At 67.2% G+C, this 95,142-nt stretch carries 75 protein-coding genes and 1 tRNA gene; 32 read left to right on the top strand and 44 right to left on the bottom strand.

The annotated features are described in order from the left end of the window. The 14 genes from H3H37_RS11875 to H3H37_RS11810 all read left to right on the top strand — a co-directional run. Nucleotides 1-724: tetratricopeptide repeat protein (locus H3H37_RS11875; protein WP_182162637.1), on the top strand; the 724-nt coding region annotated here is incomplete at its 5' end. A gap of 73 nt (nt 725-797) precedes the next feature. Continuing rightward, nucleotides 798-2,531 carry a GspE/PulE family protein gene (locus H3H37_RS11870; protein ID WP_182162635.1) on the top strand — a complete coding sequence of 578 codons (1,734 nt, stop codon included), beginning with the start codon at nt 798-800 and terminating at the stop codon, nt 2,529-2,531. Beyond that, the gene (locus H3H37_RS11865) at nt 2,531-3,733 is read left to right on the top strand and encodes a type II secretion system F family protein (RefSeq protein ID WP_182162633.1); all 1,203 of its coding nucleotides are present in this window, start codon (nt 2,531-2,533) and stop codon (nt 3,731-3,733) included. The genes H3H37_RS11870 and H3H37_RS11865 overlap by 1 nt, the downstream gene beginning before the upstream one ends. Nucleotides 3,734-3,740: 7 nt before the next feature. Then, a complete protein-coding gene (locus tag H3H37_RS11860; protein WP_311197467.1) occupies nt 3,741-5,306 on the top strand; it encodes a hypothetical protein in 1,566 nt (521 codons plus the stop codon). Continuing rightward, nucleotides 5,306-5,995: a hypothetical protein gene (locus H3H37_RS11855; RefSeq protein ID WP_182162631.1), complete on the top strand. Its 690-nt coding sequence runs from the start codon at nt 5,306-5,308 to the stop codon at nt 5,993-5,995. Before H3H37_RS11860 ends, H3H37_RS11855 begins: the two co-directional genes overlap by 1 nt. Further along, nucleotides 5,992-6,483 carry a hypothetical protein gene (locus tag H3H37_RS11850; protein ID WP_182162629.1) on the top strand — a complete coding sequence of 164 codons (492 nt, stop codon included), beginning with the start codon at nt 5,992-5,994 and terminating at the stop codon, nt 6,481-6,483. Before H3H37_RS11855 ends, H3H37_RS11850 begins: the two co-directional genes overlap by 4 nt. Further along, entirely contained in the window at nt 6,452-7,183 is a 732-nt protein-coding gene (locus H3H37_RS11845; protein WP_182162627.1) for a hypothetical protein, read from the top strand. Before H3H37_RS11850 ends, H3H37_RS11845 begins: the two co-directional genes overlap by 32 nt. A 4-nt stretch (nt 7,184-7,187) precedes the next feature. Further along, the gene (locus H3H37_RS11840) at nt 7,188-7,889 is read left to right on the top strand and encodes a type II secretion system protein (RefSeq protein WP_182162625.1); all 702 of its coding nucleotides are present in this window, start codon (nt 7,188-7,190) and stop codon (nt 7,887-7,889) included. Nucleotides 7,890-7,891: 2 nt separating this feature from the next. Continuing rightward, complete coding sequence (locus tag H3H37_RS11835; protein ID WP_182162623.1) at nt 7,892-8,647, top strand: ABC transporter permease; 756 nt, start codon at nt 7,892-7,894, stop codon at nt 8,645-8,647. Further along, a complete protein-coding gene (locus tag H3H37_RS11830) occupies nt 8,647-9,351 on the top strand; it encodes a hypothetical protein (RefSeq protein ID WP_182162621.1) in 705 nt (234 codons plus the stop codon). Before H3H37_RS11835 ends, H3H37_RS11830 begins: the two co-directional genes overlap by 1 nt. Before the next feature lie 95 nt (nt 9,352-9,446). Continuing rightward, nucleotides 9,447-10,019 (top strand): prepilin-type N-terminal cleavage/methylation domain-containing protein, encoded by a 573-nt coding sequence (locus tag H3H37_RS11825; RefSeq protein WP_182162619.1) that lies wholly within the window; start codon nt 9,447-9,449, stop codon nt 10,017-10,019. A 134-nt stretch (nt 10,020-10,153) separates the two neighbouring features. Further along, nucleotides 10,154-11,224 carry a phosphotransferase gene (locus tag H3H37_RS11820; RefSeq protein WP_182162617.1) on the top strand — a complete coding sequence of 357 codons (1,071 nt, stop codon included), beginning with the start codon at nt 10,154-10,156 and terminating at the stop codon, nt 11,222-11,224. 188 nt (nt 11,225-11,412) lie between these two features. Beyond that, nucleotides 11,413-16,077, top strand: a complete 4,665-nt coding sequence (locus tag H3H37_RS11815) for a PAS domain-containing protein (RefSeq protein WP_182162615.1) — start codon at nt 11,413-11,415, stop codon at nt 16,075-16,077. Then, nucleotides 16,074-17,021: a diguanylate cyclase domain-containing protein gene (locus H3H37_RS11810; RefSeq protein WP_182162613.1), complete on the top strand. Its 948-nt coding sequence runs from the start codon at nt 16,074-16,076 to the stop codon at nt 17,019-17,021. Before H3H37_RS11815 ends, H3H37_RS11810 begins: the two co-directional genes overlap by 4 nt. 12 nt (nt 17,022-17,033) lie before the next feature. On the opposite strand, the gene H3H37_RS11805 is transcribed toward H3H37_RS11810, so the two are convergent. The 7 genes from H3H37_RS11805 to H3H37_RS11775 form a co-directional block, all read right to left on the bottom strand. Then, complete coding sequence (locus H3H37_RS11805; RefSeq protein ID WP_182162611.1) at nt 17,034-17,498, bottom strand: MaoC family dehydratase; 465 nt, start codon at nt 17,496-17,498, stop codon at nt 17,034-17,036. An 11-nt stretch (nt 17,499-17,509) separates the two neighbouring features. After that, nucleotides 17,510-18,652 carry an acyl-CoA dehydrogenase family protein gene (locus tag H3H37_RS11800; RefSeq protein WP_182162609.1) on the bottom strand — a complete coding sequence of 381 codons (1,143 nt, stop codon included), beginning with the start codon at nt 18,650-18,652 and terminating at the stop codon, nt 17,510-17,512. A gap of 10 nt (nt 18,653-18,662) precedes the next feature. After that, a complete protein-coding gene (locus H3H37_RS11795; RefSeq protein ID WP_182162607.1) occupies nt 18,663-19,853 on the bottom strand; it encodes an acyl-CoA dehydrogenase family protein in 1,191 nt (396 codons plus the stop codon). Nucleotides 19,854-20,017: 164 nt separating this feature from the next. Further along, nucleotides 20,018-22,141 (bottom strand): gluconolaconase, encoded by a 2,124-nt coding sequence (locus tag H3H37_RS11790; RefSeq protein WP_311197466.1) that lies wholly within the window; start codon nt 22,139-22,141, stop codon nt 20,018-20,020. A 327-nt stretch (nt 22,142-22,468) separates the two neighbouring features. Then, on the bottom strand, nt 22,469-24,721 hold the full coding sequence (locus H3H37_RS11785; protein WP_182162605.1) for a carboxy terminal-processing peptidase: 2,253 nt from the start codon (nt 24,719-24,721) through the stop codon (nt 22,469-22,471). Between the two features lie 229 nt (nt 24,722-24,950). After that, entirely contained in the window at nt 24,951-25,499 is a 549-nt protein-coding gene (locus tag H3H37_RS11780; RefSeq protein WP_182162603.1) for a hypothetical protein, read from the bottom strand. A 25-nt stretch (nt 25,500-25,524) separates the two neighbouring features. Next, nucleotides 25,525-26,076 carry a thymidine kinase gene (locus H3H37_RS11775; RefSeq protein ID WP_182162601.1) on the bottom strand — a complete coding sequence of 184 codons (552 nt, stop codon included), beginning with the start codon at nt 26,074-26,076 and terminating at the stop codon, nt 25,525-25,527. Nucleotides 26,077-26,190: 114 nt separating this feature from the next. Here H3H37_RS11775 and H3H37_RS11770 point away from each other — a divergent pair, with 114 nt between their 5' ends. Continuing rightward, nucleotides 26,191-27,558 carry a pyridoxal-phosphate dependent enzyme gene (locus H3H37_RS11770; protein WP_182162599.1) on the top strand — a complete coding sequence of 456 codons (1,368 nt, stop codon included), beginning with the start codon at nt 26,191-26,193 and terminating at the stop codon, nt 27,556-27,558. Next, nucleotides 27,555-28,742: a trans-sulfuration enzyme family protein gene (locus H3H37_RS11765; protein WP_182162597.1), complete on the top strand. Its 1,188-nt coding sequence runs from the start codon at nt 27,555-27,557 to the stop codon at nt 28,740-28,742. The genes H3H37_RS11770 and H3H37_RS11765 overlap by 4 nt, the downstream gene beginning before the upstream one ends. A 12-nt stretch (nt 28,743-28,754) precedes the next feature. On the opposite strand, the gene H3H37_RS11760 is transcribed toward H3H37_RS11765, so the two are convergent. The 5 genes from H3H37_RS11760 to H3H37_RS11740 form a co-directional block, all read right to left on the bottom strand. Then, a complete protein-coding gene (locus H3H37_RS11760) occupies nt 28,755-29,222 on the bottom strand; it encodes a YbaK/EbsC family protein (protein ID WP_182162595.1) in 468 nt (155 codons plus the stop codon). 26 nt (nt 29,223-29,248) lie between these two features. Beyond that, entirely contained in the window at nt 29,249-31,453 is a 2,205-nt protein-coding gene (locus H3H37_RS11755) for a penicillin acylase family protein (protein ID WP_182162593.1), read from the bottom strand. A 43-nt stretch (nt 31,454-31,496) separates the two neighbouring features. Beyond that, entirely contained in the window at nt 31,497-32,324 is an 828-nt protein-coding gene (locus H3H37_RS11750; RefSeq protein ID WP_182162591.1) for a hypothetical protein, read from the bottom strand. 135 nt (nt 32,325-32,459) lie between these two features. Beyond that, nucleotides 32,460-33,824 carry a prephenate-dependent tRNA uridine(34) hydroxylase TrhP gene (trhP, locus tag H3H37_RS11745; protein ID WP_182162589.1) on the bottom strand — a complete coding sequence of 455 codons (1,365 nt, stop codon included), beginning with the start codon at nt 33,822-33,824 and terminating at the stop codon, nt 32,460-32,462. Between the two features lie 100 nt (nt 33,825-33,924). Further along, on the bottom strand, nt 33,925-34,740 hold the full coding sequence (locus tag H3H37_RS11740; protein WP_182162587.1) for a substrate-binding periplasmic protein: 816 nt from the start codon (nt 34,738-34,740) through the stop codon (nt 33,925-33,927). Between the two features lie 222 nt (nt 34,741-34,962). On the opposite strand from H3H37_RS11740, the gene H3H37_RS11735 reads away from it, so the two are divergent. Beyond that, complete coding sequence (locus tag H3H37_RS11735) at nt 34,963-36,036, top strand: serine endopeptidase (protein ID WP_182162585.1); 1,074 nt, start codon at nt 34,963-34,965, stop codon at nt 36,034-36,036. A 134-nt stretch (nt 36,037-36,170) separates the two neighbouring features. Next, nucleotides 36,171-36,362, top strand: a complete 192-nt coding sequence (locus H3H37_RS11730; protein ID WP_182162583.1) for a hypothetical protein — start codon at nt 36,171-36,173, stop codon at nt 36,360-36,362. A 12-nt stretch (nt 36,363-36,374) separates the two neighbouring features. On the opposite strand, the gene H3H37_RS11725 is transcribed toward H3H37_RS11730, so the two are convergent. Further along, nucleotides 36,375-36,887 carry a DUF2306 domain-containing protein gene (locus H3H37_RS11725; protein ID WP_182162581.1) on the bottom strand — a complete coding sequence of 171 codons (513 nt, stop codon included), beginning with the start codon at nt 36,885-36,887 and terminating at the stop codon, nt 36,375-36,377. A gap of 284 nt (nt 36,888-37,171) precedes the next feature. Here H3H37_RS11725 and H3H37_RS26040 point away from each other — a divergent pair, with 284 nt between their 5' ends. Genes H3H37_RS26040 through H3H37_RS11715 form a run of 3 tightly spaced genes read left to right on the top strand, consistent with a single transcriptional unit; the run spans nt 37,172 to nt 40,344 of the window. Then, the gene (locus tag H3H37_RS26040; protein ID WP_255459139.1) at nt 37,172-37,909 is read left to right on the top strand and encodes a DUF1800 family protein; all 738 of its coding nucleotides are present in this window, start codon (nt 37,172-37,174) and stop codon (nt 37,907-37,909) included. Beyond that, nucleotides 37,909-38,934: a DUF1800 family protein gene (locus tag H3H37_RS11720; protein ID WP_255459138.1), complete on the top strand. Its 1,026-nt coding sequence runs from the start codon at nt 37,909-37,911 to the stop codon at nt 38,932-38,934. Before H3H37_RS26040 ends, H3H37_RS11720 begins: the two co-directional genes overlap by 1 nt. Nucleotides 38,935-38,943: 9 nt before the next feature. After that, nucleotides 38,944-40,344, top strand: coding sequence for a DUF1501 domain-containing protein (locus H3H37_RS11715; protein ID WP_182162579.1), 1,401 nt, complete (start codon nt 38,944-38,946; stop codon nt 40,342-40,344). Nucleotides 40,345-40,437: 93 nt separating this feature from the next. On the opposite strand, the gene H3H37_RS25820 is transcribed toward H3H37_RS11715, so the two are convergent. The 3 genes from H3H37_RS25820 to H3H37_RS11700 all read right to left on the bottom strand — a co-directional run bounded on the left by H3H37_RS25820 (nt 40,438) and on the right by H3H37_RS11700 (nt 42,089). Then, nucleotides 40,438-41,094 (bottom strand): PEPxxWA-CTERM sorting domain-containing protein, encoded by a 657-nt coding sequence (locus H3H37_RS25820; RefSeq protein ID WP_229218783.1) that lies wholly within the window; start codon nt 41,092-41,094, stop codon nt 40,438-40,440. 263 nt (nt 41,095-41,357) lie between these two features. Then, nucleotides 41,358-41,444, bottom strand: a tRNA-Leu gene (locus tag H3H37_RS11705). A gap of 114 nt (nt 41,445-41,558) precedes the next feature. Beyond that, nucleotides 41,559-42,089 (bottom strand): DUF4337 domain-containing protein, encoded by a 531-nt coding sequence (locus tag H3H37_RS11700; protein WP_182162577.1) that lies wholly within the window; start codon nt 42,087-42,089, stop codon nt 41,559-41,561. A 171-nt stretch (nt 42,090-42,260) separates the two neighbouring features. On the opposite strand from H3H37_RS11700, the gene H3H37_RS11695 reads away from it, so the two are divergent. Beyond that, nucleotides 42,261-42,452 carry a hypothetical protein gene (locus H3H37_RS11695; protein ID WP_182162575.1) on the top strand — a complete coding sequence of 64 codons (192 nt, stop codon included), beginning with the start codon at nt 42,261-42,263 and terminating at the stop codon, nt 42,450-42,452. Between the two features lie 38 nt (nt 42,453-42,490). Here the strand turns inward: H3H37_RS11695 and H3H37_RS11690 are convergent, their stop codons facing one another. From H3H37_RS11690 to H3H37_RS11680, 3 genes are all read right to left on the bottom strand, one after another. Next, nucleotides 42,491-43,975, bottom strand: coding sequence for an APC family permease (locus H3H37_RS11690; RefSeq protein WP_182162573.1), 1,485 nt, complete (start codon nt 43,973-43,975; stop codon nt 42,491-42,493). Nucleotides 43,976-44,043: 68 nt separating this feature from the next. Further along, the gene (locus H3H37_RS11685) at nt 44,044-45,450 is read right to left on the bottom strand and encodes an FAD-binding oxidoreductase (RefSeq protein WP_182162571.1); all 1,407 of its coding nucleotides are present in this window, start codon (nt 45,448-45,450) and stop codon (nt 44,044-44,046) included. Beyond that, nucleotides 45,447-46,502, bottom strand: a complete 1,056-nt coding sequence (locus tag H3H37_RS11680; RefSeq protein WP_375539995.1) for a DUF1338 domain-containing protein — start codon at nt 46,500-46,502, stop codon at nt 45,447-45,449. Before H3H37_RS11680 ends, H3H37_RS11685 begins: the two co-directional genes overlap by 4 nt. A gap of 176 nt (nt 46,503-46,678) precedes the next feature. On the opposite strand from H3H37_RS11680, the gene H3H37_RS11675 reads away from it, so the two are divergent. Together H3H37_RS11675 and H3H37_RS11670 are read left to right on the top strand one after the other, a co-directional pair. Beyond that, on the top strand, nt 46,679-47,590 hold the full coding sequence (locus H3H37_RS11675) for a LysR family transcriptional regulator (RefSeq protein ID WP_182162569.1): 912 nt from the start codon (nt 46,679-46,681) through the stop codon (nt 47,588-47,590). A 296-nt stretch (nt 47,591-47,886) separates the two neighbouring features. Beyond that, a complete protein-coding gene (locus tag H3H37_RS11670) occupies nt 47,887-50,286 on the top strand; it encodes a TonB-dependent receptor plug domain-containing protein (protein WP_182162567.1) in 2,400 nt (799 codons plus the stop codon). Nucleotides 50,287-50,353: 67 nt separating this feature from the next. Here H3H37_RS11670 and H3H37_RS11665 read toward each other — a convergent pair whose 3' ends face one another. Next, nucleotides 50,354-53,209, bottom strand: coding sequence for a TonB-dependent receptor (locus tag H3H37_RS11665; protein WP_182162565.1), 2,856 nt, complete (start codon nt 53,207-53,209; stop codon nt 50,354-50,356). Between the two features lie 360 nt (nt 53,210-53,569). Here H3H37_RS11665 and H3H37_RS11660 point away from each other — a divergent pair, with 360 nt between their 5' ends. The 5 genes from H3H37_RS11660 to H3H37_RS11640 all read left to right on the top strand — a co-directional run bounded on the left by H3H37_RS11660 (nt 53,570) and on the right by H3H37_RS11640 (nt 59,379). Further along, nucleotides 53,570-55,069: a helix-turn-helix domain-containing protein gene (locus H3H37_RS11660; RefSeq protein WP_182162563.1), complete on the top strand. Its 1,500-nt coding sequence runs from the start codon at nt 53,570-53,572 to the stop codon at nt 55,067-55,069. A gap of 51 nt (nt 55,070-55,120) precedes the next feature. Next, nucleotides 55,121-55,549: a hypothetical protein gene (locus tag H3H37_RS11655; protein ID WP_182162561.1), complete on the top strand. Its 429-nt coding sequence runs from the start codon at nt 55,121-55,123 to the stop codon at nt 55,547-55,549. A 111-nt stretch (nt 55,550-55,660) separates the two neighbouring features. Beyond that, nucleotides 55,661-57,061: a TolC family protein gene (locus H3H37_RS11650; protein ID WP_182162559.1), complete on the top strand. Its 1,401-nt coding sequence runs from the start codon at nt 55,661-55,663 to the stop codon at nt 57,059-57,061. A gap of 29 nt (nt 57,062-57,090) precedes the next feature. Further along, entirely contained in the window at nt 57,091-58,482 is a 1,392-nt protein-coding gene (locus tag H3H37_RS11645; RefSeq protein ID WP_182162557.1) for a multicopper oxidase family protein, read from the top strand. A 123-nt stretch (nt 58,483-58,605) separates the two neighbouring features. Beyond that, nucleotides 58,606-59,379, top strand: coding sequence for a flagellar brake protein (locus H3H37_RS11640; RefSeq protein WP_229218782.1), 774 nt, complete (start codon nt 58,606-58,608; stop codon nt 59,377-59,379). A gap of 88 nt (nt 59,380-59,467) precedes the next feature. Here H3H37_RS11640 and bcaP read toward each other — a convergent pair whose 3' ends face one another. The 14 genes from bcaP to H3H37_RS11570 form a co-directional block, all read right to left on the bottom strand. After that, nucleotides 59,468-60,868: a branched-chain amino acid transporter BcaP gene (bcaP, locus tag H3H37_RS11635; protein WP_311197465.1), complete on the bottom strand. Its 1,401-nt coding sequence runs from the start codon at nt 60,866-60,868 to the stop codon at nt 59,468-59,470. 268 nt (nt 60,869-61,136) lie between these two features. Then, on the bottom strand, nt 61,137-61,718 hold the full coding sequence (locus H3H37_RS11630) for an FxDxF family PEP-CTERM protein (RefSeq protein ID WP_182162555.1): 582 nt from the start codon (nt 61,716-61,718) through the stop codon (nt 61,137-61,139). A gap of 75 nt (nt 61,719-61,793) precedes the next feature. Further along, entirely contained in the window at nt 61,794-62,351 is a 558-nt protein-coding gene (locus tag H3H37_RS11625) for an FxDxF family PEP-CTERM protein (RefSeq protein ID WP_182162553.1), read from the bottom strand. A gap of 144 nt (nt 62,352-62,495) precedes the next feature. Further along, complete coding sequence (locus tag H3H37_RS11620) at nt 62,496-63,695, bottom strand: aminotransferase class I/II-fold pyridoxal phosphate-dependent enzyme (protein WP_182162551.1); 1,200 nt, start codon at nt 63,693-63,695, stop codon at nt 62,496-62,498. Between the two features lie 66 nt (nt 63,696-63,761). Further along, nucleotides 63,762-66,851, bottom strand: coding sequence for an efflux RND transporter permease subunit (locus H3H37_RS11615; RefSeq protein ID WP_182162549.1), 3,090 nt, complete (start codon nt 66,849-66,851; stop codon nt 63,762-63,764). Continuing rightward, on the bottom strand, nt 66,841-68,013 hold the full coding sequence (locus H3H37_RS11610) for an efflux RND transporter periplasmic adaptor subunit (RefSeq protein ID WP_182162547.1): 1,173 nt from the start codon (nt 68,011-68,013) through the stop codon (nt 66,841-66,843). The genes H3H37_RS11615 and H3H37_RS11610 overlap by 11 nt, the downstream gene beginning before the upstream one ends. A 1-nt stretch (nt 68,014) precedes the next feature. Beyond that, nucleotides 68,015-69,448 (bottom strand): TolC family protein, encoded by a 1,434-nt coding sequence (locus H3H37_RS11605; RefSeq protein WP_182162545.1) that lies wholly within the window; start codon nt 69,446-69,448, stop codon nt 68,015-68,017. 67 nt (nt 69,449-69,515) lie between these two features. Next, nucleotides 69,516-69,890, bottom strand: a complete 375-nt coding sequence (locus H3H37_RS11600) for a hypothetical protein (protein ID WP_182162543.1) — start codon at nt 69,888-69,890, stop codon at nt 69,516-69,518. A 152-nt stretch (nt 69,891-70,042) separates the two neighbouring features. Continuing rightward, nucleotides 70,043-71,413, bottom strand: a complete 1,371-nt coding sequence (locus H3H37_RS11595) for a sensor histidine kinase (RefSeq protein WP_182162541.1) — start codon at nt 71,411-71,413, stop codon at nt 70,043-70,045. Further along, the gene (locus H3H37_RS11590) at nt 71,406-72,104 is read right to left on the bottom strand and encodes a response regulator transcription factor (protein WP_182162539.1); all 699 of its coding nucleotides are present in this window, start codon (nt 72,102-72,104) and stop codon (nt 71,406-71,408) included. Before H3H37_RS11590 ends, H3H37_RS11595 begins: the two co-directional genes overlap by 8 nt. Nucleotides 72,105-72,204: 100 nt before the next feature. Then, nucleotides 72,205-73,005, bottom strand: coding sequence for a ferritin-like domain-containing protein (locus H3H37_RS11585; RefSeq protein WP_182162538.1), 801 nt, complete (start codon nt 73,003-73,005; stop codon nt 72,205-72,207). 95 nt (nt 73,006-73,100) lie between these two features. After that, entirely contained in the window at nt 73,101-73,655 is a 555-nt protein-coding gene (locus H3H37_RS11580; RefSeq protein ID WP_182162536.1) for a DUF4865 family protein, read from the bottom strand. Beyond that, on the bottom strand, nt 73,652-74,071 hold the full coding sequence (locus H3H37_RS11575) for a tautomerase family protein (RefSeq protein WP_182162534.1): 420 nt from the start codon (nt 74,069-74,071) through the stop codon (nt 73,652-73,654). Before H3H37_RS11575 ends, H3H37_RS11580 begins: the two co-directional genes overlap by 4 nt. 11 nt (nt 74,072-74,082) lie before the next feature. Further along, nucleotides 74,083-74,394 carry a carboxymuconolactone decarboxylase family protein gene (locus H3H37_RS11570; RefSeq protein ID WP_182162532.1) on the bottom strand — a complete coding sequence of 104 codons (312 nt, stop codon included), beginning with the start codon at nt 74,392-74,394 and terminating at the stop codon, nt 74,083-74,085. A gap of 105 nt (nt 74,395-74,499) precedes the next feature. Here H3H37_RS11570 and H3H37_RS11565 point away from each other — a divergent pair, with 105 nt between their 5' ends. Then, a complete protein-coding gene (locus tag H3H37_RS11565) occupies nt 74,500-75,381 on the top strand; it encodes a LysR substrate-binding domain-containing protein (RefSeq protein WP_182162530.1) in 882 nt (293 codons plus the stop codon). 29 nt (nt 75,382-75,410) lie between these two features. Here H3H37_RS11565 and H3H37_RS11560 read toward each other — a convergent pair whose 3' ends face one another. The 9 genes from H3H37_RS11560 to H3H37_RS11520 all read right to left on the bottom strand — a co-directional run bounded on the left by H3H37_RS11560 (nt 75,411) and on the right by H3H37_RS11520 (nt 87,549). Continuing rightward, nucleotides 75,411-77,423, bottom strand: coding sequence for an ATP-binding protein (locus H3H37_RS11560; RefSeq protein ID WP_182162665.1), 2,013 nt, complete (start codon nt 77,421-77,423; stop codon nt 75,411-75,413). Continuing rightward, nucleotides 77,413-78,255, bottom strand: a complete 843-nt coding sequence (locus H3H37_RS11555) for an enoyl-CoA hydratase/isomerase family protein (protein ID WP_182162528.1) — start codon at nt 78,253-78,255, stop codon at nt 77,413-77,415. Before H3H37_RS11555 ends, H3H37_RS11560 begins: the two co-directional genes overlap by 11 nt. A 12-nt stretch (nt 78,256-78,267) precedes the next feature. Next, nucleotides 78,268-79,893 (bottom strand): acyl-CoA carboxylase subunit beta, encoded by a 1,626-nt coding sequence (locus H3H37_RS11550; RefSeq protein WP_182162526.1) that lies wholly within the window; start codon nt 79,891-79,893, stop codon nt 78,268-78,270. A gap of 1 nt (nt 79,894) precedes the next feature. After that, nucleotides 79,895-81,064, bottom strand: a complete 1,170-nt coding sequence (locus H3H37_RS11545) for an acyl-CoA dehydrogenase family protein (RefSeq protein WP_182162524.1) — start codon at nt 81,062-81,064, stop codon at nt 79,895-79,897. A gap of 39 nt (nt 81,065-81,103) precedes the next feature. Further along, nucleotides 81,104-81,958: an SDR family oxidoreductase gene (locus tag H3H37_RS11540; RefSeq protein ID WP_182162522.1), complete on the bottom strand. Its 855-nt coding sequence runs from the start codon at nt 81,956-81,958 to the stop codon at nt 81,104-81,106. A 43-nt stretch (nt 81,959-82,001) separates the two neighbouring features. Then, nucleotides 82,002-82,862: a beta-keto acid cleavage family enzyme gene (locus H3H37_RS11535; protein ID WP_182162520.1), complete on the bottom strand. Its 861-nt coding sequence runs from the start codon at nt 82,860-82,862 to the stop codon at nt 82,002-82,004. Between the two features lie 189 nt (nt 82,863-83,051). Continuing rightward, on the bottom strand, nt 83,052-85,175 hold the full coding sequence (locus tag H3H37_RS11530; protein ID WP_182162518.1) for a 3-hydroxyacyl-CoA dehydrogenase NAD-binding domain-containing protein: 2,124 nt from the start codon (nt 85,173-85,175) through the stop codon (nt 83,052-83,054). Nucleotides 85,176-85,185: 10 nt separating this feature from the next. Then, nucleotides 85,186-86,391: an acetyl-CoA C-acetyltransferase gene (locus H3H37_RS11525; protein ID WP_182162516.1), complete on the bottom strand. Its 1,206-nt coding sequence runs from the start codon at nt 86,389-86,391 to the stop codon at nt 85,186-85,188. A 21-nt stretch (nt 86,392-86,412) separates the two neighbouring features. Beyond that, a complete protein-coding gene (locus tag H3H37_RS11520; protein ID WP_182162514.1) occupies nt 86,413-87,549 on the bottom strand; it encodes an acyl-CoA dehydrogenase family protein in 1,137 nt (378 codons plus the stop codon). A 135-nt stretch (nt 87,550-87,684) separates the two neighbouring features. On the opposite strand from H3H37_RS11520, the gene H3H37_RS11515 reads away from it, so the two are divergent. Both H3H37_RS11515 and H3H37_RS11510 read left to right on the top strand, forming a co-directional pair. Beyond that, a complete protein-coding gene (locus tag H3H37_RS11515) occupies nt 87,685-90,390 on the top strand; it encodes a winged helix-turn-helix domain-containing protein (RefSeq protein WP_182162512.1) in 2,706 nt (901 codons plus the stop codon). 348 nt (nt 90,391-90,738) lie between these two features. After that, entirely contained in the window at nt 90,739-92,454 is a 1,716-nt protein-coding gene (locus H3H37_RS11510) for a methyl-accepting chemotaxis protein (RefSeq protein WP_182162511.1), read from the top strand. Nucleotides 92,455-92,493: 39 nt separating this feature from the next. Here the strand turns inward: H3H37_RS11510 and H3H37_RS11505 are convergent, their stop codons facing one another. After that, entirely contained in the window at nt 92,494-94,680 is a 2,187-nt protein-coding gene (locus H3H37_RS11505) for a putative bifunctional diguanylate cyclase/phosphodiesterase (protein WP_182162509.1), read from the bottom strand. Between the last annotated feature and the right edge of the window lie 462 nt (nt 94,681-95,142).

The following is a 95,142-nucleotide window of genomic DNA, read 5'->3' as shown; positions in this document are numbered from 1 at the left end:
CGGTCCCGCTGCCGGCCCCGGCGCCGCACCCGGCCAGCCGGCGCCCGGCCTGTCCGGCCCGGACACGCTGGCGCCCCTGGCCGCGCCCGACAGCAGCGACATCCGCGTGGCGCGCAGCCACGTGCCACCGCAAGCCGACCCGGCGCTGGAAGCGGGCTACCTGGCCTTCAATAGCGGCGACCTGGCGCGTGCCCAGCAGCAGTACGCGCTGGCCCTGCGCACCGATCCCAACAACCGCGACGCGTTGCTGGGCACGGCCGCCGTCGCCCTGCGCCAGCGCCAGGAACAGCAAGCGGCCGCGATCTACAGCCGCCTGCTGGACCTCGACCCCAACGATGGCGACGCGCTAGCCGGCCTGATGGGCTTGCGCCAGGGCGACGCGGCCCAGGCCGAACTGCGCCTGAAAACCGTGCTCACCCGCACGCCCGACGCGGCCCCGGTCCAGTTCGCACTGGGCAACCTGTATGCGCGCCAGGGCCGCTGGTCCGAGGCCCAGCAAGCCTACTTCCGGGCCTGGTCGGCCGCGCCCGGCAATGCCGATTACGCCTACAACCTGGCCATCGGCCTGGACCGCCTCAACCAGGGCAAGCTGGCGCTGACCTATTACCAGAAAGCGCTGGCGCTGGCCCAGGACGCGCCGGCCAGCTTCGACCGCGCGGCGCTGCGCCAGCGCCTGCACCAGTTAAGCCAGCTGAACCAGCAGGTCCACCCGGTCCAGCCCTGAGCCTGTGACAGGTAAAAGATACAGCAAGCAATAAGGCAAGCGGCGCCCGGCGCGCCGCCATCCACGGAACACCATGGCAGAACAACCTAAAATCCCGCTCGGCAAGCTGCTGATCCAGAAAGGCGTGATCAGCGAGGACCAGCTGCGCATCGCCCTGATCGAGCAAAAGCGCAGCCAGGAACCGCTGGGCAAGCTGCTCATCACGCTGGGCTTCGTCACCGAGGCCACGGTGCGCGAGGCGCTGTCGAAGAACCTGAACCAGCAGAGCGCCGACCTGAACAGCCTGGTGGTGGACGCCATCGCCCTCAAGCTGATCCCCAAGGACGTGGCCAAGCGCTACCGCGTGTTCCCCATCGTCTACGAGCGCCACAGCGACAACCTGATCCTGGCCATGTCCGACACCAGCAACATCGTGGCGCTGGACCAGATCAGCGCTATGCTGGTCAAGGGCATCACCATCACGCCGCTGCTGGCGGGCGAGTCGGACATCCAGCGCGCCATCGACCAGTACTACGGCTTCGAGCTGTCGATCGACGGCATCCTGCACGAGATCGAAACGGGCGAAGTCAATTACGCCAGCATTTCCGGAAGCACCTCGGACGAGTACAGCCAGCCCATGGTGCGCCTGATCGACGCGCTGCTGGCCGACGCCGTGCAGAACGGCGCCTCCGACATCCACTTCGAGCCCGAGCAATCGTTCCTGCGCATCCGCTACCGCATCGACGGCATCCTGCGCCAGATCCGCAGCCTGCACAAATCGTACTGGCCGGCCATGGCCGTGCGCCTGAAGGTGATCTCGAACATGAACATCGCCGAGACGCGCGCGCCGCAGGACGGCCGCATCTCGATCAAATTCTCGGGCCGCCAGATCGATTTCCGCGCCTCGGCCCAGCCCACCACCCACGGCGAGAACGTGGTGCTGCGCGTGCTGGACCGGCAAAAAGGCATCGTGCCGCTCGACGGCCTGGGCCTGGGCGAGAACGAACTCAATCTGCTCAAGCTGATGATCGCCCGCCCCGACGGCGTGATCCTCGTGACCGGTCCGACCGGCTCGGGCAAGACCACCACCCTGTATTCCATCCTCAATCACATCAATACGGAAAGCGTCAACATCATGACGCTGGAGGACCCGGTGGAATACCCGATGAACATGATCCGGCAGACCTCGGTCAACGAATCGGCCAAGATGGGCTTCGCGGACGGCATCCGCTCGATGATGCGGCAAGACCCCGACATCATCCTGGTGGGCGAGATCCGCGACAAGGAGACGGCCGAGATGGCGTTCGCCGCCGCCATGACCGGCCACCAGGTCTATTCCACGCTGCACACCAATTCGGCCATCGGCTCCGTCACCCGCCTGCTCGACATCGGCATCCTGCCCGACATCATGGCCGGCAACATCATCGGCATCGTGGCTCAGCGCCTGGTGCGCAAGCTGTGCACGCACTGCCGCGAGCCGTTCGAGGCCGATCCGCTGGAGCGCCGCCTGCTGGGCCTGCCCACGCCGCCGGCCCACGACGGCGAGCAGGAACCGCTGGCGCCGCAGACCATCTACCGCGCCGTCGGCTGCGAGCGCTGCGCGCACCAGGGTTACAAGGGCCGCATCGCCATCATGGAATTGCTGAAGATGACGGGCGAACTCGATGAGCTGATCGCCCGCCGCGCCTCCTCGCGCGAACTGAAGACGGCGGCCACGGCCGGCGGCTTCCACTCGCTGGTGGACGACGGCGTGCGCCGCGTGCTCGAAGGCGTGACCACGCTGGAGGAAGTGGCGCGCGTGGTGGACCTGACCGACAGGCTGAGCTGATGCCCCAATACATCTACCGCGCCATGGACGCCGGCGGCCAGCTGTTGCCGGGCAATATGGACGCCGCCAACGAGCCGGACCTGGAACTGCGCCTGAGCCGCATGGGCCTGGACCTGGTCGACTGCAAGGTCACGCGCCAGAAGGTGGTGGCCATCAAGCGCGTGATCACGCGCAAGGACCTGATCAACTTCTGCTTCCACATGGAGCAGCTGACGGCGGCCGGCGTGCCCATCCTCGAAGGCCTGGACGACCTGCGAGAGAGCATGGACCACCCGCGCTTCCGCGAAGTGATCACCGACCTGATCGAGAGCATCGAAGGCGGCCTGCAGTTGTCGACGGCGCTGGCCGCCTATCCGGACGTGTTCGACGTCACCTTCACCAGCCTGATCTCGGCGGGCGAACACAGCGGCAAGCTGGCCGAAGTGTTCAAGAACCTGTCCGAGAGCCTGAAATGGCAGGACGAGCTGGCGGCCCAGACCAAGAAAATGATCATGTACCCGGCCGTGGTGGGCGTGGTGGTGACGGGCGTGACCTTCTTCCTGATGATCTACCTGGTGCCGCAGTTGACCGCGTTCATCAAAAACATGGGCAACACCCTGCCCCTGCACACGCGCGCGCTGATCTTCGTCTCCAACATCTTCATCCACTACTGGTATGTGCTGCTGGCGCTGCCCGTGGTGGCCTGGTTCGGCGCCAAGGCCTGGCTGGCGCGCAGCGAGACGGCGCGCTACCGCTTCGACGCGCTGCAACTGCGGATCTGGATGGTGGGCCCGGTGCTGCACAAGGTGATCCTGGCCCGCTTTGCCACCTTCTTCGCGCTGATGTATGCTTCCGGCATCACCATCCTTGAATGCATCCGCCTGTCCGAGGGCATCGTCGGCAACCGCGTGGTGGCGGCCGGGCTGCAGCAGGCGGCGCGCCTGATCTCCGAGGGCCAGGGCGTGACGGCCGCGTTCCAGAACACCGGCATCTTCCCGCCGCTGGTGATCCGCATGCTCAAGGTGGGCGAGGCCACGGGCGCGCTCGACGGCGCGCTGCGCAACGTGGCCTATTTCTACAACCGGGAAGTGAAGGAAATGATCGAGAAAGTGCAGGCGATGATAGAACCGGCCATCACCGTGGTGCTGGGCCTGCTGCTGGGCTGGATCATGCTGTCGGTGCTGGGCCCGATTTACGACACGATCAGCAAGATCAAGACCTGAGGCCGCCGTGCTGCGCAACCACTTACTCTACCTCACCAGCGAACAGCTGTGCGTCTACCACTGGCGGCTGGGCAAGCTCACGGCCGGGCCCTGCTTCGCGCCGGACGAGGACGGCATCGACGCCTTCATGGACTACATCGCCGACTGCCCGGTCGGCCCGTGCTGGCTGCTCACCGACCTGATCGAGGAGGATTACCACCGCCTCACGCTGCCGCACGTGAACGGCAAGGCCGGGCGCCAGATGCTGCAACGGCGCCTGATGCAGCAATACCGCGAAACGCCGTACCGCCACGTCAGCATCCAGGGCCGCGAACCGGAAGGCCGGCGCGACGATATCGCCCTGCTCAGCGGCCTGACCAACCCGTCCATCGTGCAGCCGTGGATCGCCGCGCTCGAAGCGCTGAAGGCGCCGCTGGCCGGCCTGTACACGACCACGCTGATGAGCGACGTGCTGCGCCGCAAGCTGGGCCTGCGTTACGAGCACCTGCTGCTGGTGACGGAACAGTCGGGCGGCCTGCGCCAGACCTATTTCCGCGACGGCCAGCTCAAGTTCTCGCGCCTGACGCTGGCCATCGACCGCGACGGCGTGCCCGTCAACGTAGCCGCCGAGACCGGCAAGACGCTGCAGTTCCTCACCAGCGTGCACCTGATGGAACGCGGCGACGTGCTGCACACGGCCATCGTCACCCCGGCCGACCAGGTCGAGCGCCTGTCGGCGCTGTGCCGCAACGGGCCCGAGACGGCCTACCATTTCATCCCCATGGAAACGGCGGCCGCCAAGGTCGGCTTGCCGGACGTGCCGCGCCTGGCCGATACCCTGCTGCTCAAGCTGCTGGGCGCCGAGCTGCCGCGCAGCCACTACACCTTGGGCGAGGCGCGCCGCTACTACCAACTGTGGTGGGCGCGCGTGGCCATGTACGGCGCCAGCGCCGCCATCCTCACCTGTACCCTGATGTGGGCCGCCGTCAGCCTGTGGCGCGCCGGCGAGGCCGACAACGCGGCCCTGCGCATGCGCGCCGAAACGGCCCGCTACGACAGCCAGTACCAGGCCGTGATGTCGGACATGCCGCCGGCCGTGGCCAAGACCGCCAACATGAAGGCGGCCGTGGCCATCGAGCACATGCTGGCCGAGCAGGGCCCGGTGCCGCTGCCCATGGTGCGCATGCTGTCCGAGGCGCTGGACCAGGCGCCCCTCATCAAGCTGAACCGGATCGACTGGCGCGTCAACCTGCCTGGGGCGGCCCCGGCGCCATCGTCCATGCAGGCGCCGGCCGACAGCGGCGCCACCGCGCCGGTGCCGTCCCAGCTGCTGGGCCTGCCCACGGCCCCGCCCCAGGCGCTGCACCTGGAGGCTGAAATTGGCGGCCCGCAGGATGATTACCGGGCCGCGCTGGACGCCATGCGCCAGTTCGCCCAGCGCCTGGCGGCCCTGCCCCACATGACGGTGGAGATCGAATCGCAGCCGCTCGACACCCGGCCCAACGTCAAGCTGAGCGGCAAGGCCGGCATGGTGGCCGGTGGCGCGGCGTCGGAATCGCCGAAATTCGCCCTGAACCTGGTATGGAATCCCTGATGAACGCAGTCGCCACCCTCCCCGGCAAGAAGAAAAAGCCGGCCATCGCCGTCGCCGTGCCCTACTGGGTGCGCGAGTTCGCGCTGATCCGCTGGGGCGTGGCCGCGCTCGCCTGCGGCCTGGCCGTGGGGGTGGCGGCCGTGGTCTACAGCAACGGCCAGTTGCGCGACGCCAGCGCCACCCGCGCCCACGTGCAGCAAGTGCGCGACGCGGCCTATGCCCGCTACGCCTACGCCGACAACGAGAAACGCGAGATCCGCACCTTCCAGCCCGCCTTCCTCGCCATGCGCGAGCGGGGCCTGGTGGGCGAGGAGAACCGGCTGGCGTGGCTCGATGCGATCCGCCGCATCCAGGAAGAACGGCGGCTGCTGCCCATCAGTTACGAGATCACGCCGCAGCAGCCGGTCACGCCCGATCCGCGCGTGGCCACCGGCGACTACCAGTTGCACGCCAGCCGCATGGCGCTGCACATGGACATGCTGCACGAGCTGGACCTGTTCAACTTCCTGGAAGACCTGCGGGTGCGCGGCTATTTCACGGTGCAGGACTGCGCCATCAAGCGCCTCGGCGCCAGCAGCCAGGCCGACGCGCCAGCGCTGTCGGCTGACTGCACGCTGAACTGGGTCACGCTCACGCCGGGTGCGCCCGCGCCGGGCGCCGCCTCACCAGCGGGACGGGCCAAACCATGAACCGTCCACACCGCACCGGCCACCGCGCCCACGCCGCCCGGCCGGCCCGCGCCTCCGCCCTGGCCGCGCTGGCGGCGCTGGCGTTGCTGGCCACCGCCGCCGGCAATGCGCCAGCCCAATCGCTGGGCCTGGGGCGATTGTTCACCTCGCCCGACGAACGCATCAGTATCGACATGCGGCGCAGCGCCAGCCTGCCCGCGCCCACGCTGCCGAACGGGGCGCCGGCGCCCGGCACCGCCGCCGCGCCCGCCGTGGCCGACGCGCCGCTGACGCCGCCCGAGCCGGTGCAGCTCAATGGCGTGGTCCGCCGCAGCAACGGCAAGTCCACCGTGTGGATCAATCAGGTGCCGGTGGGCGAGAACGGCGCCCAGTTGCGTCCGGACCAGTCGGTCAAGCTGCGGCTGTCGTCAGGCCGGGCGCTGGTGCTCAAGCCTGGACAGAGTTTCAATCCCGCCGATGGCACGGTACAAGAAGCGGCCGGGCGCTAGGCAGGCCGGCGCCGCCCTGCTGCTGTTGCTGGCGCTGATGGGCGTGGGTGCGGCCAGCCTGCTGATCACCGCCTTCAGCCGCGGCGACCGCGAGGCGCGCCACAACCGCCAGACGCTGGAACGGCTGGCCGCCGCCACCGATGCGCTGGTCGGCTACGCCACGGCCCAGGGCCGCCTGCCGCGTCCGGCCATCTCGGCCACCGACGGGCGCGAACGGCCCGGGGCCTGTGAGACGGAGGAAGATTGCACCGGCTTCCTGCCGTGGGTGGCGCTGGGCGTGGAAGGGGCCGATGCCTGGGGCAAGCGGCTGCGCTACAGCGTCACGCCGGCCTACACGGTGGCGCCCGTGCAACGCCTCTCCGCCGTCGCCACCAAGACCGTGCAGACCCGCTTCGGCAGCGGCACGCTGGCCTACCTGGCCGGCCAGGGCAGCTGCGAGCTGAGCGCCCAATGCGTGCCGCTGGTGGTGCTGTCGCAGGGACGCGAGAATTTCGGCAGCACGGTACTCGGCATCGTGCAACCGAACACGGCCAGCGGCAACGTGGACGAGCAGCTCAACGACCAGGGCGCCGCCCACTTCATCAGCCGCGCCGCCACCACGGACGCCAGCGTCCCCGGCGGCGTGTTCGACGACCTGGTGACGTTCGTGCCGCTGGACTTTTTATACAAACAGATGGGAGCGGCGCGCAAGCTGCCGTGACGACATGAAGCGCACACAACAAGGTTTTACCCTGGTCGAGATCGCCATCGTGCTGGTCATCGTCGGCCTCATGATCGGCGGCCTGATCACGCCGCTGAGCGCCCAGCTCGAACAGCGCCGCGTGGGCGACACGCAGAAGGCCCTCGACGATGCGCGCGAGGCGCTGATCGGCTTCGCCCTGCGCAACGGCTACCTGCCCTGCCCGGCCGTCTCGGCCAGCAACGGCCTGGAAGACCGCAGCGAGAACCGCTGCCGCGGCGAACGCCGGGTCGGCTACCTGCCGTGGGCCACGCTGGGCTTGAGCAAGCTCGACAGCTGGAACCGCCTGTACCGCTACAGCGTCTCGCCCGGCTTCAGCGACAGCGCCGTCCATTTCAACTTCCAGACCGCGCGCGACATCAGCATCGCCACCCGCGACGGCGGCGGCAACCTGGTGCCGGCCACGCTGGCCAACGATATCCCGGCCGTGATCCTGTCGCACGGCAAGAACGGCTTTGGCGCCAGCACCGACCAGGGCACGCTGGTGGCCGACACCTCGGCCACCAACCAGGACGAAAAGGTCAACGCCAGCTCGGCCACCGCCTTCATCGCGCGCGACGCCAGCGACAACCCGGCCGCGCCCGGCGGCGAGTACGACGACCTGGTGACGTGGGTCTCGCCCTACATCCTGTTCAACCGGCTGGTGGCGGCCCAGCGCCTGCCCTGAGCATGCTGGCGCCCGTCCTCACCATCGCCCGCCAGACGCTGCGCGAGGCGCTGCGCAACCGGCTGCTGTGGCTGCTGCTGCTGGCCGCCTGCGGCGCCATCGCCGCCAGCGGCCTGCTGCACGAGGTCGCGTTGACGGAAAGCCGGGCACTGCAAACGGCGCTGCTGGCGGCCGTGCTGCGGCTGGCCGCCGTGTTCCTGGTGGCCACCTTCGTCGTCACCAGCATGGTGCGCGAGGCGAACGACAAGGGCCAGGAACTGCTGCTGGCGCTGCCGCTGCCGCGCGCCGTCTGGCTGCTGGGCAAGCTGGCCGGCTTCGCCGCGCTGGCCGCGCTGCCGGCCGCGCTGTTCGGCCTGCTGGCGCTGCTGCTGGCGCCGGCGGATCAGGCCGCCCTGTGGGGCGTGTCGCTGCTGGCCGAACTGTGGATCGTGGCCGCCTTCAGCGTGCTGTGCATGCTGACCCTGAACCAGGTGCTGCCGGCCCTGGCCGCCGCATTCGCGTTCTACCTGCTGGCCCGCACCACGGCCACGCTGCAACTGCTGGCGCACGGTCCCGGCCAGCACGATGGCCTGCTGACGCGGGCCGTCGACGCGCTGGCGCTGCTGCTGCCCAACCTGGACGCCTACGCCCGCACCGACTGGCTGCTGTACCACGGCGGCACGGGAACGGCGCTGGCCGCCATCGCCGTCCAGAGCGCCATCTATCTGGCGCTGCTGACGGCCGCCGCCCTGTTCGACTTGTACCGCAAGAATTTCTGATGGATAACCGTCCCCTGCGCCGCGTCCCCGTCGCCGTGCCGGCCCTGCTGGCACTGGCGCTCGCCGCACAGATCGGCTGGCAGGCCGGCCACCGGCCGCCGCCGCCGCAGGCCCAGCCGCTGCCGCCGCCGCCCGCGCTGGCCACGCTGCAATTGGCCAGCCTGGGCGAGCGGGCCGCCCTGTCACGCGTACTGATGCTGTACGTGCAAGGCTGGGATGACCAGCCCGGCGTCAGCGTGCCGTGGCGCAGCCTCGATTACGACCGCCTCGCGCAATGGCTGGGCCGCGCGCTCGACCTCGATCCGCGCAGCCAGTACCCCTTGCTGGCCGCCAGCACCGTCTACACGGCGGTGGACGACCCGCAGCGCGTGCGCCGCATGCTCGACTTCGTCTACCAGCGCTTCGCGGAAGACCCCGATCGGCGCTGGCCGTGGCTGGCCCAGGCCGCCATCATCGCCCGCCACCGGCTGCACGACCTGCCGCTGGCGCGCCGTTACGCCCAGGCCATCCGGCTGCAGGCCACGGGGCCGAACGTGCCGCCGTGGGCGCGCGAGCTGGAAGCGTTCGTGCTGGAGGACATGAACGAGCTGGCCAGCGCCCGCGCGCTGATCGGCGGCCTGCTGCAGGATGGCCGCATCACCGACCCCAACGAGCTGCGTTTCCTGGCGCACAAGCTCGATGAACTCAAGGCCAGGACACGATGAATCGTGCGCCCCTTCCGCTGCGGCGCGGCATTCTTTATGATGCGCAATTCGCTCAGGAAATGTAATATAGCCCCATGCCTCGAAAGGAATCTCACATGCAACGTCCACCTGCGCGCGGCCCGGCCCAACGTGGCTTCACCCTGGTCGAAATCGCCATCGTCCTCGTCATCATCGGCCTGTTGCTGGGGGGCGTGCTCAAGGGGCAGGGTCTGATCGACAGCGCCAAGGTCAAGAACATCATCCAGCAATCGAATTCGCTGTCGGCGGCCGTGAACGCCTACCAGGACAAGTTCCGCGCCCTGCCCGGCGACGACGTGCAAGCCACCATCCACGCGCCCGGCGCCACCGGCAACGGCAACGGCGACGGCCAGATCGCCGAATACCAGCTGGCGCCCCAGCACCTGGCGCTGGCCGGCTTCATCACCGGTTCGTACAACGGCAGCACCGACTTCATGACCAGCGCCCAGGGCGGCGCCGTCTACATCTACAACGACATCGTGGCCGGCCGCGGCGGCAACGGCATCCGCTTCGACAACCTGCCCGACTCGTTCGCCGAGCAGATCGACAGCAAGCTCGACGACGGCAAGTTCAACACCGGCTCCGTGCGCGCCACCGGCAACTACACCAACAACGGCACCATCATCACCCGCACCGCGCTGTTCTTCTGATCCCACCGGGGTCAGGTCATGCCACCAAGCACATTGCGGAATGGCATGACCTGACCCCGGTTTTTTTTGCGCACGAAAAAGCACGTCCGTACTATTGAAGCTAGAATAAGTCCTCCTACCACGCGGGAGACAACATGTTCGAAGAATTCATCGGCACCAAGGCCGTGGCGGCACGCCACCAGTTCGACGTGGCGGCGCTCGACGCCTATCTGCGCCAGCACGTGGCCGGCTATCCGGCCGGCGCGCTCACGGTCGAACAGTTCAAGGGTGGCCAGTCCAACCCCACATTCAAGCTCAGCATCGGTGGCCAGCATTACGTGCTGCGCACCAAGCCGGCGCCGGCCGCCAAGCTGCTGCCGTCGGCCCACGCCATCGAGCGCGAATACCGGGTCATGGATGCGCTGCAGAAAGCCGGTTTCCCGGCCGCCCGCCAGTATGTGCTGTGCACCGACGAGAGCGTGATCGGGCGCGCTTTCTACCTGATGGAATTCGTCGAAGGCCGGGTGCTGTGGGACCAGGCCCTGCCCGGCATGACGCCGGCCGAACGGGCCGCCATCTACGACGAGATGAACCGCGTCATCGCCCAGTTGCACAGCATCGACTACGCCGCCATCGGACTAGCCGACTACGGCAAACCCGGCAACTACTTCGCGCGCCAGATCGAGCGCTGGAGCAAGCAATACCTGGCTGCGCAGACCGAGCCGATCGAGGCGATGGACCAGTTGATCGCGTGGCTGCCGCACCACATCCCGCCCGGCGAGGACACGGCCATCGTGCATGGCGACTTCCGTCTCGACAACCTCCTGTTCCACCCGACCGAGCCGCGCATCCTGGCCGTGCTGGACTGGGAACTGTCGACATTGGGCCACCCGTTCGCCGATTTCTCCTACCATTGCATGAGCTGGCATATCACGCCCGGCCAGTTCCGCGGCATCGCCGGGCTGGACCTGGCGGCGCTCGGCATCCCGTCGCAACAGCAATACATCGCCCGCTACGCCGAACGCACCGGCAAGACCATCCGCCTGGAGGACTTCAATTTCTACCTGGCCTTCAACATGTTCCGACTGGCGAGCATCATGCAAGGCATCATGAAGCGCCATGTCGACGGCACGGCCGCCAGCGCCCAAGCCCTGGAATCGGGCCAGATGGCGCGTCCCATGGCGGCGCTGGCATGGGATTACGCGAGCGGCCGCAAACACGTTTGACGGGCCGGGGCGGGCCGGGCCAGCCACCGGGTCCGCCGCCGGCCACGGCCACGGTGTCGCGCCAGCCCCGCACGGTGCCACTTGGCGCTTTCTCAAAACGTCAGGCTGGGCTACTATCGTGCTGCCAGCGTTAGCGCCGCCCGCCCCGGGGCCGCGCGGCCGGCGCCCGCTCAATTGGGGTCCACGCATTGCCAGAACAACCCAGTCCATCCCTGCCCTCGATACGCTCGCAGATCGCGCTGCTGGTGCTGGCCTGCGCGCTGCCCACGGTGATCGGTTTCGCCGCGCTGGTGAACCAGCTCTACGGCCGCGAGCACGCGGCCCTGCGCGAAGATACGCTGGAGGTGGCCCGCACCGTGGCCGCCGCCATCGACCGTGACCTGGCCCAGAGTGCCAGTGCGGCGCAGGCCCTGGCCACGTCGCCCAGCCTGCAAAGCGGCGACCTGGCCAGTTTCCGCACGCAGGCCGCCCGCCTGCTGGCGCCTCAGTTCCCCGGCTCGCGCTTCCTGCTCAGCGATGGCAACGGCGTGCTGCTGCCGGCCCCCGATGAGACGGTGGCCGGCGCATTCGGCGCGCGCCGCAACGAAGCCCGCCTGCGCCCTTTGCTCACCGTCACCGACGCGCCCGACACCGGCGCCCCGCCGCAACCGGCCGTCTCGGTCGTGTACGACCATGAGCAGGCCTTGCTGGCCGTGGACGTGCCGGTGCGCTACAACGGCAAGACCCGTTATGCGCTGACCGTGCTGCTCAAGCCGGACCGGCTGGCGCGCTCCCTGGTCGGCGAGCACGTCACCAGCCGCCACAGCGTGGCCCTGTACAACCGCGACGGCGTGCTGGTGGCCCATTACGGCGCCGGCGGCAACGTGGTGGGCCAGCAGGCGCCCCCCGAACTGCGCGTGCCGCTGGGACTGGCGCACGAAACCCTGCTCGACACCCGGCTGGCCGACGGCACCCCCGTCTACCTGGGCCTGAACCGGGCCCCGGCCAGCGGGCTGGCGGTGGCCGTGGCCGCGCCCCAGGCGCTGGCCGACGAACGCCTGTTGCAGACGGTGGGCACGGTGTCGGTGGTGCTGGCGCTGCTGCTGGCGATCGGCTTCACGCTGGCCTGGATCGTGGGCGGGCGCATCAGCCGCTCCGTGCGGGCCCTGCTGGCGCCGGCCCAGGCCCTGGCCAGCGGCGCCCCGTTCACGCTCGAACGCATGAGTTTCAGCGAGGCGCAGGCCGTGGGCCAGGCGATGCGGTCGCTGGAAACGGACCTGCAGCGGCACCGCACGGAACTGGCGGCGCTGGTGACCGAGCGCACCGCCCAGCTTGAGCAGGAACGGGCCCAGCTCGAAAGCCTGTACGCGACGGCGCCCGTGGGCCTCAGCTATGTGGACCCGCAATTGCGGGTGCTGCGCATCAACGACTACCTGGCCGCCTACAACGCGCGGCCCGTGGCGGCCCACCTGGGCCAGCCCATCGCCTCCATGATTACCGACCCCGGCGTGCGGCGCAGCGTGCTGCACGATTACGGCACCGTGCTCCAGACCGGCAAGCCGCTGGTGGGCATCGAGCGTTCCGGCATCAGCGCGGCGGCGCCCGGACGCACCAGCCACTGGATCGTCAGCTACTATCCGCAGTTCGACGCCGGCGGCGCCCTCGCCGGCATCACCAGCGTGCTGCTCGACATCAGCGAACTCAAACGCGCCGAGGCGGCGCTGCACCAGTCGCGCCAGCTGTTCCAGTCGGTGGTCGAGCACATGCCGGCCACCATTTTCGTCAAGCGGGCGTCGGACTTGCGCTACGAGATGTTCAACCGCTACGGCGAAACATTGCTGGGCCTGCAGCGCGCCGACGTGCTGGGCAAGACCGACTACGACATCCTGCCGCCGGCCCAGGCCGAGGCCTTCGGCGCCGACGACCGGCGCGTGCTGGCCTCAGGCCAGGTGAGCGAGGTGGAGCAGGAACTGCTGACGGCCGACGGCGGCCCGCCCCACTTCCTGACCACGCGCAAGGTGGCGCTGCGCGACGAGCATGGCCAGGTCACCCACCTGCTCGGCATCGCGCTCGACATCACAGAGCGGCGCCAGGCCGAGGCCGTGCTCCATTCCACGGCCGAACGGCTGGCCCAGAGCGAACAGTTCCTTCGCGCCGTGACCGACAACCTGCCCGGCATGGTGGCCTACTGGGACGCCAACCTGCAATGCCGCTTCGCCAACCGCTACTTCCTCGAATGGCATAGCCGCGAAGCGGGCCAGATCATCGGCGCGCGCATGACCGAGGTGCTCGACAGCGATCGCTATGCGCGCTGCGCGCCGCATGTGGCCGGCGCGCTGGCCGGCATGGCGCAAGGCTTCGAGAGCCGGCTGGCGTGGCCGTCTGGCGCCATCAGCTACACCTGGGTCAACTTCATCCCCGACCACGACGAACACGACCAGGTGCGTGGCTTCTTCGTGCTGGAATCGGACGTGACGGAGCTGAAGGAAACGGAACTGCACCTGCAGCAGTTGAACGAGGAACTGCGGCTGGCGCGCGACAAGGCCGAAGCGGCCAGCCGGGCCAAGAGCGAATTCGTGGCCAACATGAGCCACGAGATCCGCACCCCGATGAACGCCATCATCGGCCTGGCGCGCCTGCTGCAGGACGCGCCGCTGGCCCAGCGCGAGCGCAGCTACCTCGACAAGATCCAGCTGGCCACGCAATCGCTGCTGTCGCTGGTCAACGACGTGCTCGACATCTCGCGCATCGAATCGGGCCAGCTGGTGCTGGAGGCGGTGCGCTTCCAGTTCGAGCATGTGCTCAACAGCGTGAGCGTAATGGCGGCCGCCAGCGCCTGGGACAAGGGCGTGGAACTGGTGTACGACATCGACGCGCGCGTGCCGCGCGAACTGGTGGGCGACGCCATGCGGCTGCAGCAGTTGCTGCTCAACCTGGTCAGCAACGCCATCAAGTTCACGCCGCATGGCGAAGTGCAGCTATCGGTGGCGCTGCTGGCCAGCACGGACGACGCGGTCACGCTGGAACTGCTGGTGCGCGACACCGGCATCGGCATCACGGCCGAACAGCAACGCCATATCTTCGACGCCTTCTCCCAAGGCGACAGCAGCACCAGCCGCAAGTACGGCGGCGCCGGCCTTGGCCTGGCCATCTGCCGCCGCATCGTCCAACTCAAGGGCGGCACGCTGACCGTGGACAGCGCACCGGGCCAGGGCGCCGCGTTCCGCGCCGTGTGCTCGCTGCGGCGCGCCGAACCGCGCGATGACGGCTGCCTGCCCGACAGCGAAGCCTTGCGCGGCCTGCGCCTGCTGGTGGCCGACGACAACGCCAGCGTGCGCGCGGCGCTGCGGCACGCATGCGATGCCTTCGGCTGGGACGTCAGTTGCGTCGACAGCAGCGCCGCCGCGCTGACCTTGCTGGCCAGCCCTGTGCACACCACGCCGGCGCCCCCAGGGGCACCGGCCAAGCCCGTCGACCTGCTCACGCCGGGCACGCCGTACGACCTGCTGTTGCTGGACTACGACTCGCTGGGCGCCGGCGACGGCGGCCTGCTGGTGCAGGCGCGCGCCGCTGGCGTGGCGCTGCCGCCGGTACTGCTGATGGCGCCGGAACACCAGAGCGCCAACCTGGCCCATGAATGCGCGGAGCTGGGTGCGGCCGGCGTGCTGGCCAAGGCGGCCACCCCGGCCCGCCTGCTGGCGGCCGTGCGCGCCGCGCGCCAGCCGGCCGCACCGGCGCCCGCCCTGCCCTCGCACGCCCTGCGCGACCGCCTGACCGGCATGCGCCTGCTGCTGGTCGAAGACAATCCGATCAACCAGGAAGTGGCGCAATACCTGCTGACCCACGCCGGCGCCCAGGTCACGCTCGCCGGCAATGGCGAACAGGCGCTGGAACTGCTGCAGCAGGCGCCCGAACGCTACGACGCGGTGCTGATGGATATCCAGATGCCCGTCATGAACGGCTACGACGCCAGCGCCGCCGCGCGCCGGCTGGGCCTGCGCCTGCCCATCATCGCCATGACGGCCAATGTGATGGAGGAGGACTTGCGGCGCGCCGCCGACGCCGGCATGGACGCCCATGTGGCCAAGCCGATCGACATCGAGCAGTTGCTAGGCACGCTGACCAGGCTGGCGCCGGGCGCGATCCGCCACGGCGACGGCGCCGCGCACGGCCACGCGCCGGCCAGCGGGGCCGGTGCGGGGACCGGGGCTGCCGGGGCCGGGGCGGCAGGCGCTACCGGCGCCGCTGCGACCGCAATGGATGCACCGCCCGCACTGCCCGCCCTGCCCGGTATCGATCTGGACGCGGCCCTGCCGCGCATGGGCGGCGATTTCGACGCGCTGGTGCAACTGCTGCGCCGCTTCGTCCAGTCGCAAGGCGGTTCCGTGGCGGAAGTGCGGCAATTGCTGGCCAGCGGCCAGCGCCAGTTGGCGGGCCAGGCCCTGCACCGGCTGCGCGGCGTGGCGGCCAACCTCGGCGCCAGCGACGTGGCCCAGTGCACGGCCCAGGTCGAGGCAGCACTGCTGGAAGGGCACCCCGAACAGGTGGAACCGTTGCTGACGGCGCTGCAGGCTGCGCTGTCCAAGGTGGCGGATGGGGCCGCCCTCCTGCCCGCCTCCGCCGCCACCGCCACCGGCCCGCGCGAGATCGACGACAGCAGCGCCTCCACGTTCATTGCAACACTGGTGCAACTGCAAGATTTACTTCAGAATAACAACTTGAAAGCCCTGAGCTTGTTCCAGTCGCTGCGCCCGCGCCTGGAAGCGGTGGACGGCACGGCGACGACGGCCCTGGCCGAGGCGGTCGAAACGCTGCAATTCCGCACCGCCGGCCAACTGGTCCACACTATGTTGCAACAAAAGGAAATCGCATGAGCTGGACCGACCTTGCCGTCAACGGCCGCATCCTGATCGTGGACGACGCGATGGAAAACGTGCAGGTGCTGTACCAGGCCCTGCGCGACGAGCAGGAAGTGCTGTTCGCCCTCGATGGCCCGACCGCGATCGAGATCGCGCGCCAGCAATTGCCGGACCTGATCCTGCTCGACGCAGTGATGCCCGGCATGGATGGCTACGCCGTCTGCGCGGCGCTGCGGGCCACGCCCGAGGTGCAGGACATCCCCATCATCTTCGTCACCGCCCTGAGCCAGCCCGAGGACGAGACGCGCGCGCTGGAAGCGGGCGCCGTGGACTTCATCAGCAAACCCTTCAACGTGGCCGTGGTACGCGCGCGCGTGCGCACGCAGCTCACCGTCAAGCGCCAGGCCGACGCCATGCGCGAATTGACGCTGACCGACGCCTTGACGGGCGTGGCCAACCGGCGCCACTTCAACGACACGCTGGAACTGGAATGGCGGCGCTGCGCGCGCAGCGGCATGCCGCTGTCGGCCATCATGATCGACATCGACCACTTCAAGCGCTACAACGATGCTTACGGCCACCAGGCCGGTGACCAGTGCCTGCAAAAAGTGGCGGTGGCCATGAAGCGCTGCGCGTCGCGTCCGCAAGACCTGCTGGCGCGCTACGGGGGCGAGGAATTCATCCTGCTGTTGCCACAGGAAGGGCTGGCCGGGGCCACGGCCGTGGCGCGCCGCATCCTCGACGAGGTGGACGCGCTGGCCCTGCCCCACGAAGCGTCGCCCACCAGTTCCGTGGTCTCCGTCAGCATGGGTATCGCCACGCTACAGCCGGGCGAGGCCAGCGAACCCGAGGCGCTGATCCGCAACGCCGACGAGCAACTGTACCGGGCCAAGCTGCACGGCCGCAACCGCTACAGCGTGGCCAGCGCCGGCGAGCCGCCGGCCCGCCACAGCGCCTGAACCGCCCCCCGCTCAGTCCTGCGCGGCGGGCCGGCGCGCGTACATGCCCATGCCATCCACCGTGCAGACCAGCTCACCGTGCTGGTTGCGCGCCTCCCACACCGACCACACCACGCCGCGGTCCGGCCGCGATGCCGAGGGCCGCGTTTCCTTGGTGCGGTACAGCACCGCCAGCGTGTCGCCCGCACGCACCGGCTTGAGCCAGCGCACGCCGTCGAGGCCGGGCGACCCCATGCCCGCCGCACTGGACAGCAAGCCATCCACCACCATGCGCATCATCATGCTGCAGGTATGCCAGCCGCTGGCGATCACGCCGCCGTAGATGGAAGCCGCCGCCGCGTCGTGGTCGACGTGGAACGGCTGCGGGTCGTACGCCGTGGCGAAGGCGACGATCTCTTCCTCCGTCACGTGGCGCGTACCGAGCGCAATTTCCTGCCCGGCGTAGAAGTCGTCGAAATACCACTGGAGTTGTGCCATGTCCGCGCACCTCACGCGTGCTGCCGGAAGGCCGGCTGGGCGATGAAGCGTTCCAGGTGATGGTCGGCGTCACCGAACGTCATGTCGATCATGGTCAGGCGCTTGAAGTGGTGGGCCGCAGGCAGTTCGTCCGTCACGCCCATGCCGCCATGCAGTTGCACCGCTTGCTGGCCGACGAACTTGGCCGCCTGGCCGACGCGGGCCTTCGCCGCCGACACCGTGCGGCGCCGCTCCTCCGCGTCGCCACCGACCTTGGCCGCCGCCAGCATGGCCATGGAACGGGCCTGCTCGACGTGGATGAACATATCGGCCATGCGGTGTTGCAGCGCCTGGAATTTGCCGATCGGCGCGCCGAACTGCGAGCGCGTCTTCAGGTACTCCAGCGTGGCGGCGAAAATGGCATCCATCGCGCCCACGGCTTCCGCGCACAGCAGCGTGGCGCCGTAGTCGGCGGCCGCGTCCAGGATCTCCCAGCCGGCGCCGGCCTGGCCCAGCAGGGCCGACGCCGGCACGGCCACGTCGCGCAGGGTGACCGTGGCGGCGCGCTGGCCGTCGATGGTGCGGTAGTCGCGCACGGTGACGCCGGGCGCGTCGGCCGGCACCACGAACAGCGAGATGCCGGCCGTGTCGCGCTGGGCGCCGGCGCTGCGGGCCGAGACAATGAAGGCGCCGGCCTGGCCGCCGTGGATCACCACCGTCTTGCTGCCATCGATCACATAGCCATCGCCGCTGGCGCGGGCCGCGGTGGCGATGTCGTTCAAATCGTGGCGTGCGCCCTGTTCACCAAGCGCGCACGCCAGTTTCAGCGTGCCGCTTGCCACCTGTTCCAGCAGCGCCTCGGCACCGGGGCCGCCAGCCAGCTTGAGGAAGTGCGCACCGAGCACGGTGGCGAAATACGGCTCCACCACCAGGCCACGGCCCAGTTCCTGCATCACCAACAGCAGGTCAACGGCGCTGCCATCGAAACCACCCTGCGCTTCGGGCACGGGCAGCGCCAGCATGCCCAGCTCCGTCAGCGTGGCCCAGGCCGCGTCGGAGACGCCGGCCGGGGAATGGATGATCTGGCGGCGCACATCGAAACCGTAGTCCTTCTCGACCCAGCGGCGCAGCGCGTCGGCGAACTGCTGTTGTTCTTCATTAAAGGTAAAGTCCATCGCCATCCCCTCACAGTCCCAGTATCATCTGGGTGATGATGTTTTTCTGAATCTCGTTGGAGCCGCCGTAGATCGACGTCTTGCGGAAATTGAAGTAATAGCCGGCCAGCGGCGCGGCCGCGTCGTCACCCGTCAGGCTATGTTCGGCCTTGCCTTCCAGGTAGTCCGTGTCGAACGGCAGCGCATCGGGGCCCAGCGCCTCGACCATCAGTTCCGTCAGCAACTGCTGGATCTCCGAACCGCGCACCTTGAGCATGGAGGCTTCCGGCCCCGGCGTGTGCGATTCCTGTGAGATCACGCGCAGCACCGTCGTCTCCAGCGCCATCAGCTCGATCTCCAGGTTGGCCACCTTGGCAGCGAACAGCGGATCGTGCAGCAGCGGCTTGCCATGCTTGAGATGCTCGGTGGCGACCTTCTTCAGGAACAGCAGTTCGCGCTTGGAGCGGCCCACGGCTGCGATGCCGGTGCGCTCGTGGCCCAGCAGGTATTTGGCGTAGGTCCAGCCCTTGTTTTCCTTGCCGATCAGGTTAGCCACCGGCACCTTGACGTTGTCGAAGAACACTTCGTTCACTTCATGGTCTTCATCGAGCATGATGATGGGGCGCACCGTGATGCCGGGCGTCTTCATGTCGATCAGCAGGAACGAAATGCCTTCCTGCTTGCGCACATTGGGGTCGGTGCGCACCAGGCAGAAGATCATGTCGGCGTGCTGGCCCAGCGTGGTCCACGTCTTCTGGCCGTTGACGATGTAATGGTCGCCCACGCGCTCGGCCGTCGTCTTCAGCGACGCCAGGTCAGAGCCGGAACCCGGCTCCGAGTAACCCTGGCACCACCAGTCCTCGCACGACAGGATGCGCGGCAGGTAATAGCCTTTCTGCTCGTCGTTGCCGAACGCCATGATGACCGGCGCCACCATGTTGATGCCGAACGGCAGGATGGGCGGCGTGCCGGCGCGCGCGCACTCCTCCTCCCAGATATGGCGCTGGGTGGCGTTCCAGCCCGTGCCGCCGAACTCCACCGGCCAGGCCGGCGCGGCCCAGCCCTGCTTGGCGACGATGCGGTGCCAGCGCACGTAATCATCCTTTTGCAGCCGCAGGTGCTGGCGCACCTTGTGCTGCAGATCGCTGGGCAGGTTCGCTGCGAGGAAGGCTCGTACCGTGTCGCGGAACGCCAGATCCCCGGCCGTATAGTTCAAATCCATGCTGTCTCCCGATATCGAATTGGCGGCGATAAAAAAGCACGACCGTTCCAAATGATTGTACCCCAGAAGACGGGCGCGTTTGCGGCATTTTTTTGTCGCTGGTGCAGGCGTGAAAAAGGCCAGCACAACGGCTGGCCTCGTCCCCGGTGTTGCGCGTGCGGGCGCTATTGCACGGTCAGCGCCAGGTCGCGGCCCCGTGTCGCCACGTTGCCCGCGTAATCGGCGGCCAGGATGCGCAGCGTGTAGGCGCCGGGCGCCAGATCGGCCACCCGCCACGTACCCGGCGTCGCGCTGCCGTTGATGAGCTTGTTGTTGAGCGCGTACACGAAGCGCGTGCTGGCGCTGCCGTAGACGGTGATCCCGCTGGCTTCCGCGTAAGCCAGTTTCACGGCTTCCCGGTTGCGCGGCAGGCGGTCGTAGAGCTGGGTAATGACGGGCTGCTCATAGCCGGGCACGGGCGTGCCGTCGTCGTGCAGCAACTGGTAACCGAGCTTGTAGATGCCCAGCCGGCGGCGCGCCTGGTTGCCGTCCATCTGGTCGAAGGCATCGACGGCGATGCCCACTTCACCTAGCGTGCGCGGCAACAGCAGCCGTCCGCCCTGCTTGTCCTTGAGCGCATGGCCGCTGCCGTCGAGCACGGCAATGCTAACGATCTGGGGCGGCACCGTGTCGTGCAAGCCCAGGAACGGCAGGCTCAGCGGATTGAGCGCGCCGCCATTGGGGGCGTAATCGAGGTGGACATGGGCCATGGGATTGACGGTGCCCAGCGTCTCGCCCGCGTCGAAACGGGTGCCGCGCTTGATGCGGATGCGTTGCGGCTTGCCTTTTTCATCGCGGATCAACTGGAAACGGCCATCGAGCACGCCATCTTTCGCGCCCCGCCCCACCCGCATGTGGATGTAGGCCAGGTCGGCCAGCCCGAAGCCTTCCGACAATTCGCCATAGCCCCAGTTGGGCAGCGGATCGCTGACCTTGGCCGCCACCACCGCCAGCACCGGCGTGCCTGGCGCCGCCTGAACGTCCAGGCCGGCGTGGAAATGGTCGCGGCTTTCGCCGTCATGGTTGCCGCGCACCTCGCCCATCAATCCCACCACCTCATGCGGCGCCTGCTGCGGCTTGACGGGCCACAACATGGTCGCGCTGTGGCTGGGCGCCGGCGCCGGTCCGCGTTCGGGCGGCGCCGGCTGGCCCGGCTGCGGCGGCGCGATATGGTGCAGGCGGAAGGTGGCCGCATCCGTCACGAACAAGGAGCCGTCGGGCGCCAGCGCCATGCCGCGCGGGCCGTACAGGCGCACGGTGCCGTCCGCGCCATAGCCGGGCTGCGGCGGATGGTCGACATCGACCAGGGCCGCCACCTCGCCAGCGGGCGTGATCCGGGCCACCCGGCCGTGGCGGGCGCTGGCCACGTAGATGTAGCCGTCGGCCGTGGCGGCCAGCGCCAGCGGGCTGCGCAGCGGAGCGTTGCGGTCGTCCTCAGGCGCCACGGCGACGGTGCTGACCTGGCCATCCTTGCCCAGCTTGCGGATGGCGTTGTTGACCATGTCGGCCACCAGCAACTCGCCGCCGGCCGTGAAGGCCAGGCCGCCGGGCGTATCGAAGCGGGCTTGTGCCGCCGGGCCATCGGCCATGCCGGGCACGCCATCGCCGGCCACCGTGGTCACGGTGCCATCGGGCGCGATGCGGCGGATGCGGTCGTTATAGGTGTCGGCCACCAGCACCGCGCCATCGGGCGCCACGGCCACGGCCAGCGGGCCGTTGAAACGGGCGCCGGCGCCCTTGCCGTCGCGGTAGCCGGCCATGCCATCGCCGGCCAGCGTGGACACCTGGCCTTGCGGCGTCACCTTGCGGATCGCATTGTTGCCGGTGTCGGCCACATACAGATTGCCTTCGGCATCGAGCGCCACGCCGGACGGCGTGTTGAAGGCGGCCGCCGTGCCGTTGCCCTCGGCATAGCCTTCACTGGAACCGGCCAGCGTGGAGGTGGTGCCGTCGGGTGCGATCTTGCGGATGCTGTTGTTGTCGCCGCCATCGGCCACGTACAGGTTGCCGGCCCGGTCGCGCGCCAAGCCGAACGGGTCGGCGAAACGGGCGCCCTTGCCGGGGCCGTCGATGGCGCCGGGCTGGCCGTCGCCCGCCACCGTGCCCAAGCGGGCGGCCCAGTCGGGCAAGGTGGGCAGCGGCTGCGCCTCGGTCGCGACGGCCGGGCGGCTATGCTGGACCACCGCGTAGGCGGCCACCCCGCCCGCCGTCGCGCCCGCCAGGGCCAGTTTGATTTGATTGGGAGACACGAACTGCAACCTTTCAATGCATGCAAGGGAATGCAGCTTACCTGAAGCGCGCCACGCGAACAATCATGGCGCCCCGCCCTGTACCGAACGGACGAAAAAAAGCCCGCTACGGGAGCGGGCTGAATCTATTTCCTTGGAGGAGAATAGAGGAGACAGGTGAATGATGCCGCATTGCACAAACTTAATCCAATTTAAGTTTGTGATGAGAGAAATTTCCCAAACGCATAACTCCTGACCACTTGGCAAAATTTCCATCAAAAAAAAACCGGGGTCAGGTCATGCCCTCGCGCATCTTGCGCGGCGGTATGACCTGACCCCGGTTTAAGTTTACTTGTTGGCTTCGACGGCGTAGGGCAGCACGCGCGATGCCATGCGGGTGTCCGTTTTCAGCAAGCCCACTTCGTCCGCCAAGATGTGCACGGCTTCGTTGAGCAGCACGTCCTTGGCCGATTTGGCGGCTTTTTCCGCGTCCAGCTCGGCCGACAGGGCGCGTTCGTCGGCTTGCAGGCCGTCATCGGCGCGCAGCGCGCCCTTCACGGCCGCTACCTTGGCGCCGGCCTTGCCGCCAGCCTGCTTGACCAGGGATTGTTGTTTGAGCAACTCCTTGGGATCGGGCACCAGCACCGGGTCGTCGCCGCCGGGCACGGCCGCCACCATCAGCCGCGATTCACGCAGCTTGGCACGGGCTTCCTGGGCATCGCGCTCCTTGCGGCGTACCGTTTCGTTGAGCGAAATCAGGTTGTCCTTGCGCTGTTTCTTGACCAGGTTGATGTCTTCCAGCAAATACTGGAAGTCCTTGTCCTTGGACACGCGCGCCTCATGCTTCTTGTCCAGCAGCGGCACGATTTCCTTGAGCTCGCCGGCCGGGATGTAGGTGGCCGGACGGATCGAGGTCCACGGCAAGGCGTTGTCGTAGCTCGACTCGCCGAAGCTGTCGGAATCGGCCATCACGGGCAGCTTGATGTCGGGCGTGACGCCGCGCAGCTGGGTGGTGCCGCCGTTGATGCGGAAGAACTGCGCCACCGTCATCTTCAGTTCGCCGAGCCGGGCCTTGTCGCCTTGGGCGAAGCGGTCCAGGTTGATCAGCTGCTGCACCGTGCCCTTGCCAAAGCTCGGTTCGCCGATAATGATGCCACGGCCGTAATCCTGGATGGCGGCCGCGAAGATCTCGGACGCCGAGGCCGAACCACGGTTGATCAGCACGCCCACCGGGCCATCCCAGGCCAGGCCGGGGTTGTTGTCGCTCTCGACTTCGATGCGGCCTTCGGCGTTGCGCTGCTGCACCACCGGGCCCCGGTCGATGAACAGGCCCGTCAGTTCCACCGCCTCGTTCAGCGAGCCGCCGCCGTTGCCGCGCAGGTCGATGAGCACATTGTCCACTTTTTCCTTCTTCAGCTCGCCCAGCAGGCGGGCCACGTCGCGCGTGGCGCTCTTGAAGTTGGGGTCGCCCTTGCGGCGCGCCTCGAAGTCCTGGTAGAACGTGGGCAGCGCGATCACGCCGATGCGGCGCTTGGCCGTGCCATCGCGCACTTCCAGGACCGATTTCTTGGCCGACTGTTCTTCCATACTGATCTTCTTGCGCACCAGCGACAGCGACACGTGCTTGCCGTCCGGCCCGGCGTCGGCCGGCAGCACGTCGAGCCGCACGGTGGAATCCTTGGGACCACGGATCAGGGCCACCACGTCATCGATGCGCCAGCCCAGCACGTCCGTCATGGGCGAACTGTCGTCCTTGGCCACGGCCAGGATGCGGTCGCCGACCTTGATCTTGCCCGACAGCGCGGCCGGGCTGCCCGGCACCACTTCGCGCACCACCGTGTATTCATCGCGGGTCTGCAGCACGCAGCCGATGCCCTCCAGCGACAATCGCATGGCGATGTCGAAGTTCTCCGACGCGCGCGGGCCCAGGTAGTTGGTGTGCGGCTCGATCGACATGGCGTAGGCGTTCATGAAGATCTGGAACACGTCTTCATTGTTGAGCTTGCGCGAACGGCTCAGGTAGTTCTCGTAGCGCTTGTCGAGCGTCTCGCGGATGGACTTGTCGTCCTTGCCGGCCAGTTTCAGGCGCAGCCAGTCGTTCTTCACGCGCTTGCGCCACAGTTCCTTGATCTCGGCGTCGGTCTTGACCCAGTCCGCCTTCTCGCGGTCGTACTGGTAGCTTTCATCGACGTTGAAGTCGAATTTGGTCTTCAGCAACTCGCGGGCATAGCTGATGCGCTCGTTGAAACGTTGCTGGTACAGGTTGTAGATGGCGAACGGCACGCTCAGGTTTTCGCCGTTGATGGCGTCGTCGAGGCGGCTGCGGGCGCTGGCGAACTGGTCCAGGTCAGGCTGCGTGAAGAACAGCTTTTCCCCGTCCAGCGACTTGAAATAGCGGTCGAAGATCTTTTCCGACATGGCGTCGTCCAGCGGCATCGCCTTGTAGTGATAGCGCGACAGCACGCGCGACGCCCACAGGGCCGCCTGCGTCTGCTGCGGCAAGGGTTTGAGCTGGGTGTCGCCCAGTTTTTCCGTTTGCGCCGACATGGCGCTCAGCGATACGGACATGGCCAGCGCGACCAACAACATGTGCTTCTTCATCGGCGTACTCCGAACTGTGATGTGTGCATGAAACTGCGCGGAACTAACGCGCGTGAAACAACGAAACGACGAACGAAACGAGGAACAACGCGACCCAACGGCGGATGCGCTTGCGGCAGGATTTTTTCCGCTTCAATTCTACAGGATAGCAGCTGCCGCACGACTCGTCGCGACACAGTTTCCCCGCAAAGCCTTAAGCTTAACTGAAGACGGAGCCGCCCGCCGCGTCTTATCGTATCCAATTGTTTCCCCACTGTTGCCAGGCCAACCAGAGCGCGGCCGTGATCAGCAGATAGGGCCAGGAGCGCGCCGCGATCTTCCAGTCCACTTTCGATGGCCAACATGCAAGGAACTGGGGCGCCACGGCGAATGCCAGCGCCAGGTCCAGCCACTGGAAATGCCAGCCGGGCCGGGTGCGCCAGGCCGCCACCATCCACGGCAGCAGCACCACCAGGAACGGCGCCAGCGCGGCCGGCGCGGCGTTGTACCAGCGCACGCGCGTGAGCAGCACGGAACCGAGTTCCCAGCCCTGCCCCACCCGGCGCGGAATGATGGTGAACGAGCCGGGACGGGCGCCCGTCAGCAGGCCGACGCTGAAATGGGCCAGCTCATGGCAGGCCGTGCCGGCCGCCGTGAACACGAAAAAGAAGGGATGGCGGGCCGACAGTTGCCGGATCAGCAGCGCCAGCAGCACCGACGGGGCCAAGTACAGCAACATGTCACCATGCCGGCACAGCCAGGCCGGCGCCAGCGCACCGCAGCTGAGCAGGCTAGCCATGGCGGATTCCGGTGGTGCCCATCACTTACTCGGCGTAGAAGCAGCGGCCGCAAGCCTGGCGGTAACTTTCATTGCCGCCAATGCTGATCTGCTCGCCTTCCTTGATGCGCTTGCCCTGCGCATCGACGCGGATATTCATGGTCGCTTTCTTTCCGCAAGTGCAGATGTTCTTCAATTCCTCGATGTCGTCGGCCAGCGCCAGCAGGTAGGCCGAGCCGGGGAATGGTTCGCCCAGGAAGTCCGTGCGCAGGCCGTAGCAGATCACGGGCACGCCGCGGGTCTGGGCCAGCTGGTGCAATTGCCGCACCTGGGGCGGCGACAGGAACTGCGACTCGTCGATCAGCAGGCAGGCCACCTTGGGGATGTCGGCCAGGAAGTCGGTATCGGCGGTGAACACCTCCACGGCGCGCTGCGGCCCCAGGCGCGAGGTGACCCGGCCCACGCCGTAGCGATTGTCGATGGCCGCCGTGTAGAGCCGTACCTGCTGGCCCTGTTCCTCGTAGTTATGTGCCACTTGCAACATTGCCGTGGATTTGCCCGCGTTCATCGCGGAGTACCGGAAATATAGTTTTGCCACTGCTGCCTTCGTACTTTTGGGGGGATGCCTTGCCGGCTCGCGGATTATAAACCGCCCCCGGGCAAAAAAGCGCATACTTGTGCGCACAGGCACCGCGTCGAATGAGGAGCCATTATGCGTACCCCCGCCCTCTTCAACCTGATCGGCAACACCCCGCTGGTCCAGGTCACCCGGCTCGACACCGGCCCATGCCAGCTGTTCCTCAAGCTGGAATCGCAAAACCCCGGCGGCTCGATCAAGGACCGCATCGGGCTGGCCATGGTGCAGGCTGCCGAAGCCGACGGCCAGTTGCGTCCCGGCGGCACCATCGTCGAAGCCACTGCCGGCAACACTGGCCTGGGCCTGGCCCTGGTGGGCCGGCTCAAAGGCTACCGCGTGCTGCTGGTGGTGCCGGACAAGATGTCGCCGGAAAAAGTGCTGCACCTGAAGGCGCTGGGCGCCGAGGTGCGCACCACCCGCTCGGACGTGGCCAAGGGCCATCCCGATTACTATCAGGACTATGCGGCGCGGTTGGCGCGCGAGCTTCCCGGGGCGTGGTACGCCGACCAGTTCAACAATCCCGCCAACCCGCGCGCGCACGAGACCACCACCGGCCCCGAGATCTGGGAACAGATGGGCCATGAGGTGGACGCCATCGTCGTCGGCGTCGGCTCCTCGGGCACGCTGACGGGGCTCACGCGCTACTTCAGGCGCGTGCACCCGTCCGTGGAATTCGTGCTGGCCGACCCCAAGGGCTCCATCCTGGCCGACTACGTGCGCACCGGACAGGCCAGCGACACCAGCGGATCGTGGGCGGTGGAAGGCATAGGCGAGGACTTCGTGCCCGCCATCGCCGACCTGAGCGCCGTCAAGCAAGCCTACACCATCGAGGACCAGGAAAGCTTCGCCAGCGCGCGCGCCCTGCTGCGGGCCGAAGGCATGCTGGGCGGCTCGTCCACCGGCACCCTGCTGGCCGCCGCGCTGCGCTACTGCCGCGCGCAGACCAAACCGAAGCGCGTGGTCAGCTTCGTGTGCGACACCGGCACGCGCTACCTGTCCAAGCTGTACAACGACGGCTGGATGCACGACCAAGGGCTGCTGCCGCGCGTGCCCACCAACGACCTGCGCGACCTGATCGGGCGCCGCTACGACGAGGATGAAGTGGTCAGCGTGGCGCCCACCGACAGCCTGCTGGTGGCCTTCAACCGCATGCGCAGCGCCGACCTGGCGCAACTGCCCGTCATCGACCAGGGCCGGCTGGTGGGCATCGTCGACGAATCGGACTTGCTGATGAAGGTGGACGACGATCCCCAGCACTTCGCCACGCCCGTGGGCGACACCATGAGCGCGCGCGTGGAAACGCTGTCGCCGACGGCCGGCCTGCACGCCGTGCGCGCCACGCTGGACCGGGGACTGACGGCCGTGGTGGCCGACGGCGGCATCTTCTACGGCCTGATCACCCGCTTCGACCTTCTCAACCACTTGCGCAGGAAGCTATCGTGAACCCGTCCGACCACGCCCAGCCGAAAGCGGCGCTGGCCACGCGCGTGATCCACGCCGGCCAGGCGCCCGACCCGTCCACGGGCGCCATCATGCCGCCCATCTACGCCACTTCCACCTACGTGCAGGACAGCCCCGGCGTGCACAAGGGGCTCGATTACGGCCGCTCGCACAATCCCACGCGCTGGGCGCTGGAGCGCTGCGTGGCCGACCTCGAAGGCGGCGCCCAGGGTTACGCCTTTGCCTCCGGACTGGCCGCCATCTCCACCGTGCTGGAACTAGCCGACGCCGGCGCCCACATCGTGGCCGGCGACGACATGTACGGCGGCAGCTACCGCCTGTTCGAAAAGGTGCGGCGCCGCAGCGCCGGCCTGAGTTTCAGCTACGTGGACCTGACGCGGCCCGACAACCTGCTGGCCGCGCTGCGCCCGGAAACCCGGATGGTGTGGGTGGAGACGCCGACCAATCCCATGCTCAAGCTGGCCGACTTGCAGACGGTGGCCGAAATCTGCCGCGTGCGCGGCATCATCGCCGTGGCCGACAACACCTTCGCCAGCCCCATGGTGCAGCGGCCGCTGGAATTCGGCTTCGACATCGTGGTCCATTCCACCACCAAGTACCTGAACGGCCACTCCGACATCATTGGCGGCATGGCCGTGGTGGCCGGCGAAGCGCACCAGCACGCGTGGCGCGAACAACTGACCTTCCTGCAGAACGCGGTGGGCGCCATCGCCGGCCCGTTCGACAGCTTCCTGGCGCTGCGCGGGGTGAAGACGCTGGCGCTGCGCATGGAGCGCCACTGCGCCAGCGCGCTGGAACTGGCGCGCTGGCTGGAGGCGCAGCCGGAGGTGCGGCGCGTGTACTACCCGGGACTGGCCTCGCACCCGCAGCACGAGCTGGCGCGGAGCCAGATGGCGGGTTTCGGCGGCATCGTCTCGATCGACCTGGACACCGACCTGGCCGGCGCCCGCCGCTTCCTGGAAAGCTGCCGCCTGTTTGCGCTGGCCGAAAGCCTGGGCGGGGTGGAGAGCCTGATCGAGCACCCGGCCCTGATGACGCACGCCACCATCCCACTGGCGCAGCGCACGGCGCTGGGCATCAGCGACAGCCTGATCCGGCTATCGGTGGGCATCGAGGACGTGAACGACCTGCGGCGCGACCTGCGCACCGCGCTCGACGCGATCTAGTTCACGCCGCGTTCACACCATCGCCTGGCACACGTCGACCCAGGACCCGGCCGTGATCTCGGCCATGTGCTGCGGCGTGATGCGTACGGCCGTGTGGACGCCACCGGCGGCCGGCATCACTTCGTCGTAGGCGCGCAGGGACGCATCCAGGTAGACGGGCAGCGGCTGGGCCAGCCCGAAGGGGCAGACGCCGCCCACCGGGTGGCCGGTCAGTTCCATCACTTCCTCGGCCGGCAACATCTTGCCCTTGCCCAGCGCGTCCTTGAACTTCTTGTTGTCGATGCGGGCGTCGCCGGCGGCCACCAGCACGATGGCGCGGCCGTCTCCGAGGCGGAACGCCAGCGTCTTGGCGATGCGGCCCGGCTCCACGCCGTGCGCCTCGGCCGCCAGCGCCACCGTGGCCGTGCTCACTTCCAGTTCAATGATGGGCAGGTCCACCTGCCGCGCCGCGAAAAATGCCCGTACCGATTCCAGACTCATTAGCTCAACCTTATGATTATTTGTATTTACTGGCCCGGGTGATAGCGCCGTTCCAGGTGCTTTTCCACGTCTTCCTTGTAGAACAGCACGTCCTTGAATTCGCCGCGCGCGTACATGGCCGCCTGGTCGTTGAAGTGCGGCGAGGCCGGGTCGCCGCTCTCGCCGCCGGCCAGGATGCTGCGCGCCTTGATGCGCGGGCCGAATTCCACGGCCGCCACGAAGCTGTTGCCCCGCTCGCCATAGATGCGCTTGGTGTTGGCTTTGGAGGTCATGCCGAATGCGGCCAGCGAACCCCAGTTGGCCGACGCGAACGGCACCGGCAGGCTGGGTTTGCTGTCGTCAAACGGCTGCACGATGTCGCCCGTCAGGCGCTGGAAGCGGTTGATCTCGCCCCATGGCGTCTGCCAGTTGCCAAAGTCGGCGGCCAACTTGTCCGAGGCGCGCGCCAGCGCCATCAGGCGGTCCATCGGCGTGATGGCATTGGCGATATAGTCCAGCACCAGCACTTCCTTGGCGTGGGCGGCCGGGCCGAAGGTGTCGGCCAGGTTCTGGGCCCAGTAGATCGCCAGCGAGGTGGGCACGGAATCGAGCCCGAAGCGCATGTCCCAGCCGCGCAGTGCCGCGATCTGCGGCCCCAGCATGGCCTTCAGCGGTTCGTCGCCGGACAGGCTGTCGTAGTCCTGGAACAGCTTGGGCAGCAGCGGCTCGAACGCCGTCAACTGGCTGTCGTAGGCGGCGGCGATCAGGCTGTCGATGGTGAGGTCTTTGGCATCCTTGAGCACCCGCACCGCATGGACGCCGCGCGGATTCTCGGGATTGACGGACATATAGGCCGGATAGTCGCGCTGGCGCGGACTGTACTCGCCGGCCGCCGTGAACGGCCAGTTGTTGGTGTTCTGGATCCAGCCGTTCTTCGGATTGAACAGCGTGATGGTGTCCTTTACCTCGTGCAGCCCTTTCCAGTCCGTTGCCGGGTTGCTGCCGTCCACCGGATGAGTGAAATCGAAACGCGTGTCGCGCACGGGGATGAAATTGCCGTGGAAGTAGGCGATATTGCCGTCCGCGTCCGCGTACACGGTGTTGTTGGACGAGTTGGTCCGCAACTGCATCACCTTGTAGAAGGCGGCGTAATCGCGGGCCTTGGTGCGGCTGAACGATTGCGTGAGCGCGCGCATGGGATCGTTCATCAGGCGCACGGAGACCCACTTGCCGCCGGCCTCGCGCACGATGGGGCCGCGGTGGCTGTAGTAGACGGTGATGACTTTCTTCGCCATCCCGTCTGCCGTCTTGTACGGCAGCGTGATGTCGACCGCCTTCAGCGCGCGCTGCTGCTTGCCGTACTGGTAGAAGTAGCGGCCATTCTTCTCCGTCACGGTCTCCAGGTACTCATCGATCACGTCGCCGCCGCCGGACGTGTGCATCCAGCCCAGCCGGTCATTGAAACCCTGGTAGATGAAGAACTGGCCCCACGTGACGGCGCCATAGGCGTTCAAGCCTTCGCCACTGTGGACGTGCACCTCGGGCCGGAAGTAGAACGAGGTGTGGGGATTGATCAGCAACAGGGCGTGGCCGTCGCGGGTCAGCCTGGGCGCGATGGCGAAGCCGTTCGAGCCGCTCGGTTCCTGATCGAGGTCGCTGCCGGCGTAGGCCAGCGGCACGTAGGCGCGCTTGCCGTAGAAGCGCTCCAGCTCTTTCAGGTCCACGTCCTCGATGTCGCCGCCGATGCTGCCCTCGCTGAAGCTGAGCGCCATCCACGGCTCGAAGCGCGTCAGCAGCAGTGGATGCACCTGGGGATGGGTGTACAGGTAATAGTTCAAGCCGTCCGCCCAGGCGTTCATCAGCTTCTTCAGCCATGCGGGGCTGGCGGCGTACTGGGTCTTCAGCTGCTGCGGGTTGATGAACAGCTTCATGCGCAGGTCGCGGTACAGCTCCGCCTCGCCCTGCACTTCGGCCAGCCGCCCCATGGCGTTGATGAAGTTCAGCTCCACCCGCTTGAAGTCATCCTCGGCCTGCGCATACATCATGCCGAACACGGCGTCGGCGTCCGTCTTGCCATACACATGCGGGATGCCCCACTTGTCGCGCAGGATGTCCACCCGCAGCGCGGTGCTGCGCCAGCGCGCCGCATCGGCGGCCGGCACGGTGGCGTTCGTGGCAGCGGGCGGCGCGGCCAGCGCGGCGCCCACGGGCATGGCACACAACAGGGCGAACAGGGCATGACGTTTCAGCATGGGCAGGCTCCGTGTGAGTGGGTGAGTGGATGAGTGGAGGGGATCAGGACGCGTCGACCAAGGCCGCGATGCGCTCCTGCAGCGCCGCGTTCTCGGCTTTCAGGGCCGCGTTGCGCTGTTTAAGGGTGGCGATTTCGGCGCGCAGTTGCTCCACTTCCGACAAGGGCTCGTCGCCCTCTTTCGGCTCCTTGGGCGGACGCATGGCCGCGCGCAGTTCGCGCACTTCCTTGGCGGCCTGCTGCAACTGCTTCTTGCCGCCGGCTACAGCCGCTACCTGGGCTGCTTCCGGCAGCGAGGCCACGGTGGCGGCCGCGTTGATGGAGATGGTGCCCGAGCGGACTGCCTCCACCAGTTCCGGCGTGGCCGTCTTCTGGATCTTCTCGATCTGGCTGATGGTGTTGCTGCTCAGACGCGCGGCGCGCGCGATGTCCTCGCGCGAGGCGAGCGGCATGGCGGCCGGCTTGGCTGGCTTGGCCGCCGCATCCTCGGGGTCGGGCGGCGCGATGGCCGCGTCCTCGGCGGCGGCCACCGCCGCCAGTTCGGCCGCGCGCGCGGCCATGATTTCCTTCTTGCGCAGGGCCAGCACGCCACGCTGGAAGTCCGACACGCTGCGCCTGCCCAGGTGGTTGTCGATCATCCACAGCTTGACGTCGTCCAGGCTCTTGAAGCTGGTGTTCTCGGTGACCTTGAACGGCACCCCATGCTGCTGGCAGATCTGATAACGGTTATGGCCGTCCACCAGCACGTCGCCCCACAGCACGAGCGCATCGCGGCAGCCTTCGACCAGGATGCTGCGCTCCAGCGCCGCATATTCCGCCTCGGTCAACGGGTCGATGTAACTACGCAGTACATCGTTGATTTGAATTTGCATGTTCCATCCTTGAATTACCGGCACGGCCATGGCCGTCCAGCATGCTACACCATCCGGGTGCTGGCTGCCAAAGCGGCGCCGGCCCGCCATATGGATGGCGAGCCGGCCGATTTCAAGGTGGAAGCGGCGTGGCCGTTACAGCATGCGCGCCAGCAGCGCCTTGTCGAAGCGCTGGTCGAGCGCGATGCGCACGCGGTGGCCGCTGCCGGGCGCGGCGTCCATGGGCGCGCCGTCCAGCGACTGGATCTGCTCCACCCGCACCAGCGTGTTGCCGGTCGGGTGCAGCACTTCCAGCTGGTCGCCCACGGCGAAGCGGTTCTTCACGTCCACTTCGGCCCAACCATCGTGCACGCCCTGCACGTCGCCCACATACTGGCTGCGGTGCAGTTCGGACGCGCCGGCCATGTAGTTCTGGTGCTCCTGGGTGTGGTGGCGCTGGTAGAAGCCATCCGTGTAGCCGCGGTTGGCCAGGCCTTGCAACTGGCCCAGCAGATCCATGTTGAACGGGCGGCCGGCCACGGCGTCGTCGATGGCCGTGCGGTACACCTGGGCCGTGCGGGCCGCGTAGTACAGCGACTTGGTGCGCCCTTCGATCTTGAGCGAATCGACACCGATCTTGACCAGCCGTTCCACGTGCTCGACGGCCCGCAGATCCTTGGAGTTCATGATGTAGGTGCCATGCTCATCTTCCAGGATGGGCATCAGCTGGCCGGGGCGCTCGGCTTCCTCGATCATGTAGGGCCGGTCGGCCAGCGGGTGGCGTTCCAGGTCGCCCATGGACGAGAATGAGGCATTGGCCTCCTCCAGCGCCTGGCGGTAATTGAGGCTGATGCTCTCGACGGGGATGCGGGCCAGGTCGCCGCTGGCATCCTCGCCCGCGTTCATCACCTTGTAGTCCCAGCGGCAGGAGTTGGTGCAGGTGCCCTGGTTGGAATCGCGGTGGTTGAAATAGCCCGACAGCAGGCAGCGGCCCGAGTAGGCGATGCACAGCGCGCCGTGCACGAACACTTCCAGCTCCATTTCCGGGCAGCGCTGGCGGATTTCCTCGATCTCGTCCAGCGACAGTTCGCGCGACAGGATCACGCGCGTCAGGCCCATGCGATGCCAGAACTTGACGTCGGCCCAGTTCACGGCATTGGCTTGCACCGACAGGTGGACAGGCATGTCGGGCCACTGGTCGCGCACCATCATGATCAGGCCGGGGTCGGCCATGATCAGCGCGTCCGGCTTCATGGCGATCACCGGTTCCATGTCGCGCAGGTAAGTCTTGAGTTTGCTGTTGTGCGCGAAGATATTGCTGGCGACGAAGAACTGTTTGCCGCGCGCGTGCGCCTGTTCGATGCCCTGCGCCAGCACTTCCGGGCGCGAGAATTCGTTGTTGCGCACCCGCAGGCTGTAACGCGGCGCGCCCGCGTACACGGCGTCGGCGCCGAAATCGAAGGCGGCGTGCATCTTGGCCAGCGAACCGGCGGGCAGGAGAAGTTCTGGAGCGCGAAGCATAATGGCTTTCAAAAACGGAAAAAACCGAGCATTGTATGCGCGCGCCGCGCGCCGTGGCCGGCGCAATGCACCGGTCTTGATATCGCGCAGAATGTGAAAATTAATGCAATGGCGCCGGATGGTGTGCGACGGCCGGCCCTGGGTCGGGATCGCTGATCTCGTAGCGCTGCAGCAGGCGTCCGTAGTCGCCCGAGGCTTTCATTTGCGCCAGCCCGGCATCGAGCTTGCGGGCGATGTCATGGGCGTCCGCCAGCCGGGCCGAAAAGCCCACCACCAGCGGCAGGTAGTGTTCCAGGCAGCCGCGCTGGCGCACGGCACTCTTCTCGCCCAACTGGGCCAGCAGATGGGCCATCACCGTTTCGTGCTCAAGCACGACGTCGTAGCGGCCGTACAGCAGCTTGCGGATATTCTTCACGCCCGCGTCCTCGCCGTAATTGAATTCCACCAGATGGTGGTTGTGCCGCTCCCTGGCTAGGTAGGCATCCATCGGACCGTCGTCGTAGCCGTAGTCGGCGATCACACCCAGCTGTTGCCGGGCCAGCGAGGCCATGCCCTGGTAATGCCAGGAGCTGATGCTGCGGGTGTAAAAGCAGGCGCGCGAACGGATCAGGGGCGCGCTCATGACGAGGCGCCTGTCGATGGAGGGCGCGTACAGCCCGTCGATCTGGCCCGCCAGCACCAGGGCAAGTGCGCGGTTGAGCGGCATCAGCTGCGGCTCCACCGGCAGGCCGTTCAGCTCCAGCGCCCGGGCCGTGGCACCGACCAGGAAGCCGGACGCGATGCTGCGGCCATCGCCGCCCACGCAAATGTAGGGACACCAGTCGTCCGAGGCGATGCGCAGCGGCGACGCGGCGCGCGCCGGCGTCACGAACGCCAGCGCCAATGCGCCAGCCACCGTCCACATCCAGGACCGCATCCCCCTCTCCTTCCGGCACCAGCGCCGCACTCCCGATACCAGCGGCCAATCATGCCACCAGCCCCGGGTGGCCGCAAGCAGCCGCGCATGCGGCGCCATTACGTCCCCCTCAGGCCCCCTCACGGACACCCCGCGTGCGCATCAGGCGCGGCCCACAAATCGCCGCACCAGCATTTCCACAATGCTACTATTGGCCTTATCACCATGCCAACAGGAGATTCCATGAGCAAGACCTTGCGCCGTTCGCAGACCTGGTTCCAGCGCGCCTTGTGGCTGGTCGCTTTCGTGTTCGCCTGGTTCCTGATCGGCCTCGGCGGCAAGCTGGTCAACAATCTGGGCGGCGCCGAGCCCTTGCCCTCGCTGGAACAGTTCATCGACCCCGGCCAGGCGGCCCAGGTGCGCGCGGCGCAGGAGCATGCCGACAAGGTGATGGCGGCGGCCAACGACGCGCTGGCCCAGGCCCGCCAGCAGCACCAGGTGGCGCAAGCGAACACGCGCGCGGCGGCGGAGACGTTCCAGAACTGGCTGGCCACGCGCCACGCCACGGCCCGTCCCGACCAGGACCCGGACCTGGTGGCGCGCACGCGCGAACTCGATCAATTGAAAGCGGCCGAGCGTCAGGCACTGTCGGCCGTGCAGCAACAACAGCAGGTGCTGCTGGACGCGCAGCAGCAGCGCGAGCACGCCAACCTGCGGCGCAAGGAACTGGAAAAGCCGGCGCTGGACGCGCTGGAACGGGCCATGCACCGGCGCGAACTGCACATCTTCCTGTACCGGCTGATGCTGACGGCGCCCCTGCTGGCCGTGGCCGGCTGGCTGTACGCCAAACAGCGCAAGAGCGCCTACTGGCCGTTCGTGTGGGGTTTCATCTTCTTCGCCGGCTTCGCCTTCTTCGTCGAGCTGGTGCCCTATCTGCCCAGCTACGGCGGCTATGTGCGCTACCTGGTGGGCATCCTGCTCACCGTGGTGATCGGGCGCCAGGCCATCGTCGGCCTGCAGCGCTACCTGGCCCGCCAGCAGCAACAGGAGGCATTACCGGAAGTGCAACGCCGCGCCACGCTCAATTACGAGCTGGCCCTGAAGCGGCTCGGCCACGGCTTGTGCCCCGGTTGCGAACGCAGCGTGGATTTGAAGGACACGACGCTCGACTATTGCCCCCACTGCGGCATCGGCCTGTTCGACCATTGCGGCCGCTGCAAGGTGCGCAAAAACGCCTTCCTCAACTTCTGCCAGCTATGCGGCACGGCGGCCCAGTCCCATGCGGCAGGCACCGCCCAGGAACCGCCCGCGCCCTGACCATTGCATTCAGCAAGTAACTGTCGCTTAAATGCCGAAAATGTAACAGGATTGATACGACAACGTTAACTTTTTGAATCATGACGTAGTAAAATGACAGCTTCGCTCATCGCGTATCCGTCAACGAGGCCACCATGGACAATGCACACCCTCCCCGCCGCAACACCGAAATGGCCAGCATCGTGGACCAGGCCATCGCGCTCGACGCGCGCATGGGTGCGGCCAACGCGTGGGTCTTCATGGAATCGGCCCAGGTGCCGCTGCAGGTCGTCAAACGCGTGCTGGGCATGCCATCCCAGCGCCGCAGCGCCAGCCGCGCTAACTAAGCTTTCCCCACCTCACTGCCCCGTCGTCGGCTGCTGGTCGTAGATGCGCGACGAGGGCGCGCTGGGCGCCGTGCGGCCCCAGAAATACGACACCGTCATCAGGAACGCCAGCAGCGCCAGTCCTTGCGTGTACACCAGCGGGAAATGGCGCGTCTCCAGCATGGGCACGCGCGTGAACACCTCGTGGACCAGGGCCGCCACCAACTGGTAATAGCTGAAGAGCATGGCGCTCAGATGGGTGCGCAGCCAGTTGCGGCGCGGCGCCTGCAGGCGGGCGCAACAAAACGCCAGCACCAGGCAAGCGAGGGAAACGAGGGCGAACACATGGAACAGGTGGAAAGCGCCCAGCTTGTGGATGGCCAGCGCGCTCAGATTGGCCACCGCCGCCGCGACCAGATACTGGCGCCCGGCCCGCTTGTGGGCCCGGTCGCCCTTGGGCTCGGACAGCACCAGCGCGCCCGCGCCCAGCGCATACAGGGACGCCAGGGTGTGCAGCCAGCCGATCACGCTCAAGTGTAATGCCATGCAGCTTGCCTCCCTCACCGTGTGCCACCGCGTCGCGCGCCTTGCCGCCGGGCGTCGAATGTTTCAAACAGATTAACGCCAGCCGGCACTTCTGTATAGCGTCGCCTGCCTCGCCACCACCGGCCAGTGTTGCTTGTGAGCTACAGCGCACCGGCGCCGCGCAAGCGCCACGCAAGCCGTGTGTAACAGCCGTGTAACACCGCTGAGCAAGCCCGCGAAACTGGTATATATTTTTTCTGGTAATCCCCTTCGCTGTCCCGTTTCCCGATCGATGAGGACCAGCCATGCCAGCTCCCGTTTCCGCGCCACCGGCGCCGTCCGCACACGCCGCAGACGCCGGACAAACCGCACTACCGGCACCCTCCGCACCTCCGGCGCCGCCAGCCACGCCAGTCGCCGCCACTGCCACCGCCATCACGGCGGCCACCCTGCTTGCTGCCTGCGGCGGAACCAGCCCCGGCGCGGCCGACAGTCCACCGCCCCGCGCCAGCGTACTGGGCACCGTCATCCGCGCCGATGCCATCAGCGACGCCGACGCGGCCCGCTTCCTGGCCCAGGCCGCCATGGGCTGCGAACGGGCGCAGATCGCCGCCGTCCAGCAGCTCGGCTATGCGGGCTGGCTCGACGCCCAGTTCGCCCTGCCCGCCTCGGGCACGCGCTGGGACTGGCTGGTGGCCAAGGGCTACAACGCCAGCGGTTACAAGAACACGGAAGCGGGCTTCGACGCCTCCGCCTGGCGCAAGCTGATCGCCTCGCCCGACACGCTGCGCCAGCGGGTCACGCTGGCGCTGTCCGAGCTCATCGTGGTCGCCATCGACGGCCTGGTCGGCCTGGGCTGGCGCGCGTTCTCGGCCGCCGCCTGGCTGGACCTGCTCGAAGCGCACGCCTTCGGCAATTACCGCGCACTGCTGGGCGCCGTCTCCACCAGCGTGGCCATGGGCCAGTTCCTCACCTTCCGGGCAACAGCAAGGCCAATCCCGCCACCGGCTCGCATCCGGACGAGAACTACGCGCGCGAGCTGATGCAACTGTTCACCATCGGCCTGGTGCAACTGAACGCGGACGGCACGCCCAAGCTGGCAGATGGCGCGCCCGTCTACACCTATGGCCCGGACGACGTGAGCGGCCTGGCCCGCATCTTCACCGGCTGGGACGTGGACCTGGCTGGCACCAGCACGGCCACGCCCGACTTCATCCGCCGCCCCATGCGCCAGTACCCGGCCCGCCACGAGACCGGCGCCTCCACCTTCCTCGGCCACACGGTGCCGTCCGGCCTGAGCGGCGCCGACGCCTTGCAAGCCGCGCTCGACATTATCTACGCCCATCCCAACGTGGGCCCGTTCATCGGCCGCCAGCTGATCCAGCGCCTCGTCACCAGCAACCCCAGCCCGGCCTATGTGGCGCGGGTGGCGGCCGCCTTCAACGACGATGGCCAGCACGTGCGCGGCAACCTGCGGGCTGTGATCAAGGCCGTGCTGCTCGATCCTGAAGCGCGGGCCGCCGTATCCACCGCCACCACGGGCGAAGGCAAGCTGCGCGAGCCCATCCTGCGCTTCACCGGCTGGGCGCACGCCTGCAAGGCCAGCTCCGCCACCGACAGCTGGGGCATCGGCAACACCAGCAACCCGGCCACCCGGCTCGGGCAAAGTCCGCTGCGCTCGCCCACCGTGTTCAACTTCTTCCGGCCCGGCTACGTGCCGCCCAACAGCGGCATCGCCGCCGCCGGGCTGGTGGCGCCGGAATTCCAGATCGCCAACGAGTCGTCCGTGATCGGCTACCTCAACTTCATGCAGCGCGTGGTGGCCGTGGGCGTGGGCGACGTGCTGCCCGACTACAGCGCCTGGCTGCCGCAGGCCGACAACGCCAGCGCCCTGCTGGCGGAACTGAACACGGTGCTGGCCGCCGGCCAGCTCGGCAGCGCCACGCAAACATTGATGCTCGGCGTGCTCAACGCCATGCCGTCCGGCAGCGACGCGCGGCGCCTGAATCGCGTGCGCACGGCCGTGCTGCTGGTGCTGGCCGCGCCCGAGTTCCTGGTGCTGAAATAGGAGGCCGACATGACCCGCGATCACACGCTCAACGCCTCCCGGCGCGCCTTTTTGCAACGGGCCTCGGCCCTGTCCGTGGCCGGCGCCGCCACGCCGTGGATGCTGAACCTGACCGCCATGGCCGAGGCTTCTGCCGCCACGGCCAGCGATTACAAGGCCATCGTCTGCGTCTTCCTGTACGGTGGCAACGACTACGGCAATACGCTGGTGCCGTATGACAGCGCCAACTACAACGCCTATTACAACCTGCGCCCCGGCCTCGCCTACAGCCGCGCCAGCCTGGACGGCACCGTGCTGGCGCCTTTGGCCGCGCCCGTCGACGCCGGCGGCTTCCAGCGCCAGTACGCGCTGGCGCCGGAACTGGCGCCGCTGCTGCCGCTGTTCAACGCCGGCAAGCTGGGCGTGCTGCTCAACGTGGGCACGCTGGTGCAGCCGACCACCAAGCTGCAATACACCAACAAGAGCGTGCCGCTGCCGCCCAAACTGTTCTCGCACAACGACCAGCAATCGTTCTGGCAGGCGTCGGCGCCGGAAGGCGCGATGTCGGGCTGGGGCGGGCGGATGGGGGACTTGTTCGTCTCAGGCAATGGCAATGCGACCTTCACCTGCGTCAACGTCTCGGGCAACGCCGTCTTCATGTCCGGCAATACGGCAGTGCAATACCAGATCACGGCCGACGGCCCGGTGCCCCTGGGCGCGCTGCAAAAGCCCTTGTACGGCTCGGCCGCCGCCAGCACGGCGCTGCAAGCGCTGGTGACCCAGCCCGGCATCCACCTGTTCGAGCAGGAGTACACGCGCGTGACGCGGCGCGCGCTCGATGCCAACAGCACCCTGAGCGCCGCGCTGGCCAGCGGGCCGGCCATCAACACGCCCTTCCCCGCCAACAATGACCTGGCCAGCCAGTTGCACATGGTGGCCCGGATGATAGGCAGCGCCGGCGCGATCGGCGCGCGGCGGCAAGTGTTCTTCGTGTCGCTGGGCGGCTTCGACAACCACGACGGCCTGAACACGGTCCACCCCGGCCTGTTGACCAGCGTGGCCGACGCCATGGCCGCCTTCCACGCCGCCACGGTGGAGCTGGGCGTGGCCGCCAACGTGACCGCGTTCACGGCATCCGACTTCGGCCGCACGCTGACGGTCAACAACGACGGTTCCGACCACGGCTGGGGCAGCATGCACTTCGTGCTCGGCGGCGCCGTCCACGGCCAGCGCTACTACGGCGTGCCGCCGGCCGTGGCTGCCGACGGGCCGGATGATGTCGGCCAGGGCCGCTTGCTGCCCACCACCTCGGTCGACCAGTACGCGGCCACGCTAGGCAGCTGGATGGGCGTGACCGACAGCGACTTGCTGACCGTGTTGCCCAACCTGAAGAATTACGCGCCTTCGACCCACAATCTGGGCTTTGTCTGAGTGCAGCAGCCCAAAACGAAACGCCCCATGCGAGCGCATGGGGCGTTTCAGTCAGAATACGGTGAGGGCAGCCTGGCCGCCCTTCCATACCGATTACTTTTGCTTGCGGCGACGGGCCATGAAACCGACCAGGCCGAAACCGGCCAGCAGCATGGCATAGGTTTCAGGTTCAGGTACAGGGCTCACGTGCTGGTCGCGGGCGAAGATGGTCAGGTTGGAGAAGTTCGGCACCTGGCCGCCGGCATTGACCCAGTTGATGGCCCAGGTGCCGGCGTTGCCCAGCGACGAGCTGGTCAACACTTGATTGTCGAAGAAGAAAGCGCCGCTACGGTTGGATGCGTGCAGGGCGAACACCAGGTCGACGGTGACGGGCTTGCTGACGTTGATCGTCCAGGTGCCCTTCTTGGTGCCGCTGCCCGGCGTTTCCGTGAAGTTGATCTTGTAATCGACACCGCCGAAAGTGGCCGTGGTGGTCGCGGAGGCCACGCTGGAACCGGTCACCTTGCTCAGCAGCGACCAGCCGTTGCCGAAGTTGTCGGCGAAACCGCTGGAGTTGCCGCTCGCGCCCTGCTGGGGATTGACGGTGGCAATGTCGCAGCCGTCGGCGATATCGCCAACCAGGGTCACGTCGTTACGGGAAGCGTTATGCACCGATACGCCGGTGCAAGCCAGGTTGAGCGCCATGGCTGGCGCGCCAGCCGCGCACAGACCGGCAAAAACGAAGGTGCTGACGAGTGCTTTTACTTTCATTGAGTGGCCTTTCTTGTTGGTTGCCTTGTTGGCATCACTGGACTACAAGTTATCCGCACAAATGCACTTCAAGTAACGAGCGCATCACGCAGCCGAAGAATTCTTAAGTCAACTTAAGCAGGTTACCAGAACAATAACGAATAGTAAAGAACTGCAACTAAATATCTTTTTGATATCGATGCACTAACGACAGGCAACAAAAAACCCGCAGACCTCTCCGGCATGCGGGTTTCGCCACTTTCGTGGATTTTTTAGCGTGTATCTGGTGCCCGGAGCCGGAATCGAACCGGCACGCCCTTACGAGCGGGAGATTTTAAGTCTCCAGTGTCTACCAGTTTCACCATCCGGGCAGCGAGGCGAGATTCTAGCACAGGCATAGTCAAAATCACCAGTTTTCCAGCCCTGGCCAACGCCCATCTCCCTCGTCCGGCAGCGGCGCGCGCTCCGTGCTGGCTCCGTGGTGCTTATACCAATGCCAGGAAACCATCCAGGAAGCACGCCAGCCCAACCAGACCGATAGGAATCGACGTGAACCAGATCCGCTTGGCCTTCATCAGACCGGCGATAGAATTGAGCAGGATGGCCACTTGCAGGAAGATCACCGCGATGCCGAACGGCTTGCCGCGCTGCTTGGCGTTATCACGGATCGCCTCGAAGGAGCGTGCCTCGGCTTCGATCTTCTTCTTTTCCTGCACGTAACGCTCGGTCTGGGCCTGGTAATCTGAGATTTTCTTGTCGTAGGCCTGGGCCGCCGGGCTGCCGGCCGGCAACGTCATCGCCTGCAGGCGGAACTGGTCGATCACCAGTTCATGCAGGTGCTGCTTGGTGCTCTTGGCCTGATAGAAGGCCCACTGGTCGGACGCCAGGCTCTGGTTGATCACGCTCTGGGTCGAATAACCGCCGCCCTTGAAGGTCGACAAGGTGGCGCCCACGGCGAGGATCACCGTCGCCAGCGCCATGTGGGTCATCCACGGCTCTTTCTTTTCTTCCGCCATAACTGTAGCTGCAAACGCGAGGATAGTTTCGGGAGCGCGATCTTACGCCATGCCGGGCCCTGACGCCAAGCGCGAGGCGATGCCGCGTTCCCCCACCTCGCGCACGGCAGGATTTGCCCCAGATCAAAGAACAGGCAGTTCCATTACAATTCCCGTAGTGGAGAATGAATCATGGCCACGCAACAAAACGATACGCCCAAACACAACCTCGACAAGGTGGTCGATGCCGGTATCGCCTTGAAAGAGGTGTCCGGCATGCGCGCCGCCGCCCATTTCATGGCCAAGCTCGGCGTGCCCGACGCGGTGATCGCGCGCGTGCTGTGCGAACCGGCATGGCGGCGCCGGGCCGCCAGCCGCGACTGACGCCATCGGGCCGCTGACACCAGCGCTGACGCCGGCGCTTACACTGCCCCAGGCAGCGGCACGCGCAGCCGCGAATGGCGCAAGCCGTAGGCGAAATACGCCGCCACAGCCACGCCCATCCACACGAAGAACACGTGGAAGGTGGCGGGCGACAAATCCTTCATGATGAACAGACAGGCCACGATGCTCAACGCCGGCACCAGGTAGGGGCCGAACGGGACGCGGAAGCCGTCGACATCGGCGCCGATGCCCTTGCGCCGCATCACCGGCACGGCGATGGCCACCACGATAAAGGCCGTCAGCGTGCCCATGCTCACCATGTCCCACAGGAAGGTGGCGTCCACCAGCCCGGCCGTCAGTCCCACCACCACGCACACGATCAGCGTGTTGCTGACCGGCGCCAGGGTGCGCGGGTGCACGCGCTGGAAGGTCTTGGGAATCAGCCCGTCGCAGGAGATGGCGAACAGGATGCGGGTCTGGCCATAGATCGTCACCAGCGTGACGGAGAATACGGACACCACCGCGCCGGCCGACAGCACCAGCGCCGGCCACGCCTTGCCCGTCACGTTCTGCACGATCACGGCCAGCCCCGCCTCCTGGCCGTCAAACATGCGGGCCGGCTGGGCGCCCACGGCGGCCACCGCCACCAACAGGTAGAACACGGTGACGATGGCCAGCGCCGCCAGGATGCCGATGGGGACGTTGCGCTTGGGGTTCTTGACCTCCTCGCCCGCCGTGGCGATGGTGTCGATGCCGATGAAGGAGAAGAACACGGTGCCGGCGGCGGCCGTCACCCCTGCCATGCCCGCGTAGCCCTTGCTGTTGTCGGCGTTGAAGAAGGGATGGAAGTTGGATGCGTCGAAACCGGAAAACGCGATCACGACGAAGAAGATGATGATGGCCAGCTTGACCAGCACCAGCACCGCGTTGGCCGTGGCCGACTCCTTCGTGCCGCGCAACAGCAGGTAGCCGCACATGGCCACCAGGATCATGGGCGGCAGATTGATGGCGCCCGGATGGAATTCCGTGCCGTGCGGGCCGGAGGCGAACATGGGCGAGCGCAGCGCGGCCGGGATATGCCAGCCGCAGGCGTTGACCAGGAAGTTGTTCAGGTAATCCGACCAGCCGATGGCCGTGGCGCTGGCGGCCAGGCCGTATTCCAGCAGCAGGCAGGCGGCCATGATGAAGGCGGCGAATTCGCCCACGGTGGCGTAGGCGAACGAATATGAGGAGCCGGCCGCCGGGATGCGGAACGACAGCTCCGCGTAGCACAGCGCCGTCAGGCCGGCCGTTAGCGCCGCCAGCAGGAAGGCCAGGATCACGGACGGTCCGGCCTTGGGCACGGCTTCCACCAGCGTGAAGAAAATGCCGGTGCCGATGGTGGCGCCCACGCCGATCATGGTGAGCGGGAACAGGCCCAGCGTGCGGCCCAGGCCATGGGCGGAGCGTTCAGGGCCCGTATCAGCCGCGGATTCAGCGGCGACGGGTTTGGTGCGGCACAGTTGTCGGGCAAACGCTTGCATAGAACATCGTCCTGTCTCCATATCGCGCGCGGCCGGGCGGACGCGCGCCTGCTACCCTGACTGTCCCGTCAGTTGAATTGCACGTTCCGCCACTGCAGCGCCGGCATCAGGGCCGCCTGCAGCTCACCGGCCAGCCGGCGCACGGGCGCCGGCGTGTAGCGCTGGTAGTAGGCCCGGTTGTACGGACCGATGCCATGTTCGGCGCTGAAGCTGCCGTCATACTGCTGCACCACGGCGTCCAGCAAGGTGGTGCGCAAGGCGGCGATGGCCTCGTCGTCCAGCGCCTGCGGGCCTTCCTTGGGCGCCACCAGGTTGTAGTGCAGGCCACCGTCGGCCACATGGCCGAAGTCGCAGATGCGCACGCCGGGGTAGGACGCGGCCAGCCACTCCCGGCCCCACGCGCGGAACGGCGCCCAGTGCTTGCGCGGCAGCGCGATGTCGAACGCGATCACGCGCCCTTCATGGCGCAGCGCGTCGCTGATGCCATGCCGCAGTGCCCACAGCATGTCCTGGTCGCCGAACAAGGCGTCGGCCAGCAGTTCCTGCTCCATCAAGGCGCCCAGCGCGTCCTGCAGCACGGCGTCCAGTGCCAGCGCGCGGGCCGGCAGCGACGTGCTCAGTTCCACCAGCAGGGCATACGGCGGCACCTGCCCGCCCGGGAAGGGATTGCGCACCGAGGGCACGTTGCGGAACACGGCCTGCATGGCTTCCTGCGACATGCCTTCCACGGAGGCGATGAATTCGGGCAGGTCGCGTTCCAGCGCGGCCAGCAGCGGCATCACGGCCGCGCTGGACGCAGGCACCACCAGCGCCGTGGCGCGCTGCGCGGGCAGCGGATGCAGGCGCACGGTGGCGCGCAGGATCACGCCGAACGCGCCGCCCGTGCCGCACAACAGCTGCTTGAAGTCGACCCCGGTGTTATTTTTGCGCAGCGCGCTGCCAAAGCGCAGCATGCCGCCGCGCTCGGGCAGCCACGCGTCCACCGCGCACAGGTTGGCGCGCACGTCGCCGTATTTGATCAGGCGCGCGCCGCCCGTGTTGGAAGCGATCATGCCGCCGATGGTGGGATCGGCCGACAGGTCGATCGGGAAGCACAGGCCCATGGCCGCTGCCGCTTCGTTCAGTTCCGACAGCCGCACGCCGGCGCCCACAGTGGCGGTGCGCTCGTCGGCGTCGATGGTGATGCCGTCCTTGAGCCGGTCCAGGCTGAACACGAACTGGCGTCCACTGGCATCCGGCGTGGCCGCCGCAACCAGGCCCGTGTTCGCGCCTTGCAGCACGAACGGCGCACCATGCGCGTGCAGCAGCGACAGTGCCGCCTCGGCCTGCTCCGGCGTGGCGGGCCGCAGCACGGCCACCGCCACGCCCTGGCCGTAGCGCGCACCCTGCACATAAGGTGCGCAGTCGGCGCTGGCCGTCAGCATGCCGGCCTGGCCCAGCAGGCCATCCAGCTGTTCGAGCAGCGCGCCGCTCATGCCGCCTTGGCCATCGCTGGCGTGGCGCCGTCGGCCGACGTCATCTTGAAGATGGCGGTGGCGTTGCTGCTGTCGAAGCCCAGATCCAGCACTTCCTCGCCGTCGGCGTTGAGCACGCGGTCGCGCGAGATGAATTCGTAGAACGAGCCGGGCACGCGGCGCACCACGCAGCCGTTCGGCGTGCGGAACACGCGCTCCACCTGCGCCGCGCGGTAGGCCGTCTGGCGCATGGTGCCGCGTGCCGCTTCCTCGATGGCGGGCTTGATCGAACGGCCCAGCTGCTGCTGCTCGGCCGACAATGCGTACAGGTCCGGCACGCGGTCCGTCACGTGGTTGAAGGCGTTGCCCTCGGTGGCGATCCAGGCCATTTCCTGGGACTCCTTGAGCAGCAGTTCATAGTCATCCAGCGCAGGCACCTCGTGCTGGCGCGCGAAGCAGCGCACCAGCGATTGCAGCAGCGCCACGGCGTCGGCCAGCGGCAGACTGCGCTGGGCTTCCAGTTCCTTCAGCAAGGCCAGGTCGCGCGCATCGAGCGGATCGACCGAGCTGGCCACCACGCGGCCCACGGCGGCCTGGAACTCGGGCGAGAAGCGCTCCACTTCCAGTTCGCTCACGAAGAACTGGGGAATGTCTTCCGGCAGGTCGGCGTGCACATAGGCGCGGCCCATCATCTTCAGGCGCGGCAGAGGGTAGTTCTCGTTCAGGCGGTAGCCCAGCGGCGCCAGGAAGCGGGTGATGGCCGCCTCGCCGCACGGCAGCTGGCCGTTGGCGGCGATCTTCACCGAGCGCACGGCGCCGTGGTCGAAAAACACGCGGCGGCCGCTGGCCACGGCGTCTTCCGTGTAGGCCTTGCCTTCCGGGACGCGTTCCAGCAGGTCGCGGAACAGCAGCACGTTCATGGCGTAGGCGATTTCGGCGCGGGTGACAGCCACGGTGGCGTCGCCATTGCCGGGCGCGTCGGAAAATTCGGCCGGGACGTGCATCAAACGGGTCATGCGGGCGGTGGCGGCGGCGCCGATGCAGGAACTCAGGAGGTAGTCGAGGGTGGTCATGGTGAAAAAAGCAGCACTGCCGCGAAGGATGAAGTTGCGCCGATTATTCGATACGGCCCGGACAGCCCACAAGCGAAATGATTTCGACGCCATATTCCATTTGAGAATACCCTTTTCGGCCCGGATGCGGGACAATGGCGGCAGAGCCTGTTTCACCACCAGAATTTGCCCACACCATGCGCCTCAACCTGCCTTCCCTGTCCGCCCTGCACGCCTTCGAGATGGTGTACAAGCTGCAGAACATCAGCGCCGCCGCCAACGCGCTGGCCCTGACCCAGAGCGCCGTGAGCAAGAAGATCCTGGCGCTGGAAGCGTATTTCGAGCAACCGCTGTTCGAGCGCCAGGCCAGCGGCCTCGTTCCCACGGCCGCCGCCGAGCTCCTGTGGGCCCGCCTGCCGCCGTGCCTGGACGAACTCGAAGGCGTGATGCAGGAAGTGCTGGCCTCGCGCGACGGCGGCGGCGTGCTTAATCTGGCCGTGTTTCCCACCTTCGCCACCAAGTGGCTGGTGCCGCGCCTGCCGCTGCTCTACGAAGCCCACCCCGGCCTGACGCTGAACCTGAAGATCCAGCTGAGCCGGGTAGATTTCGGCGGCACCGGCATCGACGCCGGCATCGTCTTCGGCCGCCCCGGCTGGCCACAGTGCGAGCACCATCGGTTGTCCAGTGAAACCCTGGTGCCCGTGTGCAGCCCCGGCTTCATCGAACGCCACGGCCGCCCCGCCGACATGGCCGGCCTCACCGCCTACACCCTGCTGCACCAGACCTCGCGCTCGGATAGCTGGCCCAACTGGTTCGACGCGCACGGCATCGTGGCGCCGCCCAAGGAACAGGGGCTGCATTTCGAGCTGTTCTCGATGGCGGTGGAGGCGGCCAAGGCGGGCCTGGGCATCGGCCTGCTACCGGCGATGTTCGTGGCCGACGAAATCAAGCGCCAGGCGCTGGTCGAACTGTTCCCGCCCGAGCAGCAGTCGGACAGTGCCTACTACCTGATCTACCCCAAGCGCAAGGCCGGCCTGCCCGGCGTGATCACTTTCAAGCGCTGGCTGCTGGACCAGCACGAGCGCGAACGGGCCAGCACGGCCGACTAACGGCAGTGCGCCGTTGTTATCACCGCTGTTGCTACTTTCCTACAAGTGAGTCCGCCAGCGCCGGCGCGCACCCCGCGTGCGCCTGTACGCCGCGGCCCGCCTCCCCTGCCATTCCAATCCGGAATATGGTGAGGAAAACATTTCCATTGATGCTCCGCAATTGCTGCCGAATAATCAACTGACCGGAGCACCGGAAACCGTGGCAAATTCGAAGCCCGTCCCGGCGCCGGCCCAGCCGACCACACACGACAAGACCCGCATGCCACGGCTCATGCGGACAACAACACGGAGACACCATGCTTACCCCCACCATTTTGCGTCGCGCGGTCCTGTTCAGTTTGTACGGCGGCGCGGCCCTGGCCGGCCTGAGCCCGGCCGCCCTGGCGCAAACCGCGCCCGACGCCGCCAAGGATGACGCGATCCAGACCGTGAACGTGGTCGGTTCGCGCCGCGTCGCCAGCTCGGCCACCGACACCACGGTGCCGGTCGACGTAATCCCCCTGAACAAAGTGGCTGAATCGGGTGGCCAGTTCGACCTGGCCCAGACCCTGACCAACATCTCCCCTTCGTTCAACTCGACCCGCCAGACCGGCGCCGACGGCGCTGACCTGGTGGACTCGGCCGCCCTGCGCGGCCTCGGCTCCGACCAGACCCTGGTACTGGTGAACGGCAAGCGCCGCCACACCACGGCCCTGGTCAACCTGTTCGGCGCGCGCAACCGCGGCAACACCGGCACCGACATGAACGCCATCCCGATGCTGGCCATCAAGGACGTGCAGGTGCTGCGCGACGGCGCCGCCGCCCAGTACGGCTCGGACGCCATCGCCGGCGTGATGGACATCGGCCTGAAAAAGAGCCTCGGTTGCGAAGCGGTGGCCGGCTACAGCCAGTACTCGGTGGGCGACGGCAAGAACTACCTGGCCTCGGCCTACTGCGGCGTGCGCCTGGGCGAAAAAGGCGTGATCGGCATCACCGGCGAATACCTGGACCGTGGCCGCTCCAACCGCGCCGAGCCGGGCAACCCGCGCATCATCGGCGACACCAAGGCCGAGAACCAGACCCTGTACGTGAACGGCGAACTGCCGACCCCGGCCGGCAAGCTGTACTTCACGGCCGGCGCCCAGTCGCGTGACGCGTCCAGCGCCGCCTGGGCCCGTGGCGGCGTGGGCACGGACGACATCCCGTCGCGCAACTCGGCCGCCATGTACCCGAACGGCTTCGTGCCCTTCATCAACGGCAAGATCGACGACCAGTACGCCACCATCGGCCACCGCGGCCTGATCGGCGAATGGAATGCCGACTTCTCGCAGACCTACGGCTACAACAAGATGATGTACGACATCAGCCACACGCTGAACGCGTCCATCGCCAACGCCGACCTGCTGGCCGGCGGCAAGGGCATCAGCCCCGACAACTTCAAGGCCGGCGGCTTCTCGTTCCAGCAGCTGACCACCAACGTCGACTTCACCCGCTTCTACGACACCGTGATGAGCGGCCTGAACGTGGCCTTCGGCGCCGAGTACCGCAGCGAGACCTATAAAATCTTCGCCGGCGAACCCGGTTCCTACAGCGACGCCGACGGCGTGGGCTTCGGCGGCAACGCCGGCAGCCAGGGCTTCCCCGGATTCCGCCCAAGCGACCAGACCAACGCCAAGCGCCACAGCTCGGCCGGCTACGTGGACTTGGAACTGGACCTGAACCCTATCGTCAAGACCCAGGCCGCCGTCCGTTACGAGAACTACAGCGACTTCGGCTCCACCGTCACCGGCAAGCTGGCCGGCAGCGTGCGTGCGGCCGACACCGTGCTGCTGCGCGGTTCGGCCTCGACCGGCTTCCGCGCCCCGTCGCTGCAGCAGAAGTACTTCTCGTCGACCTTCACCGACTTCGTGGCCGGCGTGCCGACCGACGTGGTGCTGGCGCCCAACGGCGGCCCGGTGGCCAACCTGGCCGGCATCCCCAAGCTGAAGGAAGAAAAATCGACCAGCTTCACGCTGGGCACCACCTGGACGCCTAGCAACAACGCGTCCGTGACGGCCGACCTGTACCAGATCAAGATCAAGGACCGCATCGTGCTGTCGGGCCGCTTCGACTCGACCAACTACCCGGACCTGGCGGCCAAGCTGGCCACGCTGGGCGTGGGCCAGGCCCAGTTCTTCGTCAACTCGGTCGACACCAAGACCAGCGGCCTGGACCTGACGGCCTCGCACAAGACCAACTTCGGCCCCAACAAGATGACCACCTACCTGGCGGCCAACTTCAGCAAGACCGAAGTGACGGGCATCCACGCCCCCGCCTCGCTCAAGGGCTATGAGGACGTGCTGCTGTCCGAGCGCGAGCGCCTGTTCATCGAACAGGGCGGCCCCCGCTCCAAGTTCACGCTGGGCTTCGACTACGTGGCCGGCGCGCTGGAATCGGACCTGAAAGTGATCCACTACGGCCCGCAGACGCTGGGCACCTTCGACGGCACCGCCGCCGGCGTGCCGAACGCGCACTACGAGTCCAAGACCTCGGCCGACCTGGCGTTCACCTACACCATCAACAAGAACACCAAGTTCACCTTCGGCGGCACCAACATCTTCAACGTCAAGCCGACCCCGCAGGACCCGAACGAAACCGACAACGGCTTCAAGTACGACAGCGTGCAGTTCGGCCTGAACGGCGCTTCCTACTTCGGCCGCCTGTGGGTGAAGTTCTAACCATCGCCCCACCCAATGAAAACGGCACCCCATGCGCAGGCAGGGGGTGCCGTTTTTTCATGCGGGCTCAGAACTTGTAGTTCAGGCCCACGCTGTAGAAGCGGCCAACCGCGCCCGTCTGGTGCAGCGACGGGTTGTAGGCCAGGCCCGTGCCATTGCTGCTGCCGTTGATGCCGGTGCCGCCATAGGTTTGCGCGTCAATCGGCGGCGCCTTGTCGAACAGGTTGGTGATCGCGCCGTTCAACGTCCATGCCTTGTTGAACTGGTATGACATCGACAGATTGGTGTAGGTGAACGACGCCACCTTGCAATACTGCGAAGGCGACTGCCCCGCCTTCCAGCGCGAATTGTTCGCCTGCAGGCTGCTGTCGCAATCGGTCAGACCATTGGATGGATCGGTCACATCGAAACCGCTGATGTAATTGGTCGTGGCGCTGATCGTGAGCGGCCCCTGGTCGTAGGACAGCGTGAACTGCGCGCGGTCCTTCGGATTGCCGGTGTCGCCCGAGACGATGGCCGGGCCGTGGGTGCCGGCCAGGTTGTAGGTCTTGCCGTTCAGGGTCATGTTGTAGTTGAACATGTGCGACCACTGCAGGCCGACCGTCATCTTGCTCACGTCGTTCAGCTTGAAGCGATAGCGCGATTCGAACTCGGCGCCGGCCGTGGACGTGGTCTGGCCGTTCACATACGGGGTCGAGATGTACTGGATGGTGCCGACCGACGAAGTACCGGTGCTGCCGTCGCCATACGTGACCGTCTCAGGGCCGCCGCGCGTGGCAAATTGCAGCGGATCGAAGCTGGCCAGCGCCGACATCGAGATGATCTGGTTATCCACCGTGATCTTGTAGTAGTCCAGGGTGGTCGACCAGTTCTTGATCGGCTCGATAATCACGCCCAGCGTGTACGACTTCGATTTCTCCGGCTGCAGGTTCTTGTTGGTGGTCTGCAGGTAGGTGGGGCTCAGCTCGCACTGCGCCGGCACGTTCTGGGGCGAATCCGTGTTCGGGCTGCCATCGGGATTCGACACCGGGCACAGGATAGGATCGCGGATCGTGTTGAATGCAAACAGCGACCCGGCTACGCCATTTTCCGTGGCCGACGGCGCGCGGAAGCCACGCGACGCGGTGCCGCGCAGCGAGAACATGGACGAAGGCGTGAACTTGAATCCCACCTTGGGCGTATACGAGTGGCCATAGGTGTCGTAGTGGTCGGCGCGCACGGCCGCGTCCAGCTCCAGCGACTTCAGCACCGGCGCCGCCAGCTCGGCATACAGCGCCGCGTTGTTCTCCTTGCCGATCGCATAGGCCGACGGCAAGCCATTCACGGTGCCGTTCTGCGCTTCGACCGGGTCTGGCGCGTTCAGCGACTTGTGCACGAAGGTCAGTCCCGTGCCCAGGCTGAGCGGGCCGCCATCGAGCTTGGCCAGCTCACGCGAGGCGCGCAATTCGATGAAGTTCAGCTCATCGGTCGCCTTGCTCGACACGGTGGGCGTCACCAGCGCCATCACGTCCGCGCTGTTGCCGCCGGTGAGCTTGAGCGGGTTGGCCGTGTTATTCAGTGCCTGCAGCAGCGCGGTCGGATTGATGTAGCCGCGGTAAGTGGAGTTGGTCTCAACCCTGGTCAAGCCCAGCGAGGCGGCAACATCCCAGCCCGCCACCGTGCCGTTCAGATCGGCCACGGCGCGATAGGACTTGGTATCGACGTCGGTGCGGCGGAACGGCGAGTCGGGCACGATGGCGCGAATGTTGACGGCATGGCCGAACGGGTTGCCCGGATAGCTGGCCGGTACCGTGTAGGCGCCCGGATCGATAACGCCGACGATGGCCGGTTCCCGGTAGGGGCCGATGGCCGTCACGCCGGCGAAACTGCCGACCGGCACGCTGCTGGGGCGTATCGTCTGCTGGCTCTTGCTGTCGAAGTAGGACGCTTTCAGGCCCAGCGTCCAGTCGTTGTTCAGGCGGCTGGTCAGGCTGGCCAGCAAGTCCAGGTTCTCCGAGGTCGGCTGCAATTGCGACCAGGTGTTGGTGAACACGCACTGGTTGGCATTGCGCCTGGCGAAGTCGCAGCCATTGTCCAGGAAGGCGTAGGCCCCCGCCGTGCTGCCCAGCGCAGGGTCCTGCAGATACGGGGTGCGGGTGACGGGGTTGGAGATGATGCTGTTCCTGGCGCCGGGGCGCAAGTCGCGCCCGCCGGGATCGGCCGACCAGTCCATTCGGGTCCACGCGCCGTCGCGCTGGTTCAGGAGGATCTGGTCCTGCTGCCGGTATTCGAGGGCCACGTAGCCATTGGTGTTGTCCGACAGGTCGAAGCCGTGCATCAAGCCCAGGTGGTGGGTGGCGCCGCCGCCGTGCTGGGTGGTGCCCGTTTCGGCCGTGACGCTGGTGCCCTGGAACGATTTCTTGAGGATCACGTTGACCACGCCGGCGATCGCGTCCGAGCCGTAGACGGCCGAGGCGCCATCTTTCAGGATCTCGATACGCTCCACCGCTTCCATGGGGATCGACGTGATGTCGACGAACGGTCGCTGGCCGTCGTCCGACAGCGGGTACGGGGCCATGCGGTGGCCGTCAATCAGCACCAGGGTGGCGCCCACCGTCAGGCCGCGCAGCGACACCCCGCTGGCGCCGGCCGCGAACGCGCCGTTGAAGCCCTGGCTCAGGGTGCCCTGGCCGTTGGCCGTGATGTCGCGCAGTGCTTCCGAGACCGTGGTGTAGCCCGATTTTTTCAGGTCGGCGGCCGTCATCACCTGCACCGGGCTGGGGGTTTCCTGGTCGGCACGGCTGATGTAGGAGCCCGTCACCACCACGCGCTTGATCTCCTGGTTGTCGCCCGCCGCATCCTGCGCCTGGGCCGTGTGGGTCGCCAGCGCCGTCAGCGCGCCGGTGGCCAGGATATGGGCCACGGCCAGCGGAATCGATTTCATTCTTAACCTCATCAAATACTCCTTCTGGTGTTTTGAGTGTTGCTATTTAGTATTGCCATTCGATTAGCCATATCAACATGCTAATATCACTATTTCCATGGCGTGCGCCGGGTGGGACGCCGCCGGGGCAGCCGGCATCCGCAAGGACAGTCTGGTCCGGGGCCGGTGGACGGATCGTCTGAACGGATCGGCGCGCACGTGTATGGCGGCCGCTTGTATCAAAAGCACAACGCACCGCGCAACGGCCATGTCTTAACGGATCGGCGCGTACCCGCGCCGGAAAACGGGCGGCAGCGATGGTTAAACGCCATTGCGTGTTGTTACTGGCAAGATTGCGGTATTTTTAACGAAAGAAGCCACATGAGCCTTACTTTGCTAGGGAACCTGTCCCTCGGGACCGGGGTGCTGGGACTGTTCCTGGCCATGCCGCTGATCGCATTGACGCGCCGGCGCCCAGCCAGCATGTGGCTGGCGCTGTACGTGCTCGCCATCTCCGCCGCCTCGCTGGAAGACTATGCACGCTACCTGCACCTGCCCTGGATCTACGGCATGGCCTGGCCCAACCTGGCCGTCGACGTGCTCTATTACTGCTATGTGCGCAGCATGACGGGGCTGGGCAATGGCCGCTTCCAGACCATCCATTTCGTGCCGCTGACCGCCTATCTTTTGGCCGCGCTGGTGGCGCTGCTGCCCGGCAGTGCCTTCGCGCCCCGGTTCGCGGACTGGGAGCGTGGCGGCGGCGCGGCCCTGTTCTACCAGTGCCAAGGCGCGTTCTATCTCGGCGCCGTGCTGCTGCGACTGTACCAGCACCGCCAGCGCCTGCGCGCCGGCGACGCGACCGCCGGCACGGACGACTTGCGCTGGCTGACGACGTTGTCCTATGTGCTGGCCGTCCTGTGGATCAGCTGGGTGCTGGCCATTCAATTCCATGGCAACTGGACCGCCTGCTTCGTGGCGGGACGGTTGGCCACGTTCTACCTCGTCGGCTGGTATGGGCTGCGGCGGGCCGCCGTGTTCAATCCCGCCACGGCAGCGCTGGCCGCAGCGGCGGGAACGCCCATGCGATCAACAGCGCCTGCGCCGGCTGCGCTGCCCGGCGAACCGGTGCCTGAATCGCTACCTGAATCGCTACCTGAATCGCTATCTGAATCGCTACCTGAATCGGTGCCTGAATTGCTACATGAATCGGTGCCTGCGCCGGTACCTGCGCCGGTACCTGACGCGTTGCCGGCACAGGCGCCGGCGCTGGTCGCCGTCGCCGCCCTCGTCCCGGCGCGCGCCGCCTCGCCGGCCACCGCCATCGGGCTGGCCGGGCAGGCCACAACGGAGCGGGAAAAGTACGCGCGCTCCGGCATGACGGATGCGGCCCAGCGCCTGATCGGAGAACGGCTGCAGCGGCGCATGGACGTACACCGCGATTACCTGGAGAGCGATTTGCGCCTCAATGAACTGGCCGAACGGATAGGCACCACGCCCCAGCTGCTGTCGCAGTACCTGAACCACATGCTGGGCCTGAGCTTCTTCGACTACATCAACGGCCTGCGCATCGCCGAAGTGCAGAACATGATGCGCGACCCGGCCGGCGCCGGACGCACCCTGCTGGAACTGGCCCATGCGGCTGGCTTCAACAGCAAGTCCACCTTCAACACGGCGTTCAAGCACGTGAGCGGCATGGCGCCGTCGCTGTGGCGCGCGCACCATGCCGGCGAACCGGCGCACGCGCCGCTGGCGGCTCCAGCCCCCCCGCCTCCGCACGCATCTTTACCCTCGCCTTTGCCCTCGCCGCTACCTTCGCCGCACGCGACGCCAGCACATGCGGCCGGGCGATGCGGCGGACACCCCCGCCAAGAGGCAGCCTGACGCCATGGCGGCATCACGCACTCCACGCGGCTGTGCTACACTCGCCGCACCATGAACCACGTCCGGACGATGCTGCTTTGGCTGTTGCTGGCCGCGCTCCCGCTGCAGGGATACGCGGCCGTTTGCACGTCCATGGCCATGGCGGGCACAATGGCGCCGGCCCAGACCATGGCACAACACCAGCCTGCCACTGCAGCGGTGCAGCACATGACCGTCGAGCACTGCGCCATGCTGGCCAAGTCCGCGTCCGACGCCAAATTCAAATCCTGCCACGGTCATGCTGGCGCCGATGCGAGCCAGTCCAAATGCGGTAACTGCGCCGCATGCTGCGTGGGCGCCGCCATTGCCCTGCCCGTGCCCGCCCTCGCGCTGGCGGAATCCCGGCCCGCCGGCTCGGAAGCCATCCCCTATCGCCTGCGGCACGTGACCGCCCATATCCCGGCCGGCCCCGAACGCCCGCCCCATTCCGCACCCGCCTGAATTCACGCGCAGTGGACGGCGCACCAGCCCATCGGCTGACGCCGCCCCCACCCGCTGCACCAACGCCACGCGGGCCCGAAGCCGGCCCGCGCACCCGTATCAGGAGTCACCATGCATCGTTTCACCACCCTGCGCGCGGCCACAGCCGCCGCGCTGGCGCTGTCGCTATCTGGCTGCGCCACCTTTTCGCCCGACGGCGGCTTGGCCCACGTGCAGGCCATCACCGAGCCGTCCACGGGCCAGTCCCTGGCGCGCCGCGACACGAACCCCGCCCACGATGGCGCCGCCGCCCAGCGCGTGGCTGCCCTGCTGGCCGTGCCGTTGAGCGCCGACAGCGCCGTCGCCATCGCCCTCCTCAACAACCGCGCACTGCAGGCCAGCTACGCCGAACTGGGCATCGCCGAGGCGGACCTGGTGCAGGCCGGCCGCCTGCCCAACCCCACCCTCACCTTCTCCCGCCTGACGGACGGCAACGGCCTGGACATCGAACGCAAGCTGATGCTGCCCGTAATGAGCCTGCTCACCATGCCGGCCGTGCGCGGCATCGAGCAGCGCCGCTACGAACAAACGCAACTGGCGGTGGCCGGCGACGTGCTGCGCATCGCCACCCAGACCCGGCGCGCGTTCTATGGCGCGGTGGCCGCGCGCCAGTCGGTCAGTTATCTGGAACAGGTCCAGGACGCAGCCGAAGCGGGTGCGGACCTGGCGCGGCGCATGGCCGCCGCCGGCAACTGGAGCCAGCTGCGGCAAGCGCGCGAGCAAGTGTTCCTGGCCGACGCCGTGGCCCAGTTGACGGCCGCGCGCCACGCCGAAGTGTCGGCCCGCGAACAACTGGTGCGGCTGCTGGGCCTGTCCGGGAAGGACGCCACGTTCACCCTGCCCGAGCGCCTGCCCGACCTGCCCGACGCCCCGCGCGCGCAGGGCGACGCCGAAGCGCAGGCGCTGGCCAACCGGGTCGATATCCTGATGGCGCAAAAAGAGCTGGCCGGCCTGGCCGATGCGCTGGGCCTGACCCGCAGCACCCGCTTCATCAACGTGCTCGACGCGGGCTACCAGCGCAACACGGGCGCCGACGGCGGCCATGCGCGCGGCGTCGAGATCGAATGGCAACTGCCCTTGTTCGACTGGGGCGGCGCGCGCGTGGCGCGGGCGGAATCGAGCTACCAGCAGGCGCTGCACCGCGCCGCGCAAACGGCCATCGACGCCCGCTCGCAAGTGCGCGAGAGCTACTCGTCCTACCAGGCCGCCTACACGCTGGCGCGCCAGTACCGCGATGAGATCGTCCCGCTGCGCAAGCGCATCGCCGACGAGCAGCTGTTGCGCTACAACGGCATGCTCACCAGCGTGTTCGAGCTGCTGGCCGACGCGCGCGAACAGGTGCTGAGCGTGAACGCGGCGATCGAAGCGCAACGCAATTTCTGGCTGGCCGACGCGGCCCTGCAGGCGGCCATGACCGGTGGTGCCGGCAGCGTGGACGGCGCCGATGGCGCCACCGCACGCCGCGTGCGCTGAACGCCCCCAACCCAAGACAAGGAACAGACATGGTTACACGCAGAGATTTCTTCCGCGGCGCGGGCGCCGCCGCCGTCAGCACGGCGCTGGTCAGCCGGGCCGGCGCGGCCACCCTGCCGGAGGCGGCCAGCATGGCCAGCCCCGCCACCCAGCCGCCATTGGCGCCGCCCAACGGCCGTCCCTACAACCCGGTCGTCACCCTCAACGGCTGGACCTTGCCGTGGCGGATGAAGGCCGGCGTCAAGGAATTCCACCTGGTGGCCGAACCCGTGGTGCGCGAAATCGCGCCGGGCATGAAGGCCCAGCTTTGGGGCTACAACGGCCAGTCGCCGGGGCCGACCATCGAAGTGGTGGAAGGCGACCGGGTACGCATCTTCGTCACCAACAAGCTGCCCGAGCACACCAGCATGCACTGGCATGGCCAGCGCCTGCCCAACGGCATGGACGGCGTGACGGGGCTGACCCAGCCCGGCATCCCGCCCGGCAAGACCTATGTGTATGAATTCGTGGCGCGCCGGGCTGGCACCTTCATGTACCACCCGCACGCGGACGAGATGATGCAGATGGCCATGGGCATGATGGGCCTGTGGATCACCCATCCCAAGGACCCGCGTTTCATGGCCGTGGACCGCGACTTCTGCCTGCTGCTCAACGCCTACGACATCGAACCGGGCAGCGCCACGCCGCGCGTCAACACCATGCTCGACTTCAACCTGTGGACCTTCAACAGCCGCGCCTTCCCCGGCGTCGATCCGATGGTGGTGGCGCAGGGGGACCGGGTGCGCATCCGGGTCGGCAACCTGACCATGACCAACCACCCCATCCACATGCACGGCCACGAATTCGCCGTCACCGGCACAGACGGCGGCTGGGTGCCGCCGGCCGCGCGCTGGCCGGAGGTGACCACCGACATCGCCGTGGGCCAGATGCGCGCCATCGAATTCGATGCCACCGATCCGGGCGACTGGGCCTTCCACTGCCATAAATCGCACCACACCATGAACGCCATGGGCCACGACGTGCCGACCATGACGGGCGTGGACCAGAGCGCGGTGCTGGCCAAGATCAACCGGCTGGTGCCGGACTACATGGCGATGGGCGACAAGGGCATGGCCGACATGGCCGCCATGCCCATGCCCCTGCCCGATAACACGCTGCCGATGATGACGGGCACGGGCCCGTTCGGCGCCATCGGCATGGGCGGCATGTTCACCACCGTCAAGGTGCGCAAGGGACTGGCGCGGCACGACTACCGCGATCCGGGCTGGTATCGCCATCCGGCCGGCACGCTGGCCTACGAGTACGCTGGCGAGGACAGCGCGCTGCCAGCCGCGCCGCAGCCGCCCGCCGGCGCGGCGGCGGCCACGACGCCGGACGGGGCCATGTTCAAGGCGACCAAGGGAGGCCAACACCACCATTGAGCGGGCAGCGCGACCCTGATGGCGGCCTTCCCATAATCCGAAATAGGTTGCCATTAGGAAAAACTCGAACTATGATGAAGTCATGCAGACCCAAACCATGTCTAACATTTCGCTCATCACATCATGTCACTCACTGAACTCCACCCGGTTCCGATTCGCAAGGGACCACCACGGCCTCAAGACGCGATCAGCCAGATCCCGGCCAACGCCAACGCGTACGAGCTGACCACCGAGGACGAGATCGGCGACATGCTGACCGAGCTGGCCGAAAGCGGCGACCCGATCTCGATCTACGTGCCTGGCAGCCGCGAGGTGGTGCTGGGACGGGTCCTGTCGGTCGATCCCGAACAGCCGCATTTCGTGATGGAATTGAACGAAGGCATGAGCCTACAGCCTGGCAAGCTGACCTTCGTCACCTGGCTGCGTTCGGCCAAGCTGCAGTTCCGCCTGTCCAGCAAGGACTGGAACTCGCTGCCCGGCCAGCCGCAGCATATTCCCATGGATTTCCCGGAAACCTGCGTGGTGCTGAACCGGCGCGCCACGGAGCGCCTGGAAATCCCGCTGGGCGCCACCTGCACGGCCTCGTTTGTGATCAACGTGGTCAACAACACGCACAGCTATGAGTTGCCGATCTTCGACCTGTCGCTGGGAGGCATCAGCCTGCATTGCGCCAAGCTCAACGCCAAGGGCTTGATCAAGGGCCGCAAGGTGCATGACGTGGTGCTGGAACTGGGTGACGAGACGGTCGAAGTGGCGGAACTGGAAGTGCGCTATACGCGCCCGTTCCGTTCTTTCCTGCTGGGCGAACAGGTCCACCTGGGCTGCATGTTCACCCAACTGGCGCCCGAGGAAAAGAGCAAGATCGAGCGGGTGCTGCAAGAGATCCGGCAAGGCTAGCGACTGCCAACAAGACGACGGGGGCGGTTCCGGCGGCGCGCCATGTAGCGCCCTGCCGGAACCGCCCCCGCTTGTTTTCGCTTAGGGATTAAGGCTGCTTCGGATGCAGCACCGCGTTGCGGCGCGAATAGCCAAAGTACACGACCAGGCCGATCACCAGCCAGATGGTGAACGCGATCCACGTGGTGCGGCTGAGGAAGGTCATCAGGGCCACGCAGAACACCACGGCCAGCGCCGGGATCACTGGCACGCCGGGGCAACGGAATGCGCGGTGCAGATCCGGGCGCTTCTTGCGCAGCACCACCACGGCCACCGACACCAGGCAGAACGCGGCCAGCGTGCCGATGTTGATCAGCTCGGCCAGCACATCCAGCGGCACCACGGCGGCGATCAGGCCGAAGATGATGCCCACCATCCAGGTGGCGAAGAATGGCGTGCCGAACTTCGGATGCACCTTCGACAGGCGCGCCGGCAGCAGGCCGTCGCGCGACATGGCGAACACCACGCGGGTCTGGCCATAGCTCATCACGAGGATCACGGTGGTCATGCCCAGGATGGCGCCCAGGTCGACGAAGCCGGCCACCCAGTTTTCATTGGCGTATTGCAGCGCCAGCGAAACGGGATGGTCGATGCCGGCGAACTTCTGGAACGGCACGATGCCCGTCATGATGGCCGACACCACCACGTACAGCACGGTGCACACGGCCAGCGAGCCGATGATGCCGATCGGCAGGTCGCGCTCGGGCCGCTTGACTTCCTCGGCCGCCGACGTCACGGCGTCGAAGCCGATGAAGGCGAAGAACACCAGCGCCGCCGCGCTCATGGTGCCGCCCATGCCGAACGGCATGAACGGATGCCAGTTGGCCGGCTGCACGTGGCGCGCGCCCACGGCGATGAACAGCAGCACCACGGCGATCTTGATGGCCACCATGATGGAATTCATGCGCGCCGATTCGCGCGCGCCCCACGACAGCATGGCCGTCAGGATCATCATGATCATGAACGCGGGCAGGTTGATCAGGGTCTGCACGCCGGGCACGGCGCCGGGGGCGGCCGTCAGGGCGACCGGCAGGTGCAGGCCGAAGCCGCCGATAAGCGACTGGAAATAGCCGGACCAGCCGACCGACACGGCCGAGGTGGCCAGGCCGTATTCCAGCATCAGGTCCCAGCCTATCATCCACGCTACCAGCTCGCCCATGGTGGCGTAGCTGTAGGTGTAGATGGAGCCGGCCACCGGCACGGTGGAAGCGAATTCAGCGTAGCACATGGCCGCGAAGCCGCAGGCCAGCGCCGCGATCACGAACGACAGCGTCAACGCCGGGCCGGCCGTCAGCGCGCCGGTGCCCGTCAGCACAAAAATGCCGGTGCCGACGATGGCGCCGATGCCCATCAGGATCAGGTCCAGCGGCCCCAGTACTTTTTTCAGGCCGCCCTCAGCGCGTCCTTGCGCCACCATGTGGTCCAGGTTCTTCGTTCGGAAAAGGCTCAAGTAAAATCTCCACTTATCGGTTACGTTGTTTTGTCACCGGGCGTTCCCCCCTCGTGGGCGGGCGCCGGTATGGCTGCGCAGTCTACACTGTTTTCGCGGCCTGTTTGGCAATTTCCCTACAAATTATTGAACAATCGGCAAGGCTCATCACGAGGCGGGGCGCGCGATGGCGGGTCCGCAACGCAATCCGCCCGCGGGCCGGAATGCGGCGCGCGGGCGGATGGGGGCGCCACGCGCCAGGGGCGCGCGGCGTGAGGGGGATGGCGGATTACTGTGCGTTCTTGCGGCGGCGCGCGATCACGCCCAGCAGGCCCAGGCCGGCCAGCAGCATGCCATAGGTTTCTGGTTCCGGCACGGCTGCCGCCACGGCGATGTTGCCGCTGTAGCTGCCACCGTTGGCCGAGGCCACGTAGCCGTCCACTTCCAGCGTGTAGTTGCCGGCGGCCAGCGGGTGCAGACCCGAGGCGAAGCTCCATGCCTGGTCGCCCGGCAGGTAGTTGGTCACGTCCTGGGTGCCGTGGAACACGATGCCGTTGGCGCCGTTGCGCAGGTCGAAGCCGGTGATGGTCAGGCCGTCGTTGGCCGATGCCTTCAGCGAGGTGATCAGGCCCACCACGTCGTTCACGCCCGAGATCGAGAACGTGTATTTGTCGGCGAAGAAGTTGTTGAGCGAACCGGCTTGCTGGCCCAGGCCCAGGGTGAAGGTGTGGCCGAAGTCGGAGCTAGCGTAATCGATCAGGTCTTGCGTGATGTCGACCGGGGTCTGGCTCAGGTCAGCGGCGGCGTGCGCGGCGATGCAGGAAGTGGCCAGGACAACGGTCGCCAGCAGGCGTTGGGTGATGTTTTTCATGAATGACACCAAAAGTGAAGGTGGAATACGGACGCCCGCCAGCCGCGCCGGATCGGCGCGGGCGGCGCGGCAATATCAGGCGAAGCGCGCGGACTTGCGGCGCTGCTTGACCAGGCCGATCAGGCCCAGGCCGACGAACAGCATGGCGTAGCCTTCTGGTTCAGGCACGGCGCTGATGGTGCCGTTGCCGGCGAACGCGCCGCCGGTGTTGGAGACGACGTTGCCGCTCACCTGCACATAGTAGGAACCGGCGGCCAGGTTGGCGTCGCCCAGCGTCCACTTGTCAGTGGCGCCGGTCTGCACCTGCGTGCCGGCCACGGCCAGCGCACCGCCCGCCTTGTACAGGCTGAAGCCGGTGATGTTCAGGCCGTTCAGGGCGCTGGTGCTGGTCGAGGTCAGGATCAGGTCCAGCTTGGTGGTGCCGGTGGTGGTGAAGGTGAAATGATCGGCGAAGATGTCGTTCTTCAGGTTGTTCTTGAACTTGTCGCCGAAATGGGCCGTACCGTTGGGCGCCAGCGCGATGGCGCTCGGTGCCGAACTGATGTCGATCACGGTGGCCTGGGCGCTGTGTGCCACGGTTACGGCGGCCAGCGTGGCCATGGTCATCGCCAGGGCGCGGATTTGCTTTTTCATCTATTTCCTACCGTTCAAAAAGAGGCGCACTTGCTTCGCCTGCCGAATTAATAAAGTGGAACTTAAGTTGCACTTAAATCACCGTGGCGAAGATTACCATGAAAAATGGATTTTTGTCATGTTTTTTATTCAGAAAGTAATTTTTCACACGTGGCCGGCCAGGCGCGCCATCACGGCCACGGCATGGTCGATCTGCTCCCGGGTATGGCCGGCGTTCATCATGAAGCGCAAACGGGCCTGGCCCAGCGGCGCGGCCGGGAACTGGATGGCGTCGACGTGGATGCCCTCCTTGCGCAATGCCTGGGCATGGCGCTGGCACTGGGCCGCGTCCCCGATCAGCACCGGCACGATGGGGGTGGCCGTGGACAGGATCTGGTAACCGAGCGGCGCCATGCGCTCGACGAAGTAGCGCTGGTTATCCCATAGGCGCTGGCGGCGCTGGGGTTCCTCCTCCAGTACGTCGAGCGCGGCGATCAGGGCGGCTGCCTGGTCCGGCGGCGGCGGGCAGGTGAAACCATAGGCAGAGCTGGTCAGGCGGATCACGTCGGCGATTTCCTTTTCCACGGCCACGAAGCCGCCGATGGCGCCCAGCGCCTTGCTCAGCGTGCCCATCTGCATGATGCAGGGGCTGTAGCAGTTGTAGTGCTCGGAGGTGCCGCCACCATGCTCACCGAGGATGCCGGTGGCGTGGGCGTCGTCGATATAGAGGATGGCGCCGTACTTCTCGGCCAGCGCCACCAGCTCCGGCAGCGGCGCGATCGTGCCTTCCATGCTGAACACGCCGTCGCTGACGATGATGGGGCACGTGCCTTCGGCCGCCTTGAGCAATTCCTCCAGGTGGTTCATGTCGCAATGGCGGTAGGTGTGGCGCTCGGCGCCCGACATCTGGATGCCCTCGCGGATGCTGATGTGGTTGAACTCGTCCGAATAATAGGCGTACTTGCGGCGCGTCTTGGCGCGGTAGCCATGCAACCGGGCCAGCATGCCGGCCTTGACCAGCGACGACAGCACCCCGATGTTGGTCATATAGCCGGTCACGAACAGCACGGCGTCGCTCTTGTGCTTGAGTTCACCGAGCCGGCGTTCCAGCGTGCGGTACACCTCCAGGTCGCCGCCCAGCAGGCGCGACTCGCAGTTGCCCACGCCATAGCGGTCCAGTCCCGCCTTGGCCGCCGCCACCAGCCGCGGGTGGTTGGCCAGCGCCAGGTAGTTATTGGTGCTGAACGACACCACCGTCTCGCCCTGGGTGATGAAGGTCGGATCGGGCAGCGTGTCGTGCACGGCCGATTCGTGGTGGATGGGATGGCTTTCCAGCCAGGTGGCGATGTCGCTCAGGTCATGCATGGTGTGCTCTCTCAAAAAATGGAATCGGCCGGTGTTGGTCCCGGCCTGGTGTGGCGCCGCGCGGGATCAGTCCGGGTTGGACCGCTCCGCGAAATAGGGATAGGCCAGCGGCAGCAGCAACAAGGTGAAGAAGGTGGCCGACACGATGCCGCCCACGATCACCACCGCGAACGGGCGCTGGGTTTCGGAGCCGATGCCGTGCGACAGGGCCGCCGGCAACAGGCCCAGGCCCGCCATCAGCGCCGTCATCAGGATGGGCCGCAGGCGCTGGGCCGCGCCCTCGGCCGCGCTGGCCGCCAGCGCGGCGGAACCCTTGGCCAGTTCCACGATCTGCTCGACCATGATCACGCCGTTCTGCACCGAGATGCCGGCCACGGCGATGAAGCCGACGGCCGCCGACACGGAAAAGTGCAGCCCGGCCGCCGCCAGCCCGGCGATGCCGCCGATCAGCGTGAACGGCACGATGGCCAGGATCAGCAGCGCCTTGCGCACCGAGCGGAAGGCCCAGAACAACAGCGAGAAGATCAACAGCACCGTGATCGGCACGATGACCTGCAGCCGCTGCACGGCGCGCTGCTGGTTCTCAAACTGGCCGCCCCACGTGATCTGGTAACCGGCCGGCAGGTGCACCCGGGCCGCCACCTTCTGCTGGGCCTCGGCCACGAAGCTGCCCTGGTCGCGGCCCAGCAGGTTGGCCTTGACGGAGGCGTTGCGCTCGCCGGCCTCGCGGCTGATGCGGGCCGCGCCCTGGCGCACCTCGATGCGGGCCAGGTCTCCCAGCGCCACCGTGCCTACCCCGCCGGGCAGGTTGATCTGCAGCGCCGCGATGTCGTTGACCGAGGAACGGCTGCGCTCCTGCAGGCGCAGCGTGATGTCGAAGCGGCGACCGCCTTCGAAGTAGGTGTTGACGGCCACCCCGGCCAGCGCTGTCTGGATGGCGCCGTTGACGTCGGCCACGTTCACGCCCAGGCGGGCGATGCGCACGCGGTCGATCACGATGTCGATCTCGCTCTGGCCGCCGATGCGCACGGCCGCTACGTCGGCCGCGCCGGCGATGCCGTTCAGGATGGCGGCGATCTGCTCGCTGGCCTGGGTCAGCACGTCCAGTTCCGGGCCGCTGATCTTGACGGCAATCTCGCCCTTCACGCCCGACAGCGCCTCCTCCACGTTATCCTCGATCACCTGCGAGAAGTTGGTGGGCACGCCCGGCATGCGGCGAATGCGGGCCGAGATATCGGCCACCAGCGCGTCCTTGTCGTCGAAGCGCCAGGTGGAACGGGGCGCCAGGTCGGCCAGGAACTCCATGTTGTTCGGCCCTTTCGGGTCGGTGCCGTCGTCGGGCCGCCCCACCTGCGAGATCACGTTGCCCACTTCCGGATAGCTCTTCAGGATGGCGCGCACCTTGTGCTCGACGGCCTGGGTCTTCTCCAGCGCCGTGGAGTTGGGCAGGCTGACGGTGAGCCAGATGTTGCCTTCGTCGAGCTTGGGCAGGAATTCGCTGCCCAGCAGCGGCGCCAGCGCCAGCGTGATGGCCAGCACGGCGCCGGAGGCCGCGAACACCACCACCGGGCGCGCCTGCGCGCGCGCCAGCAGTTGCCGGTAGCGGGCCGTCAGGCGCGCCATCCAGGCGCTGTGGCGCTCGGCCATCGGATGGCGCTTGACGGTCCACGCCAGCAGCGAGGGCACCAGCGTCATGCTCAGCACGATGGCGCCCAGCATGGCGAAGCTGAGCGTGAAGGCGACCGGCGAGAAGATCTTGCCCTCCACGCGCTGGAAGGTGTAGATGGGGATGAAGGCGACGATGATGATGGCCTTGGCGAACAGGATCGGATGGCCGAGTTCCACCACCGTCTGTTTCAGCGTGCGCTTGCGCCATGCGTACGGCGACAGGTCGCCGGCCGGGTCGTATTCCTGCAGCGCCAGGCGCACCATGAGCGCCTCCACCAGCACCACGGCGCTGTCGATGATGATGCCAAAGTCCACCGCGCCCAGCGAGATCAGGTTGGCCGGGATGCCGCGCGCGTCCAGCATGATGAAGGCGAACAGCAGCGACAGCGGGATCACGGTGGCCACGATCAGGGCCGCGCGCCAGTTGCCGAGGAAGACGATCAGGATGGCGATCACCAGCGCCGCGCCCACCAGCAGATTCTCGCCCACCGTGTGCACGGTATGGTCGATCAACTGGGTGCGGTCGTAGATGGTCTTCAGCCGCACGCCCTTTGGCAGGCGGGCATTGACGGCGTCCACGGCCAGCTTGACGTCGGCCACCACCTTGGCCGCGTTGCTGCCCTTGCTCATCTGGACGATGCCTTCGACCACGCTGTCCTGGTTGTTGAAGGCCACCACGCCCGAGCGGGGCCGGAAGCCGGCGCTGACCGTGCCCAGGTCCGACACCAGCACCGTCTTGCCGGCGCTGGCGCTGACGATGACGCGGCCGATGTCATCCATGCCGTCGAAGATGCCGATGCCGCGCACCAGCAGCGCCTCGTCGCCGCGGCGCACCTGGCCGCCGCCCACGTTGGCGCTGTTGGCCGCCAGCGCCTGGCTGACCTGGTCGATCGTCACGCCATAGCGCTTGAGCGCGGCCGGATCGACCTGCACCTGGTATTCCTTGACGGTGCCGCCGAAGCTGACCACGTCGGCCACGCCGCTGACCATGCGCAGCTGCGGACGCACCACCCAGTCCTGCAAGGCGCGCACTTCGTTCGGGTCCATGCCCGGCGGCGCCTCGACGATGTAGCGGAACACTTCACCGACGGCCGTCGTCAGCGGCGCCAGGCCTGGTTGCAGGCCCGGTGGCAGGGTCACATTCTGCAGCTTTTCCAGCACCTGCTGGCGGGCGAAATAGTCGTCCGTGCCGTCGGCAAAAGTCAGCGTGACGACCGACAGGCCGCTGATGGTGACCGAGCGCAGCTGCGTCTGGTGCGGCACGCCGCTCATCTCGCGCTCGATCGGCAAGGTGACGGCGCGCTCCACTTCCTCCGGCGCCTGGCCCGGATACTGGGTCACGATCTGCACCTGCACGTCCTGCACGTCGGGGAAGGCTTCGATGGGCAGGTTGTTGAACGCACGGATGCCGAAGGCGGCCAGCGCCGCCGTCAGGATCAGCACGAACACGCGCTGGGCCAGGACAAAATCGATCAGCTTACTGAGCATGTGCCGCCACCTCGGCGTTGAGCAGGAACGCGCCTTCCGTCACCACGCGCTCGCCGCCGGTCAGGCCGGCGTCCGCGTAGCTGGTGTCATGACCGCGCAGGGCGATGCCCACGCGGCGCTTCTGGAACGTGCCGGGATGGACTTCCACGTACACGTATTCATAGCGCCCTTCCACGAACAAGCTGCTGTTGGGCAGTTGCACGGCCTTGTGCGCGCCATCGCGCGCCAGGAAGGACACGCGGGCGAACATCTCCGGCTTCAGGCGCAGGTCGGCGTTGTCCACCGCGCAGCGCACCTGGATGCGGTGGGTGACGGGGTCCAGCGTCTGCCCTACCCGCTCCACCTTGGCCGGGAACTGCACGCCGGGATAAGCGTCCGTCTCCAGCGCCACGTCCTGGCCGGCGGCGATGGCGCCGGCGCCCCGTTCCGGCACGTCCACCACCAGCCACAGGTGGCGCAGGTCGGTCACCACGAACAGCGGGTTGGGCAGGTCGGGCCGCACTTCCTGGCCCGGATTGAGCTGGCGCTCGGCCACCACGCCGTCGATGGGCGCGCGCAGGCCAAAGCTGCCGTCGTCGCGCGGACCAGCGTTCAGGTTGGACAGGCGCTGGGCGGCGCGGCGCGTCTCGGCGCTGGCCTGGGCCAGGTCGGCCTGGGCCGATTCGTAATCCTTGCGGGCCAATACCTCGCCGCCGTACAAGGCCTGGGCGCGTTCGTAGGCCATGCGCTTGCGGCCTTCGTCGGCCTGGGCCTTGCGCCAGTCCGCCTGTGCGGTGGCCAGGTCCGGCGCGTCCAGTGTGGCCAGCACGGCGCCACGGTGGACGCTGTCGCCCGGCTCGGCCCGCAGCGCCGTCACGCGGCCGGCGATGGGCGAGCTGACGCGGGCCGTGCGGTTCTCGTCGTAGGTGATGCGGCCGTTGACCGGCTCTGCCACGGGCAAGGCGCCCGATGCCAGCGCGCTGACCTTGAGCGAGGACCACTGGGGCGCGTTGGCGTCGAAGGTGATGCTGTCCGGGACGGCCTTGGGCGCGGCCGCAGCCACGGCGGCGGCCCCGTTGGCGTGCGGCGCCTGCGAGGCGTGCACGAAATGGATGCTGGCCGCCAGCGCGGCCAGCACGGCCACCACGGTGGCGGCGCGCTTGAACGATACTTGAGTACTCATGTTATTTTCCCTCCGGGACGGCCGCCTGCAAGGCCGCCACTGATTTTGCGTAATCGGCGCGCGCTGCCAGCGCGTCCAGCTGGGCGCTGCGGTAGGTACGCCGCACGTCCAGCAGATCCATGATGCCCAGCGCACCGCGCTGGAATGCGAATTCGGCCGCGTCGGCTGACTTGCCGGCCGCGCGCAGCAATTCCTCGTCGTCGCGGCGCAGCTTCTGGCCGGCCGTGCGCACCTGTTCCAGGCTCAGTTCCAGCTCGGCGCGGGCGCGCTGGCGCACCTGCTGCAGGCGCTGCTGGGCGCTGTCGAGCGCGATGTCGGCGGCCCGCAGCTCGCCCTGGTAGGCATAGCGCACTTGCAATGGAATCTGCAGCGCGATGCCGAAGCTGTTGCCGCTGCCCTGGGGATTGGCGGCGCTGGTCGGATAGTGTTCGGCCTGCACCCCCACCGTCACGTCGGCGCTGCGCGAGGCCAATGCCAGCTTGCGGCCCGCTTCGGCCGCCGCCACGCGCGCCTGCGCAGCTGCCACGTCGGGACGGCGGGCCAGCGCCGCTTGCAGCGCATCGTCGGTGGCGCTGGCCGCGTTCGGGTTGGCGGCGGCCGCATCGGCGTTGTTCGGGGCCATGGCGCCAACGGCGCCGCTGCCGTCACGGGCTGCCGGCCAGGACTTCGCTTGTCCGGCCGGCGCCAGCGCGTCGGCCAGCCATTGCGACGCGGGCCGCACCGCCGGCCACGCGTCGGCCACCTCCAGGCCGGCCGCCAGCTCCGGCTGCCCGATCAGCATGGCCAGCGCCTGGCGCGCAGCGTAACGGTCGGACCCGGCCTGGGCCGCGTCGTTGTGGGCGCGCAGCGCGTCCACCTGCACCCGCGCCACGTCGGCCGGCGCAAGGTCGCCCGCCTTGAGGCGCTTGCGGGCTGCCTCCACGGTCTGGTCGAACAGGCGCGCGCTGTCTTCCATGATGGCCAGCCGGCCTTCGGCCGCCAGCAAGTCGTAATAGGCCTGGCCGACCTGCAGCAATACCTGGCGCCGCATATCCAGCGCATCCTGCGCGCTGGCCGTGGCCAGGCTGCCCGCGTTGGCCACGCGCAGCTGGCGCTTGCCGCCGCGCTCGATCAACTGGTCGACGCGAATCGCACTGTCGACCGTCTTGTTGCGCAGCGAACCGGCGCCCACGCCGGCGTTGGGGTTGATGTTGAAGCTTTGCAGCGTCAGCGTGGGGTTGGGCGCGGCGCCGGCGATGGTAACGGCCGCGTCGGCGCTGGCCGCGTCCAGCGTGGCCAGGCGCAGGTCGGCGTTATGGGCCAGCGCCAGCGCAGCGGCCTGGCGCAGGTCCAGCGCCTCGGCGTGCGCCGCCGGCAGCGCCGATGCCAGCGCCGCCGCCAGCAGGACGGACAGCAGCGCGCGCGCGGCGGGTTTGCATTGAAAATGGTGAGCCATGGTTGCAGCAATCGGTTGCGGGCGCCCACCGGCAGGCGGCGCCCCGGTGGATGGGCGTAACGGAACGTCAGGCGGCCGGCGGCGGCATCACGCGCGAGATGCGCGACAGCTTGCCCTGGTCGCAATCCTGCGGCCACAGCTCGACGCGGTCACCGAGCTTGACGGGCATATCGCCGGGCAGTTCGCCCACTTCCACCATCATGCGGCGCGAATGGCGGTAGTCGATGCGCACAAAGCGGTGGTTGGCCAGCTCCTCGGCGGTCACGCTGGCCAGGCAGCGCGGCAATTCGCTGCGCGGGGTGCTGGCGTCGTAGAAGCCGGAGACCCAGCCGTGGCGGGCGCCGTTCTTCCAGTCCACGTCATGCGCGGCCGGCAGCGGCGCGCAGGCGGCACACGCGAGGGCGGCGGCCAGGGCCAGCAAGGTGAAGGGGGTGGTGTTCATGTCTGCTCCGCGTAAGGCGACGGCGGCGGCCGGCGCGAACTCGCCACCCGATACGGCGGCGCGGAGAGATGGTAAGGGGCGGCACATTACCGCAACCTTGCGCGGACATTACAAATTGGTAAGGTAGCGCGCAGAAGGGGCAGGACAGAGGGTCAGGCCCCGGGGTTTGCCTCGGGTGGGGCGGCCGGCAGCACGATGCGCGCCAGCAGGCCCGGTTGGTGGTCGGCCAGTTCCAGCGCACCGCCGTGCAGGGCGGCCGTCGCCTGCACGATGGACAGGCCCAGGCCATTGCCGGGCAGGTTGCGGCTCTGGTCGAGCCGGTAGAAGCGTTCCGTCACCCGCCCCAGTTCCGAAGCGGGTATGCCGGGGCCATTGTCGCCCACGGTGATCGCCGCCTTGCCGTCACGGACGCTGGTGCCGAGCACGATGGCGGCGCCCTGCCCCGCGTACTTGAGCGCATTGTCGAGCAGGCTGGACACGGCGCTGGCCAGCAGGTTGCGGTCGCCCAGCACCACGGCCTGCGGCGCCAGCGCCAGCGACAGCCTGGCCCCCGCTTCCTCGGCGCTGGCCTCGTACATCTCGGCCAGGTCTTCGGCCACCCGGCTCAGGTCCACGCTTTCGAACAGCCGCGCGCGCACGCCCGATTCCGCTTCTGCGATTTGCAGCAGGCGTTCGAACAGGCGGATCAGGTCATCGATGTCGTCAATCGCGTCGCGCGCCGCCCCTTCCAGCACGCCTGCCTCGCGCGCGTGGCGCAGCGCATCCTCCAGCTTGCCCCGCACCCGGCCCAGCGGCGTGCGCAGGTCGTGGGCAATGGCGTCGGACACATGGCGCACGCCGTCCATCAATAATTCGATGTGGTCCAGCATGCGGTTGATATCGCCGTTCAGGCGCGCGAATTCGTCGTCGCCGCGCACGGGGATGCGGCGGCTCAGGTCACCGGCTTCAATCTGCTCCGCCGTGCGGCGGATCGCGCCCAGGCGGATCTCGATCTGGCGCCGGAACAGCAGCGCGCCGGCCACCGTGAACAGCAGCGACAGCACGGCGCCCGACACCAGCGCGCGCCACACCAGGGCGCGGATCGCCTCCTGTTCGCTCAGGTCGCGGCCCACGATCAGCAGCGAACCGTCGGGCAGCAGGCGGCGATGCAGGCGGGCCGGCGTGATGCGACCGTCGCGCACCACGTCGGCGCTTTGCAGCGCGCCTTCGAAGCGGCCCGGCCATGCGCTCAGGTTGCCGGCCAGGACATGGCCATCGCCCCGCTGCAGCAGGAAAATCTCCCGGTCGCTGTCGATGCCGTCGCTGAGCTGGCGACGCACCTCGACGGCCAATGCGGCGCTGTTTTCGTGGCCCTGGGCCAGCAAGCGGTCCGACAGCGCGATGATGCGGCCGTCGATATTCTGGTCCAGCACCCCGATGGTGCCAACGTAGAAGACGGCCGACACGGCGACCATGGACACCATGCCCAGCACGCCGTAACCGAGCACCAGCTTGGCGGCGATGGAGCCGCGCAGCTTAAGCATGGCCGGCTTCAGGCGGCCGCGCCGACAGGCAGTAACCGATGCCGCGCAGCGTGTGAATCAGCGCAGTGGGGAAATCCTTGTCGATCTTGGTGCGCAGGCGGCTGATCTGCACGTCGATCACGTTGGTCTGCGGGTCGAAATGGTAGTCCCACACGGCTTCCAGCAGCATGGTGCGGGTCACCACCTGGCCTTCGTGGCGCATCAGGTATTCCAGCAGCCGGTATTCGCGCGGCTGCAGGGCGATGGCGCGGCCGTCGCGCGTGGCGCGCATGGCGCGCAAGTCCAGCTTCAGGTCGGCCACTTGCAACTGGGTGCCGTCCTGGCCCGGCACGGCGCGCCGCAGCAGCGCTTCGATGCGGGCCAGCAGTTCCGAAAAGGCGAACGGTTTGGACAGGTAATCGTCGGCCCCGCCACGCAGGCCCGACACACGCTGTTCAATATTGGTGAGCGCACTGACAATGATGACGGGGGTCTGCTTGCCCAGCGCCCGCAGCCGTTCGACGATGGCCAGGCCGTCTATGCCGCCCGGCAGCATGCGGTCCATGACGATGATGTCCCATTCCGCGCCGATGGCGTAGTCCAGCCCCTCCTGCCCGGTGGCGCAGGCCGTCACCGTATAGCCGGCCTCGCGCAAACCTTTGCAGATATAGCGCGCGGTGTCGGTTTCGTCTTCAATGACCAGGCAATGCAACGGTGCCTCCGTGGTTCGTCAGGGTGTTACAGAGCGAAATCATACAACATGGGGCGGGTGCAAAGATAGCGCGCGGACGCGACTGCGGAGGCTGGGCGGCTCACGACCACGCCTCCAGTTCCCCGTCCGTGAAGCCGGCCTGGCGGCGGGCCGCCACGTTGAACGGACCGCGCACGGGCGGCGCCTTGTAGCGCACCAGCAGCGCGTCGTACGTCGTGACCGGGTCCACGCCGCGCTGGCTGCATAAATAAAAGTACCAGCGATTGCCGATCTCCACGTGGCCGATTTCGTCGCGCAGGATGATGTCCAGAATGCCGGCGGCCGCGTCGTCGCCGGCCTGGGCCAGCTTGGCGCGCAACGGCGGGATCGCGTCCAGCCCCCGCGCCTCCAGCGTGCGTGGCACCAGCGCCATGCGGGCCAGCGGGTCGCCGCAGGTCTTTTCCACCATCTCCCACAGGCTGCCGTGGGCGGAGAAATCGCCATAGGCATGGCCCAGCGTGCGCAGGTGCTCGGCCAGCAGCGCGTAATGGATGGCCTCCTCGCGCGCCACGCGCAGCCAGTCCGTGTAGTACTGCTGCGGCAGACCGGGGAAACGCCACAGCGCGTCGAGCGCCAGGTTGACGGCGTTGAATTCGATGTGGGCCAGCGCGTGCACCAACATCGCGCGCCCCTCCACCGTCACCATCGAACGGCGGCCGACGAGGCGCGGTAGCACCAGTTCGGGCCGGTCGGGACGGCCGGGGATACCGTCCGGCGCGTCCAGCACAGCATCCACATCAAGCGTGCAGGCGCCATCCGCATGGGCGGCAGCCATCGCGGCCACAGCGGCCACCTTGGCTTGCGGGTCGCACGTCAACAGGCAGTGCAGCGCCCACGCGCGTAATTCATTTGGCAACCCCATGCTCGATCCCGATCGCAGAAAAGCGCGCAGTGTACCAAACCGGGCCGGGATCGGTGCCAACAACCGCGTTCACGCGTTGGCACCGGCCGTAAGGTTCAGGGCAAGGACAGGTGGCCCACCTCGTAACGCTGCTCGTGCGGTAGCAACGGTGCCTCGACCGCGTCGCGCCACAGGGAGAACTGCACCAGCGACCAGTTGCCCGGTTCAAAGCCCACCACCACGGCCAGTGCGCCACTGTCGCGCAGCGCGCCCACCTCCGCCTGCTCCTGCTCGCGCAGCGCCGCCAGGGCCGTGTAAGGCGCGATCGGCTTGATGATGCGGCGCGCGTGGCGGGCTTGTGCCACGTCTTCCGCCATCCAGCTGTGCCACACGGTCCACGTCTTGATCGACGGCCAGCCGAAGGCCTGCGCCACGCCCGCGAATCCTGCGCCGTTGAGGAAGGCATGCATGGCCTCCGGCTGGCGCCACAGGTAGAACGGCGCATACAGGTTCTCGGCCGTGCCGCCACGGTTGCGGTCCGCGCTCAGGTAAGCCTTGAACGCCAGCCCGGGGAAATCGTCCAGCATGGGGCCCTTGCTGGCGATCCGGTGGCGGATGATTTCCATGTCGTAGTCGGCCGGCAGCACAAAGCTGTACTGCATCGCGATCATGGCTGCGCCTCCGCCATCGCGTTCTGCCATGCGGCGCCCGGCGCATACAGCTCGCCGCCGCCGAACGACCAGTCGTCGGCCTGGGTGGTGGTGATGACGACCATGACGTCCTGCGGCCGCACGCCCGGCGATTCGGCCAGCAAGGCGACCAGCCGGCCGTAGAACGCTTGCTTGACCGCCGTGCTGCGGGCGCGGCCTGCCGTGACGTTGATCAGCATGTAGTCGTCCGAGCGGGGGCCGGCCATGTAGTGGCGGTCGAAGCTCATTTCATACGCTTCGTGCTGGTGGAACACCTGGAAGCGGTCGTCCGCCGGCACGCCGAACGTATCCACCAGCGCCTGGTGCAGGCTGTCCGACACGGCCCGCAGGTACTCGGGCGACTTCCCCTTCAACAGCGAAATGCGGCTCATGGGCATGATGTACTCCTTCAGTGTATTTGCTTCAGCAGGTTGATGGCCGATGCCGCCGTGGGCCAGCCGGAATAAAACGCCAGGTGGGTGATGAGCTCCACCAGTTCGTCGCGCGTGACGCCGTTCTCCAGCGCCCGGGTCAGATGGAACGGCAGTTGTTCGATGCGGTACATGGCCACCAGCGCCGCCACCGTGACCATGCTGCGGTCGCGCAGCGACAAGCCGGGGCGCTGCCACACATCGTCGAACAGGACCTTGTCGGTCAGCTCGGCCAGTTTGGGGGCGATGGCGCCCATGCTTTGCTGTCCTGCGGTGGAAGCGGTGGTCATTGGATCGATCTCCCTGCGTTGAATTGACAAGGACACGATACGCGACTATCTTAATCCTGAAAATCAGGAATATTGGAACAGACAATCCCGAAAATCAGGACAATCATGCGGAGAATCACCTTCGACCTCGACATCCTGCGCTGCTTTGTCACAGGCGTGGACCTGGGCAGCTTCGCCAAGGCGGCCGACCGGCTGGGCCGCTCCACGTCGGCCGTGAGCGCCCAGCTCAAGAAGCTGGAAGACCAACTGGGCACGCCCGTGCTGCGCAAAGCGGGGCGCGGCATGGCGACGACGGCGGCCGGCGAATCGCTGCTCGGCTATGCGCGCCGCCTGTTGGAGCTGAACGACGAGGCGGCGACGGCCGTGCGCGGCGTGGAGCTGGCCGGCAGCATCCGGCTCGGCATGCAGGAGGATTTTGGCGAGCACATTCTGACCGATGTGCTGGGCCGCTTCGCCCGCGCCCACCCGAAGCTGCGGATAGAAGCGCGCGTGGCGCGCAATGCGGTGCTGGTGGAGCAGATCACGGCCGGACAGCTGGACCTGGCGCTGGCCTGGAACGCTGGCGCGCTTCGTCCGCATGCCGAAGCGGTGGGCGAAACGCCGATGCGCTGGATAGGCGCGCAAGACTGCGATCCGCAGTCATTGATCGCCGGTCCGGAGCCCTTGCCGCTGGTGCTGTTCGACGCGCCTTGCCTGATGCGCACGGCGGCCACCCAGGCGCTGGATAAAGCCGGCATCGCCTGGCGTGTGGCGTTCACCAGTCCCAGTCTGGGCGGCGTGTGGGCTGCCGTGGCGGCGGGGCTGGGGGTGACGGTGCGCACGGAGGTGGGCTTGCCATCGCGGCTGCGCACGCACGATACGCCGGCCCTGCCCACGCTGCCCAAGGTCGGGCTGGACCTCCTGTTCAGCGAAGCGGACCCCGGCCCGGTGGTCGGACGGCTGCGCGATGTGGTGCTGGAGACGGTCGCCCAGCACGCGCCGGCTTGAATCGACCGCCCCGGTGCCGGAGAATTTTGTTATGTGCCCGATTCCGTCCCCGATCCGGGGACATGGCCCCGCACCGTCATCAGTAACTGGCGGGCCTTGACTTGCTGGCCGACCTTGCAGGGCATGTTGTCGATCACGCCGTCCACCTGGCTGGTCACGGAAAACTCCATCTTCATTGCTTCCAGCACGGCCAGCACTTGCCCCTTCGCGACAACCGCGCCGGCCTCCATCAGCACCGCAATGATCTTGCCATCCATCGGCGCAAGCACGCGGCCATCGCTGGCGGCATCGCTGCGGACGGCGGGCGCCAGCGTCACGTCTTCATAGGCGCACGTCGCGCCCCGGCAGCTTAGCCACAGCGTCGTACCGGCGCGCGCAACGTACGCAGTCTGCGCCACGCCATCTTGAACAAAACGAACAACCGGGCCAGCGCAGTCCAGTTCCAGCGTGACGCCGCCCTCCTCCGACTGAACTTCATAGCGTCCACCGCCACACGGGCGTACGCTGGTCCTGGCCACGCTGTCGCCGCATTTAAGCCGCACCGGCACTTCGGCGGACGCGGAGCTTTGCCACGCGATCAGCTCACCATCGAGCCCCGCACTTTGGGCCAGCACATCGGCATCCTGCCGGTAGAACAGCAGCGCGGCCAAGGCACGGTGCACTTTGTCGCCCGCCAACGCGGCGGTCAACTGACCTGCCGGGAAGTGACGGGCGATGAAATCCGTCGAGAACGTACCCGATGCGAAGGCCGGATGCGCGACAACCTGCCGCAGGAAATCCCGGTTGCTCGCGACACCCAACAGCACCGTCTCGTCCAGCATCCGCAGCAGCGTGCGGCGCGCCTGTTCGCGGTCGCCGCCGCTGGCGATCAGCTTGGCCTGCATGGAATCATAATGTGGCGCGATCACGCCGCCCTCGCGCAAGCCGTGGTCGATGCGCATCCGCGGTCCCGCCGCCGGCCGCCACGCCAGCAAGGTTCCCGTCTGCGGCACGAAACCATGGGCCGGCTCCTCCGTGCACAGACGCACCTCGATGGCCCAGCCTTTGCGTCGCGCCAGCAACGCATCCTGCGCAAGTGGCAAAGGCTCCCCCTGCGCCACGCGCAACTGCCATTCCACCAGATCAAGGTCGTATACGATCTCGGTCACAGGATGCTCGACCTGCAGCCGCGTGTTCATCTCCAGGAAGTAGAACTGCCCGTCCCCGGCCAGCATGAATTCCACTGTGCCCGCGCCCACGTAGCGCACCGCGCGCGCGGCGGCCACGGCGGCCGCGCCCATGCGCATGCGCAGCACGTCGTCCACGGCAGGACTGGGGCACTCCTCCACCACTTTCTGGTGACGGCGCTGGACCGAGCAATCGCGCTCGCCGATGTGGACGACATTGCCGTGCCGGTCGCCGAACACCTGGATCTCCACGTGGCGCGCATTGAGCACGGCCTTTTCGATCAGCAGCTGACCATCGCCGAAGGCATTGGCGGCTTCGCTGCGCGCGGAGACGATGGCGGCGGCGAGTTGCGCCTCATCCTGCACCAGACGCATGCCACGCCCGCCACCGCCAGCGGCCGCCTTCACCATCACGGGCAAGCCGATTTTCAGCGCCTGCGCGGCCAGGTGCGCGTCGTCCTGGTCGCTGCCCTGGTAGCCGGGCACGCACGGCACGCCCGCTTCCAGCATCAGGGCCTTGGCGTTGCTCTTGTTGCCCATCGCGGCGATGGCCTCGGGGTCCGGGCCGATGAACACCAGACCCGCCGCCTGTACGGCGCGCGCGAACGCCGCGCTCTCGGACAGGAAACCATAGCCGGGATGGATGGCGCCGCAGCCCGTGTCCAGCGCCGCCTGCACCAGCTTGTCGATCACCAGATAGGATTGCGCGGCCGGCGCGGGGCCGATCGCCACGGCCGCATCAGCCTCCGCCACATGCAAGGCATCGCGATCCGCCTCCGAATAGACCGCCACCGTGGCGTAGCCCAGCTTTTTGCAGGCGCGGATCACGCGCAGCGCGATCTCGCCGCGATTGGCGATCAGGACTTTATCGAACATCAGCTTCACCCGTCTCCACGTTGCCGGCCGCCGCCCACTGCGGCAGCCGCTTTTCCACGAACGCCTGCGTGCCTTCGGCCGCTTCCGGCCCGCTCAAGGCGGCCGAGAACAGCGTGGCCGCCCGGTCCAGCACCTGTCCCAAGGGCTCGCTGCCCACGGCCAGCATGATCTGTTTGGTCATGGCGTTCGCCCCCGGCGCGCAGCGCATAACCTGCGCCAGCACCTGCTCCTCGCGGGCGGCCATGCCGGCGTCACTGTGCTCGACAAAATGGGCCAGCCCCAGGCGATACGCCTCGGCGCCGTTGAACCGTCCGCCGCACATGCCCAGCCGGCGCGCCTGCGACAGGCCGATGCGCTGCACGACGAACGGCGCGATCTGGGCCGGGACCACGCCCAGGCTGGTCTCGGGCAGGCCAAAGCTGGCGTCATTGCGGGCGATGGTCACATCGGCCACGCAGGCCAGGCCGAAGCCGCCGCCCAGCACCGCGCCCTCTGCCAAGACGATGACCGCTTGCGGCACGCTGTTGGCCAGTTCCAGCAAGGCGCCGAAACGGCGGTTGAACGCGGCCACGGGATCTGTGCCCGGCGCGGCCTCCTGCCTGCGCAAACGGACGAAATCCTTCACGTCACCGCCCGCGCAGAAATTGCCGCCGGCGCCGCGCAGCACCACAGCCCGCACATCGGGGCAGGCGGCGACCGCTTCGAACGTGGCGATCAGTTCTTCCAGCACCTGCGCGTTCATGGCGTTGCGTGCTTCGGGACGGTTGATCGTCAGGTACAACACGGCGCCTTCGCGGCGCGCCAGCAAGACGGCGTTGTCGCTAGTGTCCATGCAATGCTCCTCCTAGAAACGGGCCACGCCGAAACTGCTGGCCTGCGTCGCGCGCTGCCTGGCCTCACGGCAGATCGACAGCGTGTAGGCCAGTACCCGGCGCGTGTCGCGCGGGTCGATCAAGCCGTCGTCGTACAGGCGCGCCGTGCCGGCCAGGCTGTGCGATTCGGCCTCGAACTGGCGCACCACGCCCATCTCCATCTTGGCCAGTTGCGCTTCCTCGGCGTCCGACACCCCGCGCCCTTCCTTAAGCCACTTCTCGCGCGTGACGATGGAGAGCACCTTCGCCGCCTGCTCGCCGCCCATGACGGCCGTGCGCGCGTTGGGCCACGCGAAAATGAAATCGGGATCGAAGCCGCGCCCGGACATGCCGTAATTGCCCGCGCCGAACGAGGCGCCGATCACCACCGTGATGCGCGGCACGCGGATATTGGCCACCGCCTGGATCATCTTCGAGCCGTGCTTGACGATGCCGCCCTGCTCGCTCTCGCTGCCGACCATGAAGCCCGTGGTATTCATCAGGAACACCAGCGGAATATTCGCCTGATCGCACAACTGCATGAACTGCCCGGCCTTGGCCGCACCATGCGCCGTGATGGGGCCATTGTTGCCGATGATGCCGACCGCCATGCCATGAATCGTGGCCCGTCCGCACACGGTGTGCGCGTCGTATTCATCCTTGAAGTCGAGGAAATCGCTGCCATCGACCAGCCGCGCGATCACTTCGCGGCAATCGTAGGGTTTGCGGTAATCGACGGGAACCAGGCCGCACAACTCCCCGGCGTCGTACAGTGGCTGGCGCACCTCCACCGCCGGCGCGGAAGGCCGGTCCTTGTTCCAATCGAGGCTGCGCACGACATCGCGCGCGATGCGGATCGCGTCGGCGTCGTCCTCGGCCAGGAATTCACTGGTGCCGGCCACCTGGCAATGCATCTCGGCGCCGCCCAGGTCTTCATCCTTGGCCACCTCGCCGGTGGCCGCCAGCAGCAGCGGCGGCCCGGCCAGGAAAACCTTGGCGCGCTTGCGCACCATGACCACGTAATCGGACAGGCCGGGCATGTAGGCGCCGCCGGCCGTGCTCGAACCATGCACCACCGTGATCTGCGGGATGCCGGCCGCCGACAAACGCGCCTGGTTGGCGAAGATGCGCCCGCCGTCCGTAAAGATCTCGGCCTGGTAGAGCAGGTTGGCGCCGCCCGATTCGATCATGGAGATCAGCGGCAGCTTCTGGGCCAGCGCGATTTCCTGCATGCGCAGCGTCTTGCGCATGCCCCACGGGGTGACGGTGCCGCCCTTGATGGCGCTGTTGGACGCGTTCAGCATCACCCGCACGCCGCCAACGTAGCCGATGCCGCAGATGGTATTGCCGCCCGCAAGCGAGCCATCCTTGTCGTCGTGCTGGCGCAAGCCGGCCAGCGAGGCGATTTCCAGGAACGGCGAACCACGGTCGAGCATCAGGTTGATGCGCTCGCGCGGCGTGAGCTGGCCGCGCCGGTGGAACTGCGACTGGCGCGCGGCCTCGGTGGCGCGCACCATGTCCTCGGCCGCGCGCACTTCGGCCAGCGCCGCCAGCATCTCCTCGCGCTGGCGCGTGTAGCTGTCCGACTGCGTGTCGAGCTGCGATGCGATGATGGCCATGTCAGGCTCCGCGCTTGCCCGGCAAGGTGCCCATCAGCTTGGCGATAATGCCCAGCATGACTTCGTCCGCGCCGCCGCCGATGGACGTCAGGCGATAGTCGCGGTACAGGCGCGAAGGCAGCGATTCCCACGTGTAGCCCATGCCGCCCCAGTACTGCAGGCATGCATCCGTCACTTCGCGCGACAAGCGGCCCGCCTTCAGCTTGCACATGGACGCCAGCTTGACCACTTCCAGGCTGTCCGGATTGGCGTGGTACAGGGTGCCGGTGCGGTAGATCAGCGCACGCAGCGCTTCGATTTCCGTTTGCAGCTCGCCCAGGCGGAAGTGGATCACCTGGTTGTCCAGCAGCGAGGCGCCGAACGCCTTGCGCTCGCGCGTGTACTCGATGGTGGTCTGCACCAGCTTTTCCAGGCCCTTGACACACATGGCGGCGCCGAACATGCGCTCCTCCTGGAATTGCTGCATCTGCATCTGGAAGCCGGCACCCTCTACGCCGATCAGGTAGCGCTGGGGCACACGCACGTCGTCGAAGAACAGTTGCGCCGTGTCGGACGACCACATGCCCAGCTTGTCGATCTTCTTCGCCCGCTGCACGCCCGGCGTATTCATGGGCACCACGATCAGCGACTTGTTCTTGTGCGGCGCGCCGTCCGAGGTGTTGGCCAGCAGGCAGATCCAGTCCGACTGCATGCCGTTGGTGATCCACATCTTGGTGCCGTTGATGACGTAGTCGCCGCCATCCTTGCGGGCCGTGGTCTTCACGCCCGACACGTCCGAACCGGCGCCCGGCTCGCTCACGCCGATGGAGGCAACCAGTTCGCCGGCGATGGACGGCGCCAGGAATTCGCGCCGCAGTTCGTCCGAGCCGAAGCGGGCCAGCGCGGGCGTGGCCATGTCGGTCTGCACGCCGATCGCCATCGGCACGCCGCCGCAGTCGATGCGCCCCAGTTCCTCGGCGAAGGCGATGGCGTAGCTGTAGTCCAGGCCCATGCCGCCAAATTCGACCGGCTTGGTGATGCCCAACAGGCCCAGCGCGCCCAGCTTCTTGAACAGTGCGCGGGCGGGGAAGATCTTCTCCGCCTCCCACTCGCTTACATGCGGATTAATTTCCTGATCGACGAACTTGGCCACGGTCTGGCGCAAATCGGCGTGTTCTCTGCTCTCAAACATGGAAGGTCTCCTCGAATTCAATAATTGGAATGGGTCGGGTCAGACCAGCACACCGGCTGGCGGCGTCCAGTCTTCGGGCACGAACAGGTCGGCCTGCAAGCCGCCTTCACCTTCCACCGCGCGGTAGGGGCGCAGGTCCGTCACGCCGTGGGCGATCAGCACTTCGTCATCCATGAAGTGGCGGCCCGTGGTGCTACGGGCAGGTTGGGTCAGGATGTGCCAGGCCGCGTCGGCCATGATCTCGGGCTTGCGGCTGCGCGCAGCGCCGGATGGCGACAGCAGGTTGCGCACGGCCGCCGTGAAGATCATCGTGCGCGGCCACAGCGTGTTGAACGCGATGCCGTCCTCGCGGAATTCTTCGGCCATCGCCATCGAGTACATGCTCATCGCGTACTTGGCCATGGCGTAGGCGGGATACGGGGCGAACCACGCGGGCACCAGATTGAGCGGGGGCGACATGTTGAGCACATGCGGATTGTCCGACTCGCGCAAATGGGGCACGCACGCGCGGCTGACCATGTAGGTGCCGCGCGCATTGATGTCATGCATCAAATCATAGCGCTTGGGATCCAGCGCCAGCGTACGCGCCAGGCTGATGGCCGACGCGTTGTTCACACAGATATCGATACCGCCAAAGCGGTCCACCGTCTGTTCTACGGCGGCTGCTATCTGTTCTTCGTCGCGGATATCGCACGCTATCGCCAGCGCGCGTCCGCCTGCTTGTTCGATTTCCTCGGCTGCCGTGTAGATGGTGCCGGGCAGCGTGGGATGGGGTTCCGTGGTCTTGGCCACCACCGCCACGTTGGCGCCATCGCGCGCGGCGCGCAACGCCAGCGCCAGGCCGATACCGCGCGAGGCGCCGGTGATGAACAGGGTTTTGCCTTTCAGTGTCATGACGTTTTCCTCTCGCGTGGATCGCTATCTGTTCGGTCTGTGGTCAGTGGGCGGCCAGCATGGAGCGCGCTTCGGCCGGCGTGGCGATCTCGCGTCCGGCGGCGCGGGCAGTGGCCACCAGCGCCTCGATCAGTTGTCCGTTGCCGGTCGCTTTGGCGCCGTCAGGCAGGTAGAACGTGTCTTCCAGGCCGGTGCGCAGATGACCGCCCAGTTCCGCGATGCGGCGGTGCAGCGGCCACACTTCCTCGCGTCCGATCACAATGCCCTGCCACTGGGCGCCGGACGGGATGTACTTCATCAGCACCTGCAACAGGTCCGCGTCAGCCGGCATGCCGGAGGCCACGCCCATCACCAGCGAGACGTGCAGCGGGTCGCGCAGCAGGCCGGCCGCACGCAGCATGGCGATGGAGCGCAGGATGCCGACGTCGAAGCATTCGCATTCCGGGATCACGCCGTTCTCCTGCATCACCTTGAGGAAGGCGGCGATCTTCTCGACCGGGTTATCGAACAGCATGGGCGGCCAGGCCCAGGCGCCCGAGGAGGTGGTTTTCAGGTAATTGAGACTGCCCGCGTTCATGGCCGCCATCTCGGGCTTGCAGCGCTCCAGGCAGGCCACGGGACCGGCGATGTCGCGCCCCACCACGCCGGTGGAGAAATTGAGGATCACGCCGGGACAAGCGTCGCGAATGGCTTGCGCGATGTGTTCGACCACATCCGGCTCCCAGGTCGGCAGATGGCCTTTGCCGGGCTGCTGGTTGCGGAAATGGACGTGCATGATGGAGGCGCCGGCGTTGTAGGCGTCGCGCGCGGAACGCGCCATTTCGTCCGCCGTCACGGGCACCGGGTGCTGTTTGGGATCGGTCAGCACGCCCGTCAGGCTGCAGGTCACGATTGCTTTGTTCATCGACAAACCACTCCTTGCAAAGGCTCATTCAACGCCGCGTGGCGCCATCTGCAAACGATAGTACACACGATTAGACAGTGTGTCTAGATTTGTCGTCCACCCACAAAAAGATTGATGCGAAAACAACACGGGGCCGCATTTGTGCGGCCCCGCGAGGGTGTCATACAGCCCGGAAAAGGGCCGTCAAACTTAGCGGCTGTAGAAGGTACGCCCTTCTTCCACCATGGTCTTCAGCAGCGCGGGTGGCTGGAAACGCTCGCCGAATTGCTGCGCCAAGGCTTCGCACTGGCCGATGAAGGCCGCGATGCCGGTACTGTGGATATGGCCGATGGTGCCACCCCGGAACGGCGGGAAGCCCCAGCCCAGGATGGCGCCAATGTCGACGTCGCGCGCCGTCGTCAGCACGCCCTCCTCCATGCAGCGCACCGTCTCCACGGCCTGCACGGCGATCAGGCGCTGCACCAGCACGTCGACGTCCGGCTGCTCGGCCGCTGGCGGGAACAGTTCCGCCAAGCCCTGCCACAGCGACTTTTTGCCGCCTTCGGGATACTCATAGAAGCCCTGGCCCGCCTTCTTGCCGATGCGGCCCAGCGCCACGATGCGCTGCGCCACTTCGAGACCGGGACGGGGGCGATAAGCGTCGCCCAGGTCGGCCGCCGTCTGCTTCTCAATCTTGACCAGCAGTTCGGCCGACACTTCGTCCGTCAGCGCCAGCGGACCGACCGGCATGCCGGCTTGCAGGCCAGCGTTCTCGATCAGCGCCGGACGCACGCCCTCCTTCAGCATCTGCAAGCCTTCCATCACGTAGGTCGAGAACACGCGGCTGGTGTAGAAGCCGCGCGCGTCGTTGACCACGATCGGCGTCATGCCGACGGCGGCGATGTAGTCCAGCGAACGGGCCAGCGTGGCGTCGCTCGTGCCTTTGCCCATGATGACTTCGACCAGCGGCATCTTGTCCACCGGCGAGAAGAAATGCAGGCCGATGAAGTTGGCGGGACGCGCGCTCGCTTCGGCCAGGCCGGTGATCGGCAGGGTCGAGGTGTTGGAGGCGAAGATGGCATCCGGCGCCAGCACGGCTTCGCTCTTGCGGGTCACGTCAGCCTTGATGGTGCGGTCCTCGAACACGGCTTCGATCACCATCTCGGCGCCGTCCAGCGCCGCGTAATCGGTGGTCGGCACGATGCGTTCCAGCAGCGCAGCCGCCTTCTCCGGCGTGATCTGGCCGCGCGCGGCCTGCTTTTCCAGCAGCTTGCGGCTGTAGTCCTTGCCACGTTCGGCCGCTTCCAGCGACGTGTCGAGCAGCACGGCCGTGATGCCCGCCTTGGCCGTCACGTAGGCGATGCCGGCGCCCATCATGCCCGCGCCCAGGATGCCCACGCGGCTGTATCGCTGCTTGTCCACACCGGCCGGACGGGCCGCCAGTTTGTTCGCTTCGTTCATGCCGAAGAACAGGCTGCGGATCATGTTCTTGGCCTGCGGGCTCAGGACGGCGTGCACGAAGTAACGCGCTTCCGTCTTCAGGCCCGTATCGAGGTCCGTGATCAGGCCTTCGTAGACGCACGACAGGATGTGCTCGGGCGCCGGGTAGTTGCCGTAGGTTTTGGCGCGCAGCATGGCGTTGGCCGCCATGATCAGCTGCTGCACGGCAGGGCTGCTAATCGCACCGCCGGGGATCTTGTAGCCTTTGGTGTCCCAAGGCTGCTGCACGGGGCCGGTCTGGGCCAGCAGCCAGTCGCGCGCCGCCTGCACTTCCGTGCCAGCCGCCACCACGGCGTTCAGGATGCCCAGTTTGAGCGCGTCGGCCGCTTTCAGGCGCTTCCCTTCCAGCAGCAGCGGCAGCGCGTTCTGCACGCCGATCAGGCGCGGCAGGCGCTGGGTGCCGCCGCCGCCCGGCAGCAGGCCAAGCGTCACTTCCGGCAGGCCGAAACGTGCCGACGGCTTGTCGGCCGCCACGCGGTAGTGGCCGCACAGCGCCACTTCCAGGCCGCCGCCCAAGGTGGTGCCGGGCAGCGCCATCGCCACTGGCTTGCCGCACGTTTCCAGATGGCGCAAGGCCTTGTGCAGGGCCGTGGTGCGGGCGTACAGTTCCGGCGCCGCGTCGGCCGATTGCAGCCATTCGAGGTCGCCGCCGGCGATGAAGTCCGCCTTGGCCGACGTCATGAGGATACCTTTGACGGCGGGATCGCTTACCGCACGCTCGATGGCGGCGAACAGCGCGGCGCAGCTCTCGCCGTTGATGACGTTCTGGCTGCGGCCTGGCATGTCCCAGCTCAGCGTCGCGATGCCCTGGGCGTCGAGTTCAAAATTGATCATGCCGCTCTCCTTAAATCCGTTCAATGATGGTGGCGATGCCCATGCCCGCGCCCACGCACAGGGTGGCGAGGCCGGTGTTGAGGTCACGCCGTTCCAGCTCGTCGAGCAGGATGCCGAGGATCATGGCGCCGGTGGCGCCCAGCGGGTGGCCCATGGCGATCGCACCGCCATTGACGTTGATGCGGTCGTGCGGCACGTTCAGCACCTGCATGAAGCGCAGCACGACGGCGGCGAAGGCTTCATTCAGCTCGAACAGGTCGATGTCGGCGGCCGTCATGCCGGCGCGCTTGAGCGCCTTTTCGGCCGCGTAGCTTGGGCCGGTCAGCATGATGGATGGCTCGGAGCCGATGGTGGCGAACGAGCGGATGCGGGCGCGCGGCTTGAGGCCGGAACGGGCGCCCGCCTCGGCGCTGCCAAACAGCACGGCAGCCGCGCCATCCACGATGCCCGAGCTGTTGCCGGCATGGTGCACGTGGTTGATGCGCTCCAGTTCAGGATAGCGCTGGCGGATCACGGAATCGAAGCCGTATTTTTCGCCCATGTCAGCGAACGATGGCTTGAGCGCAGCCAGCGATTCGATGCTCGTTTGCGGACGGATGGTTTCGTCGCGATCCAGCACCAGCAGGCCGTTCAGGTCGCGCACGGGCGCGATGGAGCCGGCGAACCAGCCCGCGTCCACGGCGCGCTGGGCGCGGCGGTGGCTTTCCACGGCATAGGCATCGAGGTCGGTGCGCGAATAGCCCCACAGCGTGGCGATCACGTCGGCCGAAATGCCCTGCGGGACGAAGTAGCCGGGCATGGCGCAGCGCGGGTCCACGGCCCAGGCGCCGCCGTCGGCGCCCATCGGCACGCGCGACATGGCTTCCACGCCGCCGCCCACGGCCATGTCGGCCTGGCCGGACATGACCAATGCGGCCGCCATATTGCACGCTTCCAGCCCGGAGGCGCAGAAGCGGTTGACCTGCACGCCCGACACGCTCTGGTCGTAGCCGGCCGCCAGCGTGGCCACGCGGCCGATGCAGGCGCCCTGCTCTCCCACCGGCGTCACGCAGCCCAGGATCACGTCGTCCACATTGGCCGTGTCGAGTTCATTGCGGTCGCGCAGCGCGCGCAGCGCGGTCGCCGCCAGTTCCACCGGCGTGGTGCCGTGCAGCGAGCCGTCCTTCTTGCCTTTGCCGCGCGGCGTGCGCACGGCGTCGTAGATGTATGCTTCCATGTCGTCGGTCCTTGCGGTTCTTTAGAGGGTGCGGCTGATCAGTTCTTTCATGATCTCGTTGGTGCCGCCGTAGATGCGCTGCACGCGCGCGTCGGCCCAGGCGCGGGCGATCGGGTATTCGTGCATGTAGCCATAGCCGCCGAACAGCTGCACACAGCGGTCCATCACGCTGAACTGCAGGTCGGAGATATTGTACTTGGCCATGGAGGCCGTTTCCGCGTCCAGCTTACCGGCCGCCATCAGCTCCAGGCAGCGGTCCACGAACACCTGGCCAACGGCGATTTCCGTCTTCATCTCGGCCAGCTTGTGGGCCACGGTCTGGAAGTCGCCGATGGCCTTGCCGAAGGCCTTGCGCTCCTTGGTGTAGGCGATGGTCCAGTCCAGCGCGGCCTGGGCGGCGGCGATGCCGGTCACGGCGATCTGCAGGCGCTCCCACGGCAGTTCCTTCATCAGGTAGTAGAAGCCACGGCCTTCCTCGCCCAGCAGGTTGCGGGCCGGGACTCGCACATTGTCGAAGAACAGCTCAGACGTATCCTGCGCGCTCATGCCCATCTTGTGCAGGCGCTTGCCCTTGCTGAAGCCGGGCATGGTGGTGTCGACCACGAACAGGCTGATGCCCTTGGAGCCGGCGGTGGGATCGGTCTTGGCCACCACGATCACCAGGTCGCTCAGCCAGCCGTTGGTGATGAAGGTCTTGGAGCCGTTGAGGATGTAATCGTCGCCATCGCGCACGGCGGAGGTCTTGATGCCTTGCAGGTCCGAGCCGGCGCCCGGTTCCGTCATGGCGATGGCGCCCACCATCTCGCCGGTGGCCATCTTGGGCAGGTAGGTCGATTTCAGGTAGTCGCTGCCGTGGTGCAGGATGTAAGGCGCTACGATTTCCGAGTGCAGGAAGAAGCCCACGCCGGTGGCGCCCACGCGCGCCTGCTCCTCCATGTAGACGGCGCTGTACAGCAGGTCCACGCCGGCGCCACCATACTGCTCGGGCATGCTGGTGCACAGCAGGCCCGCCGCGCCGGCCTTGTTCCAGATTTCGCGGTCCACGTGACCCTGCTCCTCCCAGCGTGCGTGATGGGGAACGATCTCGCCTTCAATGAAGCGGCGGGCGGCGTCACGGAACGCTTCGTGGTCTTGGTTGTACAGGGTGCGTGGAATCATGGGACTAAGCCTCCAATTAGTTGAGTATGCAAGTATTGTAGGCAGGGCCACTTGTGCGCACATCGTCGGAAGCGACGAATTGCGTTCGCGCCCTGTAAAACGGTAAGATTGCGGCTCCTAGAACCGAACCTCCCAATGAACCAGCCCACCAGCGTCGCGCCCAACCGGCTCGCCGCCAAGCTCAATCCACCCTCGCCGCCGGCCGCGCAAGTGTTGCGCAAGGCCGTGGCGGAGGCCGTGCGCGCGGCCCAGTCGGCGCGGCTGGTGCTGGTGCGGGCCCCGGCCGGATTCGGCAAGACCACCACCATGCTGCAGTGCCGCGCCCAGTTCGAGGCCGACGGCGTGGAAACCATCTGGCTCACGCTGGACCGCAGCGACAACGACCCGGCCCGCTTCCTGGCCTGCCTGGCGGCGGCCGTGGCCCAGCTGCACGGCGAGCAGGCCGCCGCCACCGACGGCGCGCTCGACATCATGGAGCGGCTGGCCGCCCATCCCAGCCCGTTCGCCCTGTTCTTCGACGATTTCGAACACGTGACCGACCCCACGGTGCTGGATCTGGTGCGGGAATTGATCGCCAACCTGCCGCGCCGGGGCCAGCTCGTGATCGGCGCGCGCAGCCGGCCGGACCTGGGCCTGGGCCGGCTGCGCGCGCGCGGCCAATTGCTGGAGATCGACACCACCCAGCTGCGCTTCTCGGCCGGCGAGGCCGCTGAATTCATCACCGGCCAGCGCCACATCGCGCTGGGCGAAGCGGACCTTGCAGCCCTGTACCGCAAGACGGAAGGCTGGGCCGCCGCCCTGTGGCTGGCTTCGATGTCGCTGGAACGGCAGGAAGGCCGGGCCGACTTCATCGCCCGCTTCTCCGGCTCCAACGACGCCGTGGCCGACTACCTGGCCGACGACGTGCTGGCCCGCCAGAGCGGGACGGTGCGCGATTTCCTGCTGCGCACCTCCATCCTGCGCCACCTGAACGCCTCGCTGTGCGACGCCCTTCTGGGCCGCGACGACAGCGCCCAGCTACTGGCCGCGCTGGAACAGGCCAATTTGTTCATCCAGCCCATCGAGGGCGAGCCGGGCACCTACCGTTACCACAGCCTGTTCGCCGGCTTCCTGCGCCAGCAACTGCGCATCACCATGCCGGGCGAGGAGCAACGGCTGCACCGCGCCGCGTCGGACTGGCACCAGGCCCAGGGCGGCATCGTGCCCGCCATCGACCACGCGCTCGACGGCGGCAACCTGGAACTGGCGCTGCGGCTGCTGCAACAGCACGCCGAAGCGCTGCTGGAAGAAGGCCGCATGCACCTGCTCACGCGCTGGTTCGGCGCCATCCCGGCTGCCGCGCTGGCGCAAGCGCCGATGCTGGTGGTGGTCAAGACCTGGGCGCTGGCCCTGAGCCGGGGTCCGCGCGAAGCCATGGCCGTGCTGGAAGCGTCAGGCTGCGCCGAATCAACCGATCCCGACGTGCGCGCCCACCTGCTGGCCCTGCGCCCGTCGCTGCTGACGATGATGGACCGCATCGAGGAAGCCTGCACGGCCGGCATGGAAGCGCTGGCCCAGCTCCCGCTCAGCAAGCCGTTCGCGGAGAGTATGCTCATCAACGGCATGGCGCTGATCCTCTGCTCGCTGGGCCAGTACCAGCAGTCGCACCAGATGCTGGACGCGGCGCGCCGCAAACAGGGCGACGGCGCCGGCATCTTCAACCGCATGTATTCGGAATCGATCGAAGGCATCCTGGACCTGGAAGGCGGACGCCTGCGGCAGGCCAGCGCGCGCTTCCGGCTGGCCGTCAACACCACGCACGCGCCGTCCTACACGCACACCCACGGCAACGCCTTCGCCGGCGTGCTGTATGCGGACGCGCTGTACGAAGCGAACGAACTGCGCACGGCGGCCCACCTGTTCAATGTCTACGTGCCGCTGGCCAAGGACGTGGCGCTGGCCGACCACATGATCATCGGCTACACGCGGCTGGCCCGCATCGCCTTCACGCGCGGCGACATCGACATGATGTTGCAATACCTGAGCGAACTCGAATACACGGGCTACCAGCGCCAGTTGCCGCGCGTGGTCGCCAGCGCCAAGCTGGAACGTTCGCGCATGCTGCTCCTGCAGGGCAACCGCGTGGCGGCGCGCGAGGAACTGGAACGGGCCAACGACACGGCCGTCTGGACCCGCGTGCGCGCGTTGCGCCTCCTGGCGCACGACGTCGAGCATTTCGACCTGGGCCGGCTGCGCTGGGAAGCCCACTTCGGGACGGCCACGCCGGATGGCACGGCGCTGGACCAGATCGACGCGGCGCTGGCCGAAGCGGCGGCCGAGGGCCGCGTGCGGCGCCAGCTCAAGCTGCAACTGCTGCGCGCCATCGCCCTGCATCACGCGGGTCAGGCGCGCGCCGCGCAAGCGGCCATGCTGCAGGCGCTGCGCGACGCCAGCGGCGAAGGCTTCATCCGGCTGATCGTCGACGAAGGCCCGGTGGCGGGCCTGCTGGTGCGGCGTTTGCAGGACAGCTTGCGCGCCGACCCGGCGGCCCGCCCCGATCCCCTGTTCAGTGATTACCTGCTGCGGCTGGCGCAAGCATTCCCGCCGGCCGAGGCGGAGGCAGAAGCGGAAACCGCAGCGGAAGCAGGCCCCGGCGCCGCGCTGGCCGAACCATTGACCCAAAAAGAGACACGCATCCTTGCACTGTTGGCGGATGGCTACTCCAACAGTGCGCTGGCCGAAAAACTGTTTGTCTCGGACAGCACCGTGCGCACCCACCTGCGCAACATCAACACCAAGTTGCACGCCCAGAGCCGCACTCAGGCGGTGGCCATCGCGCGCAAACTGGGCATCATCGCCTGAGCACCGGACGTTGCCTGACGGTACGTTCAGGACAAGGCGCGAGCGCAGCCAGATCAGCAAATTTATCAATTAAATCAAAGCGAATAAATATTCTCACCAAATATCACGCTTTGATTGATTTGCGCTATAGTATTCCTCACGGGAAGCGATTCCACGTCACGCCTTCGCAAGCCACAAGCCCGCTTGCCCTACCCCAGCCATCGTCTTACAGGGGAAACACACTGAGCACCACCCGCTGCTAGCGTCCGCCCGACCAGGGCAAACAAACAATTCGCCATTGTATTGGGCCAGCCCGTCATCCGGACCGGCCTGTGAACCTGCTGTCGCCATCGCAAACAGGAGTATCCGATGCGTAATAACCTGCCAGTCACCAACAAAGAATATGTCCTGAAGGAGTCGGAAACCATCGTGTCCAAGACCGACCTCCAGGGCAACATCACCTACGTCAACCAGGACTTCATCACCATCAGCGGCTTCAGCGAGGAGGAACTGCTGGGCGCGCCGCAGAACATCGTGCGGCACCCGGACATGCCGCCCGAAGCATTCGCGGACCTGTGGCGCACGCTCAAGGCGGGCAAGGCCTGGACCGGCCTGGTGAAAAACCGATGCAAGAACGGCGACCACTACTGGGTCGAAGCGGGCATGGCGCCATTGCTGGAACAAGGACAGATGGTCGGCTACACGTCGATCCGCACCAAGCCCAGCCGGGCCAAGGTGGAGGCGGCCGAACAGGCGTACCGCAAGCTGCGCGAGGGCCGCGAGCCATTGTTGGTGCATGAGGGTGTGGTGACGCGCCGTTCGCCGTGGCGCCGTGTGGCCGCGCTGGCCGAATGTCCGCTCAGGATGCAACTGGGCGTGGCCGGCGGCCTGATGCTGCTACTGTTTGGCGTCATGCTGTGGACGGCCGTCATGCAAAGCAGCCTGGCGATGGCGGCCGGCGCCGGCCTGGGCATGGTGCTGCTGGGATCGTGCTGGGTCCTGCTCCAGCGCAGTATGCTCGCGCCGCTGGACGAGCTGCGCCGGGGCCTGAACCAGATGAGCACGGGCGACCTGACCGGCGCCATGCCGGCCCATGGCAGCAAGGAAGCGATCGACGCCCTGCAGGCGCTGCGCATCCTGCAGATCAACGTCAAGCTGCTGGTGGGGCAGATCAAGGAAGCGAGCGGCGTCGTCAACGACGCTGCCGCCGATCTCTCCAGCGGCAACGCCGACCTGTCGGCGCGCACCGAGTCGCAGGCCGCGTCGCTGGAACAGACGGCGGCCACGATGGATGAATTGACCAGCACCGTGCGCAGCAACGCCGACAACGCGCACGAAGCGACCGCGCTGGTGAATTCGGCGGCCGGCGTGGCGGCGGATGGCGGCCATGCGGTGCGCCAGGTGGTGTCCACCATGAGCACCATCCGTGGCCACTCGGGCAAGATGGCCGACATCGTCGGCGTCATCGACGGCATCGCGTTCCAGACCAATATCCTGGCCCTCAACGCGGCCGTGGAAGCGGCCCGCGCCGGTGAACAGGGCCGGGGCTTCGCGGTGGTGGCCACGGAAGTGCGCAACCTGGCCCAGCGCGCCGCCGGCGCGGCCAAGGAAATCAAGGTCCTGATCGGCGACTGCGTGCAGGCCATCGACCAGGGCAATGTGCTGGTGACGGATGCGGGCCGCGTGATGGACGACATCGTGCAGTCGGTGACCCACGCGGCCAGCCTGATGGCCGATATCAGCGGCGCCAGCAAGGAGCAGAGCGACGGCATCGTGCAGGTCAACCAGGCCGTGATTCATCTCGACTCCATCACCCAGCACAACGCGACCGTCGTCAGCCAGGCGGTGGGGACGGCGCAATGCATGCAGCAGCAGGCGCACCACCTCGCCGTGCTGGTTGACCACTTCCGCCTCACCACCAGCACAACGAGCGCGCCGGCGCTGCACCTGGCCGCACGACAATCGATGCGGCCAACGATGCAGCCGACTGCGCTGAAAATGGCACAAGGGGTGAAAGGAACGCAAGGGGCACAAGGCGCACGAGGCGCACAACGGCAGGCCGGCACCTTGCGGCGGGTGGCCTGAACGCGGGCGCTGGCGGCAGGCCAGCCAAGCCGGGGCCGGTCAGGCCGTGGCCGGCGCTGCGCCCTGTTGCGCGGCCAGGATGAAGGACAGCGTATCGGCGGCCGGCAGCGGGCGCGCGTAGTGATAGCCCTGCACCTCGTCGCAGCCCAGCTTGCGCAGCAACTCCAGCACGGCCGCGTTCTCCACGCCCTCGGCGATGGTTTTCAAACCAAGGCTGTGGGCCATCTGGACGATGGCGCGCACGATGGCCGTGTCGTCCGGATGGGCGTCGATGGCGCGCACGAAGGACTGGTCGATCTTGAGCTTGTCGACGGCGAACTGCTTGAGGTAGGCCAGGCTGGAATAGCCGGTGCCGAAATCGTCCACCGACAGGCTCACCCCCAGCTTGCGCAGGCGCTGCACAATGGCCAGCACCTGCTCGGGATTTTGCAGCAGGATCGACTCCGTCAGCTCCAGTTCCAGCCAGCCGGCCGGCAATCCGGCCTGTTCCAGCGCCGCGTGCACATCCTGTTCCAGGTCGCCCCGGCCAAACTGCAGCGCCGACAAGTTGACCGCCACCACCATGGGCGGGGCGCCGGCCGCGCGCCACTGGGCCATCTGGCGGCACGCCGTGCGCAGCACCCAGGCGCCGATCGGCACGATCAGGCCGCACTCCTCGGCCACGGGAATGAAACGCGCCGGCGACACCAGGCCGTGGCCGGGTCGCTGCCAGCGGATCAACGCTTCCACCCCGATCAGGCGGCCGGTGGCCAGGTCGATCTGCGGCTGGTAGTACAGCATCAGTTCATCGCGCTGCAAGGCTTGCGCCAGCCCATTGCGGATGTCGAGCCGGTCGGCCGCGTCCGACAGCATGGACGGGGCAAACGTGCACCAGGTGTTGCGGCCCTGGTGCTTGGCGTGGTACATGGCCGTATCGGCCTTTTGCAGCAGGGTGTCGAAATCGGCGCCGTCGTCGGGTGACAGCGCGATCCCGGCCGACACCGTGGTCGCCAGTTCCTGGCCCGCCAGCATGATCGGCTCCTGCAGGCGGTTCAGCAGCATGTCCAGCACCGGGGCCAGCGCGGCAGCATCAGTCACGCCGCTCCACACCAGCAGGAACTCGTCGCCGCCCTGGCGGCTGACCGTGGCGCCAGGCGGCGCCAGCGCGCGCAGCCGGTTCGCCATCTCCTGCAACACCAGGTCGCCCTGCAGGTGGCCCAGGCTGTCGTTGATCTGCTTGAAGTTGTCGAGGTCGATGAACACCAGCGCCACCCTGCCGCTACGCTGGCGCGCCACGGCGTCGCGGAAACTGGTGCGGGCCATGAGCCGGTTGGGCAGTTCCGTCAACGGATCGTGGTAGGCGAGGAATTGCAGCCGGTCCTCGGCCGCGCGCTGCTGGCGCATGGCGGCCGATAGCCGCAGGAACGGCTCGCGCACACTCGATACGAACACGGCCTGGTAGATGTAGCCGTAGGCGACCACCTTGTACAGGTGACCCAACAGGCTGAAAATGTCGTTCACGTTGGCGTACAGCGTGAAGCACAATTCGCTCAGGATGGTGATGGCCGTGGCCCGCAGCAGCGGCGTGGCCTCCGATGCCGGCGCGCGCCAGAACAGCGCCAGCGGCACCAGCAGCATGGCCACGATGCCATATTCGGCCACCAGCTTGATCGGCGTGAGCCCCTGGCCGGGCACGAACATCACAGGCCAGATCTGCGGCGCATACAGTTGCAGGACATAGACGGCCGCCGTCAGCGACAGCGCCGCGGCCAGCATCAGGTAGCGCGTGGCGTCGCTGCGGAAGCGGGTCCACGGCCGCAGCGCCACCACCAGCAGCGTCAGCGCCGCCGTGTAGCGCGCGCACAGCCAGAACGCGATCGCCTTTTGCGGCGCGGCTGGCGTGACGAAATCAGGCATGCCCTTGTAAGACAGCAGGTGCGCCAGGTCGATCAGGCCGACGGCCAGGAAGCCGCAGGCCAGGATCATGGTGTTGCCGGCCCGCTCGCGCTGATGGGCGTTCCACGACACGGCGAAGATCAGGCCCGCCACCACCACGGCGAATAGCTCCAGTACGGTGTGGGTGGCAGCCGAGAACAGCACTTCACTTTGCTTGAGGGGCATCGTCCAGGGACTGAGCCACACCAGCACCAGCAGCAACGCCAGGCCGACGAACAGCACGCTGCCAGCGTGTGGCCGCGAGCGCGGCGCCACGGCGGGGGTGGACGTCAACGGGGCTGGCTCGATCATCACGGTTCTGGGCATGCGACTGGCACGGCTACGCGCTACGGCCCTCATCCTGCCAGGCCGTAAAACACTGGTTGAAGATTAAATGTCAGACTTGCATGATAGTCGAAACGCCGCCGTCCCGGACAAATGTCGCAAGATAATTGCCTACAAGCAGCTTTTCACTGTATGAATTTGACAACAATATAGCCAAAACGCAACACAATTCCCCCTCCCCGTTTTGTCCCGTTTTCCCTCTCAGGCGCCGCCGGCACCGCCCCTGCGTGACTCGCCGCGCCATGCGTTTGGCTCGCCGGGACTAGGCATTGTGGCCTGTCACGCCACTGTTTCGCATTAAGATCGGAACCGGAGTCTATTGCAGTATTGATACGTTTTCTCCGGGCAAGCGCGCGGGTTGGCCACCGCCATCCGCGCGGCGCAGCAAACTTCTCACAAAGAATGTGGAGCAAACCTCGACGGCGCGGC

Source organism: Rugamonas brunnea, assembly GCF_014042345.1.
In the GTDB taxonomy this organism is placed as follows: domain Bacteria; phylum Pseudomonadota; class Gammaproteobacteria; order Burkholderiales; family Burkholderiaceae_D; genus Rugamonas; species Rugamonas brunnea.
This window is presented reverse-complemented; position numbering and strand designations above follow the sequence as displayed.

Coding starts and splice junctions, on each gene's coding strand:
- H3H37_RS11855 (WP_182162631.1), top strand. CDS start 5,306: ATGAACGCAGTCGCCACCCTCCCCGGCAAGAAGAAAAAGCCGGCCATC.
- H3H37_RS11685 (WP_182162571.1), bottom strand. CDS start 45,450: ATGAGCGGCGCGCTGCTCGAACAGCTGGATGGCCTGCTGGGCCAGGCC.
- H3H37_RS11835 (WP_182162623.1), top strand. CDS start 7,892: ATGCTGGCGCCCGTCCTCACCATCGCCCGCCAGACGCTGCGCGAGGCG.
- H3H37_RS11800 (WP_182162609.1), bottom strand. CDS start 18,652: ATGGACTTTACCTTTAATGAAGAACAACAGCAGTTCGCCGACGCGCTG.
- H3H37_RS11725 (WP_182162581.1), bottom strand. CDS start 36,887: ATGGCATTACACTTGAGCGTGATCGGCTGGCTGCACACCCTGGCGTCC.
- H3H37_RS11755 (WP_182162593.1), bottom strand. CDS start 31,453: ATGCTGAAACGTCATGCCCTGTTCGCCCTGTTGTGTGCCATGCCCGTG.
- H3H37_RS11750 (WP_182162591.1), bottom strand. CDS start 32,324: ATGCAAATTCAAATCAACGATGTACTGCGTAGTTACATCGACCCGTTG.
- H3H37_RS11660 (WP_182162563.1), top strand. CDS start 53,570: ATGAGCCTTACTTTGCTAGGGAACCTGTCCCTCGGGACCGGGGTGCTG.
- H3H37_RS11680 (WP_375539995.1), bottom strand. CDS start 46,502: ATGACCACCCTCGACTACCTCCTGAGTTCCTGCATCGGCGCCGCCGCC.
- H3H37_RS11865 (WP_182162633.1), top strand. CDS start 2,531: ATGCCCCAATACATCTACCGCGCCATGGACGCCGGCGGCCAGCTGTTG.
- H3H37_RS11785 (WP_182162605.1), bottom strand. CDS start 24,721: ATGAAGAAGCACATGTTGTTGGTCGCGCTGGCCATGTCCGTATCGCTG.
- H3H37_RS11700 (WP_182162577.1), bottom strand. CDS start 42,089: ATGGCGGAAGAAAAGAAAGAGCCGTGGATGACCCACATGGCGCTGGCG.
- H3H37_RS11770 (WP_182162599.1), top strand. CDS start 26,191: ATGCGTACCCCCGCCCTCTTCAACCTGATCGGCAACACCCCGCTGGTC.
- H3H37_RS11575 (WP_182162534.1), bottom strand. CDS start 74,071: ATGCCCATGAGCCGCATTTCGCTGTTGAAGGGGAAGTCGCCCGAGTAC.
- H3H37_RS11720 (WP_255459138.1), top strand. CDS start 37,909: ATGCAACTGTTCACCATCGGCCTGGTGCAACTGAACGCGGACGGCACG.
- H3H37_RS11540 (WP_182162522.1), bottom strand. CDS start 81,958: ATGACACTGAAAGGCAAAACCCTGTTCATCACCGGCGCCTCGCGCGGT.
- H3H37_RS11735 (WP_182162585.1), top strand. CDS start 34,963: ATGAGCAAGACCTTGCGCCGTTCGCAGACCTGGTTCCAGCGCGCCTTG.
- H3H37_RS11665 (WP_182162565.1), bottom strand. CDS start 53,209: ATGAAATCGATTCCGCTGGCCGTGGCCCATATCCTGGCCACCGGCGCG.
- H3H37_RS11840 (WP_182162625.1), top strand. CDS start 7,188: ATGAAGCGCACACAACAAGGTTTTACCCTGGTCGAGATCGCCATCGTG.
- H3H37_RS11780 (WP_182162603.1), bottom strand. CDS start 25,499: ATGGCTAGCCTGCTCAGCTGCGGTGCGCTGGCGCCGGCCTGGCTGTGC.
- H3H37_RS11830 (WP_182162621.1), top strand. CDS start 8,647: ATGGATAACCGTCCCCTGCGCCGCGTCCCCGTCGCCGTGCCGGCCCTG.
- H3H37_RS11810 (WP_182162613.1), top strand. CDS start 16,074: ATGAGCTGGACCGACCTTGCCGTCAACGGCCGCATCCTGATCGTGGAC.
- H3H37_RS11610 (WP_182162547.1), bottom strand. CDS start 68,013: ATGAGTACTCAAGTATCGTTCAAGCGCGCCGCCACCGTGGTGGCCGTG.
- H3H37_RS11805 (WP_182162611.1), bottom strand. CDS start 17,498: ATGGCACAACTCCAGTGGTATTTCGACGACTTCTACGCCGGGCAGGAA.
- H3H37_RS11525 (WP_182162516.1), bottom strand. CDS start 86,391: ATGGAAGCATACATCTACGACGCCGTGCGCACGCCGCGCGGCAAAGGC.
- H3H37_RS11670 (WP_182162567.1), top strand. CDS start 47,887: ATGCTTACCCCCACCATTTTGCGTCGCGCGGTCCTGTTCAGTTTGTAC.
- H3H37_RS11620 (WP_182162551.1), bottom strand. CDS start 63,695: ATGCATGACCTGAGCGACATCGCCACCTGGCTGGAAAGCCATCCCATC.
- H3H37_RS11585 (WP_182162538.1), bottom strand. CDS start 73,005: ATGGGGTTGCCAAATGAATTACGCGCGTGGGCGCTGCACTGCCTGTTG.
- H3H37_RS11550 (WP_182162526.1), bottom strand. CDS start 79,893: ATGGCCATCATCGCATCGCAGCTCGACACGCAGTCGGACAGCTACACG.
- H3H37_RS11530 (WP_182162518.1), bottom strand. CDS start 85,175: ATGATCAATTTTGAACTCGACGCCCAGGGCATCGCGACGCTGAGCTGG.
- H3H37_RS11645 (WP_182162557.1), top strand. CDS start 57,091: ATGGTTACACGCAGAGATTTCTTCCGCGGCGCGGGCGCCGCCGCCGTC.
- H3H37_RS11615 (WP_182162549.1), bottom strand. CDS start 66,851: ATGCTCAGTAAGCTGATCGATTTTGTCCTGGCCCAGCGCGTGTTCGTG.
- H3H37_RS11580 (WP_182162536.1), bottom strand. CDS start 73,655: ATGATCGCGATGCAGTACAGCTTTGTGCTGCCGGCCGACTACGACATG.
- H3H37_RS11650 (WP_182162559.1), top strand. CDS start 55,661: ATGCATCGTTTCACCACCCTGCGCGCGGCCACAGCCGCCGCGCTGGCG.
- H3H37_RS11675 (WP_182162569.1), top strand. CDS start 46,679: ATGCGCCTCAACCTGCCTTCCCTGTCCGCCCTGCACGCCTTCGAGATG.
- H3H37_RS11600 (WP_182162543.1), bottom strand. CDS start 69,890: ATGAACACCACCCCCTTCACCTTGCTGGCCCTGGCCGCCGCCCTCGCG.
- H3H37_RS11820 (WP_182162617.1), top strand. CDS start 10,154: ATGTTCGAAGAATTCATCGGCACCAAGGCCGTGGCGGCACGCCACCAG.
- H3H37_RS11605 (WP_182162545.1), bottom strand. CDS start 69,448: ATGGCTCACCATTTTCAATGCAAACCCGCCGCGCGCGCGCTGCTGTCC.
- H3H37_RS11655 (WP_182162561.1), top strand. CDS start 55,121: ATGAACCACGTCCGGACGATGCTGCTTTGGCTGTTGCTGGCCGCGCTC.
- H3H37_RS11825 (WP_182162619.1), top strand. CDS start 9,447: ATGCAACGTCCACCTGCGCGCGGCCCGGCCCAACGTGGCTTCACCCTG.
- trhP (WP_182162589.1), bottom strand. CDS start 33,824: ATGCTTCGCGCTCCAGAACTTCTCCTGCCCGCCGGTTCGCTGGCCAAG.
- H3H37_RS11625 (WP_182162553.1), bottom strand. CDS start 62,351: ATGAAAAAGCAAATCCGCGCCCTGGCGATGACCATGGCCACGCTGGCC.
- H3H37_RS11555 (WP_182162528.1), bottom strand. CDS start 78,255: ATGGACACTAGCGACAACGCCGTCTTGCTGGCGCGCCGCGAAGGCGCC.
- H3H37_RS11870 (WP_182162635.1), top strand. CDS start 798: ATGGCAGAACAACCTAAAATCCCGCTCGGCAAGCTGCTGATCCAGAAA.
- H3H37_RS11505 (WP_182162509.1), bottom strand. CDS start 94,680: ATGATCGAGCCAGCCCCGTTGACGTCCACCCCCGCCGTGGCGCCGCGC.
- H3H37_RS26040 (WP_255459139.1), top strand. CDS start 37,172: ATGCCAGCTCCCGTTTCCGCGCCACCGGCGCCGTCCGCACACGCCGCA.
- H3H37_RS11510 (WP_182162511.1), top strand. CDS start 90,739: ATGCGTAATAACCTGCCAGTCACCAACAAAGAATATGTCCTGAAGGAG.
- H3H37_RS11595 (WP_182162541.1), bottom strand. CDS start 71,413: ATGCTTAAGCTGCGCGGCTCCATCGCCGCCAAGCTGGTGCTCGGTTAC.
- H3H37_RS11690 (WP_182162573.1), bottom strand. CDS start 43,975: ATGCAAGCGTTTGCCCGACAACTGTGCCGCACCAAACCCGTCGCCGCT.
- H3H37_RS11715 (WP_182162579.1), top strand. CDS start 38,944: ATGACCCGCGATCACACGCTCAACGCCTCCCGGCGCGCCTTTTTGCAA.
- H3H37_RS11640 (WP_229218782.1), top strand. CDS start 58,606: ATGTCACTCACTGAACTCCACCCGGTTCCGATTCGCAAGGGACCACCA.
- H3H37_RS11730 (WP_182162583.1), top strand. CDS start 36,171: ATGGACAATGCACACCCTCCCCGCCGCAACACCGAAATGGCCAGCATC.
- H3H37_RS11560 (WP_182162665.1), bottom strand. CDS start 77,423: ATGTTCGATAAAGTCCTGATCGCCAATCGCGGCGAGATCGCGCTGCGC.
- H3H37_RS11630 (WP_182162555.1), bottom strand. CDS start 61,718: ATGAAAAACATCACCCAACGCCTGCTGGCGACCGTTGTCCTGGCCACT.
- H3H37_RS11740 (WP_182162587.1), bottom strand. CDS start 34,740: ATGCGGTCCTGGATGTGGACGGTGGCTGGCGCATTGGCGCTGGCGTTC.
- H3H37_RS11515 (WP_182162512.1), top strand. CDS start 87,685: ATGAACCAGCCCACCAGCGTCGCGCCCAACCGGCTCGCCGCCAAGCTC.
- H3H37_RS11760 (WP_182162595.1), bottom strand. CDS start 29,222: ATGAGTCTGGAATCGGTACGGGCATTTTTCGCGGCGCGGCAGGTGGAC.
- H3H37_RS11535 (WP_182162520.1), bottom strand. CDS start 82,862: ATGAACAAAGCAATCGTGACCTGCAGCCTGACGGGCGTGCTGACCGAT.
- H3H37_RS11545 (WP_182162524.1), bottom strand. CDS start 81,064: ATGTTTGAGAGCAGAGAACACGCCGATTTGCGCCAGACCGTGGCCAAG.
- H3H37_RS11520 (WP_182162514.1), bottom strand. CDS start 87,549: ATGATTCCACGCACCCTGTACAACCAAGACCACGAAGCGTTCCGTGAC.
- H3H37_RS11795 (WP_182162607.1), bottom strand. CDS start 19,853: ATGGATTTGAACTATACGGCCGGGGATCTGGCGTTCCGCGACACGGTA.
- H3H37_RS11565 (WP_182162530.1), top strand. CDS start 74,500: ATGCGGAGAATCACCTTCGACCTCGACATCCTGCGCTGCTTTGTCACA.
- H3H37_RS25820 (WP_229218783.1), bottom strand. CDS start 41,094: ATGAAAGTAAAAGCACTCGTCAGCACCTTCGTTTTTGCCGGTCTGTGC.
- H3H37_RS11570 (WP_182162532.1), bottom strand. CDS start 74,394: ATGACCACCGCTTCCACCGCAGGACAGCAAAGCATGGGCGCCATCGCC.
- H3H37_RS11850 (WP_182162629.1), top strand. CDS start 5,992: ATGAACCGTCCACACCGCACCGGCCACCGCGCCCACGCCGCCCGGCCG.
- H3H37_RS11695 (WP_182162575.1), top strand. CDS start 42,261: ATGGCCACGCAACAAAACGATACGCCCAAACACAACCTCGACAAGGTG.
- H3H37_RS11845 (WP_182162627.1), top strand. CDS start 6,452: ATGGCACGGTACAAGAAGCGGCCGGGCGCTAGGCAGGCCGGCGCCGCC.